Source organism: Mucilaginibacter ginsenosidivorax (assembly GCF_007971525.1).
Classification (GTDB): domain Bacteria; phylum Bacteroidota; class Bacteroidia; order Sphingobacteriales; family Sphingobacteriaceae; genus Mucilaginibacter; species Mucilaginibacter ginsenosidivorax.
Genome location: NZ_CP042437.1, coordinates 1,664,935 through 1,779,675, shown reverse-complemented (window position 1 = coordinate 1,779,675; position 114,741 = coordinate 1,664,935). Strand labels below are relative to the sequence as shown.

122 protein-coding genes and 1 pseudogene (2 of these 123 cut by a window edge) are annotated in these 114,741 nt (G+C 42.4%); 89 read left to right on the top strand and 34 right to left on the bottom strand.

Translation table 11 applies throughout. From position 1 onward, the window contains the following. Together FSB76_RS07495 and FSB76_RS07490 are read right to left on the bottom strand one after the other, a co-directional pair. On the bottom strand, positions 1-792 hold the 5' portion of the coding sequence (locus FSB76_RS07495; RefSeq protein WP_147052988.1) for a hypothetical protein. It extends 21 nt beyond the left edge of the window; the window shows 792 of its 813 coding nt (coding positions 1-792); it begins with the start codon at positions 790-792; the stop codon falls past the left edge of the window. Further along, the gene (locus FSB76_RS07490; RefSeq protein WP_147060911.1) at positions 752-1,321 is read right to left on the bottom strand and encodes an RNA polymerase sigma factor; all 570 of its coding nucleotides are present in this window, start codon (positions 1,319-1,321) and stop codon (positions 752-754) included. The genes FSB76_RS07495 and FSB76_RS07490 overlap by 41 nt, the downstream gene beginning before the upstream one ends. Positions 1,322-1,490: 169 nt before the next feature. Here FSB76_RS07490 and FSB76_RS07485 point away from each other — a divergent pair, with 169 nt between their 5' ends. The 6 genes from FSB76_RS07485 (at position 1,491) to vapC (ending at position 4,849) form a co-directional block, all read left to right on the top strand. Then, entirely contained in the window at positions 1,491-1,721 is a 231-nt protein-coding gene (locus FSB76_RS07485) for a hypothetical protein (RefSeq protein ID WP_147052987.1), read from the top strand. 2 nt (positions 1,722-1,723) lie between these two features. Further along, positions 1,724-2,092, top strand: coding sequence for a type II toxin-antitoxin system VapC family toxin (locus FSB76_RS07480; protein ID WP_147052986.1), 369 nt, complete (start codon positions 1,724-1,726; stop codon positions 2,090-2,092). 16 nt (positions 2,093-2,108) lie between these two features. Beyond that, entirely contained in the window at positions 2,109-3,374 is a 1,266-nt protein-coding gene (locus tag FSB76_RS07475) for a metal-dependent hydrolase family protein (protein WP_147052985.1), read from the top strand. A gap of 28 nt (positions 3,375-3,402) precedes the next feature. Beyond that, on the top strand, positions 3,403-4,176 hold the full coding sequence (locus tag FSB76_RS07470; RefSeq protein WP_147052984.1) for a hypothetical protein: 774 nt from the start codon (positions 3,403-3,405) through the stop codon (positions 4,174-4,176). A gap of 87 nt (positions 4,177-4,263) precedes the next feature. Next, a complete protein-coding gene (locus tag FSB76_RS07465) occupies positions 4,264-4,443 on the top strand; it encodes a type II toxin-antitoxin system VapB family antitoxin (RefSeq protein WP_147052983.1) in 180 nt (59 codons plus the stop codon). Beyond that, positions 4,436-4,849 (top strand): type II toxin-antitoxin system VapC family toxin, encoded by a 414-nt coding sequence (gene vapC, locus FSB76_RS07460; RefSeq protein ID WP_225976443.1) that lies wholly within the window; start codon positions 4,436-4,438, stop codon positions 4,847-4,849. Before FSB76_RS07465 ends, vapC begins: the two co-directional genes overlap by 8 nt. On the opposite strand, the gene FSB76_RS07455 is transcribed toward vapC, so the two are convergent. From FSB76_RS07455 to hemB, 7 genes are all read right to left on the bottom strand, one after another. Then, positions 4,850-5,383 carry a CopD family protein gene (locus FSB76_RS07455; RefSeq protein WP_147052981.1) on the bottom strand — a complete coding sequence of 178 codons (534 nt, stop codon included), beginning with the start codon at positions 5,381-5,383 and terminating at the stop codon, positions 4,850-4,852. It lies immediately after the preceding gene. A gap of 79 nt (positions 5,384-5,462) precedes the next feature. After that, positions 5,463-6,488, bottom strand: a complete 1,026-nt coding sequence (gene hemE, locus FSB76_RS07450) for a uroporphyrinogen decarboxylase (protein WP_147052980.1) — start codon at positions 6,486-6,488, stop codon at positions 5,463-5,465. Between the two features lie 142 nt (positions 6,489-6,630). Further along, a complete protein-coding gene (locus FSB76_RS07445) occupies positions 6,631-7,152 on the bottom strand; it encodes a tetratricopeptide repeat protein (protein ID WP_147052979.1) in 522 nt (173 codons plus the stop codon). A gap of 3 nt (positions 7,153-7,155) precedes the next feature. Then, the gene (locus tag FSB76_RS07440; protein ID WP_090643161.1) at positions 7,156-7,863 is read right to left on the bottom strand and encodes a response regulator transcription factor; all 708 of its coding nucleotides are present in this window, start codon (positions 7,861-7,863) and stop codon (positions 7,156-7,158) included. 156 nt (positions 7,864-8,019) lie between these two features. After that, positions 8,020-8,889, bottom strand: coding sequence for a sensor histidine kinase (locus FSB76_RS07435; RefSeq protein WP_147052978.1), 870 nt, complete (start codon positions 8,887-8,889; stop codon positions 8,020-8,022). Positions 8,890-8,997: 108 nt separating this feature from the next. Continuing rightward, complete coding sequence (gene hemL / locus FSB76_RS07430; RefSeq protein WP_192910136.1) at positions 8,998-10,368, bottom strand: glutamate-1-semialdehyde 2,1-aminomutase; 1,371 nt, start codon at positions 10,366-10,368, stop codon at positions 8,998-9,000. Between the two features lie 154 nt (positions 10,369-10,522). Then, complete coding sequence (gene hemB, locus FSB76_RS07425) at positions 10,523-11,494, bottom strand: porphobilinogen synthase (protein ID WP_147052977.1); 972 nt, start codon at positions 11,492-11,494, stop codon at positions 10,523-10,525. A gap of 189 nt (positions 11,495-11,683) precedes the next feature. Here hemB and FSB76_RS07420 point away from each other — a divergent pair, with 189 nt between their 5' ends. Continuing rightward, entirely contained in the window at positions 11,684-12,622 is a 939-nt protein-coding gene (locus FSB76_RS07420; protein WP_147052976.1) for a DNRLRE domain-containing protein, read from the top strand. A gap of 37 nt (positions 12,623-12,659) precedes the next feature. Here FSB76_RS07420 and hemC read toward each other — a convergent pair whose 3' ends face one another. After that, the gene (hemC, locus tag FSB76_RS07415) at positions 12,660-14,255 is read right to left on the bottom strand and encodes a hydroxymethylbilane synthase (RefSeq protein ID WP_147060909.1); all 1,596 of its coding nucleotides are present in this window, start codon (positions 14,253-14,255) and stop codon (positions 12,660-12,662) included. 168 nt (positions 14,256-14,423) lie between these two features. Beyond that, entirely contained in the window at positions 14,424-14,636 is a 213-nt protein-coding gene (locus tag FSB76_RS07410) for a hypothetical protein (protein WP_147052975.1), read from the bottom strand. 76 nt (positions 14,637-14,712) lie between these two features. Between FSB76_RS07410 and FSB76_RS07405 the strand changes: the two genes are divergently transcribed. Continuing rightward, positions 14,713-15,711 carry an NAD(P)H-quinone oxidoreductase gene (locus FSB76_RS07405; protein WP_147052974.1) on the top strand — a complete coding sequence of 333 codons (999 nt, stop codon included), beginning with the start codon at positions 14,713-14,715 and terminating at the stop codon, positions 15,709-15,711. Here FSB76_RS07405 and FSB76_RS07400 read toward each other — a convergent pair. Next, positions 15,696-17,042: an SGNH/GDSL hydrolase family protein gene (locus FSB76_RS07400; protein WP_147052973.1), complete on the bottom strand. Its 1,347-nt coding sequence runs from the start codon at positions 17,040-17,042 to the stop codon at positions 15,696-15,698. The two genes, FSB76_RS07405 and FSB76_RS07400, sit on opposite strands and share 16 nt — an antisense overlap. Before the next feature lie 276 nt (positions 17,043-17,318). Here FSB76_RS07400 and atpD point away from each other — a divergent pair, with 276 nt between their 5' ends. The 14 genes and pseudogenes from atpD (at position 17,319) to ilvA (ending at position 33,544) form a co-directional block, all read left to right on the top strand. Then, positions 17,319-18,824: a F0F1 ATP synthase subunit beta gene (gene atpD / locus FSB76_RS07395; RefSeq protein ID WP_090643183.1), complete on the top strand. Its 1,506-nt coding sequence runs from the start codon at positions 17,319-17,321 to the stop codon at positions 18,822-18,824. A gap of 85 nt (positions 18,825-18,909) precedes the next feature. Then, complete coding sequence (atpC, locus tag FSB76_RS07390) at positions 18,910-19,164, top strand: ATP synthase F1 subunit epsilon (RefSeq protein ID WP_090643187.1); 255 nt, start codon at positions 18,910-18,912, stop codon at positions 19,162-19,164. Positions 19,165-19,690: 526 nt separating this feature from the next. Then, positions 19,691-21,403: a dihydroxy-acid dehydratase gene (gene ilvD / locus FSB76_RS07385; RefSeq protein ID WP_192910134.1), complete on the top strand. Its 1,713-nt coding sequence runs from the start codon at positions 19,691-19,693 to the stop codon at positions 21,401-21,403. Between the two features lie 109 nt (positions 21,404-21,512). Continuing rightward, on the top strand, positions 21,513-23,252 hold the full coding sequence (ilvB, locus tag FSB76_RS07380) for a biosynthetic-type acetolactate synthase large subunit (protein ID WP_147052972.1): 1,740 nt from the start codon (positions 21,513-21,515) through the stop codon (positions 23,250-23,252). Positions 23,253-23,293: 41 nt separating this feature from the next. Beyond that, complete coding sequence (gene ilvN, locus FSB76_RS07375) at positions 23,294-23,896, top strand: acetolactate synthase small subunit (protein WP_147052971.1); 603 nt, start codon at positions 23,294-23,296, stop codon at positions 23,894-23,896. Positions 23,897-24,196: 300 nt separating this feature from the next. After that, the gene (ilvC, locus tag FSB76_RS07370) at positions 24,197-25,255 is read left to right on the top strand and encodes a ketol-acid reductoisomerase (protein ID WP_147052970.1); all 1,059 of its coding nucleotides are present in this window, start codon (positions 24,197-24,199) and stop codon (positions 25,253-25,255) included. Positions 25,256-25,413: 158 nt separating this feature from the next. Beyond that, entirely contained in the window at positions 25,414-26,826 is a 1,413-nt protein-coding gene (gene leuC, locus FSB76_RS07365; RefSeq protein WP_147052969.1) for a 3-isopropylmalate dehydratase large subunit, read from the top strand. Between the two features lie 144 nt (positions 26,827-26,970). Next, a pseudogene (locus FSB76_RS32940) lies at positions 26,971-27,380 on the top strand (GxxExxY protein). 117 nt (positions 27,381-27,497) lie between these two features. Further along, on the top strand, positions 27,498-28,088 hold the full coding sequence (leuD, locus tag FSB76_RS07355; protein WP_147052968.1) for a 3-isopropylmalate dehydratase small subunit: 591 nt from the start codon (positions 27,498-27,500) through the stop codon (positions 28,086-28,088). 109 nt (positions 28,089-28,197) lie between these two features. Next, positions 28,198-28,992, top strand: coding sequence for a methyltransferase domain-containing protein (locus tag FSB76_RS07350; protein WP_147052967.1), 795 nt, complete (start codon positions 28,198-28,200; stop codon positions 28,990-28,992). A 53-nt stretch (positions 28,993-29,045) separates the two neighbouring features. Further along, complete coding sequence (gene leuB / locus FSB76_RS07345) at positions 29,046-30,137, top strand: 3-isopropylmalate dehydrogenase (protein ID WP_147052966.1); 1,092 nt, start codon at positions 29,046-29,048, stop codon at positions 30,135-30,137. Between the two features lie 125 nt (positions 30,138-30,262). Then, entirely contained in the window at positions 30,263-31,018 is a 756-nt protein-coding gene (locus tag FSB76_RS07340) for a methyltransferase domain-containing protein (protein WP_147052965.1), read from the top strand. Positions 31,019-31,124: 106 nt separating this feature from the next. After that, positions 31,125-32,291 (top strand): 2-isopropylmalate synthase, encoded by a 1,167-nt coding sequence (locus FSB76_RS07335; RefSeq protein ID WP_147052964.1) that lies wholly within the window; start codon positions 31,125-31,127, stop codon positions 32,289-32,291. A 2-nt stretch (positions 32,292-32,293) separates the two neighbouring features. Next, entirely contained in the window at positions 32,294-33,544 is a 1,251-nt protein-coding gene (ilvA, locus tag FSB76_RS07330; RefSeq protein ID WP_147052963.1) for a threonine ammonia-lyase IlvA, read from the top strand. Here ilvA and FSB76_RS07325 read toward each other — a convergent pair. After that, positions 33,541-33,933, bottom strand: coding sequence for a hypothetical protein (locus FSB76_RS07325; protein ID WP_147052962.1), 393 nt, complete (start codon positions 33,931-33,933; stop codon positions 33,541-33,543). The genes ilvA and FSB76_RS07325 overlap by 4 nt on opposite strands. A gap of 6 nt (positions 33,934-33,939) precedes the next feature. Here FSB76_RS07325 and FSB76_RS07320 point away from each other — a divergent pair, with 6 nt between their 5' ends. Further along, positions 33,940-35,601: an FKBP-type peptidyl-prolyl cis-trans isomerase N-terminal domain-containing protein gene (locus FSB76_RS07320; protein WP_147052961.1), complete on the top strand. Its 1,662-nt coding sequence runs from the start codon at positions 33,940-33,942 to the stop codon at positions 35,599-35,601. 327 nt (positions 35,602-35,928) lie between these two features. After that, positions 35,929-36,498: a hypothetical protein gene (locus FSB76_RS07315; protein WP_147052960.1), complete on the top strand. Its 570-nt coding sequence runs from the start codon at positions 35,929-35,931 to the stop codon at positions 36,496-36,498. A 336-nt stretch (positions 36,499-36,834) separates the two neighbouring features. Here the strand turns inward: FSB76_RS07315 and FSB76_RS07310 are convergent, their stop codons facing one another. Together FSB76_RS07310 and FSB76_RS07305 are read right to left on the bottom strand one after the other, a co-directional pair. Beyond that, positions 36,835-39,627 carry an NACHT domain-containing protein gene (locus tag FSB76_RS07310; RefSeq protein WP_147052959.1) on the bottom strand — a complete coding sequence of 931 codons (2,793 nt, stop codon included), beginning with the start codon at positions 39,625-39,627 and terminating at the stop codon, positions 36,835-36,837. A 208-nt stretch (positions 39,628-39,835) separates the two neighbouring features. Then, on the bottom strand, positions 39,836-41,053 hold the full coding sequence (locus tag FSB76_RS07305) for a hypothetical protein (RefSeq protein ID WP_147052958.1): 1,218 nt from the start codon (positions 41,051-41,053) through the stop codon (positions 39,836-39,838). Positions 41,054-41,513: 460 nt separating this feature from the next. Here FSB76_RS07305 and FSB76_RS32685 point away from each other — a divergent pair, with 460 nt between their 5' ends. The 7 genes from FSB76_RS32685 (at position 41,514) to FSB76_RS07275 (ending at position 48,194) form a co-directional block, all read left to right on the top strand. Beyond that, positions 41,514-41,642, top strand: coding sequence for a hypothetical protein (locus FSB76_RS32685; RefSeq protein WP_262713505.1), 129 nt, complete (start codon positions 41,514-41,516; stop codon positions 41,640-41,642). Positions 41,643-42,394: 752 nt separating this feature from the next. Further along, positions 42,395-43,879 carry a serine hydrolase domain-containing protein gene (locus tag FSB76_RS07300; RefSeq protein ID WP_147052957.1) on the top strand — a complete coding sequence of 495 codons (1,485 nt, stop codon included), beginning with the start codon at positions 42,395-42,397 and terminating at the stop codon, positions 43,877-43,879. A 649-nt stretch (positions 43,880-44,528) separates the two neighbouring features. Continuing rightward, positions 44,529-45,038 carry a hypothetical protein gene (locus FSB76_RS32340; protein ID WP_192910133.1) on the top strand — a complete coding sequence of 170 codons (510 nt, stop codon included), beginning with the start codon at positions 44,529-44,531 and terminating at the stop codon, positions 45,036-45,038. Positions 45,039-45,527: 489 nt separating this feature from the next. After that, a complete protein-coding gene (locus FSB76_RS07290) occupies positions 45,528-46,475 on the top strand; it encodes a heme-binding domain-containing protein (protein ID WP_147052956.1) in 948 nt (315 codons plus the stop codon). A 4-nt stretch (positions 46,476-46,479) separates the two neighbouring features. Continuing rightward, the gene (locus FSB76_RS07285) at positions 46,480-46,956 is read left to right on the top strand and encodes a hypothetical protein (RefSeq protein ID WP_147052955.1); all 477 of its coding nucleotides are present in this window, start codon (positions 46,480-46,482) and stop codon (positions 46,954-46,956) included. Between the two features lie 148 nt (positions 46,957-47,104). Beyond that, the gene (locus tag FSB76_RS07280; protein ID WP_147052954.1) at positions 47,105-47,359 is read left to right on the top strand and encodes a hypothetical protein; all 255 of its coding nucleotides are present in this window, start codon (positions 47,105-47,107) and stop codon (positions 47,357-47,359) included. 637 nt (positions 47,360-47,996) lie between these two features. Further along, positions 47,997-48,194 carry an ATP-binding domain-containing protein gene (locus FSB76_RS07275; protein WP_147052953.1) on the top strand — a complete coding sequence of 66 codons (198 nt, stop codon included), beginning with the start codon at positions 47,997-47,999 and terminating at the stop codon, positions 48,192-48,194. Positions 48,195-48,238: 44 nt separating this feature from the next. Here the strand turns inward: FSB76_RS07275 and FSB76_RS07270 are convergent, their stop codons facing one another. Then, positions 48,239-49,132 (bottom strand): MBL fold metallo-hydrolase, encoded by an 894-nt coding sequence (locus tag FSB76_RS07270; RefSeq protein WP_147052952.1) that lies wholly within the window; start codon positions 49,130-49,132, stop codon positions 48,239-48,241. A 283-nt stretch (positions 49,133-49,415) separates the two neighbouring features. Here FSB76_RS07270 and FSB76_RS07265 point away from each other — a divergent pair, with 283 nt between their 5' ends. Together FSB76_RS07265 and FSB76_RS07260 are read left to right on the top strand one after the other, a co-directional pair. After that, positions 49,416-51,824: an ABC transporter permease gene (locus tag FSB76_RS07265; protein ID WP_147052951.1), complete on the top strand. Its 2,409-nt coding sequence runs from the start codon at positions 49,416-49,418 to the stop codon at positions 51,822-51,824. Positions 51,825-51,914: 90 nt separating this feature from the next. Then, a complete protein-coding gene (locus FSB76_RS07260; protein ID WP_147052950.1) occupies positions 51,915-52,265 on the top strand; it encodes a nuclear transport factor 2 family protein in 351 nt (116 codons plus the stop codon). On the opposite strand, the gene FSB76_RS07255 is transcribed toward FSB76_RS07260, so the two are convergent. After that, a complete protein-coding gene (locus FSB76_RS07255; RefSeq protein ID WP_147052949.1) occupies positions 52,230-53,474 on the bottom strand; it encodes a hypothetical protein in 1,245 nt (414 codons plus the stop codon). The genes FSB76_RS07260 and FSB76_RS07255 overlap by 36 nt on opposite strands. A gap of 43 nt (positions 53,475-53,517) precedes the next feature. Then, entirely contained in the window at positions 53,518-54,777 is a 1,260-nt protein-coding gene (locus FSB76_RS07250) for a prephenate dehydrogenase (protein ID WP_147052948.1), read from the bottom strand. Positions 54,778-54,904: 127 nt separating this feature from the next. Between FSB76_RS07250 and FSB76_RS07245 the strand changes: the two genes are divergently transcribed. Continuing rightward, positions 54,905-55,657, top strand: a complete 753-nt coding sequence (locus tag FSB76_RS07245; RefSeq protein WP_147052947.1) for a hypothetical protein — start codon at positions 54,905-54,907, stop codon at positions 55,655-55,657. Between the two features lie 167 nt (positions 55,658-55,824). After that, positions 55,825-56,448 (top strand): NUDIX hydrolase, encoded by a 624-nt coding sequence (locus FSB76_RS07240; protein ID WP_147052946.1) that lies wholly within the window; start codon positions 55,825-55,827, stop codon positions 56,446-56,448. 99 nt (positions 56,449-56,547) lie between these two features. On the opposite strand, the gene FSB76_RS07235 is transcribed toward FSB76_RS07240, so the two are convergent. Further along, the gene (locus FSB76_RS07235; protein ID WP_147052945.1) at positions 56,548-57,249 is read right to left on the bottom strand and encodes a carboxypeptidase-like regulatory domain-containing protein; all 702 of its coding nucleotides are present in this window, start codon (positions 57,247-57,249) and stop codon (positions 56,548-56,550) included. Between the two features lie 159 nt (positions 57,250-57,408). Between FSB76_RS07235 and FSB76_RS07230 the strand changes: the two genes are divergently transcribed. After that, on the top strand, positions 57,409-57,687 hold the full coding sequence (locus tag FSB76_RS07230) for a type II toxin-antitoxin system RelE/ParE family toxin (RefSeq protein ID WP_147052944.1): 279 nt from the start codon (positions 57,409-57,411) through the stop codon (positions 57,685-57,687). 14 nt (positions 57,688-57,701) lie between these two features. After that, entirely contained in the window at positions 57,702-58,013 is a 312-nt protein-coding gene (locus FSB76_RS07225) for a HigA family addiction module antitoxin (protein ID WP_147052943.1), read from the top strand. Between the two features lie 90 nt (positions 58,014-58,103). Here the strand turns inward: FSB76_RS07225 and FSB76_RS07220 are convergent, their stop codons facing one another. The 3 genes from FSB76_RS07220 to FSB76_RS07210 all read right to left on the bottom strand — a co-directional run bounded on the left by FSB76_RS07220 (position 58,104) and on the right by FSB76_RS07210 (position 60,745). Continuing rightward, complete coding sequence (locus tag FSB76_RS07220; RefSeq protein ID WP_147052942.1) at positions 58,104-59,087, bottom strand: LiaI-LiaF-like domain-containing protein; 984 nt, start codon at positions 59,085-59,087, stop codon at positions 58,104-58,106. 2 nt (positions 59,088-59,089) lie between these two features. Next, positions 59,090-59,683, bottom strand: a complete 594-nt coding sequence (locus FSB76_RS07215; RefSeq protein ID WP_147052941.1) for a PspC domain-containing protein — start codon at positions 59,681-59,683, stop codon at positions 59,090-59,092. A 357-nt stretch (positions 59,684-60,040) separates the two neighbouring features. After that, entirely contained in the window at positions 60,041-60,745 is a 705-nt protein-coding gene (locus tag FSB76_RS07210) for an SDR family oxidoreductase (protein WP_147052940.1), read from the bottom strand. A 213-nt stretch (positions 60,746-60,958) separates the two neighbouring features. Between FSB76_RS07210 and FSB76_RS07205 the strand changes: the two genes are divergently transcribed. From FSB76_RS07205 to FSB76_RS07185, 5 genes are all read left to right on the top strand, one after another. After that, positions 60,959-61,690: an MlaE family ABC transporter permease gene (locus FSB76_RS07205; RefSeq protein ID WP_147052939.1), complete on the top strand. Its 732-nt coding sequence runs from the start codon at positions 60,959-60,961 to the stop codon at positions 61,688-61,690. Then, on the top strand, positions 61,687-62,439 hold the full coding sequence (locus FSB76_RS07200; RefSeq protein WP_147052938.1) for an ABC transporter ATP-binding protein: 753 nt from the start codon (positions 61,687-61,689) through the stop codon (positions 62,437-62,439). Before FSB76_RS07205 ends, FSB76_RS07200 begins: the two co-directional genes overlap by 4 nt. A 118-nt stretch (positions 62,440-62,557) precedes the next feature. After that, a complete protein-coding gene (locus FSB76_RS07195; protein WP_147052937.1) occupies positions 62,558-63,448 on the top strand; it encodes a class I SAM-dependent methyltransferase in 891 nt (296 codons plus the stop codon). A gap of 123 nt (positions 63,449-63,571) precedes the next feature. Beyond that, positions 63,572-64,639: a hypothetical protein gene (locus tag FSB76_RS07190; protein WP_147052936.1), complete on the top strand. Its 1,068-nt coding sequence runs from the start codon at positions 63,572-63,574 to the stop codon at positions 64,637-64,639. A 155-nt stretch (positions 64,640-64,794) separates the two neighbouring features. After that, complete coding sequence (locus FSB76_RS07185) at positions 64,795-65,757, top strand: Gfo/Idh/MocA family protein (protein WP_147052935.1); 963 nt, start codon at positions 64,795-64,797, stop codon at positions 65,755-65,757. A 291-nt stretch (positions 65,758-66,048) separates the two neighbouring features. Here the strand turns inward: FSB76_RS07185 and FSB76_RS07180 are convergent, their stop codons facing one another. Next, a complete protein-coding gene (locus FSB76_RS07180; RefSeq protein ID WP_147052934.1) occupies positions 66,049-66,897 on the bottom strand; it encodes a metallophosphoesterase family protein in 849 nt (282 codons plus the stop codon). 72 nt (positions 66,898-66,969) lie between these two features. Beyond that, positions 66,970-68,211 (bottom strand): alkaline phosphatase family protein, encoded by a 1,242-nt coding sequence (locus tag FSB76_RS07175; protein WP_147052933.1) that lies wholly within the window; start codon positions 68,209-68,211, stop codon positions 66,970-66,972. A 125-nt stretch (positions 68,212-68,336) separates the two neighbouring features. Between FSB76_RS07175 and FSB76_RS07170 the strand changes: the two genes are divergently transcribed. After that, complete coding sequence (locus tag FSB76_RS07170; protein ID WP_147052932.1) at positions 68,337-70,010, top strand: ArnT family glycosyltransferase; 1,674 nt, start codon at positions 68,337-68,339, stop codon at positions 70,008-70,010. A 353-nt stretch (positions 70,011-70,363) separates the two neighbouring features. Here the strand turns inward: FSB76_RS07170 and FSB76_RS07165 are convergent, their stop codons facing one another. From FSB76_RS07165 to FSB76_RS07150, 4 genes are all read right to left on the bottom strand, one after another. Beyond that, on the bottom strand, positions 70,364-72,832 hold the full coding sequence (locus FSB76_RS07165) for a M1 family metallopeptidase (protein WP_147052931.1): 2,469 nt from the start codon (positions 72,830-72,832) through the stop codon (positions 70,364-70,366). An 85-nt stretch (positions 72,833-72,917) separates the two neighbouring features. Next, positions 72,918-73,547, bottom strand: coding sequence for an energy transducer TonB (locus FSB76_RS07160; RefSeq protein ID WP_147052930.1), 630 nt, complete (start codon positions 73,545-73,547; stop codon positions 72,918-72,920). A 73-nt stretch (positions 73,548-73,620) separates the two neighbouring features. Beyond that, a complete protein-coding gene (locus FSB76_RS07155) occupies positions 73,621-75,042 on the bottom strand; it encodes a C45 family autoproteolytic acyltransferase/hydolase (protein ID WP_147052929.1) in 1,422 nt (473 codons plus the stop codon). A gap of 133 nt (positions 75,043-75,175) precedes the next feature. Continuing rightward, entirely contained in the window at positions 75,176-76,201 is a 1,026-nt protein-coding gene (locus FSB76_RS07150) for a hypothetical protein (protein ID WP_147052928.1), read from the bottom strand. Positions 76,202-76,531: 330 nt separating this feature from the next. On the opposite strand from FSB76_RS07150, the gene rplC reads away from it, so the two are divergent. The 29 genes from rplC to rplQ all read left to right on the top strand — a co-directional run bounded on the left by rplC (position 76,532) and on the right by rplQ (position 92,007). Then, positions 76,532-77,149, top strand: a complete 618-nt coding sequence (gene rplC / locus FSB76_RS07145) for a 50S ribosomal protein L3 (protein ID WP_147052927.1) — start codon at positions 76,532-76,534, stop codon at positions 77,147-77,149. Between the two features lies 1 nt (position 77,150). Continuing rightward, on the top strand, positions 77,151-77,783 hold the full coding sequence (rplD, locus tag FSB76_RS07140; protein ID WP_147052926.1) for a 50S ribosomal protein L4: 633 nt from the start codon (positions 77,151-77,153) through the stop codon (positions 77,781-77,783). 2 nt (positions 77,784-77,785) lie between these two features. Next, on the top strand, positions 77,786-78,076 hold the full coding sequence (gene rplW / locus FSB76_RS07135) for a 50S ribosomal protein L23 (RefSeq protein ID WP_090643376.1): 291 nt from the start codon (positions 77,786-77,788) through the stop codon (positions 78,074-78,076). 8 nt (positions 78,077-78,084) lie between these two features. Then, positions 78,085-78,912, top strand: coding sequence for a 50S ribosomal protein L2 (rplB, locus tag FSB76_RS07130; protein ID WP_147052925.1), 828 nt, complete (start codon positions 78,085-78,087; stop codon positions 78,910-78,912). Then, positions 78,912-79,178 (top strand): 30S ribosomal protein S19, encoded by a 267-nt coding sequence (rpsS, locus tag FSB76_RS07125; RefSeq protein WP_076377419.1) that lies wholly within the window; start codon positions 78,912-78,914, stop codon positions 79,176-79,178. The genes rplB and rpsS overlap by 1 nt, the downstream gene beginning before the upstream one ends. A 6-nt stretch (positions 79,179-79,184) precedes the next feature. Then, the gene (gene rplV, locus FSB76_RS07120) at positions 79,185-79,613 is read left to right on the top strand and encodes a 50S ribosomal protein L22 (protein WP_090643385.1); all 429 of its coding nucleotides are present in this window, start codon (positions 79,185-79,187) and stop codon (positions 79,611-79,613) included. 6 nt (positions 79,614-79,619) lie between these two features. Continuing rightward, entirely contained in the window at positions 79,620-80,531 is a 912-nt protein-coding gene (gene rpsC / locus FSB76_RS07115; RefSeq protein ID WP_147052924.1) for a 30S ribosomal protein S3, read from the top strand. 158 nt (positions 80,532-80,689) lie between these two features. Next, entirely contained in the window at positions 80,690-81,112 is a 423-nt protein-coding gene (rplP, locus tag FSB76_RS07110) for a 50S ribosomal protein L16 (protein ID WP_090643396.1), read from the top strand. Positions 81,113-81,237: 125 nt separating this feature from the next. Further along, positions 81,238-81,447, top strand: a complete 210-nt coding sequence (rpmC, locus tag FSB76_RS07105; RefSeq protein WP_090643399.1) for a 50S ribosomal protein L29 — start codon at positions 81,238-81,240, stop codon at positions 81,445-81,447. A gap of 20 nt (positions 81,448-81,467) precedes the next feature. Next, positions 81,468-81,722, top strand: coding sequence for a 30S ribosomal protein S17 (gene rpsQ, locus FSB76_RS07100; RefSeq protein ID WP_008506277.1), 255 nt, complete (start codon positions 81,468-81,470; stop codon positions 81,720-81,722). Between the two features lies 1 nt (position 81,723). Then, positions 81,724-82,092 (top strand): 50S ribosomal protein L14, encoded by a 369-nt coding sequence (gene rplN, locus FSB76_RS07095; protein WP_073405786.1) that lies wholly within the window; start codon positions 81,724-81,726, stop codon positions 82,090-82,092. 2 nt (positions 82,093-82,094) lie between these two features. Continuing rightward, a complete protein-coding gene (gene rplX / locus FSB76_RS07090) occupies positions 82,095-82,439 on the top strand; it encodes a 50S ribosomal protein L24 (protein WP_147052923.1) in 345 nt (114 codons plus the stop codon). Beyond that, complete coding sequence (rplE, locus tag FSB76_RS07085; protein ID WP_090643407.1) at positions 82,439-83,002, top strand: 50S ribosomal protein L5; 564 nt, start codon at positions 82,439-82,441, stop codon at positions 83,000-83,002. Before rplX ends, rplE begins: the two co-directional genes overlap by 1 nt. Continuing rightward, positions 82,995-83,264 carry a 30S ribosomal protein S14 gene (gene rpsN, locus FSB76_RS07080; RefSeq protein WP_090643411.1) on the top strand — a complete coding sequence of 90 codons (270 nt, stop codon included), beginning with the start codon at positions 82,995-82,997 and terminating at the stop codon, positions 83,262-83,264. Before rplE ends, rpsN begins: the two co-directional genes overlap by 8 nt. A gap of 189 nt (positions 83,265-83,453) precedes the next feature. Beyond that, positions 83,454-83,852 (top strand): 30S ribosomal protein S8, encoded by a 399-nt coding sequence (rpsH, locus tag FSB76_RS07075; protein WP_090643415.1) that lies wholly within the window; start codon positions 83,454-83,456, stop codon positions 83,850-83,852. Positions 83,853-83,868: 16 nt separating this feature from the next. Beyond that, a complete protein-coding gene (rplF, locus tag FSB76_RS07070) occupies positions 83,869-84,426 on the top strand; it encodes a 50S ribosomal protein L6 (protein ID WP_090643419.1) in 558 nt (185 codons plus the stop codon). 5 nt (positions 84,427-84,431) lie between these two features. Continuing rightward, complete coding sequence (gene rplR, locus FSB76_RS07065) at positions 84,432-84,782, top strand: 50S ribosomal protein L18 (RefSeq protein WP_090643423.1); 351 nt, start codon at positions 84,432-84,434, stop codon at positions 84,780-84,782. A 12-nt stretch (positions 84,783-84,794) separates the two neighbouring features. Next, positions 84,795-85,313, top strand: coding sequence for a 30S ribosomal protein S5 (gene rpsE / locus FSB76_RS07060; RefSeq protein ID WP_090643427.1), 519 nt, complete (start codon positions 84,795-84,797; stop codon positions 85,311-85,313). 6 nt (positions 85,314-85,319) lie between these two features. Further along, on the top strand, positions 85,320-85,499 hold the full coding sequence (gene rpmD / locus FSB76_RS07055; RefSeq protein WP_147052922.1) for a 50S ribosomal protein L30: 180 nt from the start codon (positions 85,320-85,322) through the stop codon (positions 85,497-85,499). Between the two features lie 4 nt (positions 85,500-85,503). After that, complete coding sequence (gene rplO / locus FSB76_RS07050; protein ID WP_090643436.1) at positions 85,504-85,950, top strand: 50S ribosomal protein L15; 447 nt, start codon at positions 85,504-85,506, stop codon at positions 85,948-85,950. A 7-nt stretch (positions 85,951-85,957) separates the two neighbouring features. Beyond that, entirely contained in the window at positions 85,958-87,298 is a 1,341-nt protein-coding gene (gene secY / locus FSB76_RS07045) for a preprotein translocase subunit SecY (protein WP_147052921.1), read from the top strand. A 6-nt stretch (positions 87,299-87,304) separates the two neighbouring features. Continuing rightward, complete coding sequence (map, locus tag FSB76_RS07040; RefSeq protein WP_147052920.1) at positions 87,305-88,096, top strand: type I methionyl aminopeptidase; 792 nt, start codon at positions 87,305-87,307, stop codon at positions 88,094-88,096. A 63-nt stretch (positions 88,097-88,159) separates the two neighbouring features. Beyond that, the gene (gene infA / locus FSB76_RS07035; RefSeq protein ID WP_090643449.1) at positions 88,160-88,378 is read left to right on the top strand and encodes a translation initiation factor IF-1; all 219 of its coding nucleotides are present in this window, start codon (positions 88,160-88,162) and stop codon (positions 88,376-88,378) included. Between the two features lie 7 nt (positions 88,379-88,385). Further along, positions 88,386-88,502 (top strand): 50S ribosomal protein L36, encoded by a 117-nt coding sequence (gene rpmJ, locus FSB76_RS07030; RefSeq protein WP_074487407.1) that lies wholly within the window; start codon positions 88,386-88,388, stop codon positions 88,500-88,502. A gap of 89 nt (positions 88,503-88,591) precedes the next feature. Then, positions 88,592-88,969, top strand: coding sequence for a 30S ribosomal protein S13 (gene rpsM / locus FSB76_RS07025; protein ID WP_090643454.1), 378 nt, complete (start codon positions 88,592-88,594; stop codon positions 88,967-88,969). A 128-nt stretch (positions 88,970-89,097) separates the two neighbouring features. After that, on the top strand, positions 89,098-89,487 hold the full coding sequence (rpsK, locus tag FSB76_RS07020; protein WP_090643458.1) for a 30S ribosomal protein S11: 390 nt from the start codon (positions 89,098-89,100) through the stop codon (positions 89,485-89,487). A 64-nt stretch (positions 89,488-89,551) separates the two neighbouring features. Continuing rightward, positions 89,552-90,160, top strand: a complete 609-nt coding sequence (rpsD, locus tag FSB76_RS07015; protein WP_090643461.1) for a 30S ribosomal protein S4 — start codon at positions 89,552-89,554, stop codon at positions 90,158-90,160. Between the two features lie 95 nt (positions 90,161-90,255). Then, positions 90,256-91,248 carry a DNA-directed RNA polymerase subunit alpha gene (locus FSB76_RS07010; RefSeq protein WP_090643464.1) on the top strand — a complete coding sequence of 331 codons (993 nt, stop codon included), beginning with the start codon at positions 90,256-90,258 and terminating at the stop codon, positions 91,246-91,248. A gap of 213 nt (positions 91,249-91,461) precedes the next feature. Then, the gene (gene rplQ, locus FSB76_RS07005; protein WP_147052919.1) at positions 91,462-92,007 is read left to right on the top strand and encodes a 50S ribosomal protein L17; all 546 of its coding nucleotides are present in this window, start codon (positions 91,462-91,464) and stop codon (positions 92,005-92,007) included. Positions 92,008-92,103: 96 nt separating this feature from the next. Here rplQ and FSB76_RS07000 read toward each other — a convergent pair whose 3' ends face one another. Continuing rightward, complete coding sequence (locus tag FSB76_RS07000; RefSeq protein ID WP_262713504.1) at positions 92,104-92,373, bottom strand: GNAT family N-acetyltransferase; 270 nt, start codon at positions 92,371-92,373, stop codon at positions 92,104-92,106. Further along, entirely contained in the window at positions 92,348-92,638 is a 291-nt protein-coding gene (locus tag FSB76_RS32460) for a hypothetical protein (RefSeq protein WP_225976557.1), read from the bottom strand. The genes FSB76_RS07000 and FSB76_RS32460 overlap by 26 nt, the downstream gene beginning before the upstream one ends. A 722-nt stretch (positions 92,639-93,360) precedes the next feature. On the opposite strand from FSB76_RS32460, the gene dnaK reads away from it, so the two are divergent. After that, positions 93,361-95,262 (top strand): molecular chaperone DnaK, encoded by a 1,902-nt coding sequence (gene dnaK / locus FSB76_RS06995; protein ID WP_090643479.1) that lies wholly within the window; start codon positions 93,361-93,363, stop codon positions 95,260-95,262. A 183-nt stretch (positions 95,263-95,445) separates the two neighbouring features. Here dnaK and FSB76_RS06990 read toward each other — a convergent pair whose 3' ends face one another. Next, positions 95,446-95,853 carry a hypothetical protein gene (locus FSB76_RS06990; RefSeq protein WP_147052917.1) on the bottom strand — a complete coding sequence of 136 codons (408 nt, stop codon included), beginning with the start codon at positions 95,851-95,853 and terminating at the stop codon, positions 95,446-95,448. A 147-nt stretch (positions 95,854-96,000) separates the two neighbouring features. On the opposite strand from FSB76_RS06990, the gene pdeM reads away from it, so the two are divergent. The 5 genes from pdeM (at position 96,001) to FSB76_RS06965 (ending at position 101,049) form a co-directional block, all read left to right on the top strand. After that, positions 96,001-96,666: a ligase-associated DNA damage response endonuclease PdeM gene (pdeM, locus tag FSB76_RS06985; RefSeq protein ID WP_225976442.1), complete on the top strand. Its 666-nt coding sequence runs from the start codon at positions 96,001-96,003 to the stop codon at positions 96,664-96,666. Between the two features lie 160 nt (positions 96,667-96,826). Further along, complete coding sequence (locus tag FSB76_RS06980) at positions 96,827-97,609, top strand: succinate dehydrogenase cytochrome b subunit (protein ID WP_147052916.1); 783 nt, start codon at positions 96,827-96,829, stop codon at positions 97,607-97,609. 184 nt (positions 97,610-97,793) lie between these two features. Continuing rightward, positions 97,794-99,728 (top strand): fumarate reductase/succinate dehydrogenase flavoprotein subunit, encoded by a 1,935-nt coding sequence (locus FSB76_RS06975; protein WP_147052915.1) that lies wholly within the window; start codon positions 97,794-97,796, stop codon positions 99,726-99,728. Positions 99,729-99,861: 133 nt separating this feature from the next. After that, positions 99,862-100,215, top strand: coding sequence for a four helix bundle protein (locus FSB76_RS06970; protein ID WP_147052914.1), 354 nt, complete (start codon positions 99,862-99,864; stop codon positions 100,213-100,215). A gap of 51 nt (positions 100,216-100,266) precedes the next feature. Continuing rightward, positions 100,267-101,049 (top strand): succinate dehydrogenase/fumarate reductase iron-sulfur subunit, encoded by a 783-nt coding sequence (locus tag FSB76_RS06965; protein WP_147052913.1) that lies wholly within the window; start codon positions 100,267-100,269, stop codon positions 101,047-101,049. Between the two features lie 117 nt (positions 101,050-101,166). Here the strand turns inward: FSB76_RS06965 and FSB76_RS06960 are convergent, their stop codons facing one another. Further along, complete coding sequence (locus tag FSB76_RS06960; RefSeq protein ID WP_147052912.1) at positions 101,167-101,916, bottom strand: hypothetical protein; 750 nt, start codon at positions 101,914-101,916, stop codon at positions 101,167-101,169. A gap of 1,174 nt (positions 101,917-103,090) precedes the next feature. On the opposite strand from FSB76_RS06960, the gene FSB76_RS06955 reads away from it, so the two are divergent. From FSB76_RS06955 to FSB76_RS06945, 3 genes are all read left to right on the top strand, one after another. After that, positions 103,091-104,539: a circularly permuted type 2 ATP-grasp protein gene (locus FSB76_RS06955; protein WP_147052911.1), complete on the top strand. Its 1,449-nt coding sequence runs from the start codon at positions 103,091-103,093 to the stop codon at positions 104,537-104,539. Positions 104,540-104,646: 107 nt separating this feature from the next. Then, a complete protein-coding gene (locus tag FSB76_RS06950) occupies positions 104,647-105,582 on the top strand; it encodes an alpha-E domain-containing protein (protein ID WP_147052910.1) in 936 nt (311 codons plus the stop codon). Between the two features lie 161 nt (positions 105,583-105,743). Then, positions 105,744-106,727 carry a transglutaminase family protein gene (locus FSB76_RS06945; RefSeq protein ID WP_147052909.1) on the top strand — a complete coding sequence of 328 codons (984 nt, stop codon included), beginning with the start codon at positions 105,744-105,746 and terminating at the stop codon, positions 106,725-106,727. Positions 106,728-106,966: 239 nt separating this feature from the next. On the opposite strand, the gene FSB76_RS06940 is transcribed toward FSB76_RS06945, so the two are convergent. Continuing rightward, complete coding sequence (locus tag FSB76_RS06940) at positions 106,967-107,455, bottom strand: TlpA family protein disulfide reductase (RefSeq protein WP_158642857.1); 489 nt, start codon at positions 107,453-107,455, stop codon at positions 106,967-106,969. 42 nt (positions 107,456-107,497) lie between these two features. Further along, on the bottom strand, positions 107,498-108,517 hold the full coding sequence (locus tag FSB76_RS06935; protein ID WP_147052907.1) for a Gfo/Idh/MocA family oxidoreductase: 1,020 nt from the start codon (positions 108,515-108,517) through the stop codon (positions 107,498-107,500). A gap of 243 nt (positions 108,518-108,760) precedes the next feature. Here FSB76_RS06935 and FSB76_RS06930 point away from each other — a divergent pair, with 243 nt between their 5' ends. From FSB76_RS06930 to FSB76_RS06895, 8 genes are all read left to right on the top strand, one after another. Then, the gene (locus FSB76_RS06930; protein ID WP_147052906.1) at positions 108,761-109,180 is read left to right on the top strand and encodes a cobalamin B12-binding domain-containing protein; all 420 of its coding nucleotides are present in this window, start codon (positions 108,761-108,763) and stop codon (positions 109,178-109,180) included. Between the two features lie 12 nt (positions 109,181-109,192). Next, positions 109,193-109,975 carry an enoyl-CoA hydratase/isomerase family protein gene (locus FSB76_RS06925; RefSeq protein WP_147052905.1) on the top strand — a complete coding sequence of 261 codons (783 nt, stop codon included), beginning with the start codon at positions 109,193-109,195 and terminating at the stop codon, positions 109,973-109,975. 555 nt (positions 109,976-110,530) lie between these two features. Then, positions 110,531-111,133, top strand: a complete 603-nt coding sequence (locus FSB76_RS06920) for a hypothetical protein (protein ID WP_147052904.1) — start codon at positions 110,531-110,533, stop codon at positions 111,131-111,133. Positions 111,134-111,312: 179 nt separating this feature from the next. Continuing rightward, positions 111,313-112,743 (top strand): sigma-54-dependent transcriptional regulator, encoded by a 1,431-nt coding sequence (locus tag FSB76_RS06915; RefSeq protein WP_147052903.1) that lies wholly within the window; start codon positions 111,313-111,315, stop codon positions 112,741-112,743. Between the two features lie 4 nt (positions 112,744-112,747). Then, positions 112,748-112,957 carry a hypothetical protein gene (locus FSB76_RS06910; protein ID WP_147052902.1) on the top strand — a complete coding sequence of 70 codons (210 nt, stop codon included), beginning with the start codon at positions 112,748-112,750 and terminating at the stop codon, positions 112,955-112,957. 162 nt (positions 112,958-113,119) lie between these two features. Next, positions 113,120-114,163, top strand: a complete 1,044-nt coding sequence (locus FSB76_RS06905) for an AI-2E family transporter (RefSeq protein WP_147052901.1) — start codon at positions 113,120-113,122, stop codon at positions 114,161-114,163. Between the two features lie 153 nt (positions 114,164-114,316). Further along, the gene (locus FSB76_RS06900; RefSeq protein WP_147052900.1) at positions 114,317-114,583 is read left to right on the top strand and encodes a YtxH domain-containing protein; all 267 of its coding nucleotides are present in this window, start codon (positions 114,317-114,319) and stop codon (positions 114,581-114,583) included. 73 nt (positions 114,584-114,656) lie between these two features. After that, positions 114,657-114,741, top strand: partial view of a phage holin family protein gene (locus tag FSB76_RS06895; protein WP_147052899.1) — the beginning only. Its footprint extends 266 nt past the window's final position; only the first 85 of its 351 coding nucleotides appear in the window; the start codon lies at positions 114,657-114,659; its stop codon lies off the right edge, out of view.

The window sequence follows — 114,741 nt, the reverse complement described above, 5'->3', positions numbered from 1 at the left end:
AATGATGCCCAGGTTTACACCGGTAATGGTGGCATCATCCTCATCGGTATTGCTAAATTCAATGATCTTATCTTTACGTTTATCAACAGCGGCAATCATCACATTAAACACATCGCCCAAGCTTCTGATCTTATGCTTTTTTACCGGCACCGTTGGCTTAATAGTTGCCACTTCTGTTGGGGCTACAGGCGATTTAATACCCGCAAAAACCGGGGTTTCGTCAATATGTTTTGGGAATATCCTGGTAACTGTATCTGGCTGTAACGCAACTTTTACTTCCTGCTTGTTAGTTGCCGACGCTAACACCGGCTGCTGATCGGCGGGTTTTGCAATATCCCTGGCAGGTTCAGCTGTAACCGGGATTGCTGTAATAACCGCTTTTTTATTCGGTTTGTGTATGCTAATAGCCGCTAAACTGTTAGCCGGAGCTGCCAACGCTTTTTCTGGCTGTTTACCGGCAGAAGTTTCAGGCTGTGTTGCCTGGATTGGCCCGGCAACCGTTTTTGGTTGTATCGGATGGCTGACACCCGCCAGCCCATCTTTTTTAGGGTTGATTGTTTTTACTTCTTTTGGGATAAATAAAACGCCGGCGGTTATCAGTAAAACTGCTGCCGCGGCAATACTCAGGTAGGGCAGCCATACCCTTTTGCGTTTGCCTGCATCCAATTCGCCGGTAATTCCTGTCCACACTTCTGCCGATGGTTCTATCTCGTAATCGTTTAATGCCGATTGAAATAGCTTGTCCAGATCCTTATCCTGCATATCCATAGCTTTTGCTCTCCATTTTTGCAATTTGTTCTTTTAATATCGTTCTCGCCCTTGATAGCTGCGATTTTGATGCCCCTTCGGTGATGCCTACAATTTCGGCAATTTCTTTGTGTGCGTAACCTTCTAAAGCATACAGGTTAAATACAATGCGGTAACCCGGTGCCAGTTGCTGTATCAGCCCCATCAGCACTTTGGCATCAAGGTTGGCGGCAGCTATCGGGTTAACCGATGGTTCGGTGCCTGCCTCGTCCATATCAACCACCTGCATCATTTTGTGGTGCTTGCGATAGTATTCAATAGAACTGTGTACCATAATGCGCCTTACCCAACCTTCAAATGATCCATCTGCCCGGTAATCAGTCATCTTGCCAAAAACTTTTATAAACCCGTTTTGCAGCATGTCTTCGGCCTCCATTCTATCGGTAGCGTAACGCATACACACGGCCAGCATTTTACCGGCCAATTGTTTGTATAACAATTCCTGTGCCTTACGTTCGCCCGCTTTGCAGCGTTCAACCAATTGTTCGATAGTATATTTAGGTTCCAAAAACATCATTTAAAAGTAAGATGGTAACCTGCGGCAAATGGTTGCATGGGGTTTGAAATATTTTTTTAGTTGGACGACTGAGCTTTTATAACCTGTTTTTAGTGAATAGCAAAGTAATCATTTGTAATCGGGTTTGAATAATTGTATTTTTGAATAAGGCTAATAGTGAAAAATCATGGAACTGATACTAAAATCTAATAATGAACAAAGCATTGCTAAGATTATAGCTCTGGCGAAAAAGCTAAATGTTGTTGTTGAAAAAAAAGATGCAGATAGTAATAGCAACGATAAAGCTGCTATAAAAGAAAGGATTTTAAACTTTAAAGCGTCAAAACCTTCTCCATTTGGTGATGCAGTAGCTTGGCAAAACGAACAGCGAGAGGATCGTGATCTGCCGTTTTCCTAATCATGATTTCATTAATCGACAGCAATATTCTCATTTATTCTTTTTTAACTGAGTATCAATACTTACGGGAGATTATCACTAATGAGTTTTCCTGTATTTCTGAAATATCAAGAGTTGAGATTCTTGGATTTCACGGATTAAAAAAAGACGATGAAAAATATTTTCTTGACATATTTGACGTCATCACGATTATCGCTCCCTCGACCGAAATATTTGACTGCGCAATACAGATTCGAAAATCTCATCGATTAAAGTTAGGCGATAGTATTATTGCTGCTACAGCATTAGTTAACGGACTGAATTTATACACGCGAAATGTTTCTGATTTTGATAAGGTTACAGGTTTAAAATGTGTCAATCCTATAAAGTAAGCTATCTTTATTGATAATGAAGAAAACAATAGCCACAATAATACTCCTCATTTTTTGCTTGCCCGCATTTGCCCAAAAAACAGAAACCTATATATTACTTAAACCCGACCGTGTTTTCGACGGTGAGCAGATGCACCCTGGCTGGTGGGTACTGGTAAATGGTAACCATATTGAAGCAGCAGGGGAGCCCGCTACGATAAAAATACCCGACAATACTAAGGTGATTGACCTGAAGGGCACAACGCTGATGCCCGGACTAATTGAAGGCCACTCGCACCTTTTCCTGCATCCTTATAATGAAACCGCCTGGAACGACCAGGTACTTGGCGAAAGCCGTGCCGAACGTACCGCCCGAGCGGTTAACCATGCCCGAGCAACTTTAATGGCTGGCTTTACTACCGTGCGCGACCTGGGTACCGAAGGGGCTGCCTATGATGATGCGGGTTTGAAAACTGCGATTGAAAAAGGCATAATCCCCGGCCCCAGGATGTTGGTGGCCACCCGGGCAATTGTAGCTACCGGCAGTTACGGCCCTAAAACTGAAGTTGCCGAAGCCAGCATAATTAAAGGCGGCGAAGAAGCTGATGGTATTGATGGAATAGCAAGGATAGTACGGTCGCAAATTGGCCATGGGGCAGATGTAGTGAAAATTTATGTGGATTATCGCTGGGGGTTAAACGGTACCGCAGCTCCCACCTTTACCGAAGAAGAACTGAAGGTAGCTGTACAGGTAGCAAAAAGCAGCGGCCGCACGGTTGCCGTACATTCGTCAACTACCGAAGGCATGCGCCGGGCTATAGCGGCAGGCGTAACCACCATTGAGCATGGCGACGGCGGAACACCGGAACTGTTTAAGCTGATGAAGGAAAAGGGTATAGCCTTATGCCCAACCCTCAACGCTACGGAATCCATTTCAGGCTACAAAGGCTGGAAGAAGGGCATCGACCCGGCCCCGGCAGGAGTAAAGCAAAAGCATTACATTTTTACCGAGGCATTAAAGGCCGGTGTTACTATTTGTATGGGCGGCGATGTTGGTGTATTCAGCCACGGCGATAATGCACAGGAAATGATATTAATGACCGAATACGGCATGAAATCCTTAGCGGTACTGCGCTCGGCAACATCGGTTAACGCCGCCGTTTTTGGATTGAAGGATTTAGGGAATATCAAGGCCGGATGCCTGGCAGACTTAGTTGCAGTGAATGGTAACCCGGTTGAGGATATGAAAGTTTTAAAAATGGTGAAGTTGGTAGTGAAAGATGGGGTGGTGGTAAAAGAATAATTGATATTTTTACGTATAACCTTATCGCATGCAATATTCAACCTTTTTTAAAAAACAATCAGCAGCTATTATCGATATTTACCAGGAGCGTTTCGCAAAAACTATCTGGCAGGCTGTTTTATTGACAGGCATTAGCTTTATAATAACGGCTGTAATTTCAAATTATACCCGGTATGATCAAAGTGCAAAAAACATCCCCGTAAGTGTATTAAGTTTTTTCAGTCTCCGTTTTAGTTTTAATGAAACTTATAGCATAGTTGATAATGCTAAGTCCATTTTTATTTTTTTCGTGTCCATTTTTTCAATTAGCCAGCCTGGGAAAGTAACGTTTAAGAATATAGCCTGCTTAGTCGCGATATTGTTTATATGTTGTTTGTTAGACCTGTCATTTTTCCAGTTAAAAGGACAACTGCACCACGGCATAGACAACCGGTATTTGGAAAGATGGAGCAGCGCGGTCATTTATATTTTAAGGCTTTACATGCCTTTAGTGTTATTTGCTTTAACCATCCAAATTTGTACTTCGGGGGCAAAGTTTAAGGCCAGGAACATTATTTTCCTGTTTATAACATTGTATTTTTTTAACGAGATGACTTTTTTAGTGATATCGTTGGTGAGGACTTGTGTTTTTGAACTGTTACTGTGCCAGTTTGATTCAAAAACATCACATTTTATTGCAGAAAGTATTTTAGGTGCCGGACTGATGGCATTGTTTGTTATAGGCTATCATTGTGCTATGGTTGGTCCTTTTGTTTTAGAGGAGGAGGCTGTAGAAGATGCGGAGGAAGGTTTTGATAGATAACATATAACTATGCTCTATTTGAATTGAGCAGTAATGATAAGGTTGTATTTTTAGATAAAATGTGTATCTTTATTGAAATTTGTGTGTATGAGAACAAATATTGATATCGATGATGTGTTGATGGCAAAGGCAAAAAAATTAAGCAACTTAAAGACTAAAAAAGCCATAATTGAACAGGCATTAAAACTTTATGTTACGCTTGAAAATCAACAGAAACTCGCTGAATTGTGGGGCAAGGTTGAAATAGATGACAAAGCTTTTGAATAAGGAGATTTTTTTAGTTGATACATCGGTATGGGTCAACTTTTTTAAGGGAATTGAAACAGAATCCAGTAAGTTTTTAATAAGCAACCTGAATAACATTATTATTGCTACTTGTCCCACTATAGTTCAGGAGATGTTACAGGGTGTAACATCAAATGTTAGTGAACGCATAGTTAAATCACATTTTGATAATTTGACTAAACTCCATGAAGATGCTTATGATATGGCAGTAAAAGCTGCGGAATTATACCGAGATCTTCGAACAAAGGGAGTAACAATTCGCAAACCCAATGATTGCTTAATAGCGATTTATGCTATGAGTAATAAGCTTACTTTATTACACGACGACAGGGATTTTCAATTCATAGCCCAACACTCATCGTTGAAAGTAATGAGCTTTCATGAATGATTATCTCTTCTCCCTGAACCGCTTATAAATTTTCACCGCAATCATTAATATCACACCCAGCGATACTATTCCCACAACCCCAAATATCCAGCTTAAGCCATCTTTTTTTACTGCAAGAAATACTATTGCGAAAAGTAAAATGGTGGCCAACTCATTCCATAGGCGTAATTGGGTTGATGTCCATTTAAAAATACCTTTGCGCATCTGCTTCATTTTGTGCTGGCAAATGTAGTGGTAAATTATAAGCCCGATAACAAAACCAAGTTTTATCGGCAGCCAGGCCATCAGCATAAAGCCAGGTTTTATACATACCATGGTTGTTCCGGCAGCCAGCACGATAAACATGGAGGGCACAGCAATGATATACCATAGCTTCTTCTCCATAACCTCGAACTGGGCCGATAGGATACTGCGGTCTGGCTCGGGCTTGGCTTGTGCCTCGGTATGGTAAATAAACAGGCGCACCATATAAAATAGTCCCGCCATCCAGCAGACTACAAAAATGATATGTATGGCGAGAACGTATTCGTACATGAAGCCCCCTAACCCCCTAAAAGGGGGATTTTTTTATTTGTATTTTTAATTACCCGACTATGGTTCCCCCTTTAGGGGGTTAGGGGGCGTATTCCTTTATAATATCTACCGCGTATTTCACATTATCAAACGGGATATCGGGCATAATGCCGTGGCCCAGGTTGAAAATGAAGCCGGGCTCATCCTTCATCCGGTCGAACAGGCGGTATATGCGGTCTTTAATTACTTTTTTATCGGCGTATAATATATGCGGATCAAGGTTACCTTGCACGGCTACACCGGCAGGTAAACGTTTTTTGATGTCCAGCAAATCAACATTCCAGTCTATCGATACCACGTCCGGCTTAGCCTCGGCCATTAACGGCGCAAAAACCGAGCTGCCTTTGCAGAACGATATCACCGGGATATCCTTACGATTAAGCTTGCTGATGATCTGCTGGATGTAGTAATGGCTAAACTCTTTATAATCATCCCACGCCAAAGCCTGCGCCCAGCTATCAAAGATTTGTACCGCGTTTACGCCGGCTTCAATCTGGAGGTTCAAGTAGTTGGCTGTAACAGTTGCTATTTTTGATAACAGCTGATGGGCCATTGCCGGCTCATTGTGCAGCATCAATTTGGTGAGCTTAAAATCTTTCGACGACCCACCTTCAACCAGGTAGCTCATCACAGTAAATGGCGCCCCTGCAAAACCAATTAGCGGGATGCTGCCATTTAAACGCTGCTGAATCACTTTAATGGCATCGGCAACATACTGTAATTTATCGCCTACATCGGTTTGCAGGTTATCAATATCTTTTTGTGTACGTACAGGGTTAGCAAACTTAGGGCCTGTGCCGGCATTGAAACTCAAATCGCCGCCCATGGCTTCGCCTGTAACCAGTATGTCCGAAAACAGGATGGCGCCATCAATGCCTAATAAATTAACCGGCAGCATGGTAACATCGGCGGCAAGCTCCGGTGTTTTGCACATTTCCAAAAAGGAATACTTGTTTTTAATGTCCCAATATTCTTTCATGAAACGGCCTGCCTGGCGCATCATCCACACCGGTGGCCGTTCTGTTTTTTCGGAAAAAGCTGCTTTTATTAATAACGAATCTCTCATATCTTTTAGAAGAGAGCAAAAGAGTCAAGAATCAAGAGTCAAGAATTAAGACTTTTTTATGGCGTTGCGATTAGTTGAGTTACTTTACGCATCATGTTTTTTGGTCTTGATTCTTGATTCTTAACTCTTGATTCTATATACTCTATTTTTGTTTAATCTCTTTGTGAAGTTTGTTTATAACATCCTTCATTTTGGCGGTAATTTTATCGGCATGCTGCTCGGCCAATTGCAGGTAGGCTTTGGCTTTATCATAATCATTATGCCTTATACTTATATTGGCCACCGTAACCAACGCGGCTACATGATCGTTTACAGACCGAAGCGGGTATTGGGCTGCAATCTCATAATGTTGTTCGGCTGCTTTAAAATCCTGTTTTTGCACACAAATACCGCCGTAAATAAATTCATAATAACCCCGGCGCTTTTTACTAAGCCATTCGGGTTTGCTGATCTCTTTTAATGAGGCCTCTGCCTTGTCAAATTCCTTATGATGAAAATACTTGGCCGCAACCACCAGGGTTCCCTGTTTAAAGTAATCCCATATTAGCAACAAAATCATCAAAACAGCAACGGCCGCAAGCTCATAAATGCGCAGGTACAGCAGCAAGCCTAACGACAGTAGGAAAACAAATGCAATAAATATGCGCACCCGGTTACTGAACATTAATTAGTGCTGATTATCGGTAAATTTATAGCCTACACCACGGATAGAGTGAAAATAAACCGGGTTTTTAGGATCTGGTTCAAAGTACTTGCGGAAGGTTAGGATAAAGTTATCGATAGTACGGGTTGATGGGTATACATCATAGTTCCAAACAGTTTCCAATATCTGCTCGCGCGATACGGCATCGTTACGGCGCTCAATTAAAAGCTTCAGTAACATGGTTTCTTTTTTGGTAAGCGGCGTGATAGAACCATCTTCATTCACCAGCTCAAACGAGTTAAAGTGGATGGTTTTTTCGCCTATTTTGTAGCTGTTAAACTCTTTTAGGTCATCGCCTTTCAGGCTGCGTTTTACCAGGTTGTTTACCCTTAAAATAAGCTCTTCCAGGTTAAACGGTTTGGTTAAATAATCATCGGCACCTTTTTTTAGGCCCGAAATTTTATCCTCATTGGTGTTTTTGGCTGTAAGAAACATGATAGGCACCTCGGTATTTTCAAGGCGGATGGTTTCTGCAACCACAAAGCCGTCAATTTCGGGCATCATTACATCTAATATAACCAGGTTAAAACGCTCCTCTTTAAACAACTGCAAAGCCTTTTTACCATTTTTAGCTGTCGAAACTTTATAACCTTCCAGCTCAAGGTTAAGTTTAATGGCTTCCAACAAATGCTCTTCGTCTTCGGCTAATAGAATTCTTTTTTTGTTAGGCATCGTCTGACTCATAATTTTAATACGCTAATTTGATAAGCACTAATTCACACTAATTAAATCGAATTACACGAATCACTATTCAAGTTATTTACCTATATCACTATTCAAGCTATATAAGCAGATTAGTGAAATTCGATATAATTCGTGCAATTCGTGTTATCCAAATACAACTTCAAAAATACTACCAGCGGGGCGGTTGTCTTTCACCTTAATACTGGCATGGTGCTTATCCAGCACCTCTTTTACTATATACAAACCCAGGCCGGTTCCCTTGGTATTGCGGGTTTCCTCGCTGCCCACACGGTAAAAACGGTCAAAAATACGGGCTTTTTCGTTATCGGCTATGCCAATGCCCTGGTCGGCCACCTCCAGGTATACCTTATCATCTTTTGAAAATAACTTAACAACCACTGCCGAGCATGGGCTGGAATATTTTACAGCATTCTCGATTAAATTGGTTACCACAGATGTAAGCGCAAACTTATCGCCGGTGATTTCAATTTTGGGTTCAATCTCGGCATCGATGATCATTTGGTTGCAATCGCATTTGCTTATTTGCAAACGGTTTACAATGCTATCTACCAAAACCGAAAGGTTAAAGCTGGCTTTAGGAAAGGTGTATGATTGGTTTTCGATTTTGGAGGCCAGTAACATATTCTCAACCATATCATCCAGGCGCTCAACATCATTCAACGATTTTTCTATAAAATCAAGCACTTGTTCCCTGGTCAGGTTACGCTTCTGAATGGTTTGCAGCAGGATTTTTATAGATGCCAGCGGCGATTTCAGTTCGTGTGTTACCGAAAGCAAAAAGTTCTTTTTTTGCTCCTGTAACTTACGTTCCTTATTGATGGTTTTATGCAGGCTAACAGCGCCCAGCGTAAAAACCAATATAAACATCGATCCTTCGCACAGTACCATGCTGATTGGCCTTGCATGCGGTGTTACCAGCATGTACCCCCACCATACCAGCTGAGCAACGGCGTAGATGATGAGTGCGTAAAAAATTACAAATGTCCTTTTCATAAACCAGAGCCCCCTCTAAATCTCCCCCGGTAGGGGAGACTTTTTGTTTTTTATCTAATTTTACCCCTTTTTTAAGCCCCTCCCTACCGGGGAGGGTTTGGGTGGGGCTTATTTGTTACTAAAAACCAAATCTAAGCTATCAAAAATAGCGCGTTTGGTTTTTTCTAAATCAATTTTGGTATGGGCCGATGATATAAAACCAACTTCGTAGCCTGATGGACCCAGGTAAATACCCCGGTTTATCAGTTCGCGGTGGAATTTTTTAAATTTTTCCATGCTTGCTGCATCAATATCTTCGGCTTTACGAATATACTCTTTATCTGTAAAAGCAAACCAGAATATCGATCCGACACCAAAAACCTTAAATTTATAGTTGCGGGCTGTAGCAAAACGCTGTATAGCCTCGGTAAATTCTTCTCTCTTATTATTAAGGTCGCGGTAAAAGCCCATGCGCAAAAGCTCGGTCAGCTGGGCAATACCTGCAGCCATAGCTACCGGGTTGCCAGATAATGTACCGGCCTGGTAAACACCGCCATCGGGCGATACATTACCCATAATTTCGGCCGATGCGCCATAGCAGCCAACAGGCAAGCCACCGCCAATGATTTTGCCATAGGTAATAATATCGGGCTTAATCTGGTAGTAACCGGCCGCACCTTCAAAACCAACCCGGAAACCCGAGATTACTTCATCAAATATCAATAGTGTGCCGTTTTGGGTGCAGATATCACGTAAAAATTGCAGGTATTCTTTTTCCTGTAACAGCAAGCCGTTATTGGCTGGGATAGGCTCGATGATGACGGCTGCAATCTGGTCTTTAAATTCATTAAAAGCCAGGGTAAGGGCTTCCTTATCGTTCAGGGATACTACGATGGTTTCATCAACAAAGGCCTTTGGTACGCCTGCAGACGAAGTTTCGCCAAAGGTAACCAGGCCCGATCCTGCCTTAACCAGCAAAGCATCGGTATGGCCGTGGTAGCAGCCTTCAAATTTCAGGATCTTATCGCGTTTGGTATAACCACGGGCCAGCCTGATGGCCGACATAACCGCTTCGGTACCTGAACTTACAAAACGCAGTTTTTCAATAAATTTATTGTTCTTCAGGATTAGTTCGGCCAGTTCATTTTCCAAAGCGGTTGGTGCGCCAAACGACATGCCGTTTTGCATCACTTCAATAACCTTCTCCCGTACTTTGGTATTGTTATGACCAAGGATGAGCGGCCCCCATGAGCAACAGTAGTCAATAAACTCGTTGCCATCGGCATCCCAAATGTGGCTGCCATCGCCTTTTTGAATAAACAAGGGCGTGCCATATACCGATTTAAACGCCCTCACGGGAGAGTTAACCCCACCCGGAAAGTAAGTTTTGGCCCTGGCATAAAGCTCGGCACTTTTCTCCCTGCTAATATCAGGCTTCCCCGTAGTATTCACCGGTTCATTAGCCTCGCCCGAAAACATCTTTTTTATTGAATCTAACATTTTTATATTTTTTCCAACCGTCATTGCGAGGTACGAAGCAATCCCCGATTTGCAAATCCGCCCTGTATAGTTCGGGATTGCTTCGTACCTCGCAATGACGGCGTATTATAGTATTTTTTGCCTTTCAGCTTTCGCCTTTAACCTTTTATCCCTTCTAAAGCCATTTATTTTCCAAAACTTCCTTAGCATGATAAGTCAATATCGCGGTTGCGCCTGCCCGGCGGATACTGGTAAGCACCTCGGTTATGGCACGCTGCTCGTTGAGCCAGCCGCGTTGTACGGCTGCTTTTATCATGGCATATTCGCCGCTTACGTTGTATGCGGCTACAGGTAGTTCGGTATTATCTTTTATTAACTTAATCACATCCAGGTAGGGCAGGGCTGGTTTTACCATTAAAAAATCGGCCCCTTCCAACTCGTCTAAATTGGCCTCTATCAACGCCTCGCGCTGGTTGGCAGGGTTCATCTGGTATGTTTTTTTATCACCAAACTTGGGTGCCGAATTTAAAGCATCCCTAAACGGACCATAAAAAGCGCTTGCATACTTGGCCGAATATGACATGATAGAAACGTTGGTAAAGCCATTTTGGTCCAATACATTCCTGATATATCCCACGCGGCCATCCATCATGTCCGATGGGGCAATAATATCGGCACCGCATTGTGCATGTGCCAAAGCCATTTTGCCTAAAACTTCCAGTGTTTCGTCGTTCAATATTTCGCCGTTTTTAACAATGCCGTCATGGCCATCGCTGCTGTAGGGGTCCATCGCCACATCAGTAACAACACAAGCCTCCGGAAAGTTCTTTTTAACTTCACGAATAGCGCGCAGGTACAGGCTTTCTTCGCGGTAGCTTTCGGTAGCCATGGTATCCTTCAGGGCTTCATCAATATTGGGGAACAAATCAAATGATTTTAAACCCAGCTTCATGCAGCTTTCAATTTCGCGCAGTAAGTTATCTACAGAGTACCGGTAAATACCCGGCATTGATGCTACTTCGCTTTTTTGGTTCTCGCCATCGATAATAAACAGGGGGAATATCAAATTGGCCGCGCTTATGTGCGTTTCCTGCACCATTTGGCGTATTACTTCACTTTTACGGTTTCTACGTGGTCGTTGTAACATGTTATAGTTGATGCCCCGGTTTCGGAAATTACCTTACCAGCCGGTGGAGCGCAAAGTTATATAAACCCTTACAATTATGTACGCTATAAACTCATTAAAGGTAATTTATGGCGTAAGGATGATTTTACAGAAATGTTTGTACAAGCAAAATATTTTATAGCTTTATATCACCTAACTGTCTGATAAGCAATGAAAACTCATAAATTGATCCCTGTAACCGGGCTGATAGTCTTTTTTGCCCTGGCTGCCTGCCAAAAGAACACCGTAACCCCTACAGTTCAAAAAGTTGTAGCGAAGGCCGAACCCGACGTAACCATAACGTTACCAAAAGATTCGGTGCTGTTGACCGGAACTGATGGCAACCCGGCTGATGTGGCAGTAGGCTATTTGTGGAGCCAGATTTCGGGACCTGGCGAGGCTTCTATCGTGAATGAAAGCTCGGCATCGGCAACTGCAAAACATCTTGTTGAGGGGAAATATTTGTTTCAATTTATGGTTATTGATAACAATGGCCTTAGCGGAGTTGATACTGTTGGCGTGATTGTAAAAGGGCCTACTATAACAACGCTGGATCTTTCGCCAACCAATAATCCTAATGAAACCAATGTTGGTATCTATAACGGTCAGGATGCCAGTAACCATACATCGATAGAAGAACCGCTTTGCGCGTGGACCATCAATTTTATACCCATCACGGTGCGTAATTTATTAAAATTTGACCTGAGCAGTATTCCGGCTAACGCCACTATCACTTCTGCGCAGCTTTATCTATATTCAGATACGATACCCAAAAACGGCGACCTGGTGCATGCAAACTCGGGTACCGATAATTCTTTTGTGGTACAGCAGGTGGCAACAGATTGGAGCACCGCAAGCGTAACCTGGTTTAACCAGCCGGCAGGGTTAACAGCCAACCAGGTAATATTGCCAAGTACAAATCAGCCTTTTTTGAACATGAATATCAATGTAAAAGATATGGTAAGCTCAATGGTGAGCAGTAACGCTAATTACGGGTTTAAGTTATTTGTGCAGAATGAAGTTTTGTATACCTGCCGGATATTCTGTTCGAGCTACTACAGCGACCCTTCGAGACATCCCAGGTTAATAGTGAAGTATATTAAACATTAAATATGCGGACCATCAATAGCATGGTCCACATATTTTTTTAACACCTGTTGGTTAAACAGGTTGTTCCAAAAACGGCTTCGGCCAGGCCTACTTCGTCGGGCGAAAACGGTAATGTGTACCGGGTGCCCATTTCGTCGAATTTTTTGCCTGTTGATTTACCAATGGCAATTACCTGCTGGTTGGGTTCTAACAGGTTATCCTGAAAATACGCCTCAACGTTGGATGGGCTTGTAAAAACCAGTACATCGGCGCCGGTTCCTTCTACGTCTTCTTCAATTACGGTTTCGTATACTGTAAGGTCAATTATTTTGGTTTCGGCAGATAAACCTTGTTGTATGCTGCGTAATGAGCCTTCGGCGCCGGGGAATAATACTTTAGTGCCGTTGGCCAAAGCCGCAAAATCTGCCGCAACCTCGGCGGTATCGCCGCTTTCGCCAACATAAGCTGCAAAGTAGCCATTACGGCGCAGTGTATCTTCAGATCCCGAGCCCATTACGCCAAATTTTACTTTTGAGGGCAATTGCGGTTTTAGCGCAAAGAAATATTCTACCGCATTTTTACTGCTGAAAAATATCCAGTTGATATCTCTTAAAATATAAGGATCAAGCTTGTTGATAACGGGTACGGTGCGGATAAGCGAACGGGCATCTATATTAATACCATGTTTTTCCAATGCCTTGCGGAAATAGCTTTGCTCCGAAAGATCGCGGGTTATAAATACGCTTTGTGCCAGTTTGCGATTGGTATCAAACATAGCTACAACTTTTTGGGCAAGGCCCTCCGTAGTATCCGATTTCAGGAACACCCTATCAGGGAATTCATCACCTTCATTGGCTTTTGATGTAAATACCTGGTATACATCATCCTCCTTGCGGCAATAGCAGCCCAGAGGCAGGTGACAGCCGCCGCCAAATAGTTTTAAAACGGTACGTTCAACAGCCAATTCCTCGGCTACATCCGCGTGGTGCAGCGCTTGCATGGCTTCAAAAAGTTCCTGGTCGGCTTCACGTATCTGTATGGCCAAAGCGCCCTGTGCAGGTGCAGGGATTAGCTCGGCAGGGGTTAGTTCCTCTACGTGAAACTCGCTTAAATCGATGTTTAAACGGCTTACACCAGCCTTGGCCAGCATAATGGCATCATACTTTTCGTCGCGCAGTTTGCCTATGCGGGTAGGTACATTGCCACGTAACTCTTCTATCTCCAGGTCGGGGCGGTAAGCCAGTAACTGGGCCTTGCGCCTGTTGGATGATGTGCCAACAATAGCTCCGTATTTAACAGATAACTTTTGATGTACATCTACACAATCTTTCAATATCAGCAACAGTTCAGATGGGTCTTCCCGTTCTGAAACTGCTGCGATGATGAGTCCCGGAGGGTTTTCGGTCGGCAAATCTTTATGCGAGTGTACCGCAAGGTCGATGGAGCCGGCTAATAATTCTTCTTCTAATTCTTTGGTGAAAAAGCCTTTACCTTCCAGCTTATCAAAGCTGAGGTTGAGGATACGGTCGCCCTGTGTTTTAATGATCTTTAACTCGGCGGTAATGTTGATGGCGGCAAGGCTATCTTTTACAAAATTAGCCTGCCACAGCGCTAATTCGCTGCCACGTGTTCCTATTATCAGTTTTCTGTCCAAAAGAATGATTGTTTGCAGGCGCAAATTTAATTTTTTATCAGCATGATAAGGTACAACAAGCGCACGAATTTTTTCTGATTGCAAGAATATGACGGTTTTGGGTGTGGTTAACATCAACCACAAACGTTATTTGTTAAGATCCTGATATCGTAGTTGGAGCAAAGATTGCTACTGATAGATTTTAAATTTATCTTTTATAGCTTCTTCAATTTTTGTAGGTAGTTTTGAATTTTCCTTTACAACTACATTTAGCCAATTACTTTCACCATTGGAGATAATATTTACATAGTCAATAATGCCACTATTAGTTTCTTCAAAAAAAGAATAATAATCGCTTTCTATTTGATTCAATGCCTCTTGTACTAACTGAATTCTTTCCATATTTTTATTTGTTTGAGTTTTAAATACTATCAATCAGCTAAAGTAAGGTTCTCTTTGAATACTTCTATACATCAAAATGAAAGCAGTTATTATAACCCGGCCCGGCGATCCGTCGGTTTTACAGGTACAGGAAAGGCCGGAGCCTGCTTATGCCGATAACGAAGTATTAATTAAGGTTATGGCCGCGGGTGTTAACCGCCCGGATGTTTTTCAGCGAAAGGGTAATTATCCGCCACCTGCCGGCGCGCCACAAGATATTCCTGGTTTAGAAATTGCGGGTGTTGTTGTTGCTATAGGTGCAACCGTAACCCATTTGATGGTTGGCGATAAAGTTTGCGCCCTGGTTGCAGGCGGCGGTTATGCCGAATATTGTAATGCCCCCGAAGAACAATGCCTGCCGATACCCGAGAATCTTTCATTTACAGAAGCTGCCTCGCTGCCCGAAACTTTTTTTACCGTTTGGAGCAACGTATTTGATCGTGCAGGGTTAAAGGATGGCGAAACATTACTGGTTCATGGCGGTTCAAGCGGTATTGGCGTTGCCGCTATACAAATGGCCAAAGCGCTGGGGCATACTGTTTATGTAACTGCCGGATCAGCAGATAAATGCCGCTTTTGCGAGGCTTTGGGTGCGGCAAAAGCAATTAACTATAAAACAGAAAACTTTGCCGATGTTATTAATGATATAACCGCCGGCAAAGGCGTTGATGTGATACTGGATATGATAGGTGGCGACTATACCACAGGCAATATTAAATCGCTGGCGGTTGAAGGGCGGCTGGTGCTTATTAACGCCATGAATGGCAGCAATGTGCAAATTGACCTTGCCCAGGTGATGCGAAAACGGCTCGTAATTACCGGCTCGATGCTGCGCTCACGCGAGGTAGAGTTTAAGGGGGCTATTGCCCACAAGTTAAAAGCCATTATTTGGCCGTTGCTGGCATCGGGCAAAATTAAGCCTATTATAAACGCTGTTTTCCCTGCCTCTGAAGCCGAAAAAGCCCACCAACTTATGGAAAGCAGTGGGCATATTGGAAAAATAGTGCTTGATTTTGACTATCAGTTTGCGCTGTAATCAGATAGTTTGGCTTCTTTTAAAGTGGTGCCATACTTTGCGTTGGTAACCGCAACATACATATTGGCCAAAATGGCGTTGCCGCGCGGGCTTAAATGCACACCATCTAATGAAAACAACCCGCCGGTTAAATAATTTGATGAAACAGAGATGCCTTGAACAGTAGTGCCTTTTTTAACGTCATTAAAAAAGGCGTAGGCATCAAATAGCGCAAGCGCCTTGGTTGATGCCAACGTGCGGATAGAGGTGTTATAAGCGGTAATGTAATCAGATGCGATAGTTTTTTCGTTAACATCAAGTATCCACTTGTTTTCGATAGGGGCATAGGGCGATAAGCCATAATACTGTGCTCCGTGTGTTGTGGAAACCTGCTTGCCTATTTGCGAAACATTAAGGCTTAACAATAATAAGTCTGCCGAAGTCGCCGCACGAACCTCGTAACCATCCTGGCCAACATCTATACTTTGTTTTGCCTCGATATATAATTTATCAAAGGTGGGACTGATCACTTTTGCCTTAGTTAATATATCGGCCAGCTTTGTTGCTGTAAAAAAAGGTAGGGCGCTTACGTCCGGAATGGTAGTTAAAACACCCTTTGCCCCATTGGCTGTTAATTTGTTAACCAGCAGGGTATATGATGTATTAAACGTTGTTTTGTCTGTTAAGGCCAATGGTTTTACCCCGCCGCCTGCGGCATAACCAAAAACATCATTGGTGCCCAAATTAAGGGTGAAAAACCCGAATGGCTTACTGGTAATAAAATCAACATAACTGGTGTTATTTGCAGGAGCGTTAAGTGGCAGCAATCTTTCAAAATACCGGTTTGTGTTGCCGGTTTGTGTATTGCTTATATCGGCTACTTTTAACCCGGCTACGCCAAAATTGTCATTATCGCCGGTGAACTTACTAAGTAATTGCATGGTGCCCGAGCCACTTATATTAATACTTCCCCGAATAGCAGTTTTTAAAGTATCTCTTACAATTAAAGGCTGGCCGTTGGCGTCGGTCCCTTTTAGCTCCATAAAGCCGGTGCCATTCATCTGGGCTATGCTAAACAACGGCTGATTAAATGTTTTTAGGCCCGAACCTTCCAGGCTGCCTGCAAAAATATTAGGGAAAGAGTTGTAAATTCCCCAATTATATAAGCCGTCGTTGGTATAACCGGCAGTTTGTGAATCGCCTATGGCGATGTAACGGCTGTAAAAGCCGGTATTGGTAGTCGGCGTGCTTCCGCTTGTCTCTGCCTTTTTTTCCGGGCCAATTGTGGTGTCAAGTTTGCATGCCGAAAAAAACAGCAATGCCGAAAAAAATAAAACCCCCGCTAATCTCATAACTCGTTGTTTTGGTAATTAATAGTATATATATTTAATTAGGAGTTATTTTTACGAGATAACTATTTGTATTGTTGCGCAATACGACTAATATTTTAACAATTATTAGGATGGATTTTTTTTATTTAGCTATGCCACTTAAAAATCAATTCTAAATGTTGACTTTCTATTTTAAAATTGGGATAGAAACTTTATCTTTGCGCCTCTGAAATAGCATCTTATATTTTACAAGCAGGATACTATTAAAAAGGAAAATTCTTAAACACCAGGTTATATATGCCAAACATTGGAAAAATATCACGGATCATCGGTCCGGTAGTTGACGTAAGTTTCGCTGATGACGCTCATCTCCCTAAAATTTATGACGCGTTAGAGATCACGAAAGATAATGGCCAAAAAATCATTTTAGAAGTTCAGCAGCATTTAGGTGAAGATCGTGTACGCGCGATTGCGATGGATTCAACAGACGGATTGCTACGCGGCATGAAAGTTTTGGATTTGGAATCGGCTATCAAAATGCCAATTGGCGAAAACATTAAAGGCCGTGTATTTAACGTAGTAGGCGATGCTATCGATGGTATACCTGATCTTGACAAAACCAATGGCCGCCCTATCCACAATACCCCTCCACGTTTCGAGGATTTATCTACCGAAACTGAAGTATTGTTTACCGGTATCAAAGTAATTGATTTGCTAGAGCCTTATGTAAAAGGTGGTAAAATTGGTTTGTTTGGTGGTGCCGGTGTAGGTAAAACAGTATTAATTCAGGAGCTTATCAACAACATCGCGAAAGCTTATGCAGGTTTATCTGTATTTGCAGGTGTTGGCGAGCGTACACGTGAAGGTAATGACCTTTTGCGCGAGATGCTTGAAGCAGGCATTATAAAATATGGTGATGCATTTATGCATTCAATGGAAGAAGGTGGCTGGGATCTATCTAAAGTAGATACCGAAATGATGAAAGATTCAAAAGCAACCTTCGTGTTCGGTCAAATGAACGAGCCTCCTGGTGCACGTGCACGTGTAGCTTTATCAGGCTTAACTATTGCCGAGTATTTCCGCGATGGTGATGAGGATGGCAAAGGTCGCGATATCCTTTTCTTTATCGACAACATTTTCCGCTTTACACAAGCAGGTTCTGAAGTATCAGCGTTATTAGGTCGTATGCCATCTGCGGTAGGTTACCAGCCAACACTGGCAACAGAGATGGGTACCATGCAAGAGCGTATTACTTCAACCAAACGTGGTTCAATTACATCTGTACAGGCCGTTTACGTACCTGCGGATGACTTGACCGACCCTGCACCGGCAACAACATTTGCCCACTTAGATGCAACAACCGTACTTTCACGTAAAATTGCAGAGCTTGGTATTTACCCTGCTGTGGATCCATTGGATTCTACATCACGTATCCTTAGCCCGGCTATTTTGGGTGATGAGCATTACAATACTGCTCAACGCGTTAAAGAAACCCTGCAACGTTACAAAGAGCTCCAGGATATCATCGCCATCCTGGGTATGGACGAATTATCTGAAGAAGATAAACTGGTTGTATCACGCGCACGCCGTGTTCAGCGTTTCCTTTCTCAGCCGTTCCACGTTGCCGAGCAGTTCACCGGTTTAAAAGGTGTATTGGTTGACATTAAAGATACCATCAAAGGTTTCAACATGATCATGGACGGCGAAGTTGATGAGTACCCAGAAGGTGCATTCAACTTAGTTGGTAGCATTGAAGATGCCATTGAAAAAGGCAAAAAATTATTGGCAGAAGCTAATAACTAATAGAATCAAGACATAAGAATCAAGAATCAAGAGAAGAGAAAAAAAGTCTTAACTCTTGATTCTTGATTCTTGAATCTAAATAAAAATGACTTTAGAAATTCTTACTCCCGATAAAAAGATCTACGAGGGCGAAGCCACATCGGTTACCGTACCTGGTACCTTGGGATTATTTGAAATATTAAACCACCATGCGCCTATCATATCAACCTTACAGGATGGTAAACTGGTTGTACGTGGAGGCAACGCCGGTAAAGAAGAAGTGTTTTTTATCAAAGGCGGCGTAGTTGAAGCATTAAATAATAAGGTCATTATTTTAGCCGAAGGAATTCTGCATAAATAAACTATACCCTTATTTTTCAGAAAAAACGTCCGGGTATAGCACCCGGACGTTTTTTTTTTGGTTGAATTTTTTTCTTAACAAGGTTGTTTTTATCGAAGGAATAAAGAAGATAGAATTGCGTATGTCAAATGGCAAATTCAAAAAATAATGTAGTATACGGCATCTGCATATCTGCACATCTGAAACCTGTACATTTAAAGGCATATTTAAAAAACTTTTTCAGTCACCAACCCCATTTCAGGAAGAAAATCGGCAATTTACTATGCATGCATAAAATATGTACCGAATACCGTTTTGAACTTTGGTCTATTTTGTTAAAAATTATGTTCTTTTAATTATTGTTAATTCGTAATTTTATATTGTTAAATTAATAAATTAAGATATATTATACTTTTTGAAAAAATAAATCCTGACTATTGTTATTCGCGGTTGCTATATCTACCTTACGTTTATTGATTCGAGCAATCATATAAACCTGGTCAACAACAAGAATATTTTATAAAAACTTCTATCATACCAAATAAAAATGAGTTCATCATCAGATACTACAGCGGCTATAGAATTGAATAAGTATAGCAAAACTTTTACCCAGGATCCAACACAGCCGGCCGCCCAGGCCATGCTTTATGGTATTGGGTTAACAGACGATGATATGCGCAAAGCCCAGGTTGGTGTGGCAAGTATGGGTTACGATGGTAACACTTGTAACATGCACCTGAACGATTTGGCTAAGATAGTTAAACAAGGTATCTGGGATGAGGATATGGTAGGCCTTATATTCCATACCATTGGTGTAAGTGATGGCATGAGTAATGGTACCGAAGGTATGCGCTACTCGTTAGTGAGCCGCGATATTATCGCCGATTCTATTGAAGCAGTTACAGGCGCACAGTATTATGATGGTTTAATTACTTTGCCTGGTTGCGATAAAAACATGCCAGGCTCTGTTATGGCTATGGGGCGTTTAAACCGCCCGTCAATTATGGTATATGGCGGTACTATTAAACCAGGCCATTGGAAAGGCGAAGATCTGAACATTGTATCGGCATTTGAGGCTTTAGGCAAAAGGATGGCCGGTACTATTGAGGATGTTGATTTTATGGGCATCATTAAAAATGCCTGCCCAAGCGCGGGCGCATGCGGTGGTATTTATACAGCTAATACAATGGCCGCAGCTATTGAAGCTTTAGGAATGAGTTTGCCTTACTCATCATCAAACCCGGCATTAAGCGAAGATAAAAAAGCGGAGTGCCTGGCAGCAGGCAAGGCTATCAAAATATTGCTGGAGAAAGACATCAAACCATCAGACATCATGACCCGCGAGGCATTTGAAAATGCGATGGTGATTATTATGGTATTGGGCGGCTCAACCAATGCAGTATTGCACCTGATTGCGATGGCCAAAAGTGTTGATGTTAAATTAACCCAGGACGATTTCCAAACAGTAAGTAACCGTATCCCGGTATTGGCCGATATGAAACCAAGCGGTAAATACATGATGGAAGATTTGCACAACATTGGCGGTGTGCCGGCTGTAATGAAATACTGTTTGGCGCAAGGCTGGTTACATGGCGATTGCCTTACTGTTACCGGTAAAACAATTACCGAAAACCTGGCAGATGTGCCCGAACTGGAGTTTGATACACAAAAAATTATATGGCCGGTTGAAAAACCTGTTAAAGCTACCGGTCACTTACAGATACTTTACGGCAATATTGCCGAGGGTGGCAGCGTAGCCAAAATTACCGGTAAAGAGGGTACCCATTTTGAAGGCCCTGCCCGCGTGTTTGATGGCGAGTTTGAACTGATACATGGCATACAAAGCGGCCGAGTCAAAAAAGGTGATGTGGTGGTTATCCGCAACGTAGGCCCTAAAGGCGCGCCCGGTATGCCCGAAATGCTTAAGCCAACATCGGCCATTTTTGGTGCAGGTTTAGGCAGCTCGGTAGCATTAATTACCGACGGGCGCTTTAGCGGCGGCACACACGGTTTTGTGGTGGGCCACATCACCCCCGAAGCTTTTGACGGGGGCGCCATCGGCTTAATTAACGACGATGATAAAATTATTATTGATGCAACAACAAATACCATCAATGTAATACTATCCGACGAAGAAATGGCAGCACGTAAAGCCGCCTGGAAACAGCCCGCTTTAAAAGCAACCAAAGGTTTATTATACCGTTACGCCAAAACAGTTAGCTCGGCTGCTGAAGGTTGCGTAACAGACGAAATGCCTTAAGAGGTGGTACGTATGACGTTTTAAGTTGTACGTGAATAAAAGAACAAAATATTAAATAAAACAAGACGTAGAACGTAAAACGTTCAACGTAAAACAAAAATAAGCGGTTATGGAAGCTATACAAGAAGTACTTACTGAAACAAAACCTACAGAAACCATTGTTGAAGTTTCAGGATCGGTAGCATTATTGGAGGCATTGATTGTTGAAGGTGTTGATACCATCTTCGGCTATCCGGGTGGTGCAATTATGCCCATTTATGATGCTTTGTTTGATTACAATGATAAGCTGAACCATATCCTGGTCCGCCATGAGCAGGGGGGGATACATGCGGGGCAGGGTTATGCGCGTACATCCGGTAAAGTGGGTGTTGTGTTTGCAACCAGCGGCCCCGGTGCAACTAACCTGGTAACAGGCCTGGCCGATGCCCAAATTGATAGCACACCATTGGTATGTATCACCGGCCAGGTTTTCGCGCACCTTTTAGGTACCGATGCTTTCCAGGAAACCGATGTAATTAACATTACTACCCCGGTAACCAAATGGAACTACCAGGTAACTGATGCTAACGAGATTCCTGAAGTGATTGCCAAGGCATTTTACATTGCCAAAAGCGGCCGCCCCGGACCGGTATTGATCGATATTACAAAAAACGCGCAGATCCAGTTATTTAACTATAAAGGTTATACACCCTGCAATCATATCCGCAGCTACAGGCCAAAGCCAATAGTTAGGCCGCAGTATATACAGGAAGCCGCTGCCTTAATTAACCAGGCTAAAAAACCTTTTATCCTTTTTGGGCAAGGCGTAATTTTGGGCAGTGCCGAGCAGGAGTTTAAGACTTTTGTTGAAAAAAGCGGTATTCCTGCAGCGTGGACTGTTTTAGGAGCTGGTGCCATCCCTACAGATCACCCTTTAAATGTGGGTATGCTGGGCATGCACGGTAACTACGGCCCCAACGTATTAACTAACGAATGCGATGTGTTAATTGCCATAGGTATGCGTTTTGACGACCGGGTAACCGGCCGCCTTGATAAATATGCCAAACAGGCAAAAGTTGTGCACCTGGATATCGACCCGGCCGAGATTGACAAAAACGTAAAATCGACCGTACCTGTTTGGGGCGATTGTAAAGAAACCTTGCCCTTGCTTACTGCCCTGGTTGATGAAAAACAACATACCGAATGGCTGGCAAAATTTAATGATTACACCCGCCAGGAGGTAGAACAGGTAATTGAAAAAGAACTTAACCCAACTACGGCCGAAATGACCATGGGCGAGGTTATTAAACAATTAAATGAAATAACTAAAGGTGAAGCCGTAATTGTTACCGACGTTGGCCAGCACCAGATGGTGGCTTGCCGTTACGCGCAGTTTAACAACACCCGCAGCAACGTTACCAGCGGCGGCCTTGGTACTATGGGCTTTGCATTACCGGCCGCTATAGGCGCTAAATTTGGCGCTCAGGACCGTACCGTAGTAGCTATTATTGGCGATGGCGGTTTCCAGATGACCTGCCAGGAATTGGGTACTATTATGCAAAGCGGCATCGATGTAAAAATCATCATCCTGAATAACCGTTTCCTGGGTATGGTAAGGCAATGGCAGGAATTGTTTAACTCGCGCCGTTACTCGTTTGTTGACATCCAAAGCCCCGATTTTGTGGCCCTTGCAGCAGCGTACCGAATCCCCGGTAAAGTAATTGACGACCGTAAGGATCTTCCATCGGCATTAAATGAAATGCTGAGCAACAAAGGGTCATTCCTTTTAGAAGTAATGGTTACCAAAGAGAATAACGTATTCCCGATGGTACCGCAAGGTTGCAGTGTAAGCGAGATCAGGTTAAAATAAGCCCCCTAACCCCCTGAAGGGGGAACTAAAAAAAAGAAATCATGACCCAGGATACAGAAAAACAGGAATTTAATATCACGGTTTATACAGAAAACCAGATTGGTTTATTAAACCGGATAGCTATTATATTTACGCGCCGTAAAATCAATATTGATAGTTTGAATACTTCTCCATCTGAGATTGAAAGCATTCACCGCTTCAATATTGTGATCACCGAATCGGAAGATGTGGTACGCAAGCTTACCCGCCAGATAGAAAAACAGGTTGAGGTATTAAAATGCTATTATCATACCAACGAAGATGTGATTTGGCAGGAAATGGCGTTATATAAAGTATCGACAGACGTAATTGCAGAAAAGGTAAGCGTTGAGCGCTTGTTGCGCGAAAATGGCGCCCGCGCGGTAGTGATCCGTAAAGATTACACCGTGTTTGAAACCACCGGTCACCGCGAAGAAACAGATAACCTGATCAGTATTTTACAGCCATACGGCCTGATTGAATTTGTACGCAGCGCCCGTGTTGCAATTATTAAAGATAGTGACGGATTTAACCGTAAATTGCGCGAGTTTGAACGCCTTGAACCGGGCGAAGACGTTATTGAGAACGAATATTTAAACCAGGGACAAAAAGTATTTACGATGTAAGTTTTGAGGTGAAAGGCTAAAGCTGAAAGGCAAAAGGTCGGCTGCCCAATGGAATAGTTAAACCAATGTTCTAAAATACCGTCATTGCGAGGTACGAAGCAATCCCAAACTATGTGGGACTTAGCGCATCGGGGATTGATTCGTACCTCGCAATGACGGGTAGATAGCCTAAAAAATTAATAATAATCAAAATCGGTGAAATCATCCTTAATCGGTGAAATCCCAACTTTAATATAAACTTTAACAATAAAATCGGTGAAATCATTCTTAATCGGTGAGATCACAAAAAATCAAAAAACAATGGCAAAATTAAATTTCGGCGGTACCGAAGAAAATGTGGTTACCCGCGATGAGTTCCCTTTATCAAAAGCTCAGGAAGTACTAAAAGATGAAGTTGTAGCAGTAATTGGCTATGGCGTTCAAGGTCCGGGCCAGGCGCTAAACCAAAAAGACAATGGCATCAACGTTATTGTTGGTCAGCGTAAAGGCACCAAAACCTGGGACAAAGCTGTAAGCGATGGCTTTGTACCGGGCGAAACCCTTTTTGAAATTGAAGAGGCTTTACAAAGAGGAACAGTAATTTGCTACTTATTAAGCGATGCTGCCCAGATAGCTTTATGGCCAACTGTAAAAAAACACCTTACTCCGGGTAAAGCGTTATACTTCTCTCACGGGTTTGGTATCACTTTTAACGAGCAGACAGGCATCGTTCCTCCTGCCGATGTTGACGTATTTTTGGTTGCTCCTAAAGGTTCGGGTACTTCATTACGCCGTATGTTCCTGCAAGGCCGTGGTTTAAACTCAAGCTACGCAATCTTCCAGGATGCTACAGGTAAAGCGTTTGAGCGTGTAATTTCATTAGGTATTGCTGTTGGTAGCGGTTACTTATTTGAAACCAACTTCAAAAAAGAAGTATACAGCGATTTAACCGGCGAGCGTGGTACGCTGATGGGCTGTATCCAGGGTATCTTCGCTGCTCAGTACGAAGTATTGCGTAGCAATGGCCACACGCCATCTGAAGCTTTCAACGAAACAGTTGAAGAGTTAACCCAATCATTAATGCCTTTAGTTGCAGAAAATGGTATGGATTGGATGTATGCAAACTGCTCAACTACAGCACAACGTGGTGCTTTAGATTGGTGGAAAAAATTCCGTGACGCTACTAAACCAGTATTTGAAGACCTGTACAAAAGCGTTGCAACCGGTTTTGAATCACAACGTTCTATCGATTCAAACAGCCAGCCTGATTACCGCGAGAAATTGGATGCCGAACTGAAAGAATTACGCGAAAGCGAATTATGGCAAGCCGGTAAAACCGTACGCAGCTTACGCCCTGAAAACCAGGTTGTAGAAGCATAATAAAAAGGTGAAAGCCGAAAGGTAAAAGGCGAAAGCTTTTAAAACAAACTCACCACACGTCATTGCGAGGTACGAAGCAATCCCAAACTATGCAGAGCGGATTTGCAAATCGAGGATTGCTTCGTTCCTCGCAATGACGTTACTAAAGAAATACTAATATGGGACAAACATTATTTGATAAAATTTGGGATGCGCACGTCGTCAGTAGCAACGAGGGTTTTCCGGATATTTTATACATCGACACACACTTCATACACGAGGTAACCAGTCCGCAGGCATTTGATGGTTTGCGTACACGGGGGTTACCGGTTTTCAGGCCAAAACAAACCGTGGCCACTGCCGATCATAACGTTCCTACAATTGATCAGCACCTCCCGATAAAAGAAGAACTTTCCCGTTACCAGGTTGATATGCTCACCAAAAACTGTGCAGAATTTGGTATCGAGCTTTATGGTTTAGGTCATCCTTTCCAGGGTATTGTGCACGTAATTGGGCCCGAGCTGGGTATTACCCGTCCCGGTGGTACTTATGTTTGCGGCGATAGCCATACTTCAACCCACGGCGCCTTTGGTGCCATAGCGTTTGGTATAGGTACCTCGCAGGTTGAGCAGGTAATGGCCACCCAGTGTTTACTGCAATCGCGCCCAAAACGCATGAAAATTGAAGTAAACGGCAAGTTGCAAAAAGGTGTTGGCGCTAAAGATATTATCCTGTACATCATTTCAAAGATCTCGGCCGCAGGCGGTACAGGTTATGCTGTGGAGTATGCAGGCGATACCATCCGCGCGTTGAGTATGGAAGGCCGCATGACCATCTGTAACATGAGCATTGAGATGGGTGCCCGTTGCGGATTGATAGCCCCCGATGATACAACTATTGAATATGTAAAAGGCCGCGAATTTGCCCCTAAAGGCGAAGAGTGGGACAAAGCAGTAGCTTACTGGAAAACTTTATACTCTGACGAAGATGCTCTGTTTGATGAAGTATTATCCTTTAAAGCCGAAGATATTGAGCCAATGATTACCTACGGAACAAACCCCGGTATGGGCATTGGCGTTACACAACACGTTCCCGAAACGGCTTCATTTGAGGCAAAAGAACAGGGATCATACAAAAAAGCCCTTGATTACATGGGCCTGCATGATGATGAACAATTATTAGGCAAACCTATTGATTATGTGTTCATCGGCAGCTGCACCAACTCGCGCATAGAAGACCTGCGCCAGGTGGCCGAATTTGTAAAAGGCAAACACAAGGCAGATAACGTTACCGTATGGGTAGTTCCAGGCTCTAAACAAGTACAGGAACAAGCTATCCGCGAAGGACTGGATAAAATATTTAACGAGGCCGGCTTCCCGCTCCGCGAACCAGGCTGCAGCGCATGTTTAGGCATGAACGAAGACAAGATCCCGGCAGGTAAATACTGCGTATCCACCTCAAACCGTAACTTCGAAGGAAGACAAGGGCCAAACAGCCGTACCTTTCTGGCCAGCCCGCTCACAGCGGCAGCAAGTGCAATTACGGGGAAGGTGACGGATATAAGGAGCTTTTTGTCTGAATCAGTTGTCTGAACCGGAATTAAACGAATTTATTGAATTAACAGAATTTTAAAAGTCGCTTCAATAATGTTTGAACCAGAATTACACGAGTTTTAATAATTCTAAAATTCGTGTAATTCCAAAATTCGGCAAATTCCGGTTCAGAAAAATTACAAAATGGACACCTTTAAAAAGACGCCCGAAGAATTTAAAGATTGTACAAGCCGAATTATTGGTTGTGCAATGCGGGTTCATTCTTTTTTGGGTAACGGCTTTCAGGAAGCGATATATCAAAGAGCCTTAGAAATAGAAATGGCTTTAGAAGGTCTGGTGTTTACAAGAGAGATGGAAATGCCAATCTTTTACAGAAATGAGCAGATCGGCACGAGACGGGTTGATTTTTTGTAGAGGGTGAGATAATGGTGGAACTGAAAGCTATTATTTTATTAGAGGATGTTCACCTTGCACAAGGCATTAACTATCTCGAAGCGTACAATATCAAAACAGGTTTACTTATAAATTTTGGAAGTAAAAGCCTGCAGTTTAAAAGATTGTTGAATAAAAAATATAAACCGGAGGGTGTCTGAACCGGAATTAAACGAATTAATTGAATTTTCAGAATTCTAAATATCAACTCAAAAAAATTCTAAAATTCGTGTAATTCTAAAAATTCGACAAATTCCGGTTCAGAAAAAAGAAACATTATGAGTACCAAAATATTCAAACACATACAAACCAGCGTGGTGCCTTTGCCTATCGAGAATATCGATACGGACCAGATTATCCCTGCGCGGTTTTTGAAGGCCACTACCCGCGAGGGATTTGGCAATAACCTGTTTCGCGATTGGCGTTTTGACGAGAATGATAATCCTAAACAGGATTTCGTACTTAACAACCCAAATTACAGCGGCAAGATCCTGGTTGCAGGTAAAAACTTCGGTTGCGGCAGTAGCCGCGAGCATGCGGCCTGGGCTATAGCAGATTATGGCTTTGATGCTGTGGTAAGCAGCTTTTTTGCCGATATTTTTAAAGGCAACGCCCTGAACAATGGCTTGCTGCCCGTACAGGTGAGCGAAGATTTTTTAAAGAAGATCTTCGACGCGGTTTATGCCGATGAGCATGCTGTAGTTGAGATTGACCTGGTAGACCAGTTCATCCGCCTGGTGCCAACCGGCGAGCAGGAAAGCTTTGAGGTTAACCCCTACAAAAAAGCCTGCATGACCAATGGCTACGACGATATCGACTACATCCTGAGCAAAAAGGAATTGATAGCCGAATTTGAGAGCGAGAGGTAAAAGCTGAAAGGCAAAAGGCTCCAAAAAAGGTAAAAACTGAAAGGTTAAAGGCGAAAGGCAAAAAAAGCCCCGGCCGACAAGACCAATGAACTAATGAACCAGTGAACCAATGAACAAAACAATTCACAGAGAAGGTAAAGGCACCGCCAAGTTATTTGACGAACGTAGTTTGGCTAATGACTATGCAACGCTGACGTCTGCACTCAAGCCTGGTCTGCGGGTTTTGGATGTGGGTTGTGGTACGGGGGCGATATCTAAAGATATAGCTGCCAAAGTAGGTGATACTGGTCACGTCACGGGCATTGATAATACCGAGTTCTTTATCCAAAGCGGAAAGGAAACTTATGCGGATGTTAAAAATCTCGATTTGATTTATACCGACTTGTTTGCTTACGAGCCGGAAGGGCAATTCGACCTGATTGTGGCGGCAAGGGTTTTACAATGGTTAAACAACCCGGTAGAGGCCTTAAAAAAAATGTACTCGCTGTTAAAACCGGGTGGTACGGTATCTATATTAGATTATAACCACGAAGCGCTGGAATGGCAACCGCAACCGCCGCCAAGCATGCTGCGGTTTTATGCCACCTTTTTGAGATGGCGCGGTGATGCCGGTATGAACAACCACATTGCCGAAGACCTGCCCGGATATTTTGAGGAAGCCGGCTTTATCAACATTGCGGAGTTTAACGCCGACGAGGTTTACCAAAAAGGCGAAGAAAACTTTACCAACAAAGCAGGCATCTGGGCTAAAGTAGCCATGTCGAAACAAATGGTAGAGGAAGGCTATATTGACGACGAACTGCGCCTGCTGGCTATCGATGAATACACCGAATGGGTAGCAACCGATGCCGGGCGCATGGTAATGAAACTAAAAGAAATACGCGGCATAAAACCGCTATCATAATATTAAACTATAACAAAACATTCCCCCTTCAGGGGGTTAGGGGGCTGGGCTTCATGAAAAAACACATTTTAGTAATACCCGGCGACGGGATAGGCCCCGAGGTTACTACCTGGGGTAAAGCGGTTTTAGAAAAAATTGGCCATGATTTTGGCCATGAGTTTACTTTCGACGAAGCCCTGATGGGCCACGCCGGTATCGAGGCTACAGGTAACCCGCTGCCCGATGAAACTTTGGCAAAAGCCAAAGCCAGCGACGCCATTTTATTTGGCGCCATCGGTCACATCAAATATGATAATGATCCATCGGCAAAGGTTCGCCCCGAGCAGGGATTATTGAAGATCCGTAAAGAACTGGGCTTGTATGCCAACCTTCGCCCTATCATGTTATTTGATGAGCTGCTGGATGCATCAAGCCTTAAACCGGAAATTTTGAAAGGTACCGACATACTTTTCTTCCGGGAACTTACCGGCGACGTTTACTTCGGCGAGAAAAAACGCAGCGAGGACCGGAATACAGCTTCCGACCTGATGATTTATTCCCGTTACGAGGTAGAGCGCATCGCCATCAAAGCTTACGAAGCTGCCATGGTTCGTGGTAAAAGATTATGTTCAGTAGATAAGGCCAATGTGCTGGAGGCTTCACGCCTGTGGCGCGAAGTGGTACAGGAGATAGCCAAAAACTATCCCGAGGTTGAAACCGAACACATGTTTATCGATAATGCCGCTATGCAGCTGGTTAAAAATCCTAAAAAGTTTGATGTGGTATTAACCGCCAACCTTTTTGGTGATATCCTAACCGACGAAGCATCGCAGATTGCAGGCTCGATGGGCATGCTGGCATCGGCATCAATTGGCGATGGTACCGGCTTTTTTGAGCCTATCCACGGTTCGGCACATGATATTGCCGGCATGGATAAAGCCAACCCGCTGGCATCTATATTATCTGTAGCTTTGATGTTAGAAATTAGCTTCGGCCTTAAAGACGAAGCCAAACTAATTACATCGGCCATCGATAAAACGCTGAAAGAAGGCTACCGCACCGGCGATATTGCCGATGCAAATACCGACAAAGCCAAAATTTTAGGTACCAAAGCAATGGGCCAAAAAGTATTGGAGTATTTGGCCCCACCCAACCCTCCCCGGTAGGGAGGGCTTTAAAAAGTCTACCTTAAAAAGATTTCCTCTAACAGAGGAGAATTAGAAGGGGCTATTATTTGTAATATAAAAAATCAAAAAGTCTCCCCTACCGGGGGAGATTTAGAGGGGGCTATATGAAGTGGAACGCTGATTTATACGACCAGAAACATTCCTTTGTATTTCAATACGGGGAGGATGTTTTGGCTTTGCTGGATGTTAAACCCGGCGAACATATCCTGGATATTGGCTGCGGCACCGGCCATTTAACCAAGCAGATACAGGATAAAGGCGCCATTGTAAAAGGCACCGACTATTCGCCGGATATGATTGCGCAGGCCAAAAAACTGTTCCCCGGTGTTGATTTCGCGGTAGAGAACGCCGCCGATTTTTATACCGAGCAAAAGTACGATGCCGTTTTTAGCAACGCAGCCCTGCATTGGGTTTTAGATGCCAATGGCGCTATCAAAAGTATTTACAATGCCCTTAAACCCGGAGGCCGCTTTGTGGCCGAGATGGGTGGCAAAGGCAACGTTGCCAAACTACTGGAAGCCATCCGCCTGGTACTGCAAAATCACGGGTATCCTGATAAAGCCGAAACCAAAGTATGGTATTTTCCATCCACAGCCGAGTATGCCAAACTATTGGAAGACCACGGTTTCCGGGTAACCTTTACGGCGCACTACGACCGTAAAACCCCGCTGCAGGATGGCGACCAGGGCGTAGCCAAATGGGTAACCATGTTTGGCGCCCAGTTTTTAGAAGGCATTCCCGAAGAAGAAAAAGAACAAATATTAGCCGAGATCACCAAAAAACTGGAACCCTACTATAACGAAAACGGCCAATGGTATGCCGATTATAAGAGGCTAAGGTTTGTAGCTGTGAAGGAGTAGGTTATACGTTGTACGTAATACGTTTTACGTACATTGTGTTAAATAAAGGAATAAACGTAAAACTTAAAACGTATTACGTACAACAAATAATAAAAAGGAAAAGAATATGTTACACGATCCCAACCGCGTTTATGTTTTTGATACCACGCTTCGCGATGGCGAGCAGGTACCAGGGTGCCAGTTAACCCCCCCCGAAAAGATTGAGATAGCAAAAGAACTGGAACTACTGGGCGTGGATATTATTGAGGCCGGTTTCCCGGTTTCAAGTCCGGGAGATTTTCAGAGTGTTGTTGAGATCTCGAAGGCGGTAACCAACCCCACCGTTTGCGCGCTTACCCGTGCCAACAAGGGCGATATTGATGCCGCTATCGAATCATTAAAATATGCCAAACACCCGCGTATCCATACCGGTATCGGCTCGTCGGATATGCACATTAAGCATAAATTTAACAGCACCCGCGAGGAGATTTTGGAGCGTGCCGTTGAAGCTGTAAAATATGCCAAACGCGCGGTAGAAGATATTGAGTTTTATGCCGAGGATGCCGGCCGTGCCGATGTGGTGTACCTGGCCCAGATGGTGGAGGCTGTTATTGCCGCCGGTGCTACCGTGGTTAACATCCCCGATACCAATGGCTATTGCCTGCCCGATCAGTACGGCGCCAAGATCAGATTCCTGAAAGAGAACGTTAAAAATATCGATAAGGCCATTATCTCGGTACATTGCCATAACGATTTGGGTTTGGCCACCGCCAACTCAATCGCGGGCTTACAAAACGGTGCCCGCCAGATAGAAGGTACCATCAACGGCATTGGCGAACGCGCGGGCAATACTTCTATCGAAGAAGTGGTCATGATACTGAAAGTACACCAGGTATTGGGCTTGAAAACCAATATCGATTCCAAAAGGTTTTATGAACTAAGTCAGATGATCCGCACGCAAATGCGCATGCCGGTACAGCCTAATAAGGCTATCGTAGGCAGCAACGCCTTTGCGCATAGCTCGGGTATTCACCAGGATGGTTTCCTGAAAATGCGTGAAAATTACGAGATCATTCGCCCTGAAGATGTAGGCTTTCCGAGCGCCACAATAGTGCTAACCGCGCGCAGCGGCAGGCATGCTCTGAAGTTCCATTTGGAACGCCTTGGCTTTAGTTTGGATAAAGAGGAACTTGCCCAGGTATACAACAAGTTTTTAACGCTTGCCGATGTCAAGCTGGATATAAATGACGAAGACCTGCAAGGCTTAATGGCCCACAGGCTGGTAAAAAATTAATAATGGAAACCGAAACTAAAAGCCTGCTCGATTTCGATTCGGCTTACGAACGATTGAAGGGGGTTGTTAAACGCACTCCACTGGAGTATAACGCAGGCTTATCGGCCAAATACGAGTGCGAACTATATTTAAAACGCGAAGACTTACAAATAGTACGCTCATACAAACTGCGCGGCGCTTATAACATGATCAGCCAGCTAACACAGGACGAGCTGGACCGCGGCGTAGTTTGCGCCAGCGCGGGCAACCACGCGCAGGGCGTAGCCTTTAGCTGCAGCCGCCTGGGTACCAAAGGCGTAATTTTTATGCCCGAAATTACCCCCAAGCAAAAAGTTACCCAAACTGAAATGCACGGCAAGGGCAATATCGAGATCATTTTAACCGGCGATACGTTTGACGACTGCCTGCGCGAGGCTTTGATATACACCGAAGCCCACCAGATGACGTTTATCCCGCCTTTTGATAATTACCGCATTATAGAAGGCCAGGGAACAGTAGGGGTAGAGATATTGCAGGACCTGCCCGGTATCGAAGCCATCGTTATGCCCATTGGCGGTGGCGGTTTAGCGGCCGGCACAGGTACCTACCTTAAGCAACACGTGCCAGGCATTTACCTGGTAGGGGTAGAGCCCGAAGGCGCCCCATCAATGCTGGAAGCTTTTGAACACGGTGGACCAACCACCTTAAAAGAGATTAACCGCTTTGTAGATGGCGCCGCCGTAAAATGCGTAGGCAAACTCACTTACAACCTATGCCACGAAGTATTGGACGAAATGCTGCTGGTACCCGAAGGCAAAGTGTGCACCACTATACTCAAGCTATACAACGAAGACGCCATAGTAGTGGAGCCTGCCGGTGCCCTATCTGTAGCCGTGCTGGATGCCTGCAAGGACAAGATAAAAGGCAAAAAAGTAGTTTGCGTTATCAGCGGGGGCAACAACGATATTGCCCGCATGCAGGAGATCAAAGAAAAATCGCTGCTGTATGAAGGCCTGAAACATTACTTCATCGTTCGCTTTCCACAGCGCCCGGGAGCCTTGAAACTGTTTGTGAACAACGTATTAGGCCCCCAGGATGATATTACCCGTTTCGAGTTCATCAAAAAAACCGAAAAAGAAAACGGCCCCGCCCTGGTAGGCATCGAACTGCGCAACGCAGGCGATTATCCCGCCCTGCTCAACCGCATGGCCGCCCACCGTTTCGATGTCATCGAGTTGAATAAAGATCAAACCTTGTTTGAGTACCTTGTTTAAGGTGAAAGGGTAAAGGTGAAAGGTAAAAGGCGAAAGGTAAAAGGTAAAAGGTAAAAAGAACCGGTCATGCTGAGCCTGTCGAAGCACGTGGGCAAAGGCCTGGCCGCCATGCATAACCGCCATGCCAATCCCACCATGTCATTGCGAGGCACGAAGCAAACTCCTCGCATGCCGTTCAAGCCCAATCGGTTACCCCAAAATATCAAAGCCTCCCGAAGACAAAAACTCCGGGAGGCTTTTTGTTTACTCCCAAGTCGTGCCGAACTTGTTTCGGCATCCCACAGGACAGAAATATTTGTAATTACTTTGATCACTAAGCTATTTTGATTATAGTTTTTAGTTTGTAATTTTATTGTTAACTTATTTAAATAGCCCTTCACAATTTTCATAAAACAATGGTTACAAAACAGTTACCCCTGCTTGTTTTTCTAATTTTTGCAAATTTATTCACTACCTTACTTACCGCCGAAGCCCAAGTAAAAAAAGCCAGACCGCAAAGTGTGCCCGATATTTATATGGCAGGGGTTGGTAATGGCAATGGAGAATATTATATGGCCTCGTATTTTAAAAATATGAAGCCGGGTTTGCCACTCACAGGCGCGGATGAAAGTACGAAAGAAAGTTACGGTGCCGCTATATGTGTAGTGGGTAACGACGTTTATATTGCCGGCTGCCTGGGCAGAAAGGCAGTGTATTGGAAAAATGGCCAGTTGGTGCAGCTTGCAAGCACTTCGGTGTCTTATGGAGCCGCATCGGCAATAACCGTAGCTGGGAATGACGTTTACGTGGGAGGAACCGGATATAAAAAACTTTTCCTCCATGACGGGAGCAAAGGAAGAGATCAGGAGCAGCCCAGGTATTGGAAAAACGGGCAGGAAGTGTTGTTACCGCAACCTTTGGAGGATAACGGATACGAAAACGAAACAACTATTGTTTCCATGAAGGTGGTTGGCGATGACCTGTACATCATAGGCCGGGTTGCTTATGGTTACGGGCCTATATATTGGAAAAATGGGCAACTGGTACAATCGCTTAATAACGGATTGGATAGGGTAGAAAAAATAGAGGTAGTAAATGGGAATGTATATGCCGTAGGTTCTAAAGACAGCAAGGCGGCTTACTGGAAAAACGGCACTACTACCATACTTACTTCTGAAGAAAGCTTAGCTACGGCAATAGCCGTGGCCGGCAATGATGTGTATGTAACAGGAATAATAGGCTCCTATAAAATGAAAGGCCTATACCCGGGTTACGGAAATGGCGGCGTGGGAAAGTACTGGAAAAATGGCCGGCAGATGGGCCTGACCGGAGGTGCAGACCAGTATGCAAGCCCGTATCCTAAGTCGATAGCCGTATCTGGCAATGACGTTTATATCGTGGGCATTGATCAGTCCAATAGCAACTATATGCTGTGGAAAAACGGACAGTACACAGCGCTTACTAACAACAACAGCCGGGACGGCTGGTTTGGACCATGGGCAATTACAGCCGGGGCGCCGGGCGGGGTTAAAGGCTACAATGCAACGGTAAAAACCACCCCGCCAAAACCGCAACCGGCACCTGCCCGTTCGTCTGCAACCACTCCGCCGCCTACGCCTGCCGCGCCGCCGGCGCCCGCCCCGCCAGTACAGCCTTCTAATGCTACAGCGATAAAGGTACAACAGGCAGCCCGCTATTTGGCCGACAACAAGTTGAAGCCAGGTGTAACCACCACGGCAAGCGGTCTGCAATACGAGATTCTTCAACCACAGGCCGGCATCAAGCCCACATTATCAGACAAGGTGAGCTATAAGTTTAAAAGAACAATGATTGTTGGTAACCAGGTAATGAGGGCTGAAGGGCTGGCAGGCCCGGTAAACCTCTCGATGACATTTTTGGCTCCGGGCTTGGGCGAAGGCTTGAAACTAATGAGCCCGGGCAGTAAATACAGGTTTACTATTCCGCCATCCCTGGGTGCCGATACACAGCTGCGCGACAGGCCAGCCGATCCTAATTTTCCACTTGGGGCTGTTATAATGATTTTTGAGGTGGAATTATTGGAAATACTTAGTAAATAGTTTTAAAACCGGTTTTTATTAAATAGCCACCGCTGGCGCACGCTTGTCGCGTGTGCCCTGCGTGTAGTAGTGAGTTTGAGTGGTGAGTATAAAAAGGGCCGGTCATGCTGAGCCTGTCGAAGGACGCGGGCAAAGGCCTGGCCGCCATGCCAATCCCACCATGTCATTGCGAGGCACGAAGCAACCTCCTCGCATGCCGTACAAGACCAATTGCTTACCCCAAAATATCAAAGCCTCCCGAAGCCAAAAACTCCGGGAGGTTTTCGTTTATTTGTAAATGCCCAGGCAACAATGCACGCCAACCCATTAACCCCTTATCCACCCAAAATGAAATTGATATCCCTGTTACTGCTTTCCATCCTCCTGCAGGCATCCGCATCAGCCCGAAATACTGCCAGGGGCAACCACAGCGTACATCCTGATTCAGTTGGCCTTTACCAGTACCGGCACACCAGGGTTTTGAACAGCTTTTGTAAAGTATTAACACAACTCAAAAAACGTTTCGCTCCTTCTTATGATTTCAAAGATCCATTCACGCAATTTGGAGTAAAAGGGAAAAAGCCCCTTGCCTTTTTTGTTTACGATCTGGTAGATACTTTAAATAACTCCACCAAAAGAGTAGTCAGTTTTAAAGAGGGGCATATTTACCATTTTGCACCGTTATACCAGTATGAGTCCTTTTCAAACATCTGCATTTTATTCCATGGCAAGCTCGTTTTCTTTAAAGCCATAAATTGCAAAAAAGGCATCAATTCAATTAACGAAGTAATTGCTTACCTTAAACAAAATTTAAAAAACTCACCCGGCTTTGATGGCATCCTAAGCAGAACAGCCAATTACCGCCATTTCGGCCGATATTTTAAAGTCGATTCTTCTGCCTGCTTCTGCGAATACTGATTTGATGGGGGTGCTTGTTGGTTAATGCAAATCAGTATTGCTAATTACTACTATTTGCAGCTGTCTTAATTCTTGATTCTAATCTCTTGACTCTTATCCTGGCGTTCCCTGCGGGCCGGGTTTTCCGCTCATACTGCACAGGCCTTAGCCACCTGTCCGGTATACGCTACACCCCCTAACGCAAGCTGTGGGTGGGATTGGGACTTTGTGCTTTACAACAGCATCGTGATTTGCATACGGGCGCACAGGCCAGGAGGCCTGTGGCAGCGGGAAGTGCTTGCGGTAGCAGAGGGCTCTCGACGAGGACCCCTGCGGTGTACAGAAGGGCAGGTAACATTAAACTAGTAAAAGTATTTCATCTACTTTTTCAGAAAACGATAATTTTGTATCTATCAAACATGTAAGAAGGGTTTTGTATTTAAAATTGTCTAGAAGTAATTTGGTAGACTTAACTCTATTTATATACCTAACGCTATTAAATGATATTAATATTAAAAACAGAATTTTCTTAACTGCCAAGTTTTCCACGAAAGATATTGTAGTGATAAGCTTTTCCAAATGCCTTTTATTAAAATGAAAGTTCTGCTCGTTAGCCGCTAAAAATTTGATCATTTTATCAAAATTAAGCCCAGCCTTGTCGTATCGCACTATATAATCTGAAATTATAGATTCTTCTTTTTCCATTAATCTATAAATCATCGAGATAAACAGTTCTCCAAATCTTAATTCTTGATATCTCGAATCGTAACCCGTAAAAACTTTGTCCTGATCAAAAATTTCAAGGAATAATAAAAAATCTTCTAAAAAAGTTTCACCAGAAGTGAAAGCATACATATTAACCATGTATAAATAATCATCTTTAGAAAGGAGATTTTGATATGTTTCTATAGCTGTTAATTCAAAAGATTCATTCCCTAAAACCCTGTATGATAAATTTAGTTCTGCGTAAAGAGTATATAGCTTAAGTTGATTTATTTCATCTTCTTTAAAAGCAATTTCTAGCTCTTTAAATTTTTCTTTAAGCAAATTTTTAGACTTAACATTTCTGAAGTAAAATGATTCTACAGCTGGGAAAATATGAGGATCTTTGTTTTTAGAATAGTTATTTAAAGTCGTTTCTATTGCAGATGAAATAATATAAGCAATCGAATTTTTGCTGATATTTTTAATATTCAAGCAAACTGATAGTAAAAAAGGTATGGATTTAGAACTCGTCTTTATTTGATCTGTTACAATCGAATCAATGACACTATTTGTTCCCAAGTCTTTGTCAATTAAATTGAATAAAAGCTCAAGGACTATATTCCAAAAAGGATTCCCTATATACTTGGTTATTATCTCATCTCTTTTTTTAATATCGTGTGCTTTTTCGACATTTGAGTAAATCCAGTATGCTGTATAGTATTCTAAGAAAGTTTTATGTGTAAAATTATCCTCAAAATAAATAGATCGTTTTGACGCATAATTCATAAATTCTTCAGCAATCGATTCGCTATTGAAATTATCAGCAATCTCTAATCTTTCTAAGCTGATAGCAACCGTGTTTTTAGCTAATTCATAAGTTATCTGGGGGGTATCGCCACTTAATTTTTCATATTGCCAATATGCTAGATCTGCTAATAATTTATCTTTGCTTTTTAGCACTTCGGGATCTAAATCAAACTTTAAATTTTTTAACGCTTCCCATTTATCGACGAGCGTTTTTGTGCAACTTTGGTATATTTCTAACTTTGATTCTGGAATTTTTAACGCGTTACGATAAATGATTACAATTAATGATAGCAAAAGAGGATTTGTTATTAATTCTCGGTCTATTTCATGCCTTTTGTATAGAAAGCCAGATACCTCCTGTCCGCGAATGTGATCATTATCTTCTTCTTTTTCGTACCATTTGGTTACATATTCTTCTATTTGGTCATCGTTAAACTTCCTAATAAGAAGTTCTTGAAAAGATTCGTTTAAGCTAGTTTCTTCGTATCCTATAATTCGCGACGTGGTTATAGATTTTAGGCATGCATATTTATTTTGAAAGTTTTCGATATCGGTTTTAGCTTCAATTTTATCAATAATGTTGAAAATCTCATCCAAACCATCAAAAAAGATAATACAGTTAAAATGAACGAAAATTTCGTTTATAGTAGATTCGGTTATATTATTAATCTGATAGTCAGTTTCTAAGCTGTATGATAGATATTTCAGTATTGAGCCTTTATTTTCTTTTTTATAAGCTATATATTTTCTTAACTCAATACGAAATGGGACTAAGTTACAAATGCCGGGCTCCAAAAAAGCTTTCCTATTGTTTGATAATATGTCACACATTAAAGATCTTACCAATACAGATTTTCCGGCTCCAGGATTACCAAGGATTACTATTTTGTTATGGTAACTGATTATGCGCGAATAGTCAATTGCATCGTCCACGTCATCTTCATCAAAATCTTCTAAAACATTAATTTTACTTGACTTGCCGAGAGGCTGGCAAAGTGGCCGAATAAAAATATCTTGTAAGTTCTTTCGGTGGATTTTTTTTGAACTGTCTAGTCCTAAGCCGAGGAAATTAATTTGTGAAAGTGAGTTCAGCGCATTTTTAGTATATAGGTCTTTAAATTCGTCAAAATTGAAATTGTCGTCAAATTTTTTGATTACAATTTCTTTTATTTCTCTTAATTCTTTTGCACTTATGGTCGTATTTTTTGCAATAAGCTTTATGTTTTTTTCGATCCCCTGGAAAATAAAATATAATTCATTGTTTGAAAAAATTTCATCAAATAATTTGTCTTTTAGTAGCTCGATCTTTAGAGCTGAAACAAACTTTAAGATGAAATCTTTTGGCAATGTATTTGTGTCAAAAGATTGGGCGATCTTTTTTTTATTTAATTTGGACGACTTGAAAAGCAATTTGAATAATTCATTAAATACTTTTTCGGATTTAAAGAAATATTTAATATTTCCATCAAGGACATCTGGATACTGTGTTTGCAAGTCTTTGGAAACGATATCTACGGCAGTATAAAACTTTTTATTTATTGACTTACTCTCTTTTACAGATGAATAAAGTTCATCGAATCCTTTATCTAATAATTTACCAGTTAACCATCCGCCAACTGTGATAAGCGTACCGACCATATTTTTTTAAGTTAAATAATAGTTTAACAAACAAATTCCCCTTTAGCGCAAGTCTTGAGCGTTGGCTCGGTGGGCGGATGACTTGCGACTTGTTAAAAAAAAATCCCTGACCTTATATCGATCACAAGTCATCCCCCCGCAGCCCTTTACGTAAGACTTGCGCTAAATCGGGGTAGCATTTCAAACCAAATAAATTAGTAATTAAATTCTATTTGCGTTTATTTAAAACGTCATAAAACAAGTATCTTAAATACTCTTTCGTTTCTAAGTCCGACACTATCAAATCTACTTTACCCATTAAACTCAGCAATTCAGATATAGTATTTATTTTCACTTGAAGTAACTTAGTCAAACCTGCCCGTTCCTGCTTGATTTCATTGTTTTTTGTAAGCTCTACTTTTCTCAATAATAAGTACCTCAATTCATCAGGGTTGTTAATATTATTTAATTCTCCAATATCCTCCATGATCTCTGATTCAGATTTTGTAATAAATTCATTCATAGTAGATAAATGAGCAAATACAGTTGAAGGGTTAAAATTATGTTGGATAGAAATCAACTCTGTTTTTAACTTCTCGGGTTTGACATATATCTCATAATCCTCTGATAAAATTGAGTATACTGCTGAAAACTTCATTGCCTCACGTTTAATTTCATCATTTGACATTTCAATAATATATTTTATCGTGCCAATACCTTTAATGAATTTGGTTCCAACCTTTTCAAAGAATACTTTTATATGAGATTCGTCATATTCAGCACGGTTAACTCTGAATTCCCAACCTTGAGTCGTCATTAAGTTTTTAAGAGAAAGCGTTGCCGTGAATAAGGCAAACCTTATCCCATAGTTATTATAATGAGTTGTAGATGTTATCGCTCTAACAAAATATTCACCATCTGAAGTTTTAAGCACCCTAAAATTTCGATTATAATCATTAGAATTTTGATAGTGCTCATTTAAGATTCTAATATTATCTTGTAGTAACTTTGTATGTCGCTCCTTGAAACAAAACTTTGCGAATTGATCTAATTTATAAGCACTCTCAAAGTAATCACTTTTGGCATTGTATGCGGTCTCAGCAAGAAGTATTTTACTTTTTTCCGTTTGAACTTCGCTTTTATCAATTAATATATTTAAGATAATAGAACCACTATCTGTAAACCTATTCAGAGATACATCGCAAAGATTTACCGGAAAATCAAATTTTTCGTACTGGCCATCTTTATAAATTATAGAATTTATCAATTTGTTTAATCCGAGTATTGGAATTGATTCATTCGATTGCTCATCTATCTTAAAAAGTGCGACTAACTCTTTATAGAACTCACTGTTTTCAATAAGCTTAAGAGTCTTTTTGACTGTAACCAATATATTGTCGTCAATTAATTCTTGACGCTCCAAAGATTCTCGATAAAATTTTGACATGATAAAATAGGTCAGGTTTAATAATTGCGTAATATTGGATTAATATATCGATAATGCAATAGGTGTTTTCACCGTATTTTACTTACTATTAATAGCTTGCGCACTTCCCCTGTCGCAGGGGGGCATCCCCCCAGCTACCGCAAGGTCTTTTCGCTGCCGCAAGGCTCCAGCCTTGTGGCCCGGTGATAGGTAAACGCCATGCTAAGTAATGAATATGCAACACGCGGATGTTAATTTCATCCGGGTGTTTTTGTATACCCCCAACCTGCGTTAGGGGTAGCAGCGGATACCAGCCCGCGCCTAAGGCCCTGTGCAGTATGAGCGGATGACCCGGCCCCAACTTCTACCGGTTGGGGAAACGCCCTGGGGAAAAAGAGTCAAGAGATTAGAATCAAGAGATAAGACTTTTTTTGTAAACATCTTGTGATTAGTCGATAGGCCCGATATATGGGCCGTGCCTATGGCACTCATTTACCTGCTGTTTAGTTTACCATGGGTTAAAACCCGTGGCTACAATATTGGCCGAACCTACGGCTCTTTTTTTATTAACCGTTTACTTAAGAACGAGATTGAATTGCACCTGACTTAACTCATATTTCTGTGATAAACGATTGGCTCTCGTTTTCCGTGAAGTGTCAGCAGGGCAGCTTCGGGCGAAAACGGCCAAAACGATGGTGGCCTGTGCGGTTGAAGGGCATAGGAAGTTTTTGCGGCGGGGTTAATTGTCTGAATCAGAATTCACAGAATTAAAGAATCAACAGCATGCATAGCGAAAGATTTTATAACCCTCCGCGAGGATGTCGGAAGCTCTCGTGTTCCCTTCCGGTCAGCAGAGCAGCTTCGGGCGAAAACGGCCAAAACAATGGTGGCCTGTGCGGTTGCAGGGCATAGGAAGTTTTTGCGGCAGGGGAGGGCGTGAGCTTCGGGGCAAAATAATTCCAGCCCAGGTTTTGGCCGTTTTGCAGGGCAAAGGCCCGTGCGGCAAAGAAGCCTTTCTGCTGACAGCCGTTTGGTTACTTTGCGGCTTCAAACGGCGAAGCCCTCTTGAGCCCCAACAAAAATAAACAACAGCGAAAAACTAACAGCCCTCCCGCGGCAACTGAGCGGGCCGATGTTGTCGGTTACAACTAAATAATGTTAAAAAAACGCGGCTAACATACCAGCCGAAGCTATAGTGTCTACTCCGCTAAGGGTTTTAACAGCCCGGAATAGCTGAAAATTATTTGGCTTTGCATCAGCCATCTACAGGCTTTATGCATAAACAATTTTATTTGCAGCGGTTCTTGGGTAACAAAAGCGCTATGTTTAGCTCTAAATCTACGTTAACCATCTACATATCACATGAATTTTAAAACTGCTGTTTTTGTTTTCTGTTCCTTATTCGTCACCCTTTTGGCATCAGCACAGGACGTTTCCGCGCCCGATAGTATCGATCTGTTTTTGCAAAGTAAAATGCAGCGCTTGCACATACCTGCTTTGCAGGTGGCTGTAGTACGCGATGGAAAAATTGTTAAAAACAAAACCTATGGTATTGCCAACCTGGAAAATAACATACCGGCCACCGATAAAACCATTTTTTCGGTCAATTCGATAACCAAAGCCTTTACGGGTGTTGCGGTAATGCAGCTGGCCGAAGAAGGGAAACTGGATATTAACGCGCCATTGTCGCGCTACCTGGATAGCCTGCCCCCAAAATGGCAGGGCATTATGCTGCAACAAGTGTTAACCCATATTTCGGGCCTGCCGGATATGCTCGACGCGGAAGAACAGGTGTTGGGCCATAACGACGAAAGCGAAGCGATGCAAAAAGTAAAAGCGCTGCCAATGGAATTCAGTGTGGGCGAAAAATTTCAGTATAATCAAACCGGGTATGTGCTGCTGGGCCAGATTATTACCAAACTAAGCGGCATGCATTTCACAAAATTCATCGAAGAAAGACAATTCAAAGTAGCCGGCATGAACCTGACCCGCTTTGGCGACTCGTATGATGTGATTCCTAATTATGCAGGCGCTTATACCATGACCAGGCAGGTGGGCAACGATTTTGTGCGGAACAAGGTGCCGGGGATAGGCTATATGCAGTTCCCGGTATTTTTCCGTACTGCTGCCGGCATACAATCTACAGCCACGGATATGGCTAACTGGATCATCGCTTTAAAAACGGGCCGACTGCTGAAACAGCAAAATAGTATAGCCATTATGTGGACCCCGGCGATATTGAACAATGGGAAGATTGGCGGTTTTAACAAACTTACAAACGGTTATGCCCTTGGATGGCCAACGGTAACCCGGAAGGAGCATCCGGCAGTTGGGCCGGTGGGTGGCGGCCGTTCGGCTTTATTTGTTTATTTAAAGGATGACCTGTCCATCGTGGTGCTCACCAATTTAATGGGAGGCAATCCGGATAGGTTTATTGATGAAATAGCCGGATATTATATACCTGATATGCACGAAGCAAATGGCTTTGGGCTGCCCGAAAATGTAAAAAAACTAAGAACCGCCCTTTTAAAACAAGGTTTTGCCAACGCAAATAAGGTTACTGCGGGATTGAAACAGGCCGACCCATTATTCACGTTAAATGAGCAGGAACTGAATGCCTGGGGCTACCAGTTACTGGGCCAGAAGAAAGCTGCCGAAGCCCTGTATGTTTTTAAACTGAATACAACGCTGTTTCCCAAAAGTGCCAACGCTTACGACAGTTTAGGCGAAATACAGGAACTTACCGGCAACAAAAAAGAGGCCTTGTTAAGCTATCGCCAATCGTTGACTTTAAACCCCGAAAATAAAAACGCGGCAAACCGCATTGCCGAACTGGGTGGTAAATAATAAGGGAAGTAAAAAAAAATGCTGCTGTCTGAATCAGAATTTTTCACATGTAAATGATTTTTCAAAGGTGTTCAAGAGGGCTGCGCCGTTCACAGAATTAAAGAATCAACAGAATGCATAGCGAAAGATTTTATAATCCTTCGGGACGATGTCGAAAGCTTTCGTGTTCCCTTCCCGTCAGCAGAGCAGCTTCGGGCGAAAACGGCCAAAACAGTGGTGGCCTGTGCGGTTGCAGGGCATAGGAAGTTTTTGCGGTGCGGGGGCAGGAGCTTAGGGGCAAAATAATTCCAGCCCAGGTTTTGGCCGTTTTGCAGGGCAATGGCCCGTGCGGCAAAGAAGCCTTTCTGCTGACAGCCGTTTGGTTACTTTGCGGCTTCAAACGGCGAAGCCCTCTTGAGCTCCAACAAAAATAAACAACAGCGAAAAACTAACAGCCCTCCCGCGGCAACTGAGCGGGCCGATGTTGTCGGTTACAACTAAATAATGTAAAAAAACGTGGCTAACATACCGGCCGAAGCTATGATTCTTTTATATAACGCTGGCCCATAATACTTCGAACTCATTCAAAGGCAGCTCTTTAAGTTGATAACCAACTTATTGCTTATCTTGGCAACATCAATCATTATTTTACACGCCACCTTATTCAACTATGCCAGTCGCCTATCCATTAGAAAAATACCTGTTCACAGATGCCGACTTCGACAACATGAACTGGCACGACTGCCCTATCCATTCCTTCTGTTTCAACGACGACTACGAATTATCCCTGGATATCGACTATATATTTGAATGGGTGCAACCCAAAAAAGGAAGCAAGTATTATAAGTTTTGGATTACTCCCTGCACCTTAGTATTCGAAAACGTACGGCAGGTTGAAATTGAATTAGAAGGCCAGCAACCTATCATAGATTTTATCCAAAGGGAAAACCCCCAGGCAACCATAGCCGCCGAATACCTGGGCAGGGAATTCGAATATGATTGGGATATGGTGATGATAAACGGGGAAATGACTTTCAAATCGGCGGGCTTTAAACAATATGTAAGGCAGCCGCCAATTCTCATCCGCGAACAAAAACTCGAACTGGAAGTAAGAGGCGGGATCAGCTTTGACAGGATATCTTTTTTGGAAAAGAACCAAGAGCCAGGAATTAAAAGTTAATACTTTTTGTTGCAGGAGGTTGAGTTTTGAGCTGATGAACCTACGCATCGCTGTTCAAATATCTTTTAATACCGGTGCCGATCATGTATTATCGGCCAGGATCGGTTTAGCAAATGGAAAGCAATAAATAATGCCAAGGCATGGAAGAAAAAAAGCCGCAAACACCCTCGCGGTATTTGCGGCTTAACCTAAACCTATGAAAACATTCTTACTATGAAAAGAATATAAACAGGTATTCAAACCCGGTGCCAACAGGTAAAAACTGCCTGTAGATGCTCGAAACGGCATTTTTAACCATGCCCATTTTCCACACGATGGAAAATGTTGCCTTTTTTGGAAAAAATGTTCCCGCCCTGGGTAAGAAAAGATATCGCCGTAAACCCTTGCCCCGGCCATTGCCGGGTTTACCCCCCCCCCCTTTACGCCGCTACCATCGGTTTGCCGTTGAAAACTTGTAACTTACTTTATATTTGTTAAAGCTACAACGCTATGAAAAACAAAGGATTTAAAAAGCTGCTGGTGCCACTGGGGGTATTGCTCATTATCTTTTTGGTAATGCAATCAATAAGGCCGGCGCTACCCAACCCGCCGGTAAAAAAGGATTTTGAGGCTCCGGCCGATGTGAAGAATATATTGGTAAGGGCTTGTTACGATTGCCACTCCAACCAAACCAACCTGCGCTGGTACGATAAGATACAACCGGTTTACTGGCAGGTTGCCGCGCACGTAAAGGATGGCCGCAAGGTGCTCAACTTTTCCGACTGGGGCAGCCTGGCCCCGGCCGACCAAAAGGCCAAACTTTGGGAGGCGGTTAATCAAATTATTGCAGGGGCCATGCCAATTAAAAGCTACGCCTTTGTGCACCCCGACGCAAAAGTTTCCGGGGATGATATAGCTGTATTGAAAAACTATCTTGCCGCTATGGTGCATGATAAGCCGGCCGATACCGCCCAAACCAACGCGCTATTTAAGCAGGTAAAACAGCTTGCCCCAATAGCGGCAGCCGGCCACAATTTGCCTGAAGCATTAAATGGTATCAGCTATATTCCCGATTATAAAAACTGGCAGGTGGTTACCACATCGGATAGGTTTGACAACGGCACCATGCGCGTGATTTTTGGTAACGATGTAGCCATTAAAGCCGTTAAAAACCACCAGGTTAACCCATGGCCAAACGGTACCATATTTGCCAAAGTGGCCTGGGATAAATTACAGGATAAAGACGGCAACGTGCGCACCGGAGCCTTTAAACAAGTTGAATATATGATTAAGGACGACCAGAAGTACGCAACCACCAAAGGCTGGGGCTTTGCCCGTTTTAAAACCCTTAAATTGGTGCCCTATGGTAAAACTGCGCTTTTTGCCAATGAGTGCGTAAGCTGCCACAAGCCCATGAGTAATAACGATTTGGTATTTACCCTGCCGGTTAAAAATTAAACAGATGAAAAAATTAAGCATTTTAATAGTGGCCCTGGGTTTGCTTTTTGCAGGATGCCAGTCGCCAACCCCAGCTGAGCGTTTGCTCAATGCGGATGCATCGTTGCCGGCAGCACACACCATATCTGATAAAGGCCTTAAAGTGATCGCGTCGTTTATCAATAACAGGCAGCATACCATGGCCACCCTGTATGGTAACGCGGCCGCCCTGCAAAGCCTGCAAGGCAGAACCAGGCCCACTGCCGGGGAAGAGCTCACCCTCATTACCTGGAAGCAAAAGGAGGACGAACACTGGTTTGGCGCCAAAATTCCGGGAGCCATAAGCTCGTTAGAAACAGTAAAGATACTGCCGGGCGATAACAAAAATGTAGTAAGCTATCAACGGTTTGTGGGCGCGGCTTTAACTGCCGACAGGGATACCATTGGCAATGCAGGCAGGATAGCGTTTATGTTGGCCCAGCAACCATCTGTTATGCCGTGATTTTTGAGCGCGATTTTACCATCGGGAATGCCGTTGTGTTTAACTTGCCTGCACGCATTATTTGGTTTAGCGCCATGTTTACAGGTATTCCGACGTCTATCCCTAAAATTTACTTAAAGTGCTTACCTTTGATTATACCTTTAAAAACATGCCCCCACGCCAAACCATTTCCTTTTTCGATAAGCTGAGTAAACAGGTGATTAGCATACAGGTTGCCGGCTCGGCGCAGCTGCCGCAAAGTGCTGGGTACTTCAATACGGATACTAAACAGGTTTTATTGGGGAGGGATCGATTTAGCGAATGGGAAACATTAACCGGCCACCTGGAGCGGCAAATAGAATTTATATTAAGCTTGCAAAAAGTGACGGGGGAGGAGAGTCAGGAGATTAGCGTCAGGAATTAAGACTTTTGATCAGGGTATTACCGCGCTTTTTATAGCCTGCGCTGACTGGAGTATACCTCCGGCCCTTCGAATGGTTTTAGCCTTCGGGAATTTCAGCCACATATTGCAATTTTAAAGCCGGAGATTACTGGTTTTGCAGGCTGCGTTTTCAAGAAAATTTACATGGAATTTTACTTCTGTTTTTTGTGTGAATTTTTGTATCATTTATTGCAATAAATACAACTTTTTTGTTGAAAAATCAGCAATAAATAGCTTTTTTTTAGCTATTTATTGTGGGTTTAAGAGGCATCTGAGAATATAAAAAGGATGGGTATATTTGTAATGATTACAAGCAAAGAACAGCCCCCCGCACGAAAGCGGGTTAGACAAAGCAAACGCATCTAAATAGCTAATGGCATGGGCTTATGGCGCAGGGAAGATATAAGCATCAAACTCCTTGTTTTATTGGCTGATCCTGGTTACATGATCCGGCTACCGAAAGGCCTTTTATTAGTCAACAACAGGCACATGTATTTGGATGTGCCTAAATTACGCAACCGTTTTAGTGTTAACCATGATAAAATATAAAATATTGATTATCAAATATTTATAAATATTTTATCTGAAATGTGTTAAGTTATGTTAACCCAATGAGTACATTAACTGCCTTAAAGCCAGCTATGGCTACGCGGTTACCTGCCACAAAGCCCAGGGTGGGGAATGGGCAAAGGTGTACCTTTTCCTTGAAAAAAGCATGTACGCCATGCCTTACCCCGAGTTGTGTAACTGGTGGTATACCGCCGTATCCAGGGCCAAAGAAGAGCTAAACCTGGTCAACAACTGGTGGGTACGTTAAGTGCTTTCGGTATCTTTCACCCCACCTTTAGGGAGCCGGGGGGCTTAGCTTAACTCTTCATAAGCGGCTGTTAATCCCCGTTCAATGCCGTCGCCTTGCCACTCGGGTGCGCCGGGGATAGTTTTGGCGGCCATGATCTCGTCTTTTGATTTGCCCGCTTTAATACTGCTACCCACATAGGTTACCAGGCTTTCCATAAAATGTTGCATGGCTTTTACATCATCTATATTGCCGGTTACCTTCAGCGGATCAAGTGCGTGGCCAAAAACGAATATGGTGTTTTTATCAAACTGTTTGGTGGCTGCCTCCAGCGTGGTTATCCAGCTTTTGCACGATGCACCGGCGCTACGATCAACAAAGGGGAAACGGCGGTTAAAAACCAAATCGCCGGTGTGTACTACGTTAGCATTTTCAAAATGGATAAAACTATCGCCATTGGTGTGCCCTGCGCCAAAGTAATGCGCGGTAATGTGCTCGTCGCCTACTTTTGTTTTCCATTTATCGGTGTAGGTAATATTGGGGTAAAGCTGTTTGTCGTCGTTATTTTGTTTAGCCGCGGCGGCTTTTTGATTGGTAAGCGAATTGGCATGCGCTGCTACATTGGCTGCAATGCCTTTAAAAGAGATGTTACCGCTGGTATGATCGCCGTGGTGGTGGGTGTTAATGAGCCATTGGAAGGGTTTGTCTGATTTCTTTTTCAGTTCGGCAATAACATGAGTAGCCTGTTCGGGGAACTCAGCATCAACCACTACGATACCTTCTTTATTTACCAGCCAGGCAATGGTGCCGCCCTTTTCGGCAAACATGCCTACATTACCACGCAGGGTTTTAAACTGAAAGGCAGGGTCCTGCAGCAAAGCGGCCAGGCTTCTTTTTCCAAATAAAGCAATTGCGCCCGCGGTAAGGGCTGTTGTGGTTAAAAATTTACGGCGTTCCATGTTAGTTCATTGGTTCACTGGTTCATTAGTTCATTGGTCTTGTATGGTGGCCAATGCGGGAAATGGGTTTAGTAAATTTAGGTATTTTAATACTGAAGTATCAAGTCGTTAGTATTATGTATCAAGATTGATGCATTGCGCCATAACATACCTAACCAGATGCCGCATGCAAATACCAATGAACTAATTAACCAGTGAACCAATGAACTAACATGTTAAATAATGTTAACACTCCCGCTTACCTCGTACAATCAAATTATCTTTATATGATAAAACAAACCTTATGCTGAAAAACTACTTTAAACTGGCCTGGCGTAACCTTTGGAAAAATAAGGTATTCTCAATAATCAACGTATTCGGGCTTGCTGTGGGAATAGCTTTTACTATGCTTATAGGCGCATATATATGGGGGCAAGTGCAGGTAAACCACCAGCTAAAAAATTTCAGGAACCAGTACATTTTAACCAGCAAGTGGAAAGATGCGGGGCAGGGAAATGAAATTGCTTCGGCAGGGCAAATGCCCCAGGCTTTGCATGATAATTACCCTGACTTGGTTGCCAATTATTACCATTTTGATGGTGTAACTACCAACGTATCAAAAGGCGATAAACATTTCAGGGAGAGCCTCCAGTTGGGCGATAGTACATTTTTTAATATGTACGGCTTTAAATTGCTTTATAGCGACGCCACAACAGCACTGAATGATCCTTTTGCCGTGGTACTTACCCAAAAAATGGCCCTGAAATATTTTGGCAAACTTAATGTGGTTGGCCAAACCATCAACTTTGAAAGTTTTGGTGGCGAAAAGCACGATTTTACCATCAGCGGTGTACTTGGCGACATGCCCAAAAATTCGGTAACCAACCTTGATCAGAACAATAATTCTGATTTCTTTTTTACGGCAGCCGCTGCCAGGTTTTTTAAACGTAACCTGGAAGGCTGGACAAACTTTAGCACGGTAGGCTATGTTGAGCTGAAGGACGGCGTTACCGCCAAAGACCTGGAGCAGCCCCTGCGCGATTTGCTGAAGCGCAATGCGCCGGCCGATATCAGTAAAAGCCTTACAAACATTGCCGTTCCGCTGAAGGATTATTACCTGGACGGCTGGGGTGGCGCTGCCAAACGGATGTGTTACACCCTGGGCTACATTGCCTTGTTTATCTTGTTGATGGCTATTATTAATTTTGTAAATATCTGTATCGGCCGCTCTTCGGGCCGGATGAAGGAGATGGGCATCCGTAAGGTGTTGGGTGGGTTGCGCGGCCAGCTTATCCGGCAGTTTTTAACTGAGTCGGTGCTGATGGTTTTAATAGCTACAGTTATTGCATTGGTGTTTTATACGCTTTGCAGGCCATATTTTAGTAACGTGTTGGGCGGACAGATCAACGGGCTTTTTGCTTTCCCCTGGTATTTTATGGCGATACCCGTTTTATTTGCAGTATTGGTTGGGATAGTGGCCGGCATTTACCCGGCGCTGGTGCTATCGGCTCTAAAATCTATCGATTCGTTAAAGGGTAAGCTGGCATCGGCAAAGGAAAGTGTGCTGTTTCGTAAAACATTGGTGGGTTTCCAATTTGGTACGGCAGCCATTGTATTCATCGGGGCGCTTATTGTTTCGCAGCAAATTAACCTGTTTTTTAACGGCAGGCTGGGATATAGTAAAGATTATGTGGTGTATGCCCAGTTGCCAAGAGATTGGTCGGTAAAAGGTGTGCAAAAAATGGAATCTGTAAGAGAACAGCTGGCGCAAATGCCCCAGGTAAATAGCGTGTCGCTTTCGTGGGATATCCCGAACGGGCAAAATGGAGGCAATTATGCTGTGTATAAACAAGGCGGCAACCCGGCACAATCTGTTACGGCTACGGGTTTAATGGTTGATAACCAATACGCGGCAACCTATAATATACCCATGCGGGCCGGTACTTTTTTTAAGCCGGTTTTTATTGCGGCAGATACTACGCAGGTGGTAATTAATGAGTCGCAGTCCAAAATGATGGGTTACAAAACTCCAGGCGATGCTATCGGACAAAAAATAATGCAGCAGGGCAGCAATATCCCGTTAACCATTTGCGGTGTTACCGCCGATTTTCATTTCGGATCGATGCATGACCTGATGCCGCCCATTACTTTCATGAATGTAAACTATACCACTTATTACCGCTATTTTTCGGTAAAACTAAAGCCAGGGGATATACAGCAAAGCCTTACCGCTCTGCAAAAAAAGTGGAGCGAACTATTACCCGGCGCCCCTTTTGAATACAGTTTTGTAGATGATGCCCTTAAAAAACTTTACCAGTCAGAAATTCAACTGAAACAGGCAGCTTACATAGCTACCATATTGGCCATTATCATAGTGCTATTAGGTGTACTGGGACTGATATCATTGAGTATACAGAAACGTACCAAAGAGATAGGTATCCGGAAAGTATTGGGCTCGTCGGTTACCGGAATCATCAGTTTGTTTATGCAGGAGTTTTTAGGGGTGATAGTAATTGCCTGCCTGGTTGCCTGCCCGCTGGCCTACTGGATGATGAGCACCTGGCTTAGTGACTATGCCTACCGGGTAACCATCGGTCTTAATCCGTTCATGGCAGCTATCGTGGGCCTTACGCTGGTAACTGCCTTACTGATCAGTATCCAAACAATAAAAGCCGCACTGGACAGCCCGGTGAAGAGTTTGCGGAGTGAATAATTTAGTCGTTGGTCATTTCGCTGCGCTGTCATTAGTATTTTGTTGGTGATAAATGCTATACAATTAACACATGTATAAAACGATTGTATTATGCTTCATGAAAATGATATTAAAGAACTCTATGCCAATTTTAATAAGCGGGATATAGACGGTGTTTTGAAACTATTTGATGCCGATGTTGAATGGCCCAACGGATGGGAGGGCGGCTACGTAAACGGGCACAGGCAGGTACGTGATTACTGGACAAGACAATGGGCAGAAATTGATCCGTTGGTTATTCCTGTTGGTTTTAATGGCCTTGCCGATGGCCGCCTGCAGGTTGAGGTAAAGCAAACAATTAAAGATAAAAATGGCGAATTAATTGCCGAAGGAATTGTAATGCATATCTACACTTTTGCGGATGGGTTAATCAGCAGGATGGATATTGAAATTGTTAGCTGATTTAGTCGGATCATCCACCATAGTCCTATCTTTTTGAACTGCCCGACGGGATGCCCTTTTTCTTTTGGGTTTATCGTCATCCTTCAGTCGGTAACAAAGCAAAATCAAAAGGAATACAGTGGCTCCAATGCTAAATGACGTTAATATCCAGAACAGTTTATTGCCATTGTGTTTGGCGAATGGTTCATGTACCGGTAAAAATATAAGGGGCTCTATAAGGGGCTCTTCGTCTGGAACATCGTTTCTTGAATGAACGGCGGCAAAATAATATTTAAAGTCATCATTATTAGCCGTAATTCTGTTCATATACGTCAATTTATCCAATGGTTCGCTATTAAAATCGGCTTCGCATTTGGCCACGAACACTTTGAAATTTAAATCCTTTTCGGTAGTCGATAGCCGGTTGCTGATGGTTTTACTATACCTGATAGCCAGCCACGCTGCCGGCCATATTTTTTGAGGCTCCGGGTCTTTTTTTAATTTATACCTGGATGTTACTACTGCCAATGCACCATATTTGCCTGCCTCGCCGTATTGCGGCATTACCTGCGATGGATTTACGTAACGCATAAACCTTATAGAATCGGCAGTCAGTTTTTTTAACCGCTGCATGGTACTTAGCTTGTTATCAATGATTACCAGCGTTTTTGGGTTGGCCCGTTTGCGCATCGCAGTTATGATGTTTGTATCGGGGAAAAGATGATTAAAAAGAGGCACGGCGGTGTAGGCCGTCATCACAAAATCGGTATTGTTTTTCCCTAAAACAGAAAACACTATCTTAACGTGTGCAGCTTTTTTTGCGCTATAAAATTGTTTAACAGTGTAGTATTTTGTGATGGGCAGGGTGTTAACCTGGCTAATACTATCAAGGGCAGTTAGCTTACCTGTAGATGTTTCTACATATTGCTGCGATATACCCGTTGGTATAGCCCACGCAAGCCCGGTTATATAAATAAAGAATACAATTGGGCTCCGCCCACCGTTGTTATTATACTTAAGTAATTTTAAATGTGGACGCAACCAAATGATAAGTATGATAAATACCAATACGCCAGGTATGGCAAAGTTTATATACCATTCGGGCAGACTCACAACATTAAACCGGATTGCCAGTAACCAATGTAAAAAAGTATAGGCAGCCAAAGTGATACCGCCTATATATAGAAAGGGCAGAAATATCAGCTTAAGTTTAGCCTTAAATTGTTGCATACAGGTATAGGTTATTAGTTAAATGATGCCTCCCGAAACCAAACTACTCCATCATCAGCCTTCTGATCAGTTCTGCGCTTTGGGCTTTGCCTTCTTCAAGCCTGTGGCTAAAAAAGGATTGTACTTCGTTGAAGTGCTTTTTGTAGCCCTCCATATCGCCGTAACCAATTATGGCCGACCATTCCCTTACTGCCGAATGGAACTCCAGATCATCGCCCCGGATGGTTTTATCGTACAGGGCGGTTTCGATGGATTCTTCTAATAGTTCTTCGTTTTTAAAGAGGTATTCGGCAATGCCAAGCCTCAGCCGGAAGGGTGGAGTTTGGCAAATGAGGTTATCATAAGGGTTTACACCCAGGTGGTACCAGGCATCAACCATGCTCAGGATACTCAGGTGCGAGTTGGGTTTCTGATGATCGGCATGTTGCGACAGCGAAAACTCTTTCATCACGGTATCGCTCAGCATAATAGGTTTGCGGCTTTCATGAAAAACAAAATCGCGGGCTTTGTACAGGCGCTCCCTGAAGGTTTGCGCCTCTTCTTTGATCATCAGCTTAAATAATTCCGACTCCGACTCAGAATAGCGTTTTACCTGCTGGCGCGCGTAGGGGTTTAAAATGGCCAGCCCTGCGTATACGTGTGCTTTATAGCTGAAAATGCGCAGCGTGGTCAGGATCTTTACATTATCGATACCGCCCAGGTATGATGCGTTTTCCCAGGGAAAAAAGCCGGCGGCTTTCCAGGCAGTGCCCATGCTTTCAAAACCTACGTGGGTAACGGCCTGGGTATCGGCTACAATTTTATCATGCTCGTGGTAATCGGCAATCTCTACAATATCGCTGCCAATGGCTGTAAACAAATCATACATGCGCTGGTAAGCATCTGCTTTGGCGCGGTGCGGAATCAGGATAAGGGTTTGCCCTTTTGGTTCAAAGCCCGGCCCGTGCATGGCATGAAAGGTAATGATTTGCACATCGGCGGGCAGGTATTTTTCAAATATGGCTATTTCGGGGTGCTTAACAGATGTTTGGCCGGCAACAATGGCGCCGTACTTGGTAAGCGGACCGCACTCGGCCACTACCTGCTCCAGTTTGTCGGCCTCAACCGAGTAAATAACCAGGTCGTTTGTGCGGGATACGTCGCGTGCGCTATCCATTATGGTGATGCCAAAGGGGCTAAGTTCGTTTTCAAGCTTCTCGCGGTTTTCGGGTAAATCGCAGCCGCAAACGGTGTAACCTGCTTTTGCAAAAGCTTTTGCATACAAACGCCCCATGTCGCCCAACCCAATGATACCTATATTCATGCCGCTAATATAACTATGAGTAGCAAAATTCCGTACGAAACCTTACATTAGCGATCAGAAACATGGAGGATAATAAAATAAAAACCATTAAAATCCTGTTTTGTTAATAACAGGTACCTAATTTTACATGATGAACAAGCATTTTATATTCCGTATCTCTGTTTTAATGGTCGTTATTTTAGGCTTTACCGGTGTGGGCTTTGCGCAGGATACCGTTAAAAAAGCTGCTGCTAAACCACCTGCCGCCAAAACCGCTGTTGTAAAACCTGTGGTGAAATATGGTGTGGCCGCACCTGCAGGTACTGCTAAGCCGGCCATCACCCCCCCGAAATATAATTATCAACCCCGCCCTACAGCTGCCGATTCGGCGTTGGCCAAAGACAAAAGCCTGAACGGACAATACCAATATTTGTTAAGTAAACTATACCATTACCAGCAGCCCCTGGTATCGGCTTTATGGAAAAACCTGCAGGATACTTTAAAAACGGAGCGCCGCAATCTTAAAGAAGCACAGGCAAAATTGGCGGCACAAACACAGGATATTACTGGTCTTAAAAGCGATGTCGCCACCAAAAGCCAAACACTTTCTGAATCAAACGCCAAACGCGATGAGATAAACCTGGTCGGCATAAGTTTTACCAAAGCCACCTACAATTTAATGATGTGGGGCCTGGTAATTGTTTTTGGCCTGGCAGCTGCAATTGTGATAGCCCGATCGGGCGCGCATAGCCGCGAAGCCAAATATCGCATAAAACTGTACAATGAGCTTGACGAGGAATACAAAACCTACAAAGCCAAAGCCAACGAAAAAGAAAAAAAACTGGCCCGCGAGCTGCAAACCGAGCGTAATAAGCTGGATGAGTTGTTAGGTAGGGGGTAGGCCTTTAGATGTGCAGATTTCAAATTTCAGATGTGCAGATGTCATCTCATTGTTATAGCGAACTTGCTTTGGAATTCCCGTACTAAACACTCATTAAGTGGGCTACCTGTCATATGAGGTGCTGAAATAAATTCAGCAAGACCTTTCTTCTCTTATAATTTCCTTTGATGAACAATACCGAACTTTTAACCCTTATAACCCGCTTGAGATCGGTGGCCGATGTGGGCTTGTTGTATGCCAAAAACGAGTATGATATTGAACGTTATGCTGAGTTGCAGCATATTGCAATTGAAATGCTGGATAACGTAACCGGTTGGGGCATAGATGATATTAAGCTTAACTTCCCGATGCCGCATGATTACCCTACAGCTAAGGTTGATGTACGTGGGATGTTATTAAATGCCGAAGGTAACATATTGCTGGCTAAGGAAAGCGCCGATGGCAAGTGGAGCCTGCCGGGTGGCTGGGCCGATGTGGGTTACAGCGCCAAAGAAGTGATTGTTAAAGAATTTGAAGAAGAAACCGGGCTGGAGGTAGTTGCCGATAGATTATTGGCCGTATTTGACAAAAAAATGCATCCTCACCCGCCGCAGCCCTTTTACGTTTACAAAATGGTGTTTCACTGCAAAGCAGTGTCAACTGCTGTCAACAAAGGGTTTGACATGTTGGATGTTGAATATTTTGACATCAATAACCTGCCCGAGCTTTCGGAAGATAGGATATTGAAAAGTCAGATAGAATTGCTGTATCAAAAGATTATCAGCGGAGATTTGGCGGCGGAGGTTGATTGATGGCCAGCCCCCTCTAAATCTCCCCCGGTAGGGGAGACTTCTAATTTAATTTATTCTTCTTAAAGTCCTCCCTACCGGGGAGGATTTAGGAGGGGCTGCCTACTGCAAACTGCCCGGTGCCGGTGCCAGTTGAGGTAAAGCTTTTTTATTGGCAGGCAAGGCCTGGTATTTCTTATAGGCATCGTTAATATATGCCGTCATACTTGGGGCATTGTTGTTTTTGAGGAAAGCATAGCTTGGGCGATATAACGACATGAAGTTTTCCAGTTCGGTACCCCGTAATGGTATCACACTTTTTACATAATCTACATTAAATGCTTCGTCAATTTGCCGCTCTTCCTCGGCGTGCTGAAAATATCTTTTTAAACGCCGCGCATCCTTGCCCTCTTTACTGAACCAGGTTGATGGTGACATTACATATACCTTGCTTTTGGTGTAAACCTCGGGGTACTCTTTACGAGGATCGAATGCTTCCTTTGTAGCGCTTACGTTTACCTGCCTTAATGATATAGTTTGCGATATCATATCCACCCGTTTTGGCCTCATGTCGGTAATGTACAAAGTGTCTGATACATAACCCGGTGCATTGAATATCAGTGTATGGCCCGTTGCCGTACGAATGCTGAAATTGCCATTGTTATCGGTAATAGTGATCTGTTTATTGGTAACATCTTTTACAAAAACATTAGCCAGTTTTTCGTTTTTGCTTTTTTCATAAACCGATCCTTTTAACACATCCTGGGCTTGCACATGTGCAGTTATAAATAGGCCAATTATCAATATTAGGTAGTTCGGTTTCATGGTAGTTGAATTATGCCGTAAAATAAACTTATTTTTTGAGCATATGGTTTTCAATTTAACATATTTAAATACGGCGGTGGTTTAATGACAGAGGGGTGAGAGATAAATATTTAATATTAAAAGATTTGACACCTGAAACGTTTCTCGTTACATTTGTAAATGATTATCAGCATTCGGCATAAAGGCTTGCGGCTATTTTTTGAAAAAGGGGATGCTTCAAAGTTAAATGCTCAACACGTAAGTAAGATCAGATTAATCCTTACCCGTTTAAACGCTGCAAAAACTATAGCTGATATGAATGTTCCGGGCTATGGACTACATCAGCTAAGCGGCGAATTGAAAGGCTTTTGGGCTGTAAAAGTTGATAAAAATTATCGGATTATATTTCAGTTTATTGCTGAAGACACTTTTGAAGTGGATTATTTAGATTATCATTAACAAGGAGGAAAAAAATGCAAATGTTTGACCCAGCCCACCCAGGCGAATTAATACGTGAAACCCTTGAAGGGATAAGGGAAGAAACCGGAAAAAAATTAACAGTTGAGGAGGTGGCCACCGGCCTGGGAACAACCCGTAAAACATTGTCGGCTATAATTAATGGCAAACAGAGCATTAGCTCAGATATGGCATTGCGCCTGAGCGCGGCTTTTAATACAACACCGGAGTTTTGGCTGCACGCACAGGAAAATTATGATCTGGCCCAGGCCCGCAAAAAATTCGACATAAAAAAGGTTACTGTTTTTTGGCATCCGCAGGTCGCTTAAAAATTTCTATCCTACAAAAAAACCGCCTCATTTTCATGAAGCGGTTAATAGAATATATATTAGTTCTGTCCCGGTTATGGTTGGGCAGGTTTAATAACGGTTCACTTTAAAATCAGATATGCCTCCATTCATGTGAATGTATATCTTGTTTTTGGCAGCGTCAAACCCGGGGGTTTCGTAGCTGTTGTCGTTCTTTTTGGTAAAGCCCTCAAATTCATTTGACGACAAACCTGTATTGGCATTTATACTGCAAGCGGCATCTTTAGGCACATTTATAATAACTTCCGATACACCGGTGGATACCTCTACGTTGGTACTTGCCAACGGTGCGCCAAGCTTTACTTCAAACGAGGCTGCACCACCTTTTAAAGTTACACTTTTTATTTTAAATTTACTTAAGTCGAAATCTAATTTTGTTGCGCCTGTTTCAACATAGATGTCCCAGATAGGATTAGGGTTTAGTTTGATATTGGCCAGATTTGATTTGTTACTGTCAGAGTCAAAATGCCAACCTTTGTTGCCTTTCATTTTAAAGTTTAATACATATACAGAATCTTCCTTGTTGGCATTAAATTCATATTTGCCGTAAAATTCTTTTGTTTCTGCTTTAAATAGTTGACTGGTAGTATCGTTTAAAGTATAGGTAGTAGCACCACCATTGATATTTAAACGGGCAAATTTAGCGTCGGGGGTATAATCCTTATTAAAAACACTGCTGCCTTCAATTTTTGTCACGCCCTGATCGGTGTTGGTGCTGTCGCTATCATTGTTGTTGTCGTTATCATGGTCGTCATCAAAGTTGATAAAAGTATTGGGCCAAAAATGATAGCGGTTACCAAAGTTGCCAAATAACAGGAGTGAAAACCCACCAATTATTACGGCCAGCTTTACCACTGTTGCCAAAGGCGACCGGTTACCCGCAAATACCAGGTTTACGCCACCTATAATTAAAAATATAGGCCACAGGTAAAGTATATTCATCCATTGAAAATGGAAAATATGGAAGTTATGGAGCAGGAATATGGCTCCTATGCATACCAGGATTGTTCCGGGAATAAGTCTGTCGGTTTTCATGGTTATATAGTTGGAGGGGTGTTGTTAAAATTATCGTCTTTTTTCTCTTCTGTATCCAGCGGTTGTTCGGTTGCATTCACTTCGGGTTCAGCTGTGGTATTTTGCCAGCCTTCTTTTTCCCATGGCTGCCTTTTTTGTCCGGATGCGATCATCGCCAGGCCACCAACTACAAGGATTGCGGGCCATAGCCTTGCCACATGCCAGAAACGAAAGATGCCCAATTCATGAAACAGGAACACTGCGCCGAAAAATATAAGGATGCATCCAAAAATGATACCGGCAGGCGTTGATGTTTTTTTAGGGAACACCGGCTCAAAAGGAGCACCAGGGCTTGCAGGCCTATTGGCGTCAAAAGGAGCGAAAGGCTGTTGCGGCGGAACACGATAATCAACATTGGGGTTAAAATAGCCTACGCCTTTGTTTGGTATAACTATCCACAATACGATATAGGCCATAAAGCCGGTGCCCATAAATATAAAGGTGAGTACAAATAATGCGCGTATAATAGCAACATCCATATCAAAGTACTCGGCCAGGCCGGCGCAAACGCCGCCTATTTTCTTCCGGTATTCATCCCGGTAAAGTTTCTTTTCCATAATTTTATTTAAATATCGTTCAGTTGTGATTGTTTGATGATATAAAGGTATATATGGTGGCTCAAAACGCCTATATATTATAGGTTAGCAGGGGCAACAAGTCGGTGAACTGCCGTGTTTCAGCGGTGAAAAAGTTGTCATTGATCATTTCGCTACGCTGTCATTGGTCATTATCGCTGCGCTTGTCATTGGTGGTTTTATTAAAAAAAATAAAACAGTTGTCACACAATCAGACTTGCCCTTAATGACTAATGACTAATGACTAATGACTAATGACTAATGACTAATGACTAATGACTAATGACTAATGACCAATGACCAATGACCAATGACCAATGACCAATGACCAATGACCACCTACAACTGGCCCGGCGCGGGTTTAATGATTATCTCGTCTACATTGGCTCCGGGGCTCATCCTGTAAATATTGATGATTGCCGATGCTATATCTTCGGGCAAAACCATGGTATTTTTATCAACAACAGCGTCCTTCCATGAATCAGTTAAGGTCGACCCCGGAATTATTGCTGTCACTTTTATACCATGCTCCTGCGTTTCAAGCCTCATTATTTTTGTTAAGCCCAACAGCGCGTATTTGGTTATGCTATAGCTGCCAGCCTGTACGACCGGGTTTAATGCTGCTACCGAGCATATGTTAAAAAAGTGGCCTTTACGGGCTGATATCATAGTTTTGCCAAAAAAACGATAGAGCTCGTAAGTTGGCATCAGGTTAGTTTTTAGCTGTTTATCAAATGTGTCATCTGCATCGTCCAATATGCTCGATGGGACAAAAGTACCCAGGTTGTTTACCACTACATCAATAAAACCAAGTTCCTGCTGCGCGGCTGAGGCAAAAGCCAGTAGCTGGGCTTTGTCGCTGCCATCTGCAACCTGTGCAAAAACCTTAATGCCGGGATTTGATCGGTTAAGTAAATCTGCGAATTCAAATAATTCTTTTTCATTTCGTGAACAAATTGCCACGTTTAATCCTTCATTAGCGAAGGCCACGGCAATGGCGCGGCCCATGCCTTTTGTTGAACCGGTGATGAGGGCGTTTTTCATGATAATGTGCTATATTTTTTTAGTTAAATGTTCGTTATTGCAGCGTCGGGCGTGGCGCGCAGATTTTATTTGCTGTTTTTAAAGCTTTACGGCACTAAATTACGTAAGCTGTATTAATAGCTTGCAAAAAGCGTCTATTTTAGTTAATTAAACGTTAGCGGCTGGGATGCTAAATTTAAAAATGTAATTTTATCCAATTTTTAACATATACCTATGATTCAAAGTTTAGGCAGATATATACTTTTATTACGTTTAAGTTTTCGAAAACCCGAAAAATTTTCGGTGTACTGGGCCGAAGTAATGCGCGAAATGGTATCGGCCGGTATCGGGTCATTAGGTATTATCATGATCATCTCGGTTTTTATCGGCGCAGCTGTAACTATTCAAACCGCTTTCCAGCTCATCAGCCCATTAATTCCAAAATCAGTTGTAGGGGGCATTACCCGCGACAGTATGGTTCTGGAGTTTAGCCCAACTATATCGTCGCTCGTACTGGCTGGTCGTATTGGCTCAAGCATGGCATCGCAAATAGGCACCATGCGCGTTACCGAACAGATAGATGCTTTGGAGATAATGGGTGTAAATGCGCCAGGATACCTGATATCGCCTAAGGTAATAGCGGGTGTTACCATGTTCCCGTTACTGGTAATCGTATCTATATTACTTGGTTTTATAGGTGGCTACGTAGCTTGCTTTACATCAAGCGAAGTTACAACCGATGATTTCCTGATTGGCTTACCCGATGGCTTTAACCCGGTAATTATTACCGTATGTATGGTTAAAGCAGTTGTGTTTGGCTTTATTATTACTACTATATGCAGTTACCAGGGCTTTTACACATCGGGCGGTGCACTTGAGGTAGGCCAGGCTGCAACACGCGGGGTTGTATTTAGCTGCGTAATGATACTTATGTTCGATTTAATTATCTCCCGCCTTTTCCTATGATAGAAATACAAAACATCTATAAAAAATTCGGAGAAAACGAAGTACTTAAAGGCATCAGCTCCACTTTTGAACCCGGCATTAATAACCTTATCATAGGCGGATCGGGATCGGGGAAAACAACATTATTGAAATGTATAGTTGGCCTGCACGAACCCACAGAAGGCGACGTGCTTTTTAACGGCGAAAACTTTACCGATATGGGTTTTGAGCAGCGCGTACCTATCCGTACCCACATAGGTATGCTTTTTCAAAACTCGGCTTTGTTTGATAGTATGACAGTAGAGGAGAATATCATGTTCCCGCTTAACCTGTTCACCAACCAAACGCGCGCCGAGAAGCGCGACCGTGCTAACTTTTGCCTGGAGCGTGTTAATCTTGCCGGAAAAAACAAACTTTACCCATCAGAACTATCGGGCGGTATGAAAAAGCGTGTTGGTATTGCCCGCGCCATTTCCATGCAACCCAAGTACCTTTTTGTTGATGAGCCAAACTCGGGCCTCGACCCCGTAACATCTATCCTGATAGATGACCTGATAAGCGAACTTACCGTAGAGTATAACATGACCACTGTTGTAGTAACACATGATATGAACTCCGTTATGGGTATAGGCGACCATATTGTTTTCCTGCACCAGGGCAAAAAATGGTGGGAGGGAAGCAACAAAGAAATTGCCCATACCGACAACAAAGAACTTAACGACTTTGTATTTGCCAGCCGGTTTATGAGGGCAGCGAAAGCGAAGTTATAGTTTTGTAAGGTTGTACGTTTGACGTTATACGTTTTAAGTTGGGTTTTATACGCTTTATTATTTTAATTTTGCGGCAAAACGTATCACGTACAACGTAACACGTATAACTTTAAAAAGAATGATTCAACTACTTACCCCAACGCACTGGAAAGATTACGAGCTGATTGATTGCGGCGATTTTGAAAAGCTGGAGCGTTTTGGGAATATTATATTGATACGCCCTGAGCCGCAGGCGGTTTGGAGCAAAGGCTTGCCGGCTTCTGAATGGCAGCGCTTACACCATATAAAATTTAAAGGCCGGTCGGCTACGGCCGGCGACTGGATAAAAAAAGACCAGAAAACACCCGACCGCTGGCACATTGAATACAAGAACAATGATGCTGCCATCAAATTCCGCCTGGGTTTAACTTCGTTTAAACACCTGGGTATTTTTCCCGAGCAGGCTGTTAACTGGGATTACATAACGCAAAACATTAAGCGTTTTAAAACCCCTCAGCCCAAAGTACTTAACCTGTTTGCTTATACGGGCGGAGCATCGCTTATTGCGCAGGCAGCTGGTGCCGATACCACACACGTAGATTCTATTAAACAGGTAGTTACCTGGGCCAATGAAAACCAGGAGATCTCGGGCTTGAGCAATATTCGTTGGGTTGTTGAGGATGCACTTAAATTTGTAAAACGCGAGTTGAAACGCGGCAAAAAATATAACGGTATTATCCTTGACCCGCCTGCATACGGCAATGGCCCTAACGGCGAAAAATGGAAGCTGGAAGATAATATTAACGAGATGATGGCCGATGTGATGCAGTTACTTGACCCCGAAGAACATTTCCTGATCCTGAATACTTATTCGCTTGGCTTTTCATCTGTAATTATCGAAAACCTGATAAAAAGTGCTTTCCCTAAAGTTCAAAACCTTGAAATTGGCGAGCTTTACCTGCAGGCTACGGCTGGGGCAAAACTACCGCTTGGCGTTTTTGGAAAGTTTCATAAACTTAAAGGTAATTAATTATCAATATTTATATTTGCCGCAAACTAAAGCGGCTTTTATTGCTTTATAAGTAGCTGAAAATTAGTTTGAATTTACAATACATCTTACATACACCTGCCATTTACCGAACTTCGAAGACACATGAAATTAAAAAACGTCCTACTATCTGCCACCCTGCTCTTATCGTCTATTATACTATTACCCGGCTGTTCGCAAAACGACAAAACCGGAAAAACGGATAGTAAGAAAACTGCTGCTAAAACCGATTCGGCCAAAGCTGAGGCTGCCGATACGCTCAGCATAAAAAAATCAGATTATCCGCCGATTGATAAAAAACTGTACGATTCGCTGATGAAATTTAACGCCCATGGTGATACTACAGGCAGATGGCCGGTTAAAAACACGCCATACCCTATAGGTGGCGCTATTTTGCCATTTAAACGTGTAGTGGCTTTTTACGGCAACTTATACAGCAAGAAGATGGGTATTTTGGGCGAGTTGCCACCAAATGAAATGCTTGCCAAGTTAAAAGGCGAAGTAAAGCATTGGGAAAAGGCTGATCCGAAAACTCCGGTGCAACCAGCTTTACACTATATTGCGGTAGTAGCACAAGGCGATGGCGGTAAAGATGGCAAATTCCGCTACCGGATGCCGTTTAAACAAATTGACAGTGTGTTGGTATTGGCAAAAAAAGCGCATGCAATTGTGTTTTTAGATGTGCAGGTTGCTTTGAGCAATATACAGGCCGAACTGCCTTTATTAGATAAGTACCTGGCAATGCCACAGGTGCATTTTGGTATGGACCCTGAGTTTTCGATGAAAGACGGCAGCAAGCCAGGTCGTAAAATTGGGACTTATGATGCAGCGGATATCAACTTCGTATCAGACCACCTGGCAAAAATTGTGAAGAAGAACGGCCTGCCGGCTAAAATTTTAATAGTTCACCGCTTTACCAAAAAAATGGTGACCAATTACAAAAATATCAAGTTACATCCCGAAATACAGTTAGTAATGGATATGGACGGCTGGGGCGAACCTGATTTGAAAACCGGTACGTACCGTTATTTTATTAACCAGGAGCCGGTGCAGTTTACAGGCTTTAAATTGTTTTACAAAAACGATATCAAAAAAGCGCCTCACCATATGTTAACACCAGAAGAGGTTTTATCAAGATACAAACCGTATCCTATTTACATTCAATACCAATAGGTTGTATGTTCGGCGTTTTACGTTGTACGTGCCATAGCTAAATATGTAGTAGTGACACAGTAAGCATACAAAACCCGTAAACCCATCAGTTTACGGGTTTTGTATTATATATATTTGCCTTTAATAACATACAACTTATAACCTATAAAATTATTATGATCAAATGGGGAATCATAGGCTGCGGGCGGATAGCCCAAAGGTTTATGCAGGGCTTTGCGGCGGTTGATGGTGTTGAGTTGGTGGCATCTTACTCGAGGCGTGGAGTTACGGTTGATGATTTTGTTAGTAAGTATGGCGGTATGGCTTGCTACAGCATTGACGATTTGCTGGCAAGCGATATTGATGCCGTTTATATTGCAACCTTGCCGGATAGCCACGCGGCATACAGCATTGCTGCCCTTAAGGCCGGAAAGCATGTGCTTTGCGAGAAACCAGCCACTGTAAACTTAGCCGAACTTGATGAGGTTTTAGAAGTGGTTAAGGCAACAGGCTTATTATTTATGGAGGGAATGAAACCGCCTTTCTATCCTTTATATACCAAACTGAAAGAATACCTGGCAACAGATCCCATTGGGCCTGCCGGTTACGTACGTGCCGGGTCGGCTGTTGCCGATTGCCCGCCCGATCATCCAAATTATAGCCTTGAACTTGTTGGCGGCAGCTTAATGGGCATTGGTATTTATGAAGCTTTTTTGGCGATAGACTGGCTTGGCGATTTGCAGGAAGTACAAACCATGGGGCGATTTGGGCAGACGGGCATTGATATGTTTGCCATATTCCAGACGATGCACAAAGGAGGATATGCGCAACTGTATGCGGGTTTCGATTTGCATGGTAAAGGCGATGCGCTGATAGCTGGTCCGCTTGGGCACGTTACCATCCACAAAAACTGGTGGAACCCTGCAAGGGCAACTATTGACTATTTGGATGGCCGTTCGGTTGAAATCGATGAACCTTTTACCGCCGGAGGTTTAAACTATGAACTGGAACACTTTTGTAATTTGATAAGGAGCGGGCTAACAGAAAGCCCGATAGTGCCGCATCAGATGTCGCGCCAGATGATTGATATGATAGATAGGGCACGGGCGCAGGTGGGGTTGAAATACCCTGGGGAATAGAGTCAAGAGTTAAGAATCAATAATTAATACTTGACCAACTGCCAGCTGTCGCGGGGTTTTAACCCGTGACCAGCCTGGATTCAGCTTTCAGCTGAATTGCGAAGCCACAGGCTTTGGCCAGGTTTACCCACGAGTTACGCTGCGCTAACCTCGCGGGAGATAAGGGAATGCCCCAACTGTCGCGGGGTTTTAACCCGTGACCAAAATAGTTTCAGCTTTCAGCTGAACCGCGAAGCCATTGGCTTTGGCCAGGTTTGCGCACGAGTTACGCTGCGCTAACCTCGCGGGAGATTAAAACTTATTTGAATTCAATACCGGGTTTTGGCTGGCATTTACCTGGTAGGTGTAAATAGCATTTTGCTCATCTATTTCTACTATCCGGTATCCCTTATAGTTGGTACCCCAGTTGCCGCCAATATGGGAGTCAAAAAAATGCGGGAATTTGTTGCCTGTGTAGCGCACACCATCCAGCAAATGGTCGTGCCCATGAAAGGCGGCTTTTACGTTGGGATATCGATGAAGTAGATCAATAGTTTCGGGGCAATCCACAAATACATCGTTTTTATTCCAGTTTATCGGCGGGATGTGCAGCACCACTAATACAATTTTTTTATCAGCAAACTTATCAAGGGCAGCTTTTATAAATACATTGTCGGGGCAAATGTAGGTACCCTTGGTATCGGCAGTATTGGCCAGTACAAAGCCAATGTCGCCAAACTCAACGGTGTACTTATCCTCATAACCAAAATTGTTTTTCCAAACCGAGGCATCGGCAAAGTCATGGTTGCCCGGTATGGTATGATAGGGCACACTCAGTTTATCAAAATATCGCGATTTAATTTCGGGCAGCAGGTCGGGACAGTTATGTACCAGGTCGCCGTTTATAATCACCATATCCAGGTGATTTTTATCGTGATCCTGGTTAAGCCATTTAACCATATTGCCAGTGTTGGCGGCAAAATCGGTACCGGGCTGGCCGTAGTGAATGTCGGATACGAGTGCAAAGCGAAGCTTAAACTTGCTTTTAGGCTCACGCAGATAGCCGTTGCCTGTATTGGCGAATGAGTTAACAGCCGGTAATAAAGTTAAAGCCGCCATGCCGGCAAGGCTCGTACCTATGAAGTTTCTGCGCGTGCTCATTTAATGAATGTTGAACTTGAGAATTTAAAAACGCTTATACTATATCTTTCGGGGTTTCATCCTCCGTTTAAACTATTTAACAACCACCCAACGATTCACCATATTCAATTCGCCTTCAATAACAAGCTTGTAAAAGTTTGAAGGCATATTTTTTACATCGATTAAAGCATGTTCGGCAGTAACCGGTACTTCGGCTAATAGTTTATAGTCATCGGGTTTGCCTTCCTTATAGTTATTGGCAGCGGCCACCCATATTTTTACTTTGCCGGCAGTGCTCATGGCTTTCCAACTTATGTCAAGCGCGCCCTGCACCAGGTTGGCTTCGGGCTGGACCACGGACACCGCGCCGATGAGCGAAATGCCATCTATCTCGCGCAATTGTGATTCAGGAACTTTTACATTTAAGAAGCTATTGATGGATGGGGTAATATCTACAATTCCGGGTGTATAATACTTAGCGTAATTGTTTAAAGGCTTGTAGCTGGTTACTATCCAGGTGCTGCGTTGCCTGGTGCTTTGGCCGCCATGGCCTTTACCTGTTTGCTCATCGCGACCATGATCTGTAGTTACAAATATCACCCAATCCTCTTTAAAGTTTTTTTGGCGATATTGAATAGCTTGCCAGATACGGCCAACCTGGGCATCCATTTTTTCTATTGCATCATAATATTGCGGGCTATCCCCGTAGCGGTGACCCATATCGTCGGTGTATTCCAGGTAAACCCATGACAAATCTGGCGCTTTATCTTTAATACAGGCTGCTGCTGATGACGCTACCTGCTCGTCTATCAGGTGCATGTAATTACCTGCTTTATCATGCGGGAATTTTAAGGTATCCAATTCGTAACCATCATAAGCATAATCCGGGTGGATGCTGCCGGCTTCGGGCAGGTTATCGCCAATTAGTTTAGTACGATTATCGGTCCAGCTTGAAAATATGGCGGTTTTTTTATTGGGATATGCGTTCTTAAACATCCGGAAAATGTTCCAGTAGTTGTAATTAGGCGCTTTAATATCGTTCCCCCAAACGTTGTGCTTATTAACCCATGTAGCGGTAAGCAAACTGTTGTAGCCGTTGGCAGATATAGTAGGTGTTTGCGAGTAGCCGCCTTTTTCGCCACCAACATGCGCCCGCAAATAGGTACCCTGCGAGGCTATCAGTTTAAGATTAGGTGTATTTAGTTTCTCGATAACATCGGCCGGGATGCCATCGGCAATAATAAATACAGCTTTTTTAACACGCGTTTGGGCGTTTAAAGTAATGGTTGCCAGGCAAAGCAGGCTAAAGAATAATAATGGAGTACGCTTTTGCATTATAATGTATTAATGTGCTAAGCTAAGATGATGAAAAAACCGCTGAGTTAATAAATTGTTATGTTTTGGCTTAACAGGTATGTATACAAAGCCCGATTGGCATTTTTTTTATCTTTACAACACAAATGAACCCAGATACCGCAACAACCCAAACAAAGTGGATTTACCTTTTTATAGGGGTGGCTGTTGTTATCAATTTCACCGGCCTGTTTACTACAATCATGGGGCCCGACCCAAGCCTTTATGCAACCATCGCCAAAAACATGGTGCTGCGTAATAATTACACCGACCTGTATGCCTGGGGTACCGATTGGTTAGATAAACCGCATTTTCCATTTTGGGTAATTGCCTTGTTTTTTAAATGCTTTGGCTTTAAAACATGGGCGTATAAACTGCCGGCTATATTGTTTATGATGATGGGTGTGGTTTATACCTACTGTTTGGCAAAAGCATTATACAATAAACAGATAGCGTTATGGGCTGTGCTGATATTACTTACCGCCCAGCATATCATCCTATCCAATACCGATGTACGGGCCGAAGCTTATTTAACAGGGCTCATTATTGCTTCTGTATATCATTTTTATAAGGCCCAAAACGGCAATAACATCTGGCACCTGGTGCTGGCCTGTGTGTTTACAGCCTGCGCGGTAATGACAAAAGGAATGTTTGCCCTAATTACCATTGGTGGCGCTATTGCCGGTCACTTGCTTATTACCCGGCAATGGAAACAGCTGTTTCATTGGCGATGGCTATTGGCTATGGTGCTGATACTTATTTTTATTTTGCCCGAAATTTGGTGCCTTTACCAACAGTTTGATGTTCACCCTGAAAAGGTTGTATTTGGCCATACTGGTGGGTCGGGTGTCAAATTCTTTTTTTGGGATAGCCAGTTTGGCCGGTTTTTTAACACCGGGCCCATTAAAGGCAGCGGCGATCCGTCGTTTTTTATTCATACCACCCTTTGGGCTTTTTTGCCCTGGTCGCTTTTGTTGTTTGTAGCTGTATTCCAGTTCATCAAAAAGGGGGCGAAAAACGCGAAAGCACACGAGTGGTATTGTATCTGCGGGGCTTTACTTACATTTTTACTATTTTCGGCATCTCAGTTCCAATTGCCGCATTACCTGAATATCGTATTCCCTTTTTTTGCCATCATAACCGCCCAATATCTTTATGGCCTCGCATCGCCTAAAAACATTAAGGCTGTACAAATCACCCAAACGGTGGTTATAACAATCATGCTAATTATTATAGCCACTTTAGGCTACTTTTTTAGGCCATCAGCGTTTAACTGGTTAACCGGGGCCATTATTTTGGTATTTGTGCTGTTGCTGTTTTTGTTGCCAGGCCGTATTTCCACAGGCATGCAGCAAGCCATTTTTAAAACAGCGCTGGCATCATTTATTGTAAACCTGTTTTTAAACCTGTGCTTTTACCCGGCCTTGCTGCTTTACCAGGGAGGCAGCGAGGCGGCTATCTACATCAACAGTAATAAACCAGATAATCTCCCCGTATATGTAGCTGCCGGCCAGTTTCACGACGATTTTAACTTTTACCTGAATAAATCATTTAAAGAAACCACTCCGGATGGCATGGCTAACCTCCCCAATCAGGTAATACTGTATGCCGATGCGGGCTTGTTGAAGGAGTATGTTAACAAAGGGTTTAACGTAAAGCCGTTAAAAATCTTTAAAAGTTATGCAATTACCCACCTGGCTCCGGCCTTTTTAAATAAGGCAACCCGCGATAAGGAATTATACGATATGGAGGTAGCCATTGTTCAATCGCCAAAAAAATAAAACAGGTGTAACGTTTAGGGGATAATAAGTTCATCACTCGTTGTGATTACTGGCTGTAAAAAAAGGGCAGCACTCCAATACACCGGTAACAACCTCAGCCAGTGGCCCCACTGCCGTTTTGTCCTGCATTTTAAATTAGACCACTCCTTTATTTTTTATTTTTACTATCCGCGATATGAAAACCGAACTGGCATTGTTCACCGGAGTTTAAAATGACCCTACAAAATAGTGTAGTGTTAAGTCATAAGTACTCAGTCTTAAGTGCTAAGTCAAAAAGAAGAAGTTCGACTTTTGACTCAAGGCTTATAGTACTTACTATTAACCTTAAAAGTAGAAAAACACAGTATAACCAATTACTTTGCCTTATTAACCCCGGCAATGGCATCATCAATTGCGCTTGCCGAGGATGTATCGTTTAAACCGGCTCTTTGTGTTTTTAACCTGGTTAATACGGCTATAATTTGAGGACCAATGTACTTTTTAAATTGAACACCCAGTTTTTTTATCTCGGCAATTCCCTGCAGTGCATGTTCCTGACTTTTTATCCTGCCTATATAGGTGGCAAATTTGTCGGTAAGCTTATATCGTGATTCTTGAAACCGGCTCATATAAAACGAGAATATGTAGTCCCATTTATCGTCGCCTGCATTCCCTGTATAAACTGTAAACAGGGCGTTGGTTAAATCTCCTTTATTGTCTTTTTCATAAAGCGGCGCCAATGCCAAAGCTTCAGTAGGGTTTATTTGGTTTATCGCCCACAATGCGGCACCCTGTACTGCGTACGACTGGCTTTTTAACGCTTGCTTTAACAGTTCAAGGTCGGTTGTTTTTTTATATTTCCCTAAAAGTACAATGGCCTGGGCTTGTGCTAACGGGTTGTCGTCTTTTTGGGCAATGTCAACAATCGATGGGTACGCCGCAGTGCGGATGGTGTCGTTATCCATGTTTAAAGCACGCAGGGCTTTAAGGCGTAAACCAAAGTATTTGTCTTTTAAAGCACCGAGTAATATCTTTTGGCCCAACAGTGTTTTTTGTGACGATGTTGCTGCTTCAATAGCTTCGTAACGATCAAGATATAAAGGAGCCTGGGCATATTGAAATGCATACTCTTCCAACGTTTTATGATCGGTTTTTTTGGCAAGCAGCAGCTTGTCGCCATCAACGTTTACCAGGTCGGGTTTTGAGGGTAGGGTGAAAGTTAAGGTATCGGCCTTACTGCGCATCCAAACCGGGTGACGTTCTTTTTTGCCGGCTACGTAAATATCTACTGCAAATGGCAGGGTGAAAACTTGCCCGCTTTGGGTTTGTTGCAGGTATATGGTTTGCTTTTTACTGCTTTCATCCCAACTATAGCTAATGTTTAGTTCGGGGTGCCCAGCGCCGTAATACCATTGGTTAAAAAACCAGTTCAAATCAAGGCCGCTGGCCTCCTCCATAGCCAGCCGAAGTTGTTGGGCTTCGGCATTTTTAAAGGCGTTTGTTGTCAGGTAAATATTTAGTCCCTTATAAAAAGCCTCGTTGCCTAAGTAATGGCGCAGCATATTCAGTATACGGCCACCTTTTTGGTAGGTAACACCATCAAATACATCCTGGCTATCGTTATAATAAAAACGAACAAGGCTTTTTGTTGCATTTTGCGTGCTGCCCAGGTAGCCCTGTAAGCCCTCCTGGATATGTTCGTCGGCGGCATCCTGGTCGTAGCGGTATTCGGCCCAAAGTATTTCGCCCAGGTCGGCAAATGACTCATTGAGAGTGAGGTTGCTCCAGCTTTCGGTAGTTACATAATCGCCAAACCATTGGTGAAACAGTTCGTGGATGCTGCCAAAATCGTTATGAATCCTGTCAACCAGTTCGCGTTTGGTTGCCTGGGCGCCTTCGCCGGTCATCATAGCCGTTGTGTTTTCCATAGCTCCGCTTACATAATCACGAACAGTAATTTGCGCGTACTTATTCCACGGATAATCCACCCCGGTAATTTTCGAAAAAAAGCTCATGGCATCCGGCGTAAAACCAAATATATCTTTTGCGTAAGACGCGTACTTAGGCTCAACATAGTAGCTTACTTCTTTACCACGCCAGCTATCTTTATAAATCGCGAAATCGCCCACGGCCATCATAAACAGGTAAGGCGCATTTGGCAGTTCCATTTTCCAGGTATCGGTGCGGGTTTTGTCGGCGTTGACTTTTTGTGATGCCAGCCTGCCATTTGATAAAGTGACATATTTGGCCGGAACGGTCATGATAATCTCGGCAGTAGTTTTTTGATTGGGTTTATCAATGGTAGGGAACCAGGCCGAAGAACTTTCCGGCTCACCTTCCGTCCAGATCTGGGTTGGCTTATTTTTTTCTGTGCCGTCGGGGTTAATAAAATACAGACCTTTTCCGTGCTTGCGCGAGGTTTTTAGTTCGTTTGGTTTGGCTGTATAATCAATATATAGGGTGTAGCTTTCGTTGCTATGATAAACCTTATCTAATTTAATGGCAACGGTAAGGCTGTCGTAACTAAACTTAAGCGGATAGTTTTTTCCGTTTTTTACAACGGAGATATCTTTCAGGTCCATGCCTTTGGCATCCAGTCTTAATGTATCGGTTGGGTAAAAGTGAGGTTTTAGCGTAAGCCACTCTTTACCGTACAGGTAGCGTTTTTTATAATCAAAACTTACTGCCAGTTTGGTATGCACCAGGTTATTAATCTTAGCCGGCGTTTCCTGGTAGGTAGTTGCAATTGGGTTTGCAGGCTTTTCCTGGGCAAATACCTGGTTAAGAGCGCCAATGGTGGCTAATCCGGCGCAAAACAGCAAGGTGATAAAAAGCTTTTTCATATTCATTCGATTTGGTACGAACAAATATATGATATTGTATAGTACTATTTATAACATAGTACTATTTATTTTGATTGTACTTGCCTTAGGCTTTTATTCTTAACAAGTAAACCTCTTTTTTATCCGGCATTTTAAATTTTTCGATATTATCGCCGTTGTAAAAAGGATCAGCTATTTCTACCTGGTCAGAAGGGAATTCTTTTCCGAGCAACTTTTCAGCTTCGTCAATGGTGTATAGCGTGCCTTTAATGTTGAATACAAATCCATAGTCAGATTTTCGCAGTTGATTAAGATAGATATTGCCTTTCGGGATACTAAAACTTATAGGAACAGTATACTGTACACGCACGGACCGGCCATTTTGTATGCCCGGTTTCCATTGCGGGCTATTTTGTAAAACACTCACAGCTTCGGCTTCACAGCCTGCGCCGATACAGTTTATTGGGGCAGCGTCAACCACTTTACCATCTTTATCTATTACAATAGTCATTTTGAGCTTGCCGTTAATTCCTATCAGTTTTGCAACTTCCGGATATTTTAGGTTTCTGCCTATATAGTTAATAAAGGCGGGTACGCCACCTGGAAATTCCGGAAGGGTTTCGATACTGGCATGAATTGTTTTGGCATCCGCTTTTTTTGTGGTATCAGTTTTTAAAACGGGAGAGGCAAAAGATGAATTTGCGATAGCTATAAACAAAAGGTAATAAGGTTTCATGAGTTAAAAGTAAATCAAAACTTACGAAGTTTCAAAAGCTTCGTAAGTTTTTCAATTTGTATCAGGAAGGATTTTACTTTGCTGCAAACAGCGTCCACGGATAGGCTTTCATATCGCGTAAATATTGGGCCTGGTAATTATATTCGGGGTGTTGTTTCAGGAAGGGGGCTGCCAGGAAATCATCACCACTGGGGTGGCCCATGTGCGCCCATAGCTGGAGTTTGCTTACCATATCGGCGGTGGCCACTTTGCCTTGTACGGCGCCCATGGGGTAATAGGGGCCTTCGCTCCACTCGGGGCAGCCTTTAGGGTCTTTGTCAATATGGCCATCAATAACGCAGCGGTTTAGGGCGGTTTTATTGTCGAGCGCGTCAAAGGTATCGCCTTCAATAGTTTTGCCGTTTTCTGCGTCAAGCTTGCCTTTGTAATTAACACAAACCAGTTTTTCCATGCGCAGTTTGCGGGCATTTGGCGAACTTGTTTTGTTGTTTACATCAAATGTGGTTTCCTGTTTAATCAGGTTAGGGTCGGCCGGGAAGTTGGACCCTATCATGGCAGTATCTTTTGATCGCCATACTTTCATGGTTTTAAGGCCCAGCTCCAGTTTGGCCACTTCGTTGGTTTTGGTATCGCCAATCAGCCAGTCGTTGGCATAACCGCCGTTATTATCGGTGGTCATTATTTTTATTACGTCGTCTATACTATTACTATACTGGGCCGCTTTGCGGGCACGCACAAACTCGGGCGTACGGGTAGTATCAAAGCCTTTAAAGCCGGTAATGGTAGTTTCGGTTATCACAATGCCGCTACTGGTTTCTACAAAATCGTCGCCGCTATGTATAAAGCCCGGCGCGGTATCCATCAATATATGGTTGCCTTTTTCGGGAATGATATCTGCAATTATGTTCCAGCGTTCGCCCTCAATATAGTCCGTCCAGTTATTGTGGCCAATCACTATTTTACCATCTTTGGTATATTTTCCTGTAGCTATAAAGGCACTGCAATTACCGGGGGCTTTGTTATCGCCGCTGCCGGGTTTTATTTTATTCATCAAACCCGGCACATAATATTGGGCAAGTTCAATATTGGCATTAAGCGCGGTAATATCCAGGGTGTCGTATTTCAGGCCTTTGGCCTGTAAGCCTTCGGTTATACCGCGGATTTCGTCCTGGTATTCTTTACCAATCTTGTTCCACATAAAGCGGGCCGACGCCTTGCGGTAAAAGGCCCAGTCCTTTTTACTGGTATAGGGCAGGTAATACTGCATTACCTTTATTAAGGTGTCAATTTCTTTGGATAGCAGGTAGCCATGCTGATAGCCGATATCAGCCGGCGAACCCGCCAGGTGCACGTAAATCCATCCGTTTTTGTCTTCGCGGGAGGCTTTGCCCATACGGTCATGCGCCATGGTAGTTTTTTCTGTGGGCTTTTGCTTGCAGGCAAATAATAGGGTAGTGATAAAGATGATGGAAAGCGTTTGGCCAAAGTATTTCATCGTGTTTAACTGCTTAATTGTTAGTTGGATGAATATAGGGAAAGAAAATGGGCTTAGCAAAAAAGGTGGAAACGGTAGCGGCCTCACGGTATTCCTATATGGTTTAATTGAACATAATATTACCCTTCAAACTTCAACTAAGTAATTTTACAGCATTATTTACCATTGCGGCAAATGCTTCGTAATTGTCAATATTCATCAATATAGTATTAGTCATTTTGCTTTTACCATAAAGCTTATCTACCTGCACCGGGGTTTTAAAAGTTATGAGGAGGTTGCCACTGCTTTTTATTATTCCCCCTTTAAAGTAAAAATTATTCGAATGGTAATCGTTAACAATTTTGTTTATGGTGCAAATGTTGGCGATATCAACTATAGCGCGCCAGCGTAAGCCTGTACGTAAAAGCAGTGTGGTTTGGTTAATTTCCACTCTTCTTTTAATTACTGCGGATAGATCGGCAACCAGGAAAATAACGCCGTAAAGCGTAAGTCCCGTAACAATCATAGCCGCCAAAGGGCTCCATTTTAGGAGCAGCAGGTGAAAGGCAAATGTTTCGACCATAATGGCCACAAACAGTATGCACCATATGGCTATGTAACCAAAATCTTTATGCGTACTAAATGAACGGCTTTGGGTAAGCGCAGGTTTTTCTTTTTTCCACGATAGCAAGCCATATCTTAAAACAGCCAATTCCGAAGCTATAACTTTTACGCCTAACGAGTGGCCCATGGTGCTGGCCATTGCAAGTCGCAGATTGTAAATAGGATCGGGGAGGAGTGCCTTCTGATATTTATAGGCTAACCATAGTTTATTGAATTTTGTGAAAGCGTAAATAACAAACAGTAGTTCGGCAAAGGCCGATAATTTACGGATTTGCAATATATACGCTTTTTGCTGTGCAGGAAGTATCAGGTAGGCAATTATCGAGCAGATACTGATAATAAACAAAAGCCGTTTTGCCGAAGTTTGTGAGGGGCGAATAATTATAAGATAGTATAAAACAGGAAAAGTAACAACAAAATCGGCCAGTAAGCCATCTGCAACTTTGTTCCGCATGTTTAAAGCCACCGTATGTAATAATGCCCATCCGCCAAAAAATATCAAAACAGCTATTATGGTAATTAAAATAATGTTTCGGGTGAGTGAAGTTATGGGCATAACAGAGTCCTTTTATTGATGTTGTTTTATGAGATAAGATCGGTTAACGTGTGTAATTTGACATCCGATATTTACGCCCGGATGTGCTTTTATTAACACATGACAAAATACGATAAACTACTTTGCTTTTACATTAATTTAAATCAATTAGGCGCCAACAAGATAACCCGAAAATGCAGGTTAAAACAACTATACAAAATTTATAAAAAAATAACTCACTAACTATTTGATTATTACTGTAAAGTTTCTATCTTTGCCGTCCCTTTCGGGGGGAATAATATGTCTTGAACGAAGCCCTACTGCTTCGATGGACACAAATAAATTAAAGAAATGTCAGGAATTATTGGTAAAAAAGTAGGAATGACCAGCATTTTCGACGAAACAGGGAAGAATATTCCTTGCACCGTAATCGAAGCTGGCCCTTGCGTGGTAACACAAGTTAAGTCTGTTGATACAGACGGATATGCTGCTGTACAGCTGGCATATGGCGACAAAAAGGAAAAAAACACTTCTGGTCCGTTAAAAGGACACTTCCAAAAAGCCGGTACAACTCCAAAGCGTAAGCTTGTTGAATTCAAAACTTTCGAGGACGAAAAATCATTAGGTGATACTATCACTGTTGATATTTTTGCTGCGGGAGATTTTGTTGATGTAGTTGGTACTTCAAAAGGTAAAGGATTTCAGGGTGTGGTAAAACGTCACGGTTTTGGTGGTGTGGGTATGCAAACTCACGGTCAGCATAATCGTTTACGTGCGCCAGGATCTTTGGGTGCGTCATCATGGCCGTCGCGTGTATTTAAAGGCATGCGCATGGCAGGTCAAACCGGTAACGTTCGTGTTAAAGCACAGAACTTACAAGTGATTAAGGTTTACGCTGAGCAAAACCTGTTGGTTGTTAAAGGTTCCATCCCCGGAGCTAAGGGTTCATTCGTAATAGTGGATAAATAAGATGGAAGTAAACGTATTAAACGTATCAGGTAAAGAAACAGGTGCCAAGGTGCAGCTTCCTGAGTCGGTATTCGGTATTGAGCCAAACGATCACGCGATCTATCTTGATGTTAAGCAGTTTTTAGCTAACCAACGTCAGGGTACACACAAAGCAAAACAGCGTAACGAGATTGCAGGTTCAACCCGCAAATTATATAAACAAAAAGGTACAGGTGGTGCCCGTGCAGGTAGCGTAAAATCTCCATTATTTAATGGTGGTGGTCGCGTTTTCGGTCCGCAGCCCCGCGATTACAGCTTCAAATTAAACAAGAAGTTAAAATCACTGGCCCGTAAATCGGCTTTATCATACAAAGCAAAGGATAACAACATTTTAGTATTGGAAGATTTTAATTTTGATAGCATCAAAACTAAAAACTACATTAAAATGGAGGCCGACCTGAATGTTACTAATGACAAAACATTATTAGTAGTAGCAGGTGCCGAAAATAACAATGTGTATTTATCAAGCAGAAACCTGAAGAAAACGAAAGTAATTTCGGTTGAGCAGCTAAACACTTATGATGTGTTAAACGCTGGTAAACTGTTATTAACTACAGGCGCTGTTAAAACTTTGGAGGAAGCATTAGCTAAGTAATTATGGAAATTTTAAAGAAACCCCTACTTACTGAAAAAGTAACTCAATTAACCGAGAAACTTAACCGTTATGCTTTCAAAGTTGATCACAGAGCAAACAAAATTCAGATTAAAGGCGCCATTGAGGCAATGTACGGTGTTAACGTTAAAGCGGTAAACACTATGAAATACGTCGGCAAACTTAAAACTCGCAATACTAAGGCAGGCGCCGTATCTGGCCGTGCTGCTACGTATAAAAAAGCGATCATTACTTTGAATGACGGTCAAACAATTGATTTTTACAGCAATATATAATTATAGAGATGGCAGTAAAGAGATTTAAACCGGTTACCCCGGGTACCCGTTTCAGAGTTGACGTATCTAACTCAGATATTACAACAAACGTTCCTGAAAAGTCGTTGGTTGTATCATCAAACACTAGATCGGGCGGACGTAACAACACCGGTAAAATGACTATGCGCTACTTAGGTGGTGGTCATAAACAAGCATACAGGTTAGTTGACTTCAAACGTAATAAATTTGATATCCCTGCAAAGGTTGCAACTATCGAGTACGATCCTAACCGTTCGGCACGTATAGCACTGTTACATTTTGCTGATGGTGAAAAACGATATATGATAGCTCCGGAAGGCTTAACAGTTGGAACGGTAGTTGTAGCCGGCGAGACAGCTACTCCAGAGGTTGGTAATACCATGCCTTTGAAGAACATCCCGTTAGGTTCTATCATCCACAACATTGAGTTAAACCCAGGCCAGGGTGGTGTTATTGCCCGCAGTGCCGGTACTTATGCCCAGCTTTCGGCGCGCGATGGTAAATATGCCATCATCAAATTGCCTTCAGGCGAAACCCGTATGATATTGTCAACCTGTTTGGCAACTATTGGTACCGTTTCAAATGGCGAAAGAGCAAACGCGGTGTTAGGTAAAGCAGGCCGCAAACGTTGGTTAGGCCGCAGGCCGCGTGTTCGTGGTGTTGCCATGAACCCGGTAGATCACCCTATGGGTGGTGGTGAGGGTAGAGCCTCAGGTGGTCATCCACGCTCACGTAAAGGTTTGTTAGCTAAAGGCTACAAAACTCGTGATAAGAAAAAAGGGTCGGATCGTTATATCATTGAAAGAAGGAAAAAATAATGGCACGTTCAATTAAAAAAGGACCTTATATTGATCATAACCTGGAAAGAAAAGTTCTGACCTTGAATGAATCAAGCAAAAAATCAGTTGTAAAAACATGGTCACGTCGTTCCATGATCTCTCCTGATTTCGTTGGTCACACATTCGCAGTACACAATGGTAACAAGTTTATCCCGGTGTATGTAACAGAAAACATGGTTGGTCACAAGTTGGGAGAATTTGCTCCAACCCGTACATTCCGCGGTCACGCAGAGAAGAAAAAATAACAGGCAATGGAAGCAACAACAAAAATTAAAAAGTCTGTACTAATCAGGCAACAAAAAGAAGCTGCAAAAGCCGTAACCGGTGGTGCATCTGTTGCCAAATTACAGGACTGCCCAACTTCACCACGCAAGATGCGTTTGGTAGTTGACCTGGTTCGTGGTAAAAATGTATTTTCAGCTTTAAGTATCTTAAAGTTTACTAATAAAGAAGCTGCCATTCGTGTAGAGAAATTATTAGTATCGGCAATTACTAACTGGGAAGCAAAAAACGAAGGTAAAAAAGCCGAAGATCATGGCTTGTTTATTAAAGAAATCTCAGTAGGCGGTGGTCGTCAGCTAAAAAGGTTACGCCCTGCTCCGCAAGGAAGGGGATACCGTATCCGTAAACGCTCAAACCATGTAACACTGGTTGTGGATAGTAAAAACGAAAACAATTAATTTGAAATGGGACAGAAAGCACATCCAATAGGTAACAGATTAGGAATCATCAGAGGTTGGGATTCTAATTGGTTCGGTGGCAATCATTATGCCGACAAATTAGTTGAAGACGAAAAAATCCGCAAATACCTTTCAGCACGTATCGCTAAAGGTGGTGTATCAAAAGTGGTTATCGAACGCACATTAAAACGCATCACTGTAACTATCCACACTGCCCGTCCGGGTATTGTGATTGGTAAAGGCGGTGCCGAAGTTGATAAGATTAAAGAAGAGTTGAAAAAACTTACGAAAAAGGAAGTTCAGATCAACATCTTCGAAATCAAACGCCCCGAGCTTGATGCACAATTAGTGGCAGAAGGCATTGCAAAACAATTAGAAGCGCGTATCTCTTTCCGTCGTGCCATGAAAACTACTATCGCTTCAACCATGAGAATGGGTGCCGAAGGTATTAAGATCATGACATCAGGCCGTTTAGGTGGCGCTGAGATGGCACGTAGCGAACAATATAAAGAAGGAAGAATTCCTTTGCACACTTTCCGTGCTGATATTGACTACGCATTGGCAGAAGCATTAACTACTTATGGTAAAATAGGTGTTAAAGTATGGATCTGTAAAGGCGAAGTTTACGGCAAACGCGATTTATCGCCAAACATTGGTGGTGCAAGCAGCGCAAGCGGTAAAGGTGGCAGGCCAGATGGTGCCCCGGCATTCGGTGGTCGTGATAACGCTCGCGGTGGCGAACGTGGTGGCGAACGCAGAAATGACAGGAAACCAGGTGGCGATCGCAGAGGCGGTCCTGGAGCAGGTGGTCAAGGTGGTCCTCGTGGTGGCGGTAACAGCCGTCCGGGTGGTCAAGGTGGCAGCCGTCCAGGTGGTCAAGGTGGCGGTAACCGTCCAGGTGGCCCAGGAAAGAGATAATTAATAACAGATAATAGATATGAGATGTGAGATATGAGACAGTATCCTCTTCTCTTACCAAAACTGCGATAAAGCAAAAAATAACAAGATAGAAGATAAAAAGGATATACAGATCAGCGATCTCAAATCTCAAATCTCAAATCTCAATACTTAAGAAAATGCTACAGCCAAAAAGAACGAAGTTCAGAAAGATGCAAAAAGGCAGGATGAAAGGTTTAGCCACTCGTGGTGCTGAACTTTCATTCGGATCTTTCGGTGTAAAATCACTCGAAGCGGCATGGATTACCAGCCGCCAGATCGAGGCTGCACGTATTGCTGTAACACGTTTTATGAAACGTGAAGGCCAGGTGTGGATCAGGATTTTCCCTGACAAGCCTGTAACCAAGAAACCAGCAGAGGTACGTATGGGTAAAGGTAAAGGTGCTCCTGAGTACTGGGTAGCGGTAGTACGCCCCGGAAGGATCATTTTTGAGGCCGAAGGTGTGCCTATGGAAGTTGCTAAAGAGGCTTTGCGCCTTGCAGCACAAAAACTTCCGGTACAAACAAGATTTATTGTACGTAGGGATTACGTAGAAGCATAAATTGGAAGAGTTGAAAAGTTGTAAAGTTTTCACAAGTTGTAAAGTTAGATGCCGAACTTTCAACCATCAAACCAAAACAATACAACGTTGAAACTTTCTACTATTACAACAAATAACACAAGAAGATGAAGAACTCAGAAATTTTGGGACTATCTACAGAAGAACTGGTAGCAAAAATCGGCGAGGAAAGGTCAACCCTTACCAAATTGAAATTTGCTCACGCGGTATCGGCTATCGAGAATCCATCCCGTATAACAAAGGTACGCAAGGGAATTGCTCAGTTAAATACTGAATTAACAAAACGCAAAGCGGCGTCGGCTTCTGAAAAGAATTAATTTTTTAAGCATTCAGAAAAATGGAAAGAAATTTAAGAAAAACACGTACCGGCCTGGTGGTTAGCAATAAGATGGAAAAATCTATTGTAGTGGCTGTTGAGCGTAAAGTGAAACACCCTATCTACGGTAAATTCGTGAAAAAAACCACAAAATTTATGGCTCATGATGAGACCAACACTTGTGGCATTGGCGATACCGTATTGATTATGGAAACCCGCCCGCTGAGCAAGAGCAAAAACTGGAGATTAGTTCAAATTTTAGAAAGGGCTAAATAAGATGGTACAACAGGAATCAAGATTAAACGTAGCCGATAACAGTGGCGCTAAAGAAGTTTTAGTGATCCGCGTGTTAGGTGGTACCGGCAAAAGGTATGCATCTATAGGCGATAAGATAGTAGTAACCGTAAAAAGCGCTTTACCATCAGGTAACGTAAAAAAAGGTACTGTATCAAAAGCCGTAGTAGTACGCACCAAAAAAGAGATCCGCAGAAAAGATGGTTCATACATCCGTTTCGACGATAACGCAGCTGTTTTGTTAAATAACCAGGATGAGCCAAGAGGCACACGTATCTTTGGCCCTGTTGCAAGAGAACTGCGTGAGAAACAATTTATGAAAATTGTATCATTAGCACCGGAGGTATTGTAATCATGGAAAAGAAAAAAGTTGCAACACCAGGCAAACTGAAAATTCGCAAAGGCGACCTGGTAAAAGTTATAGCCGGCGATTCAAAAGGATCGCAAGGTAAAGTAGTTGAGGTGATAATAGCAAAAAACAGGGCTGTTGTTGAAGGTGCCAATATGGTATCAAAACATACCAAACCTAATGCTGCTAACCCTAACGGCGGAATTGTTAAACAAGAGGCTGCTATACATATTTCAAACCTTGCGCTGGTTGACCCTAAATCAGGTAATACAACCCGTGTTGGCCGTAAATTGAACGATGCCGGCAAATTAGTAAGGGTAGCAAAAAAATCAGGGGAGGAAATTAAGTAATGACTTACGTACCAAGATTAAAAACAAAATACAAGGACGAAATTCGCACCGCGCTGAAAGATAAATTTCAGTACAAAAGCGTAATGCAGGTTCCTAAACTGGAGAAAATTGCCATTAACCAGGGTGTTGGCGGTGCTACTACCGATAAAAAACTTATCGAGAACACCATCACCGAGTTAACAACCATCACTGGCCAGCAGGCAGTATCTTCAAAATCTAAAAAAGATATCTCGAACTTTAAATTGCGTAAAAATATGCCGGTTGGCGTACGTGTTACCTTGCGTGACAACACAATGTATGAGTTTTTAGATCGTTTAATCGCTGTTGCCCTGCCACGTATCCGTGACTTTAAAGGCATCAACGACAAAGGTTTTGACGGCAGAGGTAACTATACTTTAGGTATTACAGAGCAAATTATATTCCCTGAGATAAATATTGACAAAATCAATAAAATCCAAGGTATGGATATTACCTTTGTAACCTCCGCAACAAACGATGTTGAAGCATTGGAGTTGTTGAAACAATTTGGATTACCATTTAAAAATCAAAATAGCAATGGCTAAAGAAGGTGTAAAAGCTCGTGAAGTAAAGCGCGCTAAATTGGTTGCTAAATACGCAGAGAAAAGAGCAGCCCTTAAAGAAGCCGGCGATTACGTTGGTTTAGATAAATTACCTAAGGCATCATCTCCGGTAAAATTACACAACCGTTGTAAATTAACCGGCCGCCCACGTGGTTATATGCGTCAGTTTGGTATTTCACGCGTAACATTCCGTGAAATGGCCCTTGATGGCAAAATCCCGGGAGTAAAGAAAGCAAGCTGGTAAGCAAAAAATAGAATATCGGATTTCGGAATTTCAATTTCGGAATTTGATATTTTGTGTTAAATCGGAAATGGGAGTTTGACAAGGTAAATCCGAAATCGAACATCCTAAATACGAAATACAAAATGAATTAACCGATGGAAGGTCGTCCCGGATGTTACGGGAAGGAAACCACCATCATAACCCAATAAAATGAATACAGATCCAATCGCAGATTATCTTACAAGAGTAAGGAATGCTATTAAAGCCAACCATAGGGTTGTTGAAATTCCTGCATCAAATCTGAAGAAGGAAATCACTAAGGTGCTTTTCGACAAAGGTTACATTGCCAATTACAAGTTTGAAGAAAATGGTCCGCAAGGCAGCATTAAAGTTGCTTTAAAGTACCACCCGATAACTAAAATTTCTGCTATCCGTAGCATTACGCGCATCAGTAAACCAGGTTTGAGGAAATACGCAGGCATGGAAAAAATGCCAAGAGTATTAAATGGTTTAGGTATCGCCATCCTGTCAACTTCTAAAGGCGTAATGTCTGATAAAGAAGCCCGTCAGCAAAATGTAGGTGGCGAAGTTTTATGCTACGTTTATTAATAGGAGAAATTAAGCAATGTCAAGAGTAGGAAAAGCACCGATAGCAATGCCAGCAGGAGTAACTGTTACCGTATCAGCAGATAATGTTGTTACCGTAAAAGGCCCTAAAGGTCAATTGCAGCAAGCGGTTGATAGCGATATCACCATTGCACAGGAAGATGGTCAGTTACTGGTTCAGCGCCCGTCTGATCAAAAACGTCACAAAGCATTACATGGTTTATACCGTGCGCTTATCAACAACATGGTAGTAGGCGTAACCGAAGGTTACAAAATACAACAGGAATTGGTTGGTGTAGGTTACCGTGCTACCAATACCGGTAATACATTAGATTTAGTGTTGGGTTACTCTCACCACTATGTATTTGAATTGCCAACAGAAATTAAAGTTACAACCACTGCTGATAAGGGTAAAAACCCAACTATCATACTTGAATCAATTGACAAACAGTTAATTGGCCAGGTAGCTGCAAAAATACGTTCGTTACGTACTCCAGAGCCTTACAAAGGTAAAGGTATTAAGTTTGTAGGCGAGATATTGAGAAGAAAAGCAGGTAAATCAGCATCTAAAAAATAATCGTCATGGGAGCTAAATTATCAAGAAGAGACAGGATTAAAAAAGGTATCAGAAAACGCCTTTCAGGATCAACAGAGCGTCCTCGCCTGTCAGTATACAGGAGCAATAAAGGTATTTACGCGCAGATCATTGACGATTTAACCGGTAAAACTATCGTATCAGCATCATCTTTATCAAAAGATTTTACCGCTGATGGCACAAAATCTGATCAATCAGTAGCCGTAGGCAAACTGGTAGCGCAGAAAGCTATCGCAGCAGGTATTAAAGATGTGGTTTTCGACAGGAACGGTTATTTGTACCATGGTCGTGTTAAGTCACTGGCCGAAGGTGCACGTGAAGGTGGTTTAAACTTTTAATCGAACAGAGAAATGTCAACAATCAACATAAAAAGAGTAAAAACAAGCGAGATCGAATTAAAAGACCGCTTGGTAAGCATACAGCGTGTTGCCAAAGTAACCAAAGGTGGCCGTACTTTCAGCTTTTCTGCCATCGTGGTAGTAGGTGACGAAAACGGTGTTGTAGGTTACGGATTAGGCAAAGCAAAAGAGGTTACCGAAGCTATTGCAAAAGGTATTGATGATGCTAAAAAGAACTTAGTTAAAGTTCCTATTATTAACAACACAATCCCTCACGAGCAAATTGGTAAATTCAGCGGCGGTTTCGTTTTCTTGAAACCAGCAGCAAACGGTACCGGTGTTATCGCGGGTGGTGCAATGCGTGCAGTGTTAGAGTCTGCAGGTATCCACAACGTGTTAGCAAAATCAAAAGGTTCATCAAATCCGCACAACGTGGTTAAAGCAACCGTATCTGCGTTATCACAATTACGTGATGCCCATACTGTAGCTCAGCAACGCGGCGTTAGTTTAGGTAAAGTATTTAACGGATAATCAGTCATGGCCAAAATCAAAATAACTCAGATTAAGAGCGTGATCGACAGAAGTGAGCGCCAAAAAAGGACCGTAGAAGCATTAGGCTTGCGTAAAATTAACCACAGTGTGGAAGTTGAGGCAACTGCAGCTATAATTGGTATGGTTAGAAAAGTTAACCACCTGGTAGCAGTAGAAAATATTTAATATCATGAATTTAAGTAATTTAAAACCTGCAGAAGGTTCTACTAAAAATAGGAAAAGAATTGGCCGTGGTACAGGTTCTGGCCGTGGCGGTACGTCAACCCGTGGCCACAAAGGCGCCGGTTCACGTTCAGGTACAAGCAGCAAGGTAGGTTTTGAAGGCGGTCAGATGCCTTTACAACGCCGTGTGCCTAAGGTTGGTTTTAAAAACCCTAACCGCGTAGAGTATACTGGTGTTAACCTTGATGTATTGCAAGAATTAGTAACAAAATACACACTTGATGTTGTTGATTTTGATACCTTGAAATTACATGGTTTGGTATCGCGTAACGACCTGGTTAAAATCCTGGGCCGTGGCGAATTAACTGCCAAATTAGAAGTTAAGGCACATGCATTTACTGCTACAGCTCAAAAAGCTATTGAAGCAGCTGGTGGTACCATAGTTAAGCTATAATTTTAGGATGAAGAAATTTTTCACCACATTATCCAATATCTGGAAAATAGAAGATTTAAGAGTGCGTATTATAAACACACTCTTATTTCTTGTAATATATCGTGTAGGTTCCTTTGTGGTACTACCGGGGGTTAATCCTGCGTCAGTAGCTAACCAAAAAGCAGAAGGATTAGTAGGATTGCTGAATATGTTTTCGGGAGGCTCGTTTTCACATGCCTCTATTTTTGCATTGGGTGTAATGCCTTATATTTCGGCTTCAATTGTGGTGCAATTATTGGGTATCGCGGTGCCTTATTTCACCAAATTACAAAAAGAGGGCGAAAGCGGCCGTAATAAGCTTAACCAGTGGACCCGTTACCTAACCATAGGTATTACGGCTTTGCAGGCTATAGGTTATTTAAAATCGCAGATCTCGCCAGAGGCTATGCTGATCAGTAACCCATTCTTTACTGTGCTTAATATGTTTGTTTTAACCGCAGGTACATTATTTGTAATGTGGTTGGGAGAAAAAATTACAGACAAAGGTATTGGTAACGGTATATCGCTTATCATCATGGTTGGTATTATAGCCCAATTACCAGGTGCATTTTTAACAGAGTTTACCTCACGTACCAGCGGTACAGGTGGTTTAATTACATTCATTGTTGAAATTGTAGGCTTAATTGGCGTGGTAATGTTTACTATCCTTATTGTACAGGGCACCCGTAAAATTGCGGTGCAGTATGCTAAGCGTATAGTAGGTAATAAACAATATGGCGGCGTGCGCCAGTATATACCGTTAAAGGTAAATGCTGCAGGTGTAATGCCTATCATATTTGCGCAGGCATTAATGTTTATACCGCAAACTGTACAACAGTTTATGCCAAACATTTCCTCAAATGGTATACTAATTGCGTTATCAAATTATAATTCATGGCAGCACAATACGCTGTTTGGCGTGTTAATTATCCTGTTTACTTACTTCTACACAGCTATTACGGTTAACCCTAACCAGATGGCTGATGATATGAAGAAGAACGGCGGGTTTATTCCGGGTGTTAAACCAGGTAAAGCAACTGCCGATTATATAGATGGTGTAATATCAAAAATTACCTTGCCTGGATCTGTTTTCCTTGCTATAATAGCAATTATACCGGCAATTGCCAGTTTAGTTGGTGTATCTCCAATCTTCGCGAGATTTTTTGGCGGCACATCGTTAATTATCCTGGTAGGTGTTGTGTTGGATACATTGCAACAGATAGAAAGCCACCTGTTGATGCGCCATTATGATGGTTTAATGAAAACCGGACGAATTAAAGGACGTACAGCAATGCCAGCTGCTGCCGGAACAAGTCCGACAGCGATCTAATAAGGAATGTCGAAAATAATTTACAAGTCTGCCGAGGAAATAGAGTTGATCCGGGAAAGCGCACTGCTGGTGTCAAGAACACATGCAGAGGTTGCTAAAGTAATAGGCCCGGGTGTTACCACTATCGAACTCGACAGACTTGCTGAAACCTTTATACGTGATAACGGCGGTATCCCCGCTTTTTTAAACTACGGTGGGTTTCCCTACTCCCTCTGCATATCATTAAATGACCAGGTAGTTCATGGTTTCCCCGGAAAACATGTATTGGTAGAAGGTGATTTAGTATCTGTTGATTGCGGTGCCATATTAAACGGTTTTGTAGGCGACTCGGCTTATACTTTTGCTATTGGTGAAGTAAGCGAAACAGTAAAAAAACTCATGCGGGTAACCAAAGAGTGTTTGGACCTGGGGGTTGCCAAAGCTGTTGTTGGTATGCGGATAGGGGATATAGGTTACGCGATACAGGAACACGCCGAGAAGAATGGCTTTGGAGTTGTTAAAGAGCTTGTGGGGCATGGCGTGGGGGTTAAACTTCACGAAAAACCCGAAGTGCCTAACTACGGTAAACGTGGATCGGGCATTAAGCTTGAAGAGGGGATGGTAATTGCCATTGAACCAATGATAAATGCCGGCCGCGCCGGTGTTAAATTTTGGGATGATGGATGGACCGTATCAACTGTAGATAAAAAAGCATCTGCTCATTATGAGCATACTGTTGCGATAGGCAAAGGAAAACCAGACATTTTATCAACGTTTGAGTATGTTGATAATGTTTTAAAAGAAAAGAATAATAATTAAATAATTTTTATTAATTTTGCATCCCGGTTTTAGGGCGGATAATTAAGTAAAAATCAACAAAATATGGCTAAACAATCTTCGATCGAACAAGACGGTACAATTAGAGAGGCATTGTCAAATGCAATGTTCAGGGTTGAGCTGGAGAACGGTCATGAGATTATAGCCCATATTTCCGGCAAGATGCGTATGCACTACATCAAAATTTTACCTGGCGACAGGGTGAAATTAGAAATGAGTCCGTACGATTTGAGTAAGGGTAGAATAACCTATAGATATAAATAAAAACGAGATGAAAGTTAGAGCATCCATTAAAAAACGCAGCGCAGATTGCAAAATCATTCGCCGTAACGGGAAACTTTACGTTATTAACAAGAAGAATCCTAAGTACAAACAACGCCAGGGCTAAGAACAATTTTGAATTGGAGAATGTTGAATTACTGATTAGTAGTATTCGATAATTCAATAATTCGATAACTCAATAAATTAAGATAAAATATGGCAAGGATATCAGGTATTGATTTACCAAAGAATAAAAGAGGAGAAATCGGACTTACTTACATTTTCGGTATAGGTCGCTCAACAGCTCAAAAGATTTTGACTGAGGCAGGTATCGATTTTAATACAAAAGTACAGGACTGGACCGATGAGCAGTTAGCCTCAATCCGTGGAATCATCAACGATCAAATTAAAGTAGAAGGTTCACTTCGTTCAGAAGTGCAATTGAACATTAAACGTTTGATGGACATTGGTTGCTACCGTGGTACACGTCACCGTAAAGGTTTACCATTACGTGGTCAGCGTACTAAAAACAACTCACGTACCCGTAAAGGAAAACGTAAAACAGTTGCTAACAAAAAGAAAGCTACTAAGTAGTAAATAACGATTGGTTGGCGGCGGGTAGTTATATACTTTAAGCTTACCAGGAATAAAAATTATAATCACGATTAGTGGGTCAGGGTTATTCTATAATCCAGTAATTCATTAATTCAATAATTAAAAAAATGGCTAAAAGTAAAAAAGTTACCAAAAAGCGCATTGTGATTGTTGAGCCGGTTGGCGAAGCACACATCAATGCTACTTTTAACAACATCATCATTACCCTTACCAACAAAACCGGACAGGCTATTTCATGGTCATCTGCGGGTAAAATGGGTTTTAAAGGTTCAAAAAAGAACACCCCTTATGCTGCCGGTCAGGCTGCTGCCGATTGCGGTAAAGTTGCTTATGACTTTGGTTTGCGTAAAGTAGAAGTGTTTGTAAAAGGCCCTGGTGCTGGTCGTGAGTCGGCTATCCGTACTTTGCAAACTGCAGGTATCGAAGTTACCACTATCAAAGACATTACGCCGCTTCCACACAATGGTTGCCGTCCGTCTAAAAGAAGAAGAGTTTAATTAACAGATTTTAAAGCTAAGATTCTACAGCTACAGGCTGTAAGATACTTTAAAAATACACAAAATGGCCAGATATACAGGACCTAAGTCCAAAATTGCACGTCGTTTCCGTGAGCCGATCTTCGGTCCGGATAAAGCGTTAGAACGTAAAAACTATCCACCGGGAATGCATGGCGCTTCAAAACGTCGTGGAAAACAATCTGAGTATTCAACTCAGTTAATGGAGAAACAAAAAGTTAAATACACTTACGGTGTATTAGAGCGTCAGTTCGAAAACTTGTTTCACCGCGCTTCGGCTAAAGAAGGTATCACAGGTGAAAACTTGCTGAAATTTTTAGAAGCCCGTTTAGATAACGCTGTTTATCGTTTAGGCATATCACCTACACGTTCAGGCGCCCGTCAGTTGGTTAACCACAAACACATTAATGTTAATGGCGCTGTTGTAAACATCGCATCATATGCATTAAAAGCGGGTGACGTTATCTCTGTACGTGAAAAATCTAAATCATTAGAAGCTATTACTACATCAGTAGCAGGCAGAAGAATCAACAAATACAGCTGGTTGGAGTGGGATGCAAATACCTTAACAGGTAAATTCCTTAACTATCCTAACCGCGATGAAATTCCTGAAAACATTAAGGAGAACTTAATCGTCGAGTTGTATTCAAAATAATAAAAATAATTATCCAGGGGATGGTTGGCATATTCTGTCAATCATTTTCGTGGTTAAAATCATTTCAATTAGTAAACAATAAATAAAGGATATAAATGGCAATTTTAGCATTTCAAAAACCAGACAAGGTTATCATGCAAAAAGCAAATGATTTTGATGGTACGTTTGAATTTCGTCCGTTAGAACCAGGTTTTGGTGTAACCATTGGTAATGCTCTGCGTCGTATCTTACTTTCATCACTCGAAGGTTATGCAATTACTTCAGTACGTTTTTCGGGAGTAACGCATGAGTTTTCAACCATCAAAGGTGTTGTTGAAGACGTAACCGAGATCATCTTGAACCTTAAACAGGTTCGTTTTAAAAAGACTGGTGAATCTGGCGATAGCGAGAAAATATTTGTTATTATAAATGGCCAGGATGCTTTTAAAGCCGGAGACATTACTAAATTCTCTAACAACTTTACAGTATTAAATCCTGATCTGGTTTTATGTAACATGGACTCATCAGTAACGCTTGAAATTGAGCTTACTGTTGGCAAAGGCCGTGGTTACGTGCCGAGCGAAGAGAATAAAAACCCTGATGCAAATGTTGGCGTAATCGCTATCGACTCTATCTATACGCCGATAAAGAACGTTAAATATACCATCGAAAACTATCGTGTTGAGCAAAAAACCGACTATGAAAAATTAGTATTGGATATTGCTACTGATGGTTCTGTTCATCCTGAAGATGCTTTGAAGGAAGCTGCAAAGATCCTTATCCAGCACTTTATGTTGTTCAGCGATGAAAACATGATGTTAGAAGCACAGGCTAAAGAAGAAACTAAAGAAGTTGATGAGGAAATTTTGCATATGCGCAAGATCCTTAAAACAGAATTGGTTGATCTTGATCTTTCTGTACGTGCATTAAATTGTCTTAAAGCTGCCGATATCCGCAGCCTGGCCGATTTAGTATCGTACGATGTTGCTGATATGTTAAAGTTCAGGAACTTTGGTAAAAAATCACTGACTGAAATCCAGGACCTGGTTAAATCAAAAGGCTTATCTTTTGGTATGAACCTGTCTAAATTTAAGTTAGACGAGGAATAAGATATAAGATGTTAGATTTGAGACATGAGATTTATCTCGCCTCCGATCTAACATTTTTTATTTAAGAATAAACCGGGATCAGGATAAAAGAAGAGAGTTTAAATCTCAAATCTGATATCTCACATCTCAAATCTAATACATAAATAGCGAAGGCATAATTCCGAAGGCTTGAGTAAATCGCCGGACGGTATGCACGTGAAATAATTTAAAACAATGAGACACGGAAACAAAAACAATCACTTAGGCCGTACTACCAGCCATCGCAAGGCGATGCTGTCAAACATGGCAACTTCGCTTATCCTACACAAGCGTATTACTACAACATTAGCTAAAGCAAAAGTTTTGCGCGGTTATATCGAACCACTTTTAACTAAATCAAAAAGCGATACTACGCACTCTCGTCGTACAGTGTTTAGCTACCTGCAAGATAAAGATGCTACAACAATCCTTTTCCGCGAGATTGCTGAGAAGATTGCTAACCGCCCAGGTGGTTACACCCGTATCATCAAGTTAGAAAACCGTTTAGGTGACAATGCCGAAATGGCGATCATCGAGTTGGTAGATTATAACACAGTTTATGGTGTTGATACTGCTGCGGTAACTAAAAAATCAACCCGCCGTCGTGGTGGTTCAGCAAAAGCTAAAACAGCGGCACCAGTTGCAGCTGAAGAAGCAGTAGTTGTTGAAGAAGCTAAAGAAGCACCTGTTGCTGAAGCTCCTGCAGCCGATGCTCCGGAAACTGAAGAAAAAGGAGAATAATTATCTTTTTCTTTTAGATATAAAAACGCCCTGTTCATTTGAGCAGGGCGTTTTTTTTGACATGATTTTCTGGATTGAAAAAGATTGACAGAATTATCAAATAAGTGTTTTTCTATTCAATCTATATGTCAGCAATCCTTCTATCTCCTCCACCTGCTCAAAGCCACACTTATCCATTAGCCTCCGCGATGGCAGGTTATCGGCATAAGTATGCACAATAATGGCTTTTACAAACGGATGCGTAAATGCCCATTTAATCATTGCCTGTATGGCCTCTGTCGCGAAGCCCTTGTTGTGCTGGTTGCCATCAATCATGTAGCCTATCTCTGCTTCACCACTGTCATTTGGATAGCCGGCAAAGCCCATGCCGCCGATGGATGTGTTTTGTGGTTTTATGCACCAGCTCCCAATCGGTATACCATAGGTATTTATCGGGGTAGGCGAGGGTATTGGGTAGCCAGAAGTTGTCCAGCGCATCGATGATTTCGGCATAATAAAATGGATCGACGAGCATAAAAGAAGGTGTTAGTCCCATGGAAGTCTCCATCAGCGCACGGTCTTGCCTCAGCAGCAAAAGTTGCTGGTGTGTTAACGGTATCAGTTTTAACCGTTCAGATTCTATAAAAAACATTTGATTTGTTTAGGAATTAAATAACAATAGTAAACCGGTTCTCTTTTTTAAAGTGAAGGTGAAGCTTTGTGGGCAAAGCTTTTGTTATACAATTCCAGGCGTAGTGATTAGCCTGTTTGATGTGTTTAGTAACAGAGGCGTTTTATTTGTTGGTATAAAGATGGGGATTTAGGTTGGAAATTACTAATGCTGTAATTTGATATAATCTATATTAGAGGTAGTAACGGATACCGGCCAGCGTGATTAAGGCCTGCGCATTATGAGCAAAGAGCCCGGCTGCGGGCAACGCCCTCGTTAGTTGATTAGGTGGAATGGTGAGTGGTTGACTAGGTTTTGCGTTATTTTAAATTCCATGTCCGCTGGTTCTATTCTAGTTGTTTTACCCGATTTTAAATCGCTTTTATTTTTCTGCATCTTAGCAATAAATGTTATGCTGTAGGGATTATTTTTATTTTGTTCTTTTCTTTCGGGTTGAACTTTATTGGCAGATTTTTCATAATACTAATCTAAGGTTTAAATATAGATTTAATGAAAACCTTTCACTTTTTACCTTTCTCCTTTTACCTCCAACGAAGCAATTTCTGCCAACCTGTCACCACAGTTTATGACTTTTCTGACGCAATAATTGTCATCCTGACCATATGCCCTGCCAAACGCGTTTGGCACAAACGTTGATAAATAGGAGTTGTAGTAAATTAATAAAATCAAGAAAAAACAATCATATGTCTAAAATAATTGGAATCGACTTAGGAACAACAAACTCCTGCGTGTCTGTAATGGAAGGTAACGAACCTGTAGTTATAGCAAATAGCGAGGGAAAACGTACTACGCCATCCGTTGTAGCTTTTATTGATAACGGCGAGCGTAAAGTTGGTGATCCGGCTAAACGTCAGGCAATCACTAACCCTACAAAAACCATTTCGTCTATCAAACGCTTTATGGGTAACCAGTTTAACGAAGTTACCAGCGAGGCTGCACGCGTACCTTACAAAGTGGTTAAAGGTGATAACAACACCCCACGTGTTGAAATTGGCGACCGTAAATACACTCCACAAGAGATTTCGGCCATGATCCTTCAGAAAATGAAGAAAACTGCTGAAGACTTTTTAGGAACTGAAGTTACTGAAGCCGTTATTACTGTACCTGCTTACTTTAACGATGCACAACGCCAGGCAACTAAAGAAGCCGGTGAAATTGCTGGTTTAAAAGTTCGCCGTATTATTAACGAACCTACTGCTGCTGCCCTGGCTTATGGCTTTGATAAAGCACACAAGGATATGAAAATTGCAGTTTTTGACTGCGGTGGTGGTACACATGACGTATCAATCCTTGAATTAGGTGACGGTGTATTTGAAGTAAAATCAACCGATGGTGATACTCACTTAGGTGGTGATGACTTTGACCAGGTAATTATTGACTGGTTAGCTGACGAATTTAAAAGCGACGAAGGTATTGATCTGCGTAAAGATCCAATGGCTTTACAGCGTTTAAAAGAATCAGCCGAAAAAGCTAAAATTGAGTTATCAAGTTCTGCACAAACAGAAATTAACTTGCCATACATTACTGCTGCCGATGGTATGCCTAAACACCTGGTTAAAACTTTAACCCGTGCTAAATTTGAGCAACTGGCAGATAGCCTGATTAAGCGTACTATTGAGCCTTGCAAAACAGCATTGAAAAATGCAGGTTACAGCACTTCAGATATCGACGAAGTTATCCTTGTAGGTGGTTCAACCCGTATCCCTGCTATTCAGGAAGCTGTTCAGAAATTCTTTGGCAAAACTCCATCAAAAGGTGTTAACCCAGATGAGGTTGTAGCTATCGGTGCTGCTATTCAAGGTGGTGTGTTAACAGGCGAAGTTAAAGATGTGTTGTTGTTAGATGTTACCCCGCTTTCATTAGGTATCGAAACTATGGGTGGTGTAATGACCAAATTAATTGAGTCGAACACAACTATCCCTACTAAAAAATCTGAAACTTTCTCAACTGCCAGCGATAGCCAGCCATCTGTTGAGATCCACATATTACAGGGTGAGCGCCCAATGGCTGCGGGTAACCGTACTATAGGCCGTTTCCACCTGGATGGTATTCCACCAGCACCTCGCGGTGTGCCTCAAATCGAAGTAACATTTGATATTGATGCCAACGGTATCTTGCATGTATCTGCTAAAGATAAAGCTACAGGTAAAGAGCAAAAAATTCGTATCGAGGCCTCTTCGGGTTTAACTGATGCCGAGATCAAAAAGATGAAGGATGAAGCTGAAGCTAATGCCGATGCCGATAAAAAAGCACGTGAAGAAGTTGAAAAACTTAACGGTGCCGATGCCCTGATCTTCTCGACAGAAAAACAACTGAAAGAGTACGGCGATAAAATTGGCGCTGATAAAAAAGCTCCTATTGAAGCTGGTTTAGCTAAGTTAAAAGAAGCTTACGCTGCTAAAAACTTCGACGCTATTGAAGCCGCTCAAACTGAACTGAACGCTGCATGGGCAACCGCATCTGAAGAGATGTACAAAGGTGCTGCCGATGGTGGTCAGCCTCAACCAGAAGCTAACGCAGGCGCACAAGATCATGGCGACACTGTAACTGATGTTGACTTTGAAGAAGTAAAAGACGAGAAATAATATCAAGTTTCGTTTAATATAGCAAAGCCCGGCTGAAGAAATTCAGCCGGGCTTTATTGCTATTAGCAGGTTTCCCTTTATTATATCATTTCGAGTTGTTACAGACGCTAATTGTATCTTCTGTAAAATTGCTTAACATTAAATATATAGGTTTAAAATAAAAAGCAATAACGCTGCTAAAGGCTATTGTTTTTTTAGGGTGTAAATAAAATTGTAGGTGCCCAGGGTTTTCGTCCATACCAGACTATCGCCTTTGGTGCTTTGTTTAAATGCGCCGTTTAGCAGCAAACTCCAGTTAAAATCAGCCGTATGTGCCAGGCTGTCTGTAAAAATTATTTCATTACCCGATATTACATAACTACCCCTGCTTTGTTGCGCTGCCGTGGAACCGCCCTGGTAAGTATTACCACTAATGGCAATTTCGGCGCTACCGTTAAGTAAGCCCGATCTATCGGTCATGGAAGCCGTATTTAAGCTCCTGAATGAACCTTTGTATGTTCCCTGTAGTTGCTGGGGTGTAATTTTATCATCTTTGCAGGCGGCTATTATAAAACAGGCAAATAAAAAAATTAAAGGGCGATGCGCTTTCATATAATTGGTTTTACATAATTACGGGTAATTATATTGTTGTGTTACAAGTGATTGAAAATATTAAAATTAAGTTGCGCCCCTTGCATATCCAATTATGCAACCTTATCAGGTTAGCCCCCCAAATAAATTCTTAACTTTGTTTTTGTTATGATGATTAGTGTGGCTACCTCCTTTAATTTACTCAACCAGGATCTGTTATTGCTGCCTCAAAAAGCCATTTACTGGCAACAGCAAAAAGCTTTAATAATAGCCGATGTGCACTTCGGTAAAGTGGGACATTTCCGCAAAGCAGGCATAGCTGTGCCCCGGGATATGGAACAAAGCGACCTGGCCACCTTATCTGACCTGGTGCATGAGTACAAGCCCGAAAAACTCATTTTCCTTGGCGATCTGTTTCACAGCGACATGAATAATGATTGGGATTGGTTTATCCTTTGGCGCAGTCAGTTTCCTGGACTGCAAATCATCCTGATAAGGGGCAATCATGATATTATAGCAGACAGTAACTACCAAAAGCTTAATATCGAACTGCATGACGAATTATTGATCGGCCCCTTCCTGATGCTGCACCATCCCTTACCCGACGATAAACTGCAAAACGCGGGCGGCTATGTTTTTTGCGGACACATCCATCCCGGTGTAAACCTGAGCGGCAAAGGCAGGCAAAGCATTACTTTACCTTGCTTTGCATTTGGCAGCAGGCAGGCAATATTCCCGTCATTTGGTAAATTTACCGGCAAAATAGCCATCCACAGCCGGCAGGCCGACAAAATTTTCGCTGTGTTGAAAGATAAAGTAGTCGCGATAGCTTAATGCGCCGTCCATTTGCAGGTTATTACAGCAGTAATTTTGTGTAATTGTATTGTAATTTCTTAGATTGATTCTAAATAACTTTTTAGAGGTTAATAAGCCGGATGCATTTATATCTTTTGGCATATAATAGATACTTTTGCCAAAATAAATCTAATTCATAATGAGCGAAATTAAACAAACCTTTAACTCATCGCTGGGCAAAAAGCTGATCATGGCTTTAACAGGCTTGTTTTTGTGTACTTTTATTATTGTACACCTTGGGGGCAACCTGTTGCTATTTAGCAACGATAACGGTTTTGGTTTTAATGTGTATGCCAACTTTCTTACACATTTTGCACCAATTGAAGTAATCGCCTATATCCTATACCTGTCTATAGTGGTACACGCGGTTTACGCATTAATTATTACGGTTAAAAACCGCAAATCACGTCCCGTAGGCTATGCTATTCAGCCAAAATCTGATGCTACCTGGTCATCAAAAAACATGGGCCTTTTGGGTTCTATCCTGTTGTTATTTATCGTTATTCACATGGGCGATTTTTGGTTCCGCTACCATAACGACAAACAAATGGGCTTTAAAGAGTACCGTACAGATCTTGCAACAGGCAAAACAACCGAGTCTGTTTACACACCTGTTTCAGAAGATTTTAACCATTCTGTTTCGGTAGAAAACAATGTAGAAATTGTAAGGGTAAAAGATTTGCATGCACGTGTAGTATTTAGCTTTAGCCATTTATGGTATGTAGTATTTTACGTGATTGCTATGGGTGCTTTATCATTCCACCTGTTGCATGGCTTCCAGAGCGCTTTCCGCACACTGGGTTGGGTACACCGTAAATACACACCTATTGTATATGCCATTGGCACCTGGTTCTTCGCGGTAATTATCCCGCTGGGCTTTGCGGCTATGCCGGTATATTACTATTTTGTAGTTAAAGGTTGATTAAAGTTAATATTGAGTTGATTAAGTTAGATTGAGTTGAATGAGTTAGATTGGGGTGAATGGGTTGGATTGAGTTGCATAGTGTGGTTTTAATACCTGCTTAACTTAATCAACCACTTAACTTAATCAACTTAATCCAACCCATTCAACCTAATCAACTACTCAAACATAAAATATAAAAGAAATGAGTTTAGATGCTAAAATTCCAGAAGGCCCATTAGCCCAAAAATGGAGCAAGCATAAATTTGACCTGAAGCTGGTTAACCCGGCCAACAAGCGTAAATACGATATCATTGTTGTAGGTACCGGTTTGGCAGGCGCATCAGCAGCAGCCTCATTGGCCGAGCTTGGTTATAACGTAAAGGCTTTTTGTTTCCAGGATAGTCCACGCCGTGCGCACTCTATTGCGGCACAAGGTGGTATTAACGCTGCAAAAAATTATCAGAACGACGGCGACAGTGTGTTCCGTTTGTTTTATGACACTATAAAAGGTGGCGATTACCGCGCCCGCGAAGGCAACGTATACCGCCTTGCCGAAGTATCGGTAAATATCATTGATCAGTGTGTTGCACAGGGTGTTCCCTTTGCACGCGAATATGGCGGCTTGCTGGATAACCGTTCATTCGGTGGTTCGCAGGTATCACGTACGTTTTATGCACGTGGCCAAACGGGACAGCAACTACTTTTAGGCGCTTACTCGGCATTAAACCGCCAGATACACGCCGGCAAAGTAAAAATGTATACCCGTACCGAAATGTTGGACGTGGTTACTATTGATGGCCATGCCAAAGGTATTGTTACCCGTAATATGATCACCGGTTCTATCGATACCCATGCCGGTCATGCGGTATTGTTATGTACGGGTGGTTATAGCAACGTTTTCTACCTATCAACAAACGCAATAGGTTCAAACGTAACAGCTGCCTGGAGGGCTCACAAACGTGGCGCATTCTTCGGAAACCCTTGCTATACCCAAATTCACCCAACCTGTATCCCGGTAACCGGCGATCATCAGTCGAAGCTAACGCTGATGTCTGAGTCGTTGCGTAACGATGGCCGTGTTTGGGCACCAAAAACGGTAGAAATTGCCGAGCAATTGCGTAAAGGAACCATTAAAGCCGACCAGGTAAAAGAGGATGACCGCGATTACTTCCTGGAACGTAAATACCCTGCCTTTGGTAACCTTGTGCCACGCGATGTAGCTTCACGTAACGCCAAAGAAATGGTTGCAGAAGGTAAGGGCGTAGGCGGCTCGGGTTTCGCTGTGTTCCTTGACTTTGCCGACGCCATCAAACGTTTGGGCGAAGACACTGTTAGGGCCAAATATGGTAACCTGTTTGATATGTACATCCAGATTACGGATGAAAACCCATACAAACAACCAATGCGTATTTACCCGGCTGTACACTATACCATGGGTGGCCTTTGGGTTGATTATAACCTGAGCACAACCGTACCTGGATTATATGCTTTGGGCGAATGTAACTTTAGCGACCACGGCGCTAACCGCCTGGGCGCTTCTGCTTTGATGCAGGGCTTATCTGATGGTTATTTTGTGATTCCTTATACCCTTGGCGATTACCTGGCTAAAATTGGCCCTAAAAAGGTTGATACTTCGCACCCGGCTTTTGAAGCCACTAAAAAGGATGTGATTACCTACATCAATAAATTGCTTGCTTTAAAAGGAAATAAAACCGTAAACGAGTATCACCGCGAACTTGGCCACATTATGTGGGAGTATTGCGGTATGGCCCGTACGGCAGAAGGTTTAACAAAAGCTAAAGGTTTAATTCAGGCTTTGAAAGCCGATTTCTGGGTTAATGCCATTGTAACAGGCGAAAATGAAGAAGTAAACGCTTCACTGGAAAGGGCCGGCCGGATTGCCGACTTTATCGAGCTTGGCGAACTAATGGTTGACGACGCTTTAATGCGTAACGAATCATGTGGTGGCCACTTCAGGGTTGAGTCGCAAACAGCAGATGGTGAAGCTTTACGCGACGATGAAAACTTCGCGTTTGTAGCCGCCTGGGAATTTAAAGGCGAAAACCAACCGGAAGAATTACACAAAGAACAACTGGTATTTGAAGCAGTTCATTTATCGCAAAGGAATTACGCGTAGGTAGATTTGAGATGTGAGATATGAGATTTGAGACAGGAGTTTCCAAATCTCATATTTAAATAGAAAAGAGAGGCTTATTTTTAAACGTTTAATAGGGCGCAATATCTAAAATCTCACATCTCATATCTAAACCATGCATAATCTGAAGGAATTGAAAATTTGGCAAAAGGCGATTGATTTGGCAGTTGATGTATATAAAGCAACTGTAAATTATCCAGCCGATGAACGGTTTGGATTAACGAGCCAGATACGTAGAGCCGCTGTTTCAATTTCATCGAATATTGCAGAAGGCGCGGGCAGGAATTCGAAAAAGGAGTTTTGTAACTTTTTAGGTATAGCCAATGGTTCGGCTTACGAGTTGCAAACACAATTGGTTATATCAAATAAATTGAATTTATTAAAGGATGATTTGTTAAACGATTTGCTTAAACAAATTGAAGAATTGCAGAAGATGAACTATGCATTTCAAAAAATGTTATTGAATTAGTAAAAACAAAATATCTCATATCTCAAATCTCATATCTCAAATCTAAATAGAATGAACGGAAATATGAACCTGACGCTGAAAGTATGGCGTCAAAAAAATGCTCAAACATCGGGCAAATTCGTGACTTACAAGGCCGAAAATATTTCGCCTGATATGTCATTTTTAGAAATGCTTGACGTTGTTAACGAAAGTTTGACCCATAAAGGCGATGAGCCTATTAACTTTGATCATGATTGCCGCGAAGGTATTTGCGGCATGTGCTCATTATATATCAACGGCCACCCGCACGGGCCAAAGCGTGGTGTTACCACCTGCCAGCTACACATGCGTACCTTTCATGATGGCGAAACCATCACGATTGAACCGTGGAGAGCTTCGGCATTCCCCGTTGTGAAGGATTTAGCGGTTGATCGTTCGGCGTTCGACAGGATACAGCAGGCTGGCGGTTATGTTTCGGTTAACACAGGTGTAACTACCGATGGTAATGCCATCCTTATCCCAAAAGTTATTGCCGACGAAGCATTTAACTCTGCTACCTGTATTGGTTGTGGCGCCTGCGTGGCAGCGTGTAAAAATGCGTCGGCCATGTTGTTTGTATCTGCAAAAGTTACCCAACTGGGCTTGTTGCCGCAAGGCCAGCCAGAGCGTTATAGCCGCGTACAATCAATGGTAGCCCAAATGGACAAAGAAGGATTTGGCAGCTGTACCAATACCGGTGCCTGCGAAGCCGAATGCCCTAAAGAGATTAAGCTTACTAACATAGCCCGCATGAACAATGATTTCTTTAGCGCTAAGTTGTTCAGGGAAGAGGAAATTCATGATGTAAAACACTAAACTATTTTAGCGTGCTATTTGAGATGCCCGGGATTTCTTCCGGGCATTTTTTTTGCCAGGTAATTACCACATCGGGGACTTCTATTGGTAAACTCAAGCGCCAGAATCAGTAAGCGATTATTTGCTAACTAACGTGCCCTTTAATGGCCACGTAGGTTTTAGATCTAAGCCCATAAAAGCAGAAGATTGCCCCTCGGCCAAAGTTTGAAGGTAACTATTTAGGAGGTTGCCGGCCTTTATAATCGAATTTTCGGGGTCGCGTGTTCGATAACGATTATCGGTAAGCCGAATAGTCTGACCCCTTGCGCTTTGCCATCTGGTGATATTGATGCTCATAAACCAGGAATAATAAACACTATAATTTATTTGAAGCAATTCCCATTGCTTGTTATACTGATTGGTGTCCCCGTTAAGTTCAAGGGTATATAATTGAAACTGCTTATCGGTTATTGTTTGTAAAGCCAGTAATGAATTATCGCCTCCGCAATCGTTATATTTATCATCATATTCTTTTTTAAGATCATTAAAATCAATGATGTATTCGATATAAAGATCATGATATAGTTCATGCGAAGCAATCAGCGCCCGGCGGTTACGGGTAGCACCATCCCGGATATGCTGGCTAAAACTCAAATGGGCACGTTCTTCAATTTCGCTTTTTGTGCGGCCACATTCGCTGCAAAACAGGCCATCCTTGTATTCCTGTACATTGAATTCGTATTTTTTTCGCCGGGCTTCAATTTTTGATTTAATCTTTTCGAATTTTATTTTACAGCCATCGTCGGCATTATCGGCCAAAACAGAAGTTTGCGCCGATACAGAGCGGTAACTTGCCAGGAAAATGATAATACCTAAAATAGTTTTCATGTTCAAAAACCCGAAAAGCTTTAAGCAGGATGGTTTAAATATGGCTGGCTATGTTATAAGCTTACTACCAAATTAAGCAGAATATTTTTGATATACTTAGAATCTGTCTAAAAACGGAAATTATTCATTGCCGTTGACTTCAGTCAACGGTAAAAAAATTATAATTGCTGGCTTTAGCCAAATTATTCAAGCGGACTTTGGCTAAAGCCACTCACCTTTCAGCCATTATTCCGTTGACTAAAGTCAACGGCAATGATTTTTAAGTGATACATAAATAATCTAAATCAAATTTAGACAGCCTCTTACAATTGGAATATTATTTAAAAAAGCAAGGGTTTGGTTACCAGCAATTACCCAGGCGTCACACAGCGATGAAAAGCCTGAAACATGGACAGGGATGCGGGCAAAGGCTTGTAGTGTAATAGCCCGGCAGGCGCTTTAGCCAATGGCTGAAATACGATAAAACTTCAATCTGATTCATCTCTGATTGAAATCATCCACCATTTTCCTCTCCGGTTAACAAAGTAATGATAAACCGAAAAGCCCGTATCGTCAATAAAAAAGTGAATATTGGCTTTGGCTTTGCCCGTTTGTTCCGGCCTGCAATTACATTATTTTCGGGCTGTGCATGGGCAAATAACCAGTTTCTTTTTTAATAAATTTTGTGGTATCGCTTTCACCTTCGCCGCCAATTATCGTTAACTTTAGCGAGAACTCGATCCTTGATATTTGAAACACAGAATCGGTGCTAAACCTATTGAAGAATATATTGAAATTCTCTGATGCAGTATCAACTGCATTGAACTTTGTTGTTGTTTTAGCATGCAACAGGCCTTTTACCCGTTTGCTGTTATGGCAGGCCGGAAGCAACAATAACACTGCCATACATAACAAGCCATACTTTTTTTGATTTGAAATAACATGAGTAATTGTACAAGGTTTACACAAAGATACACTGCCGGGGGCTAATAATTTAGACAGAGAGAATCAGTCTTTAAAACAAGTTTTATTGATATAAATTACCATATCAATACTTAAACTTCATGAAAAATGAAAAATCAATTAAAATAATCCTAAAAAATTCAAAATAATTTGCTTTTTTATCAAAAACACTTCATAAATTACATTTTTAAAAAATAACTGATTAATAATCTTTAAATCTTCACAATTTCACATGCAGGAATCAGCTTATTTTGATAAATATAACCCAATAGGTGGTGTTTGGGACGAAATGTATGGCCTGGATAACAATGTTCGTGAACATTACCGCAAGGTAATTGAATATATTTCGCAGGAATCGGCCGACGATCTGAACAAAAAAGAAGAGTTGGCCAAACGTCTTTTTATGAGCCAGGGTATTACCTTTACGGTGTACAACAGCGGCGAAGGCATTGAGAAAATCTTCCCCTTTGATATTATTCCGCGCATTATTACCGCCAGCGAATGGGCTTTTGTTGAAAAAGGTATTAAGCAGCGCCTTACCGCGCTAAACCATTTCCTGAAGGATATTTACAATAACCAGTTTATTGTAAAGGATGGCATTGTGCCCATAGATATCATTTACTCGTGCCCGCACTTTTTGCGCGAGATGTACCAACTGAAGGTGCCTTATGATATTTATGTACATATCTCGGGCATCGATCTTATCCGGGACGAAGACGGTACTTTTTATGTGCTGGAAGATAACCTGCGCACCCCATCAGGCGTGAGTTATATGCTGGAAAACCGCGAAATAACCAAACGCTTATTTCCGGATTTGTTGCCCCAATGCGGCGTACGTAGTGTTACCGAGTATCCAACCATATTGTATAAAAACTTGCTGGCGTTATCGCCACGACAAATCTCAAATCCCACTATCGTGCTGTTAAGCCCGGGTATTTATAACTCGGCTTATTTTGAGCATACCACCCTGGCCCGCCTGATGGGTGTTGAACTGGTGGAAGGGCGCGACCTGGTTGTAAATAACCATAAGGTTTATATGAAAACCACTACCGGGCTGCAGCAGGTAGATGTAATTTATCGCCGGGTGGATGATGAGTATTTAGATCCGCTGGTGTTTAATCCTGCAAGTATGCTGGGTGTAGCAGGCATTATGGGTGCTTACCGCAAAGGTAATGTAGCCATTGTAAATGCTATTGGTACCGGCGTGGCTGATGATAAAGCGGTTTATGTATATGTGCCAGATATGATACGGTATTACCTGAACGAAGAGCCAATCCTGAAAAACGTACCTACCCATCAGTTAGGCAACCCCGACGAACGCGAGCATGTGTTTAAAAACCTGAATAAAATGGTAGTTAAAAAAACCAACGGCAGCGGCGGTTATGGCATGCTGATGGGCCATGCGGCATCGGAGGAAGAAATAGAAGAATACAAAAAAGAAATACTGAAAGATCCCCGTAATTTTATAGCACAACCAACCATCAGTCTTTCGGCGGCACCATGTTACATGCAGGGCTCATTAAAGCCACGCCGCATAGATTTAAGGCCTTACGCATTGTACGGCCCCGATGGTATTGAGATTGTACCCGGCGGATTAACCCGTGTGGCTTTAAAAGAAGGCTCATTGGTAGTTAACAGTTCGCAGGGTGGGGGAAGTAAAGATACATGGGTGCTGGCGTAAAGCCCCCGGCCCCCTGAAGGGGGAGTGAAAATAGTATAGTTGAATTTTAAATAAACATCCCCCTTATCGTTCCCCCTTCAGGGGGTTAGGGGGCTTAAGGAGCTAATATGTTAAGCAGGGTTGCAGCAAGTTTTTATTGGTTAAGTCGTTACATTGAGCGCAGCGATGGGATGCTGCGGATGCTCAAAATTAATTATGCCTCATCGCAGGATACTGTACAGGAATTTACCTGGGAGCCGGTGATCAGGATTTTTGCCGGAATTAAAGAGACGGAAATTGAAAAACTGGAGAATGACAGCCGGGCGGTTTTAAAATACATGGTTACGGGCAAAAACAACCCTAACTCGATACTGAACATTATAACACTGGCAAGGGAAAATGCCAGGGGCGTGCAGGAACACATCTCAAAGGACCTTTGGCAGTGCCTTAACGAATACTATCACACCGTAAAAGATTCGCGCCTGGAGCGCTCCCTGCAGCGCGAGGACCCTATTGGGGTGCTTGATATATTAATAAAACAGGTAATGCTTTATTACGGTACGGCAGAAATTACGATGGAGCGTGGCGAAGGCCGAAGCTTTATGAATATTGGCAAATACCTGGAGCGGGCTATACAATCGGTAGATATTTTGGATACTAAATTCAGTTCGGTAAGCGACAACCCCGACTTGCTGACAGATACCACCTACTGGAAACATCTTTTGCTGTCATTAGGCGGATATGAACTTTACCTGAAAACCTATCGTGAGGGGTTTGAGGCAGAAAACGTACTGGAGCAGGTGGCATTAAATAACGATTTCCCCCGCTCGGTTATTTACTCGGTAAACAATATACACCGTTATTTTGACAGGTTGAAAAACGACAGCAACGTAGATACCTTCCGCGAAATGTCGTTCCAGATAGGCAGGTTGCAAAGCCGGATCAAGTACAGTTCGGTAAAGAGCATCCGCGATGAGGGGCTGCATTTATTTTTGACACAAACCAGGAAAGAACTTTATGGGATAGGTAACTCATTAAACGAATATTACTTTGCAAACTCATAATTTTAATTTGAGAATTTGAAGATTTGAGAATTTGAAAATTACTTGTTTAGGGGTCGTCCATTATGATTTATCACAAAATCATTTTCAAATCTTTAATTAGCAAATTAGTTTCATTTTCAAATCTTCAAATTCTCAGATTTTCAAATTAATTAATTGAACACATGCCCGACTTTAAGATACAGCATATTACCAAATACAGTTACGAAGGAATGGTACGCGACAGTGCCAATCAGATTGTTCTTTATCCTATTAAGGACGAATACCAGGATGTAACACACCACGAGTTGAATATAACCGGCAACCCGGTGGTAGATACTCATATTGATTACTATGGTAACGAAATAGGTAGTTTTACTTATAGCGAGCCACATTCGGTAATGGTTATCAATTCAAAATTAAGTGTAACCACCAGACAGCGGCCATTACCTGTTACAGATATTTTCCCTGACCAACAGTGGGAATATCTTAAGCACATCCAATACATGGTGCCTTATATTGACTTTTTGAAACAGGAATATTTTGAAGGCCTTCCCGAACTGCAGGTTATTGTTGAGCAGGAGCGCGCTCATGATGATACACCATTCCAGATAGCGCTTCGCTTTTGCGGCTACGTATACCAAAACTTTGAATATATTAAAGGAGTAACCACTGTTGAAACTACGCTTGATGAAGTGTGGAAATTAAAAGCCGGTGTTTGCCAGGATTTTGCACACATTTTGATGGTAATGCTGCGCCTGCTAAAAATACCTGCACGCTACGTGAGCGGTTATATTTGTACCAATAGCAGTACCATGCGGGGCGAAGGCGCCACTCATGCCTGGGCCGAAGCCTACATCCCGGACTATGGCTGGCTGGGTATCGATCCTACCAATAACTGCATAGCCAATGAAACCCATGTGCGTTTGGCCGTTGGCCGTAATTTTTCAGATTGTTCGCCGGTAAAAGGTGTTTACAAAGGCACATCCGGGCATAAGCTTGAAGTTGCTGTTAGTGTAGATGATGACGAGAGTACTTTTACAAGTATTGATGATAAAGCCCACCATGATAATGCCATAGAGCATCGTGCAACCGATAATACAGCTAAAAACAGTTATCAAAGGTATATGGAGATTATTCAGCAGCAGCAGCAACAACAGCAACAGTAGATGTGCAGATATGCAAATTTCAGATGTGCAGATGTTGGTCGCGTTTGATAGATGTTTTGATTTTTATAAATGGCCAATCGTGCCGATGCGATTATTATAAAAAAAGCCTTGCAGTTTTTCAACACTGTAAGGCTTTACTTTTTGTGATAGACTTTTTAATATTGAAATCTTACATCAAAAAATCATCTGCATATCTGCACATCTGCATATCTGCATATCTGAAATCTGCACATTTAATTTTACACTTTCTTAATGGCATCCATCAGCACCGGAATTTTTGGAACCTTATCATAAGCCTGTGCAAGTTTTCCGTTTTTATCATAAATGGCAATGTACGGCGTGGTTTGCACGTGGTAATAACGCTGTACTACGTAGGTATATCCCTCGGTACCTATAATGATGTTATGATATTTAGCCAAATCAAAATCGCGCTGAAACACCTGTATAGCCTTTAGCTGGTTCACAAAAGTGATCATTACAATTTGCACCCCTTTTAACTTATCCAGTTCGGGCTTTAAATCATACATCAGGTGCTGGCAATGGCTGCAATCTGGCGAAAAATAAATCACCATCACCGGCTTGTTTTTTTTCAGGTCGGCAGGCGTAACATAAACGCTGTCGGTAGTTAATATGTGGTATGGTGCAATTTTGCTATTGGCAGGCATGGTTTGCGCCTGACTACAGCCGGCAGCTACAATAAGGCAAAGCAACAAACATATTCTTTTCATTATGTTGATATAAATTTTCATTAAAGCATAGTTACGATATTTTTAGCTTTCCAGCAATTCTATCTGCCAGGCTATATCCTCTTCGGTTATGGGGAATAACGCATTTTCGCGTATAGTATGATACACGGCATCAAATAAACCATTATAATTACCTTTATCTGACGGAACCCACTCTACAGTTTTTTCATTATCAACTCCCATCAACACCAGTTTACCCTCGCTACCTTCAGGTTCAACACCAAAACCTGCTGCATCCGGCATTATTCCGGCGTCAAGTTGCGCCTCCTGCACATCAGTACGCAGCTTTACAAAACTGCCCAATGTGCCATGTACAACAAAACCCGGCAAATGTTCGGCAATCAACAGGCCCGACGTTAGATAAACGTTTAATTGGTTGGGGTAACTTAAGTGAATATGAAAATAATCATCTACCTGCGATCCCGGCCGGTGGATGGCTGTTGTTTTTACATAACTTAACGGCCGGCCAAAAATACTAATGGCATTGTCAACCAGGTGCGCCCCCAAATCGTAAGTTAAGCCATTACCAGGCGTTTCTTTAGTTTCCTTAAATTGTTTTACACCGATAGGCATACGGTACCTGTCGAGCCTGAAATGCACCTCTATTAGTTCGCCAAGGCGACCACTTTCAATCACCTTTTTTACAGAGATGAAACCACTATCATAACGGCGGTTGTGGTAAATCATTACATTTAAACCAAGCTGCCTGCCCAAATCAAATAGTGCCTTCACTTCGGCCGAAGTAACTGCTGCCGGTTTTTCAATCAGCACATGTTTGCCCGCATTTAATGCCCGCGTGGCGTAGTCAAAGTGGGTATTGTTTGGTGTATTAACAATTATCAACTCAATTTCAGCATCATTCAGCAGTTCATCCACGGTATCGTAGCTAATTACATCAGGATATACTTTCCCCGCCTTTTTTTCATGGCGTTCTACTACAGCTTTAAATGTGAAGCCAGGGTTTGTTGATAAAAACGGCGCGTGAAAGATACGGCCCGACATACCATAGGCCATAAGCCCGGTTACTATTGGTTTTGTTGACATTGATATTTATTTGCCTTTAGTTATGGAGTAAAAATAAGATTATTTGTGAGAGGTTTATTTAAGATTAACAAAGTTGTTATGAAGCTGATGCGAGTGCCGGCAAAAGTGGTTTGAAAAATAGCAGATACGCAGCGGCATGCGGGATTCTTGCAGCAGCCCAATATTTGTGGCATCGATAGTAACTTCTTTTATTCAAAATTCATTATTCGATATTATACTTCGTTCTTATTACTTTTACAATGTATGAGTAATAACTTTAACCGCCCCATTCGCGTTCTTGTTGCCAAGGTAGGGCTCGATGGTCATGACCGTGGTGCACGTATTATAGCTACCTCGCTGCGGGATGCGGGGATGGAAGTAATTTATACAGGCCTTCGACAAACGCCCGAAATGGTAGTTAATACGGCATTACAGGAGGATGTGGACGCCATTGGTATTTCTATACTATCCGGAGCACACATGACAGTTTTTCCCAGGATATTAAAATTGATAAAAGAAAAACAAATGGATGATGTGCTTGTCACGGGCGGCGGCATTATCCCAAATGATGATATGATTGCCCTGAAAGAGCAGGGGGTAGGTGAACTTTTCCCTCCCGGTACTAATACACAGGATATTGTGAAATACATTACCGATTGGGTGCACCAGCACCGCAATTTTTAAATAGCTATACCAATGGAATTTGAAAACATATTGACAGAAACGAGAGATAGCATCCAGTATATTACTATCAATCGCGAAAGTAAGCTTAATGCCCTTAACAGGGCCACCCTAGCCGAATTACATACTGCCTTTGTTAATGCTTTTAACAACCCGGCAGTAAGCGGCATTATCATAACCGGGGCTGGTGCCAAGGCCTTTGTTGCCGGCGCCGATATCAGCGAGTTTGTTAACCTTGATGCCGAAAGCGGTGCAGCCCTGGCCCGCAATAATCAAATTGATGTTTTTGACCTGATTGCCAACGGCAATAAGCCTGTTATAGCTGCAATAAATGGTTTCGCTTTAGGTGGCGGATTGGAATTAGCCTTAGCTTGCCACATTCGGATAGCTGCCGAAACTGCCAAAATGGGCTTACCCGAAGTAACACTTGGCCTGATACCCGGCTACGGCGGTACCCAACGCCTTACCCAGTTAATAGGTAAAGGCAAGGCGTTGGAGATGATATTAACCGCCGATATGATTACCGCCACTGATGCATTGCAATATGGCCTGGTAACTCACGTAGTTAGCCAGGAAGCGTTATTAGCAAAAGCCGAAGAGTTGATGTTGAAAATTATATCAAGGGCGCCGCTGGCCCTTTCCGCTGCCATTCGCTCTGTTAACGCCGGCTTAATAGATGGGGTAAACGGCTATGAAACGGAAATAGATGAATTTGGCAAATGTTTTGGCACCGAAGATTTTAAAGAAGGAGTAGCCGCTTTTTTACAGAAACGTAAAGCGGAGTTTAAAGGGAGATAATTATTGAATTATTGAATTATTGAATTATTGAATTATTGAATTATTGAATTATTGAATTATTGAATTATTGAATTATTGAATTATTGAATTATTGAATTATTGAATTATCAGATCTTAAAATCAAAATTCAAAAACTCCGGTAACCTTGACGGATCCCGGTTCAAATAAAATTTGCTAATTCTTAAATTCTGTAAATTCTGATTCAGATAAATGCATAGCCTGTGCCGTAGGCAATACTTGGAAAAGAGTCAAGAGATTAGAGCAGGAATCAAGAAGTTTGGTTTCACTTTTTTCGCCATCGTCGTATTTTACGCAGAAAATACCTTTCTGTGCACCCAAACCCCATGTTAAACCAGTGTTAATTCTGACACTAAAAAAGCAATTCAAAAGCTATTTTACAGTGGCTTGACTATTGTACCGTATGGGTCAAAAAATAAATTATTGTCAATCAAACGGTTAAATACACATGACTTTGGGATGAAAAATCATATATGTTTTGGTGCTTTAATTTGCCTTGTGTTTAAAACAAAACAAAATCAAAACACAACAATTGTTATGAAAAATTCATTCAAAATTTCAGCTTTAATTTTAGCTTTTGCCGGTTTAGGTCTTGGTGCATCAGCTCAAACAACAACTACTACCACAACAACTACTACTACTACAACCATCCCGGGTGGCATTCGTTACAGCATTGGCGTTGATGCGGGTATTCCTGTAGGCAACTTTAAAGATAATTACAAATGGAACTTAGGCGGATCATTGCAGGCTGATATCCCGGTTTACAAACAACAGTTATTTGTAACCATTAACGTGGGTTACAACAATGTTTTTGGCAAAAAGAATATTGGCGGTGTTGCCAATGCAGATGTTACCGATTTTAAATTATTGCCAGTTAAGGCAGGTTTAAAATTCTTCCCTATCGAAAACTTTTATGTACAGGGCGAAGCAGGTGCCGCATTTTTGTTAAACAAATCTGATTTAGCTGCCAATAAATCAACTGCGTTTGTTTACGCTCCGCAAATTGGTGTTCAGTTCCCGGTAAGCAAAAGCAGCTTTATTGATGCCGGTGTACGTTACGAAGCAACTACCAAATATGTAACCGGTGTTGATGCAAGCAAAGTGAATTTTATAGGTGTACGTGTAGCCTACGGTTTTTAATATCGATCCTACTTTTACCTGAAAAAATAAAAGAGGCGGCCGGTTACGGCTGCCTCTTTTTGCTTTTTGTAGATATTTTTTTAACCAATGAGACAACTATAATTCAATAAAATCGTACAAATAGATACATTCTTTGTAATTTAACACCTTTAATACATTTTACCACTGTAGTAACCGATATGAAAAAAATCCTCATCATTGATGATGAAGTTAATGTAGCCTTACTGCTATCTAAATTTTTAATTCGCAACGGCTTTGATGTAAGCACCGCATCAAGCGGTACCGGCGGGATGGAAGCCCTTAAAGTTGGCGATTATAACCTGGTACTGTGCGATTTCAGGCTGGAGGATACCGATGGCCGTGAAATGCTTCGGAATATTAAGACGCATTATCCCAAAACCGGGGTAATTATTATAACCGGCTACTCGGATATAAAAATGGCTGTTGAGCTTATTAAAATGGGCGCATATGATTACATTACCAAGCCATTGTATCCTGACGAAATTTTAAATACAATCAATAAAGCGTTTGAAACCCATTACGCGTTGGTTGAAGAATCTGAAACTGCCGCAACGGTAGTTGCCGATAAGTCGAAAAGTAAAGAAACCAAAAAGCAGGTATTTGCAGGCGAATTTGTGGCCGGCACCAGCAAGGCATCTAAGGAGTTGCTGAGGCAGATTGAACTTGTTGCCCCAACAAATTACAGTGTAATTATTTTAGGCGAGAGCGGTACCGGTAAAGAGTCGGTTGCCAAAAGCATCCATCTGAATAGTCCGCGCCATAACCAACCCTTTATTGCCATGGACTGCGGTTCGTTAACCAAAGAATTGGCAGCCAGTGAGTTTTTTGGGCACGAGAAAGGCTCCTTTACAGGTGCTTTATATACCAAGATAGGCCACTTTGAAATGGCCAATGGTGGTACATTGTTTTTGGATGAGGTAGGTAATCTATCATACGAGATACAAGCCGCCCTGCTGCGTACTGTGCAGGAGCGCAAGGTTAAAAGGATTGGTAGTACCAAGGAAATTGATCTTGATGTGCGTATTATTATAGCCACCAACGAGAGCCTGCAGGAGGGTATCAGCAAAGGCAAATTCAGGGAAGACCTGTACCACCGCTTTAACGAGTTTACCATTTATATGCCGCCACTGCGCGAGCGGGGCGGTGATATTATGTTGCTGGCCGAGCACTTTTTAAGAATAGCCAACAACGAACTGGGCCGTAGCGTAGAGGTATTTGCGCCCGAAGTTATTGATTGTTTTATGAACTATCGCTGGCCGGGCAATATCCGCGAGCTTAAAAACGTAATCAGGCGGGCAGCGCTGCTGGCCGAGGATAACGAGATTACCATGAAAGCTTTGCCGCTGGAAATATCAAACTTTAAAACACCTTCATTTGAGCAATCTACTTATTCGGCATCGTCATCTTTTGAGGCTCCCGATGTTAAGGAAAACCGGCACGATTTAAAAAATGCAGCGCTTGAAGCCGAGTATGAAACAATTATCCGTGTTTTGAGGGAAGTGAATTTTAACAAAACCAGGGCGGCCGAAATTTTGAAGATTGACAGGAAAACTTTGTATAATAAAATGAAAGCCATCAACCTGAAGTAATACGATGGATTTGCAGGAACAGCAAAAAGACGGCGAAGATGACCGGCTGCGCAAGCTGAGGCACGATGTACGAAACCAGCTTTCAAATGTGCACCTGGCTTTAGAACAATTAAAGTACGAGTTGCCTGAAATAAACGAAGAAGTTTTATTTTATATAGAAATGATTGACACAAGTGCTAAAAAGATAAATGAGCTGTTAAGCGATGCAGAGTAAGCAGATAACAACCAAAATACTTTTTAAAAACGCTGAAACTTTTTAGCGTTTTTTTTGTCTCAATTTTAAGGATAGGATCAAAAACTATGAGCCAGGATCGGGGCAACGGTTTACGATTTTCTTTCTTGATTCTTGGATCTGATATCTTGATTCTTATCACCAATGTCAATTTTTAACTACAAACAACGCAACAATATTATCCTGGCCAGTATTATAGTGCTGGGGTGTTTTTTGTTGTATGCGATTAGTGGCTTATTCAGTAGTATTCTTGGCGCTATTGTATTGTATGTTATTTTCAGGCCACTGTATGTTAACCTCGCCGAGAAGCGCGAATGGCCAAAGTCGTTGGCGGCACTTATCATTATTTTTACATCGTTAATCATCATTGTAATACCTTTTCTCATCCTGAGCATTATGGTGGTGGGGAAAATAAAAAGCATCAATATTAAAGACCTGCCCATTGATCAATGGACTACAAAAATTGATGCTTTTGCTGCTGCTAACCTTAATCAGCCCCATTTTGCTGAAGATACACTTCAAAAGTTGGGCTCTTTCGGCACCAGCCTGTTCCCATCTATATTAAGCAGCGCGGCAAGCATTATACTCACCTTGCTGGTTTTGTATTTTATTTTGTATTTTATGCTTACGCAAATGCGCGAGTTTGAAGCGGGTTTGTTAAAATACGCTCCGTTCAGAGAACAGCATGCATTAAAATTTGCAGCTGCCCTACGCGATTCTACCTATTCAAACGTTTTAGGACAAGGAATCATAGCTGTTACCCAGGGTGCACTGCTGGCCAACGGGTTTTTAATATTCGGCATACCCGACCCGGTTTTTTGGGGGGTTATAGCCATATTTATTTCGTTTTTGCCGGTGGTAGGGGCTCCTACACTATGTATACCTGCAAGTATTTTGTTATTTGCGCAGGGCCATAACTGGCAAGGTGTTGCATTACTGGCGTATGGCTTATTATTTATAGGTAACGTTGACAATTTTTTAAGGATGATTATCAATAAGCGGGTGGCCAACACGCACCCAATTATTTCTATCATCGGCGTGTTTATAGGGTTGCCGCTTTTTGGAATTTTAGGACTGGTTTTTGGCCCGGTTTTACTATCTTACTTTTTGTTACTGCTGGAAATATATGAAACCAACCGTATGGCTGCCGATAGGCTTGAACGGATTAATACAGCAACAGAAAACTGACAGGCATTGAACAGTTTTGTAAACACACAATCAAAAAATAACTGACAAAAAAACTATTTACACACAATTAGCATACAAATAATACAATTGATGATATTTGGCAAGGTATTAGTATTAATCAAATCAAATGTTCAACTTTAAATTTATATTACAATGAATGATAACACAAAAGTAGTTGTTGCATTGCTTGCGGGCTTGGCAGCAGGGGCGGCTTTAGGCATTTTATTTGCACCCGATAAAGGTGGAGAAACTCGCGACAAGCTTACTGAATCATTAAAAAATCTTGGCGACTCCATTAAGGAAACTGCCGCTGCTGAGATTGATAACCTTGTTGGCTTAAAAGATAAAGTGGTTGAGAATATTAAATCAAAAATCCGTGGTGCTGAAGAAGAGTACCAGGACGATTTGGAGCACGCATAATTTTATTTAAACAACCCGGATAATTCATTGTAATGAATTATCCGGAATTATAAAATTATTAAACCAACCACCTATGGAAGCCGAAAAAGAAACTCCTCCACCATTGCCACCAATTATTGATCAGTTAAGGGAATACGCCGAAACGCGGTTTAAGCTTT

Excerpts from the sequence above, each read along its gene's own strand:
- FSB76_RS07490 (WP_147060911.1), bottom strand. The coding sequence starts at position 1,321 with ATGTTTTTGGAACCTAAATATACTATCGAACAATTGGTTGAACGCTGC.
- FSB76_RS07485 (WP_147052987.1), top strand. The coding sequence starts at position 1,491 with ATGGAACTGATACTAAAATCTAATAATGAACAAAGCATTGCTAAGATT.
- FSB76_RS07480 (WP_147052986.1), top strand. The coding sequence starts at position 1,724 with ATGATTTCATTAATCGACAGCAATATTCTCATTTATTCTTTTTTAACT.
- FSB76_RS07475 (WP_147052985.1), top strand. The coding sequence starts at position 2,109 with ATGAAGAAAACAATAGCCACAATAATACTCCTCATTTTTTGCTTGCCC.
- FSB76_RS07470 (WP_147052984.1), top strand. The coding sequence starts at position 3,403 with ATGCAATATTCAACCTTTTTTAAAAAACAATCAGCAGCTATTATCGAT.
- FSB76_RS07465 (WP_147052983.1), top strand. The coding sequence starts at position 4,264 with ATGAGAACAAATATTGATATCGATGATGTGTTGATGGCAAAGGCAAAA.
- FSB76_RS07455 (WP_147052981.1), bottom strand. The coding sequence starts at position 5,383 with ATGTACGAATACGTTCTCGCCATACATATCATTTTTGTAGTCTGCTGG.
- hemE (WP_147052980.1), bottom strand. The coding sequence starts at position 6,488 with ATGAGAGATTCGTTATTAATAAAAGCAGCTTTTTCCGAAAAAACAGAA.
- FSB76_RS07445 (WP_147052979.1), bottom strand. The coding sequence starts at position 7,152 with ATGTTCAGTAACCGGGTGCGCATATTTATTGCATTTGTTTTCCTACTG.
- FSB76_RS07440 (WP_090643161.1), bottom strand. The coding sequence starts at position 7,863 with ATGCCTAACAAAAAAAGAATTCTATTAGCCGAAGACGAAGAGCATTTG.
- FSB76_RS07435 (WP_147052978.1), bottom strand. The coding sequence starts at position 8,889 with ATGAAAAGGACATTTGTAATTTTTTACGCACTCATCATCTACGCCGTT.
- hemL (WP_192910136.1), bottom strand. The coding sequence starts at position 10,368 with ATGTTAGATTCAATAAAAAAGATGTTTTCGGGCGAGGCTAATGAACCG.
- hemB (WP_147052977.1), bottom strand. The coding sequence starts at position 11,494 with ATGTTACAACGACCACGTAGAAACCGTAAAAGTGAAGTAATACGCCAA.
- FSB76_RS07420 (WP_147052976.1), top strand. The coding sequence starts at position 11,684 with ATGAAAACTCATAAATTGATCCCTGTAACCGGGCTGATAGTCTTTTTT.
- FSB76_RS07410 (WP_147052975.1), bottom strand. The coding sequence starts at position 14,636 with ATGGAAAGAATTCAGTTAGTACAAGAGGCATTGAATCAAATAGAAAGC.
- FSB76_RS07405 (WP_147052974.1), top strand. The coding sequence starts at position 14,713 with ATGAAAGCAGTTATTATAACCCGGCCCGGCGATCCGTCGGTTTTACAG.
- FSB76_RS07400 (WP_147052973.1), bottom strand. The coding sequence starts at position 17,042 with ATGAGATTAGCGGGGGTTTTATTTTTTTCGGCATTGCTGTTTTTTTCG.
- atpD (WP_090643183.1), top strand. The coding sequence starts at position 17,319 with ATGCCAAACATTGGAAAAATATCACGGATCATCGGTCCGGTAGTTGAC.
- atpC (WP_090643187.1), top strand. The coding sequence starts at position 18,910 with ATGACTTTAGAAATTCTTACTCCCGATAAAAAGATCTACGAGGGCGAA.
- ilvD (WP_192910134.1), top strand. The coding sequence starts at position 19,691 with ATGAGTTCATCATCAGATACTACAGCGGCTATAGAATTGAATAAGTAT.
- ilvB (WP_147052972.1), top strand. The coding sequence starts at position 21,513 with ATGGAAGCTATACAAGAAGTACTTACTGAAACAAAACCTACAGAAACC.
- ilvN (WP_147052971.1), top strand. The coding sequence starts at position 23,294 with ATGACCCAGGATACAGAAAAACAGGAATTTAATATCACGGTTTATACA.
- ilvC (WP_147052970.1), top strand. The coding sequence starts at position 24,197 with ATGGCAAAATTAAATTTCGGCGGTACCGAAGAAAATGTGGTTACCCGC.
- leuC (WP_147052969.1), top strand. The coding sequence starts at position 25,414 with ATGGGACAAACATTATTTGATAAAATTTGGGATGCGCACGTCGTCAGT.
- leuD (WP_147052968.1), top strand. The coding sequence starts at position 27,498 with ATGAGTACCAAAATATTCAAACACATACAAACCAGCGTGGTGCCTTTG.
- FSB76_RS07350 (WP_147052967.1), top strand. The coding sequence starts at position 28,198 with ATGAACAAAACAATTCACAGAGAAGGTAAAGGCACCGCCAAGTTATTT.
- leuB (WP_147052966.1), top strand. The coding sequence starts at position 29,046 with ATGAAAAAACACATTTTAGTAATACCCGGCGACGGGATAGGCCCCGAG.
- FSB76_RS07340 (WP_147052965.1), top strand. The coding sequence starts at position 30,263 with ATGAAGTGGAACGCTGATTTATACGACCAGAAACATTCCTTTGTATTT.
- FSB76_RS07335 (WP_147052964.1), top strand. The coding sequence starts at position 31,125 with ATGTTACACGATCCCAACCGCGTTTATGTTTTTGATACCACGCTTCGC.
- ilvA (WP_147052963.1), top strand. The coding sequence starts at position 32,294 with ATGGAAACCGAAACTAAAAGCCTGCTCGATTTCGATTCGGCTTACGAA.
- FSB76_RS07325 (WP_147052962.1), bottom strand. The coding sequence starts at position 33,933 with ATGAAAATTGTGAAGGGCTATTTAAATAAGTTAACAATAAAATTACAA.
- FSB76_RS07320 (WP_147052961.1), top strand. The coding sequence starts at position 33,940 with ATGGTTACAAAACAGTTACCCCTGCTTGTTTTTCTAATTTTTGCAAAT.
- FSB76_RS07315 (WP_147052960.1), top strand. The coding sequence starts at position 35,929 with ATGAAATTGATATCCCTGTTACTGCTTTCCATCCTCCTGCAGGCATCC.
- FSB76_RS07310 (WP_147052959.1), bottom strand. The coding sequence starts at position 39,627 with ATGGTCGGTACGCTTATCACAGTTGGCGGATGGTTAACTGGTAAATTA.
- FSB76_RS07305 (WP_147052958.1), bottom strand. The coding sequence starts at position 41,053 with ATGTCAAAATTTTATCGAGAATCTTTGGAGCGTCAAGAATTAATTGAC.
- FSB76_RS32685 (WP_262713505.1), top strand. The coding sequence starts at position 41,514 with ATGGCACTCATTTACCTGCTGTTTAGTTTACCATGGGTTAAAACCCGT.
- FSB76_RS07300 (WP_147052957.1), top strand. The coding sequence starts at position 42,395 with ATGAATTTTAAAACTGCTGTTTTTGTTTTCTGTTCCTTATTCGTCACC.
- FSB76_RS32340 (WP_192910133.1), top strand. The coding sequence starts at position 44,529 with ATGCCAGTCGCCTATCCATTAGAAAAATACCTGTTCACAGATGCCGAC.
- FSB76_RS07290 (WP_147052956.1), top strand. The coding sequence starts at position 45,528 with ATGAAAAACAAAGGATTTAAAAAGCTGCTGGTGCCACTGGGGGTATTG.
- FSB76_RS07285 (WP_147052955.1), top strand. The coding sequence starts at position 46,480 with ATGAAAAAATTAAGCATTTTAATAGTGGCCCTGGGTTTGCTTTTTGCA.
- FSB76_RS07280 (WP_147052954.1), top strand. The coding sequence starts at position 47,105 with ATGCCCCCACGCCAAACCATTTCCTTTTTCGATAAGCTGAGTAAACAG.
- FSB76_RS07270 (WP_147052952.1), bottom strand. The coding sequence starts at position 49,132 with ATGGAACGCCGTAAATTTTTAACCACAACAGCCCTTACCGCGGGCGCA.
- FSB76_RS07265 (WP_147052951.1), top strand. The coding sequence starts at position 49,416 with ATGCTGAAAAACTACTTTAAACTGGCCTGGCGTAACCTTTGGAAAAAT.
- FSB76_RS07260 (WP_147052950.1), top strand. The coding sequence starts at position 51,915 with ATGCTTCATGAAAATGATATTAAAGAACTCTATGCCAATTTTAATAAG.
- FSB76_RS07255 (WP_147052949.1), bottom strand. The coding sequence starts at position 53,474 with ATGCAACAATTTAAGGCTAAACTTAAGCTGATATTTCTGCCCTTTCTA.
- FSB76_RS07250 (WP_147052948.1), bottom strand. The coding sequence starts at position 54,777 with ATGAATATAGGTATCATTGGGTTGGGCGACATGGGGCGTTTGTATGCA.
- FSB76_RS07245 (WP_147052947.1), top strand. The coding sequence starts at position 54,905 with ATGATGAACAAGCATTTTATATTCCGTATCTCTGTTTTAATGGTCGTT.
- FSB76_RS07240 (WP_147052946.1), top strand. The coding sequence starts at position 55,825 with ATGAACAATACCGAACTTTTAACCCTTATAACCCGCTTGAGATCGGTG.
- FSB76_RS07235 (WP_147052945.1), bottom strand. The coding sequence starts at position 57,249 with ATGAAACCGAACTACCTAATATTGATAATTGGCCTATTTATAACTGCA.
- FSB76_RS07230 (WP_147052944.1), top strand. The coding sequence starts at position 57,409 with ATGATTATCAGCATTCGGCATAAAGGCTTGCGGCTATTTTTTGAAAAA.
- FSB76_RS07225 (WP_147052943.1), top strand. The coding sequence starts at position 57,702 with ATGCAAATGTTTGACCCAGCCCACCCAGGCGAATTAATACGTGAAACC.
- FSB76_RS07220 (WP_147052942.1), bottom strand. The coding sequence starts at position 59,087 with ATGAAAACCGACAGACTTATTCCCGGAACAATCCTGGTATGCATAGGA.
- FSB76_RS07215 (WP_147052941.1), bottom strand. The coding sequence starts at position 59,683 with ATGGAAAAGAAACTTTACCGGGATGAATACCGGAAGAAAATAGGCGGC.
- FSB76_RS07210 (WP_147052940.1), bottom strand. The coding sequence starts at position 60,745 with ATGAAAAACGCCCTCATCACCGGTTCAACAAAAGGCATGGGCCGCGCC.
- FSB76_RS07205 (WP_147052939.1), top strand. The coding sequence starts at position 60,959 with ATGATTCAAAGTTTAGGCAGATATATACTTTTATTACGTTTAAGTTTT.
- FSB76_RS07200 (WP_147052938.1), top strand. The coding sequence starts at position 61,687 with ATGATAGAAATACAAAACATCTATAAAAAATTCGGAGAAAACGAAGTA.
- FSB76_RS07195 (WP_147052937.1), top strand. The coding sequence starts at position 62,558 with ATGATTCAACTACTTACCCCAACGCACTGGAAAGATTACGAGCTGATT.
- FSB76_RS07190 (WP_147052936.1), top strand. The coding sequence starts at position 63,572 with ATGAAATTAAAAAACGTCCTACTATCTGCCACCCTGCTCTTATCGTCT.
- FSB76_RS07185 (WP_147052935.1), top strand. The coding sequence starts at position 64,795 with ATGATCAAATGGGGAATCATAGGCTGCGGGCGGATAGCCCAAAGGTTT.
- FSB76_RS07180 (WP_147052934.1), bottom strand. The coding sequence starts at position 66,897 with ATGAGCACGCGCAGAAACTTCATAGGTACGAGCCTTGCCGGCATGGCG.
- FSB76_RS07175 (WP_147052933.1), bottom strand. The coding sequence starts at position 68,211 with ATGCAAAAGCGTACTCCATTATTATTCTTTAGCCTGCTTTGCCTGGCA.
- FSB76_RS07170 (WP_147052932.1), top strand. The coding sequence starts at position 68,337 with ATGAACCCAGATACCGCAACAACCCAAACAAAGTGGATTTACCTTTTT.
- FSB76_RS07165 (WP_147052931.1), bottom strand. The coding sequence starts at position 72,832 with ATGAAAAAGCTTTTTATCACCTTGCTGTTTTGCGCCGGATTAGCCACC.
- FSB76_RS07160 (WP_147052930.1), bottom strand. The coding sequence starts at position 73,547 with ATGAAACCTTATTACCTTTTGTTTATAGCTATCGCAAATTCATCTTTT.
- FSB76_RS07155 (WP_147052929.1), bottom strand. The coding sequence starts at position 75,042 with ATGAAATACTTTGGCCAAACGCTTTCCATCATCTTTATCACTACCCTA.
- FSB76_RS07150 (WP_147052928.1), bottom strand. The coding sequence starts at position 76,201 with ATGCCCATAACTTCACTCACCCGAAACATTATTTTAATTACCATAATA.
- rplC (WP_147052927.1), top strand. The coding sequence starts at position 76,532 with ATGTCAGGAATTATTGGTAAAAAAGTAGGAATGACCAGCATTTTCGAC.
- rplD (WP_147052926.1), top strand. The coding sequence starts at position 77,151 with ATGGAAGTAAACGTATTAAACGTATCAGGTAAAGAAACAGGTGCCAAG.
- rplW (WP_090643376.1), top strand. The coding sequence starts at position 77,786 with ATGGAAATTTTAAAGAAACCCCTACTTACTGAAAAAGTAACTCAATTA.
- rplB (WP_147052925.1), top strand. The coding sequence starts at position 78,085 with ATGGCAGTAAAGAGATTTAAACCGGTTACCCCGGGTACCCGTTTCAGA.
- rpsS (WP_076377419.1), top strand. The coding sequence starts at position 78,912 with ATGGCACGTTCAATTAAAAAAGGACCTTATATTGATCATAACCTGGAA.
- rplV (WP_090643385.1), top strand. The coding sequence starts at position 79,185 with ATGGAAGCAACAACAAAAATTAAAAAGTCTGTACTAATCAGGCAACAA.
- rpsC (WP_147052924.1), top strand. The coding sequence starts at position 79,620 with ATGGGACAGAAAGCACATCCAATAGGTAACAGATTAGGAATCATCAGA.
- rplP (WP_090643396.1), top strand. The coding sequence starts at position 80,690 with ATGCTACAGCCAAAAAGAACGAAGTTCAGAAAGATGCAAAAAGGCAGG.
- rpmC (WP_090643399.1), top strand. The coding sequence starts at position 81,238 with ATGAAGAACTCAGAAATTTTGGGACTATCTACAGAAGAACTGGTAGCA.
- rpsQ (WP_008506277.1), top strand. The coding sequence starts at position 81,468 with ATGGAAAGAAATTTAAGAAAAACACGTACCGGCCTGGTGGTTAGCAAT.
- rplN (WP_073405786.1), top strand. The coding sequence starts at position 81,724 with ATGGTACAACAGGAATCAAGATTAAACGTAGCCGATAACAGTGGCGCT.
- rplX (WP_147052923.1), top strand. The coding sequence starts at position 82,095 with ATGGAAAAGAAAAAAGTTGCAACACCAGGCAAACTGAAAATTCGCAAA.
- rplE (WP_090643407.1), top strand. The coding sequence starts at position 82,439 with ATGACTTACGTACCAAGATTAAAAACAAAATACAAGGACGAAATTCGC.
- rpsN (WP_090643411.1), top strand. The coding sequence starts at position 82,995 with ATGGCTAAAGAAGGTGTAAAAGCTCGTGAAGTAAAGCGCGCTAAATTG.
- rpsH (WP_090643415.1), top strand. The coding sequence starts at position 83,454 with ATGAATACAGATCCAATCGCAGATTATCTTACAAGAGTAAGGAATGCT.
- rplF (WP_090643419.1), top strand. The coding sequence starts at position 83,869 with ATGTCAAGAGTAGGAAAAGCACCGATAGCAATGCCAGCAGGAGTAACT.
- rplR (WP_090643423.1), top strand. The coding sequence starts at position 84,432 with ATGGGAGCTAAATTATCAAGAAGAGACAGGATTAAAAAAGGTATCAGA.
- rpsE (WP_090643427.1), top strand. The coding sequence starts at position 84,795 with ATGTCAACAATCAACATAAAAAGAGTAAAAACAAGCGAGATCGAATTA.
- rpmD (WP_147052922.1), top strand. The coding sequence starts at position 85,320 with ATGGCCAAAATCAAAATAACTCAGATTAAGAGCGTGATCGACAGAAGT.
- rplO (WP_090643436.1), top strand. The coding sequence starts at position 85,504 with ATGAATTTAAGTAATTTAAAACCTGCAGAAGGTTCTACTAAAAATAGG.
- secY (WP_147052921.1), top strand. The coding sequence starts at position 85,958 with ATGAAGAAATTTTTCACCACATTATCCAATATCTGGAAAATAGAAGAT.
- map (WP_147052920.1), top strand. The coding sequence starts at position 87,305 with ATGTCGAAAATAATTTACAAGTCTGCCGAGGAAATAGAGTTGATCCGG.
- infA (WP_090643449.1), top strand. The coding sequence starts at position 88,160 with ATGGCTAAACAATCTTCGATCGAACAAGACGGTACAATTAGAGAGGCA.
- rpmJ (WP_074487407.1), top strand. The coding sequence starts at position 88,386 with ATGAAAGTTAGAGCATCCATTAAAAAACGCAGCGCAGATTGCAAAATC.
- rpsM (WP_090643454.1), top strand. The coding sequence starts at position 88,592 with ATGGCAAGGATATCAGGTATTGATTTACCAAAGAATAAAAGAGGAGAA.
- rpsK (WP_090643458.1), top strand. The coding sequence starts at position 89,098 with ATGGCTAAAAGTAAAAAAGTTACCAAAAAGCGCATTGTGATTGTTGAG.
- rpsD (WP_090643461.1), top strand. The coding sequence starts at position 89,552 with ATGGCCAGATATACAGGACCTAAGTCCAAAATTGCACGTCGTTTCCGT.
- FSB76_RS07010 (WP_090643464.1), top strand. The coding sequence starts at position 90,256 with ATGGCAATTTTAGCATTTCAAAAACCAGACAAGGTTATCATGCAAAAA.
- rplQ (WP_147052919.1), top strand. The coding sequence starts at position 91,462 with ATGAGACACGGAAACAAAAACAATCACTTAGGCCGTACTACCAGCCAT.
- FSB76_RS07000 (WP_262713504.1), bottom strand. The coding sequence starts at position 92,373 with ATGGGCTTTGCCGGCTATCCAAATGACAGTGGTGAAGCAGAGATAGGC.
- FSB76_RS32460 (WP_225976557.1), bottom strand. The coding sequence starts at position 92,638 with ATGTTTTTTATAGAATCTGAACGGTTAAAACTGATACCGTTAACACAC.
- dnaK (WP_090643479.1), top strand. The coding sequence starts at position 93,361 with ATGTCTAAAATAATTGGAATCGACTTAGGAACAACAAACTCCTGCGTG.
- FSB76_RS06990 (WP_147052917.1), bottom strand. The coding sequence starts at position 95,853 with ATGAAAGCGCATCGCCCTTTAATTTTTTTATTTGCCTGTTTTATAATA.
- pdeM (WP_225976442.1), top strand. The coding sequence starts at position 96,001 with ATGATGATTAGTGTGGCTACCTCCTTTAATTTACTCAACCAGGATCTG.
- FSB76_RS06980 (WP_147052916.1), top strand. The coding sequence starts at position 96,827 with ATGAGCGAAATTAAACAAACCTTTAACTCATCGCTGGGCAAAAAGCTG.
- FSB76_RS06975 (WP_147052915.1), top strand. The coding sequence starts at position 97,794 with ATGAGTTTAGATGCTAAAATTCCAGAAGGCCCATTAGCCCAAAAATGG.
- FSB76_RS06970 (WP_147052914.1), top strand. The coding sequence starts at position 99,862 with ATGCATAATCTGAAGGAATTGAAAATTTGGCAAAAGGCGATTGATTTG.
- FSB76_RS06965 (WP_147052913.1), top strand. The coding sequence starts at position 100,267 with ATGAACGGAAATATGAACCTGACGCTGAAAGTATGGCGTCAAAAAAAT.
- FSB76_RS06960 (WP_147052912.1), bottom strand. The coding sequence starts at position 101,916 with ATGAAAACTATTTTAGGTATTATCATTTTCCTGGCAAGTTACCGCTCT.
- FSB76_RS06955 (WP_147052911.1), top strand. The coding sequence starts at position 103,091 with ATGCAGGAATCAGCTTATTTTGATAAATATAACCCAATAGGTGGTGTT.
- FSB76_RS06950 (WP_147052910.1), top strand. The coding sequence starts at position 104,647 with ATGTTAAGCAGGGTTGCAGCAAGTTTTTATTGGTTAAGTCGTTACATT.
- FSB76_RS06945 (WP_147052909.1), top strand. The coding sequence starts at position 105,744 with ATGCCCGACTTTAAGATACAGCATATTACCAAATACAGTTACGAAGGA.
- FSB76_RS06940 (WP_158642857.1), bottom strand. The coding sequence starts at position 107,455 with ATGAAAAGAATATGTTTGTTGCTTTGCCTTATTGTAGCTGCCGGCTGT.
- FSB76_RS06935 (WP_147052907.1), bottom strand. The coding sequence starts at position 108,517 with ATGTCAACAAAACCAATAGTAACCGGGCTTATGGCCTATGGTATGTCG.
- FSB76_RS06930 (WP_147052906.1), top strand. The coding sequence starts at position 108,761 with ATGAGTAATAACTTTAACCGCCCCATTCGCGTTCTTGTTGCCAAGGTA.
- FSB76_RS06925 (WP_147052905.1), top strand. The coding sequence starts at position 109,193 with ATGGAATTTGAAAACATATTGACAGAAACGAGAGATAGCATCCAGTAT.
- FSB76_RS06920 (WP_147052904.1), top strand. The coding sequence starts at position 110,531 with ATGAAAAATTCATTCAAAATTTCAGCTTTAATTTTAGCTTTTGCCGGT.
- FSB76_RS06915 (WP_147052903.1), top strand. The coding sequence starts at position 111,313 with ATGAAAAAAATCCTCATCATTGATGATGAAGTTAATGTAGCCTTACTG.
- FSB76_RS06910 (WP_147052902.1), top strand. The coding sequence starts at position 112,748 with ATGGATTTGCAGGAACAGCAAAAAGACGGCGAAGATGACCGGCTGCGC.
- FSB76_RS06905 (WP_147052901.1), top strand. The coding sequence starts at position 113,120 with ATGTCAATTTTTAACTACAAACAACGCAACAATATTATCCTGGCCAGT.
- FSB76_RS06900 (WP_147052900.1), top strand. The coding sequence starts at position 114,317 with ATGAATGATAACACAAAAGTAGTTGTTGCATTGCTTGCGGGCTTGGCA.